This is a genomic window from Pseudomonas sp. CROZ-RG-20F-R04-15 (genome assembly GCF_022662375.1).
In the GTDB taxonomy this organism is placed as follows: domain Bacteria; phylum Pseudomonadota; class Gammaproteobacteria; order Pseudomonadales; family Pseudomonadaceae; genus Aquipseudomonas.
Genome location: NZ_JAKNQL010000006.1, coordinates 1 through 115,343, shown reverse-complemented (window position 1 = coordinate 115,343; position 115,343 = coordinate 1). Strand labels below are relative to the sequence as shown.

At 58.4% G+C, this 115,343-nt stretch carries 87 protein-coding genes and 3 pseudogenes (1 of these 90 running past the window's edge); 43 read left to right on the top strand and 47 right to left on the bottom strand.

The genetic code is table 11. The features are described 5' to 3' along the window. Positions 1–657 carry the beginning of an efflux RND transporter permease subunit gene (locus tag L8H52_RS11555; RefSeq protein WP_242207141.1) on the bottom strand. It extends 2,442 nt beyond the left edge of the window, so the window shows 657 of its 3,099 coding nt (coding positions 1–657); the start codon lies at positions 655–657; the stop codon falls past the left edge of the window. Positions 658–672: 15 nt separating this feature from the next. Next, entirely contained in the window at positions 673–1,830 is a 1,158-nt protein-coding gene (locus tag L8H52_RS11550; protein ID WP_242207140.1) for an efflux RND transporter periplasmic adaptor subunit, read from the bottom strand. A 266-nt stretch (positions 1,831–2,096) separates the two neighbouring features. Here L8H52_RS11550 and L8H52_RS11545 point away from each other — a divergent pair, with 266 nt between their 5' ends. Beyond that, positions 2,097–2,798 carry a response regulator transcription factor gene (locus L8H52_RS11545; protein WP_007912171.1) on the top strand — a complete coding sequence of 234 codons (702 nt, stop codon included), beginning with the start codon at positions 2,097–2,099 and terminating at the stop codon, positions 2,796–2,798. 4 nt (positions 2,799–2,802) lie between these two features. After that, a complete protein-coding gene (locus L8H52_RS11540; RefSeq protein ID WP_242207139.1) occupies positions 2,803–4,104 on the top strand; it encodes an ATP-binding protein in 1,302 nt (433 codons plus the stop codon). 156 nt (positions 4,105–4,260) lie between these two features. Here the strand turns inward: L8H52_RS11540 and L8H52_RS11535 are convergent, their stop codons facing one another. From L8H52_RS11535 to L8H52_RS11520, 4 genes are all read right to left on the bottom strand, one after another. Beyond that, positions 4,261–5,019: a transcriptional regulator gene (locus L8H52_RS11535; protein WP_242207138.1), complete on the bottom strand. Its 759-nt coding sequence runs from the start codon at positions 5,017–5,019 to the stop codon at positions 4,261–4,263. Next, positions 5,019–5,474: a sigma-70 family RNA polymerase sigma factor gene (locus L8H52_RS11530; protein WP_242207277.1), complete on the bottom strand. Its 456-nt coding sequence runs from the start codon at positions 5,472–5,474 to the stop codon at positions 5,019–5,021. The genes L8H52_RS11535 and L8H52_RS11530 overlap by 1 nt, the downstream gene beginning before the upstream one ends. A gap of 92 nt (positions 5,475–5,566) precedes the next feature. Further along, the gene (locus tag L8H52_RS11525; RefSeq protein ID WP_242207137.1) at positions 5,567–6,100 is read right to left on the bottom strand and encodes a tetratricopeptide repeat protein; all 534 of its coding nucleotides are present in this window, start codon (positions 6,098–6,100) and stop codon (positions 5,567–5,569) included. Between the two features lie 29 nt (positions 6,101–6,129). Next, entirely contained in the window at positions 6,130–6,690 is a 561-nt protein-coding gene (locus L8H52_RS11520) for a cytochrome b (RefSeq protein ID WP_242207136.1), read from the bottom strand. A 152-nt stretch (positions 6,691–6,842) separates the two neighbouring features. On the opposite strand from L8H52_RS11520, the gene L8H52_RS11515 reads away from it, so the two are divergent. Beyond that, positions 6,843–7,616, top strand: a complete 774-nt coding sequence (locus tag L8H52_RS11515) for a class I SAM-dependent methyltransferase (protein ID WP_242207135.1) — start codon at positions 6,843–6,845, stop codon at positions 7,614–7,616. A gap of 49 nt (positions 7,617–7,665) precedes the next feature. Here L8H52_RS11515 and L8H52_RS11510 read toward each other — a convergent pair whose 3' ends face one another. After that, the gene (locus tag L8H52_RS11510; RefSeq protein WP_242207134.1) at positions 7,666–8,004 is read right to left on the bottom strand and encodes a DUF2834 domain-containing protein; all 339 of its coding nucleotides are present in this window, start codon (positions 8,002–8,004) and stop codon (positions 7,666–7,668) included. A gap of 249 nt (positions 8,005–8,253) precedes the next feature. Between L8H52_RS11510 and ilvA the strand changes: the two are divergent. Next, positions 8,254–9,243, top strand: a pseudogene (gene ilvA / locus L8H52_RS11505) (threonine ammonia-lyase, biosynthetic); the annotation flags it as partial. A gap of 30 nt (positions 9,244–9,273) precedes the next feature. Here the strand turns inward: ilvA and L8H52_RS11500 are convergent. Then, positions 9,274–9,579 carry an NIPSNAP family protein gene (locus L8H52_RS11500; RefSeq protein WP_242207133.1) on the bottom strand — a complete coding sequence of 102 codons (306 nt, stop codon included), beginning with the start codon at positions 9,577–9,579 and terminating at the stop codon, positions 9,274–9,276. A 21-nt stretch (positions 9,580–9,600) separates the two neighbouring features. Further along, entirely contained in the window at positions 9,601–10,086 is a 486-nt protein-coding gene (gene eco, locus L8H52_RS11495; RefSeq protein ID WP_242207132.1) for a serine protease inhibitor ecotin, read from the bottom strand. Positions 10,087–10,454: 368 nt separating this feature from the next. Here eco and L8H52_RS11490 point away from each other — a divergent pair, with 368 nt between their 5' ends. Then, positions 10,455–10,724 (top strand): DUF1652 domain-containing protein, encoded by a 270-nt coding sequence (locus L8H52_RS11490; RefSeq protein WP_242207131.1) that lies wholly within the window; start codon positions 10,455–10,457, stop codon positions 10,722–10,724. Here the strand turns inward: L8H52_RS11490 and L8H52_RS11485 are convergent. Continuing rightward, positions 10,721–11,119, bottom strand: coding sequence for a hypothetical protein (locus L8H52_RS11485; protein WP_026000451.1), 399 nt, complete (start codon positions 11,117–11,119; stop codon positions 10,721–10,723). The genes L8H52_RS11490 and L8H52_RS11485 overlap by 4 nt on opposite strands. 89 nt (positions 11,120–11,208) lie before the next feature. Continuing rightward, positions 11,209–11,478, bottom strand: coding sequence for a DUF2790 domain-containing protein (locus L8H52_RS11480; RefSeq protein ID WP_242207130.1), 270 nt, complete (start codon positions 11,476–11,478; stop codon positions 11,209–11,211). A gap of 496 nt (positions 11,479–11,974) precedes the next feature. On the opposite strand from L8H52_RS11480, the gene L8H52_RS11475 reads away from it, so the two are divergent. Then, the gene (locus tag L8H52_RS11475) at positions 11,975–12,271 is read left to right on the top strand and encodes a hypothetical protein (RefSeq protein ID WP_242207129.1); all 297 of its coding nucleotides are present in this window, start codon (positions 11,975–11,977) and stop codon (positions 12,269–12,271) included. Positions 12,272–12,458: 187 nt separating this feature from the next. Here L8H52_RS11475 and L8H52_RS11470 read toward each other — a convergent pair whose 3' ends face one another. From L8H52_RS11470 to L8H52_RS11430, 9 genes are all read right to left on the bottom strand, one after another. Continuing rightward, on the bottom strand, positions 12,459–12,956 hold the full coding sequence (locus tag L8H52_RS11470; protein WP_242270255.1) for a DUF3304 domain-containing protein: 498 nt from the start codon (positions 12,954–12,956) through the stop codon (positions 12,459–12,461). A gap of 72 nt (positions 12,957–13,028) precedes the next feature. Then, a complete protein-coding gene (locus L8H52_RS11465; RefSeq protein ID WP_242207127.1) occupies positions 13,029–13,502 on the bottom strand; it encodes a DUF3304 domain-containing protein in 474 nt (157 codons plus the stop codon). A gap of 98 nt (positions 13,503–13,600) precedes the next feature. Then, positions 13,601–14,533, bottom strand: a complete 933-nt coding sequence (locus tag L8H52_RS11460) for a sel1 repeat family protein (protein WP_242207126.1) — start codon at positions 14,531–14,533, stop codon at positions 13,601–13,603. Between the two features lie 32 nt (positions 14,534–14,565). Beyond that, on the bottom strand, positions 14,566–15,558 hold the full coding sequence (locus L8H52_RS11455; RefSeq protein ID WP_242207125.1) for a sel1 repeat family protein: 993 nt from the start codon (positions 15,556–15,558) through the stop codon (positions 14,566–14,568). Positions 15,559–15,657: 99 nt separating this feature from the next. Beyond that, on the bottom strand, positions 15,658–16,626 hold the full coding sequence (locus L8H52_RS11450) for a sel1 repeat family protein (RefSeq protein WP_242207124.1): 969 nt from the start codon (positions 16,624–16,626) through the stop codon (positions 15,658–15,660). 5 nt (positions 16,627–16,631) lie between these two features. Beyond that, a complete protein-coding gene (locus tag L8H52_RS11445) occupies positions 16,632–17,618 on the bottom strand; it encodes a sel1 repeat family protein (RefSeq protein WP_242207123.1) in 987 nt (328 codons plus the stop codon). Beyond that, positions 17,615–21,178, bottom strand: coding sequence for a LysM domain-containing protein (locus L8H52_RS11440; protein WP_242207122.1), 3,564 nt, complete (start codon positions 21,176–21,178; stop codon positions 17,615–17,617). Before L8H52_RS11440 ends, L8H52_RS11445 begins: the two co-directional genes overlap by 4 nt. Positions 21,179–21,206: 28 nt before the next feature. Then, positions 21,207–22,064, bottom strand: coding sequence for a DUF4123 domain-containing protein (locus L8H52_RS11435; RefSeq protein ID WP_242207121.1), 858 nt, complete (start codon positions 22,062–22,064; stop codon positions 21,207–21,209). After that, the gene (locus tag L8H52_RS11430) at positions 22,055–24,103 is read right to left on the bottom strand and encodes a type VI secretion system tip protein VgrG (RefSeq protein WP_242207120.1); all 2,049 of its coding nucleotides are present in this window, start codon (positions 24,101–24,103) and stop codon (positions 22,055–22,057) included. Before L8H52_RS11430 ends, L8H52_RS11435 begins: the two co-directional genes overlap by 10 nt. Before the next feature lie 374 nt (positions 24,104–24,477). On the opposite strand from L8H52_RS11430, the gene L8H52_RS11425 reads away from it, so the two are divergent. Continuing rightward, positions 24,478–25,779: an OprD family porin gene (locus tag L8H52_RS11425; RefSeq protein WP_242207119.1), complete on the top strand. Its 1,302-nt coding sequence runs from the start codon at positions 24,478–24,480 to the stop codon at positions 25,777–25,779. A gap of 131 nt (positions 25,780–25,910) precedes the next feature. Here the strand turns inward: L8H52_RS11425 and L8H52_RS11420 are convergent, their stop codons facing one another. The 14 genes and pseudogenes from L8H52_RS11420 to L8H52_RS11360 all read right to left on the bottom strand — a co-directional run bounded on the left by L8H52_RS11420 (position 25,911) and on the right by L8H52_RS11360 (position 43,407). Then, positions 25,911–26,531 carry a hypothetical protein gene (locus L8H52_RS11420; RefSeq protein WP_116028949.1) on the bottom strand — a complete coding sequence of 207 codons (621 nt, stop codon included), beginning with the start codon at positions 26,529–26,531 and terminating at the stop codon, positions 25,911–25,913. A 45-nt stretch (positions 26,532–26,576) separates the two neighbouring features. Continuing rightward, the gene (locus L8H52_RS11415) at positions 26,577–27,515 is read right to left on the bottom strand and encodes a carbohydrate kinase (protein ID WP_242207118.1); all 939 of its coding nucleotides are present in this window, start codon (positions 27,513–27,515) and stop codon (positions 26,577–26,579) included. Positions 27,516–27,528: 13 nt separating this feature from the next. After that, on the bottom strand, positions 27,529–29,025 hold the full coding sequence (xylB, locus tag L8H52_RS11410; RefSeq protein WP_242207117.1) for a xylulokinase: 1,497 nt from the start codon (positions 29,023–29,025) through the stop codon (positions 27,529–27,531). Positions 29,026–29,288: 263 nt separating this feature from the next. Next, entirely contained in the window at positions 29,289–30,761 is a 1,473-nt protein-coding gene (locus tag L8H52_RS11405) for a mannitol dehydrogenase family protein (protein WP_242207116.1), read from the bottom strand. Between the two features lie 15 nt (positions 30,762–30,776). Then, positions 30,777–31,880 (bottom strand): sn-glycerol-3-phosphate ABC transporter ATP-binding protein UgpC, encoded by a 1,104-nt coding sequence (gene ugpC, locus L8H52_RS11400; protein ID WP_242207115.1) that lies wholly within the window; start codon positions 31,878–31,880, stop codon positions 30,777–30,779. 166 nt (positions 31,881–32,046) lie between these two features. Beyond that, positions 32,047–32,877, bottom strand: coding sequence for a carbohydrate ABC transporter permease (locus L8H52_RS11395; RefSeq protein ID WP_034154211.1), 831 nt, complete (start codon positions 32,875–32,877; stop codon positions 32,047–32,049). An 8-nt stretch (positions 32,878–32,885) separates the two neighbouring features. Further along, positions 32,886–33,812, bottom strand: a complete 927-nt coding sequence (locus tag L8H52_RS11390) for a sugar ABC transporter permease (protein ID WP_242207114.1) — start codon at positions 33,810–33,812, stop codon at positions 32,886–32,888. Positions 33,813–33,966: 154 nt separating this feature from the next. After that, a complete protein-coding gene (locus L8H52_RS11385; protein WP_242207113.1) occupies positions 33,967–35,277 on the bottom strand; it encodes a sugar ABC transporter substrate-binding protein in 1,311 nt (436 codons plus the stop codon). Between the two features lie 239 nt (positions 35,278–35,516). Then, positions 35,517–35,606, bottom strand: a pseudogene (locus tag L8H52_RS30515) (metal ABC transporter ATP-binding protein); the annotation flags it as partial. Positions 35,607–35,624: 18 nt separating this feature from the next. Next, on the bottom strand, positions 35,625–36,530 hold the full coding sequence (locus tag L8H52_RS11380; RefSeq protein WP_242207112.1) for an AraC family transcriptional regulator: 906 nt from the start codon (positions 36,528–36,530) through the stop codon (positions 35,625–35,627). A gap of 67 nt (positions 36,531–36,597) precedes the next feature. Next, the gene (locus tag L8H52_RS11375; protein ID WP_242207111.1) at positions 36,598–37,488 is read right to left on the bottom strand and encodes a phospholipase; all 891 of its coding nucleotides are present in this window, start codon (positions 37,486–37,488) and stop codon (positions 36,598–36,600) included. 119 nt (positions 37,489–37,607) lie between these two features. Continuing rightward, entirely contained in the window at positions 37,608–38,918 is a 1,311-nt protein-coding gene (locus tag L8H52_RS11370) for a glycosyltransferase (protein ID WP_242207110.1), read from the bottom strand. A gap of 126 nt (positions 38,919–39,044) precedes the next feature. Then, a complete protein-coding gene (locus tag L8H52_RS11365; RefSeq protein ID WP_242207109.1) occupies positions 39,045–42,869 on the bottom strand; it encodes a hypothetical protein in 3,825 nt (1,274 codons plus the stop codon). Between the two features lie 178 nt (positions 42,870–43,047). After that, a complete protein-coding gene (locus L8H52_RS11360; RefSeq protein ID WP_242207108.1) occupies positions 43,048–43,407 on the bottom strand; it encodes a response regulator in 360 nt (119 codons plus the stop codon). A gap of 263 nt (positions 43,408–43,670) precedes the next feature. Here L8H52_RS11360 and L8H52_RS11355 point away from each other — a divergent pair, with 263 nt between their 5' ends. The 6 genes from L8H52_RS11355 to L8H52_RS11330 all read left to right on the top strand — a co-directional run bounded on the left by L8H52_RS11355 (position 43,671) and on the right by L8H52_RS11330 (position 53,279). After that, a complete protein-coding gene (locus L8H52_RS11355) occupies positions 43,671–47,162 on the top strand; it encodes a response regulator (protein ID WP_242207107.1) in 3,492 nt (1,163 codons plus the stop codon). Then, the gene (locus tag L8H52_RS11350) at positions 47,162–47,995 is read left to right on the top strand and encodes a protein-glutamate O-methyltransferase CheR (RefSeq protein WP_242207106.1); all 834 of its coding nucleotides are present in this window, start codon (positions 47,162–47,164) and stop codon (positions 47,993–47,995) included. Before L8H52_RS11355 ends, L8H52_RS11350 begins: the two co-directional genes overlap by 1 nt. Next, on the top strand, positions 47,992–48,585 hold the full coding sequence (locus L8H52_RS11345) for a chemotaxis protein CheB (RefSeq protein WP_242207105.1): 594 nt from the start codon (positions 47,992–47,994) through the stop codon (positions 48,583–48,585). Before L8H52_RS11350 ends, L8H52_RS11345 begins: the two co-directional genes overlap by 4 nt. Continuing rightward, positions 48,579–49,793, top strand: coding sequence for a hybrid sensor histidine kinase/response regulator (locus L8H52_RS11340; RefSeq protein WP_242207104.1), 1,215 nt, complete (start codon positions 48,579–48,581; stop codon positions 49,791–49,793). The genes L8H52_RS11345 and L8H52_RS11340 overlap by 7 nt, the downstream gene beginning before the upstream one ends. A 44-nt stretch (positions 49,794–49,837) precedes the next feature. Further along, entirely contained in the window at positions 49,838–50,215 is a 378-nt protein-coding gene (locus L8H52_RS11335) for a response regulator (protein WP_003225116.1), read from the top strand. A 97-nt stretch (positions 50,216–50,312) separates the two neighbouring features. Then, the gene (locus tag L8H52_RS11330; RefSeq protein WP_242207103.1) at positions 50,313–53,279 is read left to right on the top strand and encodes an RHS repeat-associated core domain-containing protein; all 2,967 of its coding nucleotides are present in this window, start codon (positions 50,313–50,315) and stop codon (positions 53,277–53,279) included. 15 nt (positions 53,280–53,294) lie between these two features. Here L8H52_RS11330 and L8H52_RS11325 read toward each other — a convergent pair whose 3' ends face one another. From L8H52_RS11325 to L8H52_RS11315, 3 genes are all read right to left on the bottom strand, one after another. Beyond that, positions 53,295–54,965, bottom strand: a complete 1,671-nt coding sequence (locus L8H52_RS11325) for an ATP-binding protein (protein WP_242207102.1) — start codon at positions 54,963–54,965, stop codon at positions 53,295–53,297. Further along, on the bottom strand, positions 54,962–56,464 hold the full coding sequence (locus tag L8H52_RS11320; RefSeq protein ID WP_242207101.1) for an ATPase domain-containing protein: 1,503 nt from the start codon (positions 56,462–56,464) through the stop codon (positions 54,962–54,964). The genes L8H52_RS11325 and L8H52_RS11320 overlap by 4 nt, the downstream gene beginning before the upstream one ends. Positions 56,465–56,596: 132 nt before the next feature. Further along, positions 56,597–57,652 (bottom strand): tetratricopeptide repeat protein, encoded by a 1,056-nt coding sequence (locus tag L8H52_RS11315; protein ID WP_242207100.1) that lies wholly within the window; start codon positions 57,650–57,652, stop codon positions 56,597–56,599. Between the two features lie 171 nt (positions 57,653–57,823). Here L8H52_RS11315 and L8H52_RS11310 point away from each other — a divergent pair, with 171 nt between their 5' ends. Genes L8H52_RS11310 through L8H52_RS11300 form a run of 3 tightly spaced genes read left to right on the top strand, consistent with a single transcriptional unit; the run spans position 57,824 to position 61,119 of the window. Continuing rightward, positions 57,824–59,959: an FUSC family protein gene (locus L8H52_RS11310; RefSeq protein ID WP_242207099.1), complete on the top strand. Its 2,136-nt coding sequence runs from the start codon at positions 57,824–57,826 to the stop codon at positions 59,957–59,959. Further along, complete coding sequence (locus tag L8H52_RS11305; RefSeq protein WP_242207098.1) at positions 59,949–60,149, top strand: DUF1656 domain-containing protein; 201 nt, start codon at positions 59,949–59,951, stop codon at positions 60,147–60,149. The genes L8H52_RS11310 and L8H52_RS11305 overlap by 11 nt, the downstream gene beginning before the upstream one ends. A 4-nt stretch (positions 60,150–60,153) precedes the next feature. Then, on the top strand, positions 60,154–61,119 hold the full coding sequence (locus L8H52_RS11300) for an HlyD family secretion protein (protein WP_242207097.1): 966 nt from the start codon (positions 60,154–60,156) through the stop codon (positions 61,117–61,119). A 197-nt stretch (positions 61,120–61,316) separates the two neighbouring features. On the opposite strand, the gene L8H52_RS11295 is transcribed toward L8H52_RS11300, so the two are convergent. The 5 genes and pseudogenes from L8H52_RS11295 to L8H52_RS30510 form a co-directional block, all read right to left on the bottom strand. After that, positions 61,317–62,738 carry an efflux transporter outer membrane subunit gene (locus L8H52_RS11295; RefSeq protein WP_242207096.1) on the bottom strand — a complete coding sequence of 474 codons (1,422 nt, stop codon included), beginning with the start codon at positions 62,736–62,738 and terminating at the stop codon, positions 61,317–61,319. Next, on the bottom strand, positions 62,735–65,914 hold the full coding sequence (locus L8H52_RS11290) for an efflux RND transporter permease subunit (protein WP_242207095.1): 3,180 nt from the start codon (positions 65,912–65,914) through the stop codon (positions 62,735–62,737). Before L8H52_RS11290 ends, L8H52_RS11295 begins: the two co-directional genes overlap by 4 nt. Before the next feature lie 15 nt (positions 65,915–65,929). Continuing rightward, a complete protein-coding gene (gene mexE / locus L8H52_RS11285) occupies positions 65,930–67,183 on the bottom strand; it encodes a multidrug efflux RND transporter periplasmic adaptor subunit MexE (RefSeq protein ID WP_242207094.1) in 1,254 nt (417 codons plus the stop codon). A gap of 273 nt (positions 67,184–67,456) precedes the next feature. Next, positions 67,457–69,196 (bottom strand): dipeptidase, encoded by a 1,740-nt coding sequence (locus L8H52_RS11280; protein ID WP_242207093.1) that lies wholly within the window; start codon positions 69,194–69,196, stop codon positions 67,457–67,459. 252 nt (positions 69,197–69,448) lie between these two features. Next, positions 69,449–69,526 (bottom strand): annotated as a pseudogene (locus L8H52_RS30510) (His-Xaa-Ser repeat protein HxsA); the annotation flags it as partial. Between the two features lie 100 nt (positions 69,527–69,626). On the opposite strand from L8H52_RS30510, the gene gcvA reads away from it, so the two are divergent. The 3 genes from gcvA (at position 69,627) to L8H52_RS11265 (ending at position 72,225) form a co-directional block, all read left to right on the top strand. Continuing rightward, positions 69,627–70,532 carry a transcriptional regulator GcvA gene (gene gcvA / locus L8H52_RS11275; RefSeq protein WP_242207092.1) on the top strand — a complete coding sequence of 302 codons (906 nt, stop codon included), beginning with the start codon at positions 69,627–69,629 and terminating at the stop codon, positions 70,530–70,532. 74 nt (positions 70,533–70,606) lie between these two features. Next, positions 70,607–71,434 carry a DMT family transporter gene (locus L8H52_RS11270; protein ID WP_242207091.1) on the top strand — a complete coding sequence of 276 codons (828 nt, stop codon included), beginning with the start codon at positions 70,607–70,609 and terminating at the stop codon, positions 71,432–71,434. 29 nt (positions 71,435–71,463) lie between these two features. Then, entirely contained in the window at positions 71,464–72,225 is a 762-nt protein-coding gene (locus L8H52_RS11265) for an SDR family oxidoreductase (protein ID WP_242207090.1), read from the top strand. A gap of 14 nt (positions 72,226–72,239) precedes the next feature. On the opposite strand, the gene L8H52_RS11260 is transcribed toward L8H52_RS11265, so the two are convergent. Then, the gene (locus L8H52_RS11260) at positions 72,240–73,205 is read right to left on the bottom strand and encodes an AraC family transcriptional regulator (RefSeq protein ID WP_242207089.1); all 966 of its coding nucleotides are present in this window, start codon (positions 73,203–73,205) and stop codon (positions 72,240–72,242) included. A 102-nt stretch (positions 73,206–73,307) separates the two neighbouring features. On the opposite strand from L8H52_RS11260, the gene L8H52_RS11255 reads away from it, so the two are divergent. Continuing rightward, the gene (locus tag L8H52_RS11255) at positions 73,308–74,543 is read left to right on the top strand and encodes an MFS transporter (RefSeq protein WP_242207088.1); all 1,236 of its coding nucleotides are present in this window, start codon (positions 73,308–73,310) and stop codon (positions 74,541–74,543) included. 56 nt (positions 74,544–74,599) lie between these two features. Here the strand turns inward: L8H52_RS11255 and L8H52_RS11250 are convergent, their stop codons facing one another. Beyond that, positions 74,600–75,514 (bottom strand): LysR family transcriptional regulator, encoded by a 915-nt coding sequence (locus tag L8H52_RS11250; RefSeq protein WP_034154182.1) that lies wholly within the window; start codon positions 75,512–75,514, stop codon positions 74,600–74,602. A gap of 269 nt (positions 75,515–75,783) precedes the next feature. On the opposite strand from L8H52_RS11250, the gene L8H52_RS11245 reads away from it, so the two are divergent. From L8H52_RS11245 to pgm, 4 genes are all read left to right on the top strand, one after another. Continuing rightward, a complete protein-coding gene (locus tag L8H52_RS11245; protein ID WP_016983050.1) occupies positions 75,784–76,806 on the top strand; it encodes a zinc-dependent alcohol dehydrogenase family protein in 1,023 nt (340 codons plus the stop codon). 550 nt (positions 76,807–77,356) lie between these two features. Continuing rightward, complete coding sequence (locus L8H52_RS11240; RefSeq protein WP_242207087.1) at positions 77,357–78,823, top strand: hypothetical protein; 1,467 nt, start codon at positions 77,357–77,359, stop codon at positions 78,821–78,823. A 49-nt stretch (positions 78,824–78,872) separates the two neighbouring features. Then, the gene (locus L8H52_RS11235; protein WP_242207086.1) at positions 78,873–80,273 is read left to right on the top strand and encodes a PLP-dependent aminotransferase family protein; all 1,401 of its coding nucleotides are present in this window, start codon (positions 78,873–78,875) and stop codon (positions 80,271–80,273) included. 105 nt (positions 80,274–80,378) lie between these two features. Then, positions 80,379–82,025, top strand: a complete 1,647-nt coding sequence (gene pgm, locus L8H52_RS11230; protein WP_242207085.1) for a phosphoglucomutase (alpha-D-glucose-1,6-bisphosphate-dependent) — start codon at positions 80,379–80,381, stop codon at positions 82,023–82,025. A 70-nt stretch (positions 82,026–82,095) separates the two neighbouring features. On the opposite strand, the gene L8H52_RS11225 is transcribed toward pgm, so the two are convergent. Beyond that, positions 82,096–82,791: a pirin family protein gene (locus L8H52_RS11225; protein WP_242207084.1), complete on the bottom strand. Its 696-nt coding sequence runs from the start codon at positions 82,789–82,791 to the stop codon at positions 82,096–82,098. A 277-nt stretch (positions 82,792–83,068) separates the two neighbouring features. On the opposite strand from L8H52_RS11225, the gene L8H52_RS11220 reads away from it, so the two are divergent. Continuing rightward, a complete protein-coding gene (locus L8H52_RS11220) occupies positions 83,069–85,543 on the top strand; it encodes a UvrD-helicase domain-containing protein (protein WP_242207083.1) in 2,475 nt (824 codons plus the stop codon). 51 nt (positions 85,544–85,594) lie between these two features. Here L8H52_RS11220 and L8H52_RS11215 read toward each other — a convergent pair whose 3' ends face one another. Beyond that, complete coding sequence (locus L8H52_RS11215; RefSeq protein ID WP_038367758.1) at positions 85,595–85,867, bottom strand: DUF1652 domain-containing protein; 273 nt, start codon at positions 85,865–85,867, stop codon at positions 85,595–85,597. 263 nt (positions 85,868–86,130) lie between these two features. Here L8H52_RS11215 and L8H52_RS11210 point away from each other — a divergent pair, with 263 nt between their 5' ends. The 14 genes from L8H52_RS11210 to L8H52_RS11145 all read left to right on the top strand — a co-directional run bounded on the left by L8H52_RS11210 (position 86,131) and on the right by L8H52_RS11145 (position 108,039). Next, positions 86,131–86,946, top strand: a complete 816-nt coding sequence (locus tag L8H52_RS11210; protein ID WP_242207082.1) for a helix-turn-helix domain-containing protein — start codon at positions 86,131–86,133, stop codon at positions 86,944–86,946. A 52-nt stretch (positions 86,947–86,998) separates the two neighbouring features. Beyond that, positions 86,999–88,405 carry an FAD-dependent oxidoreductase gene (locus tag L8H52_RS11205; RefSeq protein ID WP_242207081.1) on the top strand — a complete coding sequence of 469 codons (1,407 nt, stop codon included), beginning with the start codon at positions 86,999–87,001 and terminating at the stop codon, positions 88,403–88,405. Positions 88,406–88,435: 30 nt separating this feature from the next. After that, positions 88,436–88,780 carry a cupin domain-containing protein gene (locus L8H52_RS11200; RefSeq protein ID WP_242207080.1) on the top strand — a complete coding sequence of 115 codons (345 nt, stop codon included), beginning with the start codon at positions 88,436–88,438 and terminating at the stop codon, positions 88,778–88,780. A gap of 58 nt (positions 88,781–88,838) precedes the next feature. Next, entirely contained in the window at positions 88,839–89,924 is a 1,086-nt protein-coding gene (locus L8H52_RS11195; protein WP_242207079.1) for a polyamine ABC transporter substrate-binding protein, read from the top strand. A gap of 467 nt (positions 89,925–90,391) precedes the next feature. Next, entirely contained in the window at positions 90,392–91,837 is a 1,446-nt protein-coding gene (locus L8H52_RS11190) for a serralysin family metalloprotease (RefSeq protein ID WP_242207078.1), read from the top strand. A gap of 93 nt (positions 91,838–91,930) precedes the next feature. Next, positions 91,931–92,353 (top strand): AprI/Inh family metalloprotease inhibitor, encoded by a 423-nt coding sequence (locus tag L8H52_RS11185; RefSeq protein WP_242207077.1) that lies wholly within the window; start codon positions 91,931–91,933, stop codon positions 92,351–92,353. Between the two features lie 208 nt (positions 92,354–92,561). Beyond that, positions 92,562–94,337 (top strand): type I secretion system permease/ATPase, encoded by a 1,776-nt coding sequence (locus L8H52_RS11180; protein ID WP_242207076.1) that lies wholly within the window; start codon positions 92,562–92,564, stop codon positions 94,335–94,337. Then, a complete protein-coding gene (locus tag L8H52_RS11175; RefSeq protein ID WP_242207075.1) occupies positions 94,334–95,683 on the top strand; it encodes an HlyD family type I secretion periplasmic adaptor subunit in 1,350 nt (449 codons plus the stop codon). The genes L8H52_RS11180 and L8H52_RS11175 overlap by 4 nt, the downstream gene beginning before the upstream one ends. 2 nt (positions 95,684–95,685) lie before the next feature. Next, positions 95,686–97,056 carry a TolC family outer membrane protein gene (locus L8H52_RS11170; protein ID WP_242207074.1) on the top strand — a complete coding sequence of 457 codons (1,371 nt, stop codon included), beginning with the start codon at positions 95,686–95,688 and terminating at the stop codon, positions 97,054–97,056. A 374-nt stretch (positions 97,057–97,430) separates the two neighbouring features. Then, the gene (locus L8H52_RS11165; protein ID WP_242207073.1) at positions 97,431–100,382 is read left to right on the top strand and encodes an autotransporter serine protease; all 2,952 of its coding nucleotides are present in this window, start codon (positions 97,431–97,433) and stop codon (positions 100,380–100,382) included. 166 nt (positions 100,383–100,548) lie between these two features. Next, the gene (locus L8H52_RS11160) at positions 100,549–103,626 is read left to right on the top strand and encodes an autotransporter serine protease (protein ID WP_242207072.1); all 3,078 of its coding nucleotides are present in this window, start codon (positions 100,549–100,551) and stop codon (positions 103,624–103,626) included. Between the two features lie 57 nt (positions 103,627–103,683). Beyond that, on the top strand, positions 103,684–105,372 hold the full coding sequence (locus L8H52_RS11155) for a polyurethanase (RefSeq protein ID WP_242207071.1): 1,689 nt from the start codon (positions 103,684–103,686) through the stop codon (positions 105,370–105,372). Between the two features lie 197 nt (positions 105,373–105,569). Further along, positions 105,570–107,423 carry a polyurethanase gene (locus L8H52_RS11150; RefSeq protein WP_242207070.1) on the top strand — a complete coding sequence of 618 codons (1,854 nt, stop codon included), beginning with the start codon at positions 105,570–105,572 and terminating at the stop codon, positions 107,421–107,423. 241 nt (positions 107,424–107,664) lie between these two features. After that, a complete protein-coding gene (locus tag L8H52_RS11145) occupies positions 107,665–108,039 on the top strand; it encodes a hypothetical protein (RefSeq protein ID WP_242207069.1) in 375 nt (124 codons plus the stop codon). Positions 108,040–108,180: 141 nt separating this feature from the next. Here L8H52_RS11145 and L8H52_RS11140 read toward each other — a convergent pair whose 3' ends face one another. Further along, complete coding sequence (locus tag L8H52_RS11140) at positions 108,181–108,405, bottom strand: YgdI/YgdR family lipoprotein (protein WP_093431342.1); 225 nt, start codon at positions 108,403–108,405, stop codon at positions 108,181–108,183. Between the two features lie 194 nt (positions 108,406–108,599). Between L8H52_RS11140 and L8H52_RS11135 the strand changes: the two genes are divergently transcribed. The 4 genes from L8H52_RS11135 (at position 108,600) to L8H52_RS11120 (ending at position 115,106) form a co-directional block, all read left to right on the top strand. Beyond that, entirely contained in the window at positions 108,600–110,252 is a 1,653-nt protein-coding gene (locus L8H52_RS11135; protein ID WP_242207068.1) for a VRR-NUC domain-containing protein, read from the top strand. Next, positions 110,249–112,567, top strand: coding sequence for an ATP-dependent DNA helicase (locus tag L8H52_RS11130; protein ID WP_242207067.1), 2,319 nt, complete (start codon positions 110,249–110,251; stop codon positions 112,565–112,567). Before L8H52_RS11135 ends, L8H52_RS11130 begins: the two co-directional genes overlap by 4 nt. Positions 112,568–112,572: 5 nt before the next feature. Then, on the top strand, positions 112,573–114,492 hold the full coding sequence (locus tag L8H52_RS11125) for a PAS domain-containing sensor histidine kinase (RefSeq protein WP_242207066.1): 1,920 nt from the start codon (positions 112,573–112,575) through the stop codon (positions 114,490–114,492). A 77-nt stretch (positions 114,493–114,569) separates the two neighbouring features. Then, positions 114,570–115,106 (top strand): hypothetical protein, encoded by a 537-nt coding sequence (locus tag L8H52_RS11120; RefSeq protein ID WP_016983364.1) that lies wholly within the window; start codon positions 114,570–114,572, stop codon positions 115,104–115,106. Positions 115,107–115,343 lie beyond the last annotated feature (237 nt).

Here is a 115,343-nt window from a genome sequence, read left to right as displayed (position 1 = left end):
GCCGATGCTGCCGGCGGACACCTGGGCGTTCTGCGCGACGATGGCTTCATTGACGTCAGCCGGTGTCAGGTTGAACGCGATCAGCTTCTGCGGATCGATCCAGATGCGCATGGCCCGTTCGGCGCCATACAACTGCGCCTTGCCGACGCCTTCCAGACGCTTGATTTCGTTCATCACGTTGCGCGCCAGATAATCACTGAGCGCCACGTCATCGAGCTTGCCGTCGCTGGAGGTCAGGGTGATCAGCAAGAGGAAACCGGACGAAACTTTTTCGACCTGCAAACCTTGCTGATTCACTGCTTGCGGCAGACGCGACTCGACCACTTTCAGACGGTTTTGCACGTCGACCTGCGCCAGCTCCGGGTTGGTGCCCGGCTGGAACGTGGCTTTGATCGTGGCGCTGCCGAGGCTGCTTTGCGATTCGAAGTACAGAAGATGATCGGCGCCGTTGAGCTCTTCCTCGATCAGGCTGACCACGCTTTCATCGACGGTCTGCGCCGAGGCGCCGGGGTATACGGCGTAGATTTCGATCTGCGGCGGGGCGACGTCGGGATATTGCGCCACCGGCAACTGCGGGATGGCCAGCGCACCGGCCAACAGGATGAACAACGCAACGACCCAGGCAAACACCGGGCGGTCGATAAAGAACTGCGGCATAGAAAAGCGTCCTGCTTACTGACCAGAGGTCTGGGCAAGTGGAAGAGGGGTGTCGTCGATCTGCACGGTTTCGCCGGGACGGGCGTGTTGCAGGCCTTCGATGACGATGCGGTCGCCGGGCTTGAGGCCACCGGTGACGATCCAGCGATTGTTCTGCACCGCGCCCAGTTGCACCGGTTGCTCGGCGACGCGCATTTGCTCGTCGACGGTCAGCACTTGGGCAATGCCGGCGCTGTCACGCTGCACGGCGCGTTGCGGCACGGTGATACCGTTCTGGATGGTTGCCTGCTCCAGGCGCACGCGAATGAAACTGCCCGGCAGCAAGTCGAGATCCGGGTTGGGGAATTCGCTGCGCAGAATGATCTGGCCAGTGCCCGGGTCGACGGTGATGTCGCTGAACAGTAATTTGCCCGGCAGCGGATACAGGCTGCCGTCATCCTGAATCAGCGTGGCTTTGACCTGGTCCTGGCCGACTTCCTGCAACTGCCCGGAGCGGAATGCGCGGCGCAATTCGTTGAGTTCACGGGTCGACTGGGTGAGGTCGGCGTGAATCGGGTTGAGCTGCTGAATCAATGCCAGCGGCGTGGTTTCGTTCTGCCCGACCAGTGCGCCTTCGGTGACCAGTGCACGGCCGACACGGCCGGAAATCGGTGCAGTGACGGTGGCATAACCCAGATTCAGTTTCGCCCGTTCGACAGCAGCCTTGTTGGCCGCAACATCAGCAGCAGTCTGCCGGGCATTGGCGCGGGCGTTGTCGTAGTCCTGACCGCTGATGGCTTTGTCGTCGATCAACTGGGCATAGCGCTGCTCTTGCAGTTTCGCCTGGAACGCATTGGCTTCGGCCTTGCGCAGCGCGGCTTCGGCGCTGTCGAGGTCAGCCTTGAACGGTGCCGGGTCGATGCGGAACAGCACGTCGCCCTTTTTCACGTCGCTGCCTTCGCGGAAGGTGCGCTGCAACACCACGCCGGCCACTCGTGCGCGCACTTCGGCAATCCGTGGCGCGGCGATGCGGCCGCTGAGTTCGCTGCTGATCGTCAGGGGATGCGCCTCGATCGTCTCGATGCGCACAGTGGCCGGTGGTGCCTGATCCTCGGTTTTCGAGGACGAATCACAGGCGCTCAGTGTCAGCGCCATGGCGATCAGGCCGAGCCCGGCCAGCAGTTTGTTCGACATGTACAACCCCCAATATTGATGTCCGCATCCTACGGGCAGACGCCGAGATTAGCGGTGAAGCTTTGTAGGCGCTGTGTGAAATTGTGTAAGGGTTTTACTCAGGGATGGGCGAGGGCGTATATCCTTCAGGTCTTGAAATTTATTGCGACAGATAGATAGCTTTCGCGAGCAGGCTCGCTCCCACAAGGGATCGCATTCCAAGTGTGGGAGCGAGCCTGCTCGCGAATGGGCCTTATCAGTCGCCACAGCACTTTCTGGATCACCCCATGCCCAACATCCTCCTGGTCGAAGACGACACCGCCCTCGCCGAACTGATTTCCAGCTACCTCGAGCGCAACGGTTATTCCGTCAGCGTGATCGGCCGTGGCGACCACGTGCGTGAGCGGGCGCGGGTCAATCCGCCGGATCTGGTGATCCTCGACCTGATGCTGCCGGGTCTTGATGGCCTGCAAGTCTGCCGTTTGTTGCGCGCCGATTCAGCGACATTGCCGATCCTGATGCTCACCGCCCGCGACGACAGCCACGATCAGGTTCTGGGCCTGGAAATGGGCGCCGACGATTACGTCACCAAACCGTGCGAACCGCGCGTGCTGCTGGCGCGGGTGCGCACCTTGCTGCGCCGCAGCAGCCTCGGCGAACCACTGACCGCCAATGACCGCATCCTCATGGGCAATCTGTGCATCGACCTGTCCGAGCGCACTGTGACCTGGCGTGATCAACCGGTCGAGCTGTCCAGCGGCGAATACAACCTGCTCGTGGTCCTGGCCCGACACGCCGGCGAAGTGCTGAGCCGCGACCAGATCCTGCAGCGCCTGCGCGGTATTGAATTCAACGGCACTGACCGTTCGGTGGACGTGGCGATTTCCAAACTGCGCCGCAAGTTCGACGACCACGCCGGCGAGGCACGCAAGATCAAGACCGTGTGGGGCAAGGGCTATCTGTTCAGCCGTTCCGAGTGGGAATGCTGAGCTGATGTTTCGCATCCTGTTTCGCCTGTATCTGGTGACGATCGTCTCGTACAGCGCGGCGATTTATCTGGTACCGGATCTGGTGGTCATGGCGTTCAGGGATCGCTTCGTCACCTATAACCTCGACTATTCGCGCGGCCTGCAATCGCTGATCACCCGCCAGTTTCATGCCGTGCCGCAAGATCAGTGGCCAGCACTGGCGGCGTCGATGGACAAGGATTTCCAGCCGCTGCACATCGTCCTCGCGCGGATCGATGATGCCCAGTTCACTGCCATCGAGCAGCAGCGACTGCGCCGTGGTGAAAACGTCGTGCGCATTGGTGATTGGGGTTGGCGCACGCTGGCGGTGACGCCGCTGGATGACACCACTGCCGTGCAAATGGTCGTGCCGCCGGATCCGCTGGACGTCAATCTGCTGTACTGGAGCATCAACGTGCTGATCGGCGCGAGCCTGCTCGCCTGCCTGCTGATGTGGTTGCGCCCGCACTGGCGCGATCTGGAACGCCTCAAAGGCACCGCCGAACGCTTCGGCAAAGGCCATTTGAGCGAACGCACGAAAATCGCCCAGAGTTCCAACATCGGCAGCCTCGCCAACGTCTTCGACACCATGGCCGGCGACATCGAAAACCTGCTCAACCAACAACGTGATCTGCTCAACGCCGTGTCCCACGAACTGCGCACTCCGTTGACGCGTCTGGATTTCGGTCTGGCGCTGGCCTTGTCCGATGACTTGCCGACGGCCAGTCGTGAACGTCTGCTAGGACTGGTCGCACACATTCGCGAGCTGGATGAACTGGTGCTGGAGCTGCTTTCCTACAGCCGTTTGCAGAACCCGGCGCAGTTGCCGGAGCAGGTCGAGGTGTCGCTGGATGAGTTCATCGACAGTATTCTGGGCAGCGTCGATGAAGAACTGGAATCGCCGGAAATCGTCATCGACGTGTTGCTGCACGGTCAGCTCGAACGCTTCTCCCTCGATCCACGCCTGACCGCGCGCGCGATCCAGAACCTGCTGCGCAACGCCATGCGCTATTGCGAAAAGCGCATTCAGATTGGCGTGCAGGTCAATGCCGAAGGCTGTGAGATCTGGGTCGATGACGACGGCATCGGCATTCCCGATGACGAACGTGAGCGGATTTTCGAGCCGTTTTATCGGCTGGATCGCAGTCGGGATCGGGCTACGGGCGGGTTTGGTCTGGGGCTGGCGATCAGTCGCCGGGCACTGGAAGCGCAGGGTGGCACGTTGACGGTCGAGTCTTCGCCGTTGGGCGGCGCGCGCTTCAGATTGTGGTTACCCACTACCGTCTAGCCTGCGAAGAACTCCTACAGGGTTTTGGGGTGTACATAGATGTATGAACGTCCTTGGTCCCGGTGGGAGCGAGCCTGCTCGCGAAGGCGTCGGATCAGTCGCCAACTTCAGTGCTGGTTGTCCGCGATTCAGAGACGGCGCCGGCCTACAGCTTTCTTACACTTTCAGCAACTGCGCGCGCAGCAGTCCCGCATGCTGCTCCAACTGCGCCGCCGAATGACGGCCAATCAACATCCACGCATGCTCGCGCTCAGTCCAGTACACCACATTCATCTCATGCCGACGCTCATGGGCCAACGGCTGAGTGCCGCTGTTTGAACGCGTGACACACAGCGCCAGCGGCCCATGTTTCGCATCCAGATAGACGATTTGCGCAATGGGTACGCCGTCGTACTCAAGCATTTGTGCCCGTTTGAATTCGGCACCCGGTAGCTTCAGAGTCGCGGGTGAAAGGTTCAGGCCCAGGCGCGCATCGATCGTGCGCAGTTGCGCGCGCTGGGACGCTTCGTCGGTGGGCAGATGATCGAGCGTCTGCGGCACATACAGCGCCATGTAATCGCCGACCAGTGCGCGCCAATTGTTTGATTGCGCGGCATGCCAACCCAGGAACAAGCGGTCGGCCAGCACACCGCCCGCCACCAACGCGGCGGCGCCAGCGATAAACCAGCGGCGACTCAGCCCCGGCCTTTCTGGCGAAGGAATGGCATCCAGCCGCGCTTGCAGGCGATCCAGCGGCGCCTGTTGCGCCAGTTCGTCATAGGCTTTCCGGTACGGCAGGTTGCTGCGGCTGAGCCATTGCACGCGCAGACTGAGTAGCGGGTCTTCGGCAATGGCGCTGTCGAGTTGATGGCGATATTCCTGCTCGAGTTCTCCGTCGAGGTAGGCGACCAGTTGCTCATCCGAAGGTGTGTTCATCAACGGTCTCCTTCGGTGGATTTCGGCACCGCTTGCAGTGGCGGGTATTCGGCGAGTTTCAGCCGTGCGGTGGCCAGACGACTCATCACCGTGCCGATCGGTATTTGCAGGATATCGGCAACTTCGCGGTAGGACAGGCCTTCGACATAAGCCAGATATACGGTTTCGCGCTGGGTTTCCGGCAGCGCATCGACGCGGCGAATCACTTGCGCGGCCATGACGTGAGTCTGCGCCGCGTATTCACCATCGAACGCCAGTTGGCCATCGGCATCCACCTGGCCGGCGCCCTGACGCACGCGACGAGCGCGCACTTCGTTGAGCCAGATCGAATGCAAAATACTCAGCAACCAGCGATCCATACGCGTGCCGGCCACGTACTGAGCCGCACGTTCCAACGCTCGCACACAGGTGGCCTGCACCAGATCCTCCGCCACATGCCGATTGCGCGACAGCAGCAAACCGTAGCGCCACAGTCGCGCCAGATGCTGTCCGAGTTCTGCTCTGAATGCCTGATCGCTGACGATGATGGCTGCCCTTATGAAAATGCTCAGGTTTTCGCTGAATCGTTGATGGCTTCGGCCAGGTCCTGGTACTCCTCGCACGATGTGCCGCAAATCGACTTGATTTGCTGCAACTGCTCCTGCGCCAGATCGACGCGACCTTTGATCACATAGGCCTCGCCGAGGTATTCGCGCACTTGCGCGTACTGCGGATCAAGTTTCACCGATTGCAGGTAATAATCGATGCCTTCGTCTGTTCTTCCCAGCTTGCGCGTTGCATAACCGCGATAGTTGAGAGCCTTGGCGGTGTTCGGTTGTTTCAGCGTGTCGAGCAGCGCCAGCGCTTCTTCGTAGCGACCGGCCTTGGCGAGACGGTAGGCGTAATCGGTACGGTCGGCATCGGAAAGTGCTTTGCTGACTTGCAGCACACACTTCTGCGTTTTGCTGTCCCAGACCTGACCTTTCGGGCACTCGGGTTTCTGCACCGGCGCTTCTTCATCACCATTGGCGAAGGCCAACTGGCTGGACATCGCCGCGACCAGCAGCAACGGGGCGGCGAACATAACGGAACGGATAGTCATGGGCAAGGCTCCAGTGTGAAAGTGGCACTTCAGTTCGAAACACGCCCCGGCAACATGCGGCGCAAAGTGTTGTCGCGCAGGCCGTAGTGATGCACCAAGGCAACGACAGCATGCAGTGTCGCCAGAACAATGATGGCCCAGGCCACTTGTTCATGCAGGCCACCGAATGTCGACTTCATGCTTTTATCGAAGGCGATCAAGGTTGGGACATCGAACAGACCAAAGAAGTTGAAAGGTTCGGCCTGGGCCCAACGCAGCAGGAAACCCAGCACGATCTGACTCAAGAGCAGCGCGTACAAGGCCAGATGTGCGGTTTTCGCCAGAATGTTCATTGCACCCTGATTGGCCGCTGGCAAACGGCGCCCCTTGAACAGTCGCCAGAGCACCCGGGCAATCACAATTACCGCCAGCAAAATGCCGAAAGAAATGTGCAAAGCCTGCAACTCCTTGCGCAATGGCGTGCCTTTGGGCAGCTGTTCCCAGATTTGCGCGCAGGCGAACAGACCAATCACCAACAGGGCGGTCAGCCAGTGCAGGCTCATGGTCAGGCGATCGTAACGGACGGGCAGTTCATCGGTAGCGGGACGCATGGGTCATCCTCATGGGTAATGTTGAGTTAACACCCAAGGGTGAATTTTTATTCATTGCATTGTCAGTGACTGTTCAGGGCAGGGGTAAATTCAAGCGCTATGCTCGTCAGCGTCTGCCGTCGATCCGATGTTTTGCCGTAAGGAGCGTTGCCATGACCGACCATGTTCATCACTCAGCCGCTGCCGGCTACAAAACTGCCGCCGACACCTACGTCAAAGGGCGGCCGGATTATCCGCCGCAGGTTAGTCAGTGGCTGACCGCGACGCTGGGCCTGGATGGGCATAAAACGGTGATTGATCTGGGCGCCGGCACCGGTAAGTTCACCGGGCGTCTGGTGGCGACGGGGGCGCAAGTGATCGCGGTTGAGCCGGTGGCGCAAATGCTGGAAAAGCTCGCGGACGCCTGGCCTGAAGTGCTGGCGGTGAGCGGCACGGCGACTGACTTGCCGTTGCCGGATGCTTCGGTGGATGTGGTGATCTGCGCGCAAGCGTTTCACTGGTTCGCCAGTGCCGAGGCACTGACGGAGATTGCCCGGGTGCTCAAGCCCGGTGGCAGGTTGGGGCTGATCTGGAACCTGCGCGACACCCAGGTCAGTTGGGTGCCGAAACTGGACGCTATCGTCAATGCGCTGGAGGGTGACACGCCACGCTATTACACCGGTGCCTGGCGCACAGCGTTTCCGCACCCGGCGTTCGCGCCGCTACAGGTCGAACGGTTTCACCACGGCCATACTGGCTTGCAGGAAGACGTGATCTTCAACCGCGTGCGCTCGACCAGTTTCATCGCCGCGCTGCCGGAAGCGCAGCGGGCGAAGGTCGATGAGCAGATTCGCGGGTTGATTGCCGCTGAGCCAGAGTTGCGCGGCAGGGATGTGGTGACGGTGCCTTACGAAACCGCCGCGTTCGTTGCCGTAAAAAAGGGCTGAATGCCATGACATTCCAGTGTAGAAGTGAGCCTGCTGGGGTTTCAGGTGTTCATAGTATCTGGCTGCACTTTGCCACCGCCTTCCGGCGCTCGCGAACCCCACGCACCACCAGATACAACAACGGCCCGATCGACACGAAAACCGCCGTCAACACCAAATAAGGCATCACCGACCAGACCGATTGCCCCCGCGACCGGGCATCCTTGACCATCCACACGCCGGCCAGCGTGGCCAGCAGATACAGATCAATCACCACCTGCGCGGTATCAGGCCGCGACATCAGGCTGATGCCAAAATCGATCAACGACTGTTCAGCCTGCAGCATCACCGAAACGGTGTAGCCGGTAAAAGCGAGCAAAGCCGTGAGGGGCAGGGCGATAGACATCATGCAATCCTTCCTTGGGGTGATGAGAGAGTCGCCAGACTAACGTCACCACGCAAAATTGGCCATTGACTTGCCATTAGCGCGCAGGCTAGTTTCCAGTCCATGACTTCGACTGTATCGCGCTGCCAGCCAATGATTATTACCGCCATTCCTTATTTGGCGGGCTAGCTCACGACTGCAGCACCCAACCCGCCCTAGAGGCGGGTTTTTACTTTCTGTCTTTTGGGTTTTGAAAAATGTCAGGAGACGACCATGCCACACAGCCCCGATCAGCAAACCCTGCTTGAGCACTACGTGAAAAAGATCCTCGCCGCGCCGGTGTACGACCTCGCGGTGCGCACGCCTTTGCAAGCGGCGCCGGCGCTGTCGGAGGCGCTGGGCAACCGGATTCTGCTCAAGCGTGAAGACCTGCAACCGACGTTCTCCTTCAAGATCCGTGGTGCCTACAACAAACTGGTGCAACTCAGTGACGAGCAGAAGGCGCGCGGGGTGATTACCGCCTCGGCCGGCAATCACGCGCAAGGCGTGGCGCTGGCAGCGCGCGAACTGGGGATCGCGGCGACCATCGTCATGCCAGCGACAACGCCAGAGCTGAAAGTGCTGGGTGTGCGCAGTCGCGGTGCTGAAGCGTTGCTGCACGGCGAGAGTTTCCCGTTCGCGCTGGCCCATGCGCTGCAACTGGCGGAACAGAGCGGGCGAACCTTCGTGTCTCCGTTCGATGACCCGGAGGTGATCGCCGGGCAGGGCACCGTGGCCATGGAAATCCTCCGCCAGCATCAAGGCACACTGGATGCGATTTTTATCCCGGTGGGCGGTGGCGGTCTGATCGCCGGCATCGCGGCCTACGTCAAATACCTGCGCCCGGAAGTGCGGATCATCGGCGTCGAATCCGAACACTCAGCGTGCCTGAAGGCCGCGCTGGAAGCGGATCAGCGTGTGGTGCTGCCGAATGTTGGCACCTTCGCCGATGGCGTGGCGGTCGCGCAGATCGGCGCGTTCGGCTTTGAGGTGTGCCGCTTTTGCGTCGACGAGGTAATCACCGTCAGCAACGACGATCTCTGTGCGGCGATCAAGAATATCTACGACGATACCCGCTCGATCACCGAACCTTCCGGCGCCCTGGCCGTGGCTGGGATCAAGCAGTATGTAGCGCGAACCGGGGTGCGCGAGCAGACATTCGTGGCGATCGACTCGGGCGCCAATATCAACTTCGACAGCCTGCGCCATGTCGCCGAGCGCGCCGCAGTCTGCAGCGTCTCGGCGTGAAGCGGTTTACGGCAGCAACGGGCGCAGGAAGCTGCGCTCGTAGCTGACGATGAACTTCTGCTCGACCAGGCTGGCCACCAGTGCGGTGCTTTCCGGGTCAGTCATCGCGATGTGCCGATAGCTTTCGTAATCCGCCAGTGACGGAAAACTGAACAGGCAATAAGCGATATTGCTTGCGCCCTCGGACGGCAGGAAATAACCGTGATGCGTGCCGCCCAAGCGCTCGACGATGCCGAGCCAGGCCTTGGCGTAGGCCTCGAACTCAGGCAATTGGTACGGATCAATGACATACCGGACGTGGCAGGTAATCAAGTAACACACTCCTTGTTCGGGTTATTCCTGCAGGGCTGTACCGACTTTGTCCGAGGCTGACCAGATGCGATAACGCACTTCGACGTCCGACGGCGCATACACCACGACCGGCAACTTGCTGTTGTAACGCAACATGAAACCGTCACCGACGACCGGCACGAACGCGCGTTTCTTCTGGTTGCCGGGCGGACAGGCCATCATCGTGCTCATCGGCCCGATGACCTTTTCCAGTCGATAGAACGGATAACCCCAGCCTTCAAGATTCTTCTCATCGAGAACACCGCCCAAACGCTGACGGTTGCAAGCCACTTCAAGCGTTTTGCCAGCGAGGATTTCCACCTGGAAGTTTTCTTCCTGCTCTTGCTTGGGCAAGTGAATGACCTGGCGGGTGAATCCGGCTTCAGCCTTCGGGTACGGCGCAACATCTTCAAGCTTGGCGGCGTGGGCGAGGGTGGACAGGCTGGCGATGATCAGCCCGGTGGTCGCGCAAACGCGGAAAGAACCCATGGAAGCCTCCGTGCGGGTGTAGGGTGGATAACGGGCATTCTTACCGTCATAGGCCGTGATTGCAAACCAGCGTCGAGTTGCAAATTGCAGTGCCGGCCGGGGCCATTCTTGCAATTTGCAAGCAGCCAAATACTGGCACTGCCGCCAAGTGCTTGATTTCATGAGGGTGAAAATGAACCGATGAAAGGCACGCTTTATGCGTCTTTTCAGTGCGGCGCACCGGCCTTGGGCGCCTACACTCCAATGGGCATTTCGCAGTACCACCGTTTGTCGCACCCAGGGAAACAGCGGGGACACACCCGTGCAGGGGCCGCAACGGTCAGCGTGAATACTTGATTGGCATCTCACAGTAAGGAGAGGGTTTCGCCATGTTTCTGTCTGCCTTGGAACTACGCAATATCATTGAAAGCAGTTTTCTGCCGAAACGCTGCCAGTGCACGCTGTCGCCGGACTTGTCGATGACCGTCAAGGTTTTCGGCGATCACCAGACCGATCAGGTCGATCTGCTGGTCAGCGGCATCGACGCCAGCCACCTCAATGGCTGTCGTGAAATCAATGAACTGATCGCCGGGTTGCGTTCGGATCTGAACAAGCAAGCTGTGCAACATCACTACAGCCCACGCTCCAGAGCCGTTTAACGCACCGTTTCACCCAGTTCGACCGTCACGCGCCGGGCCTGCACAAAACCAAGGCCCAGCGCGAACTCGACCAGCACCGCGAGCAAAATCCCGGGGCCGGCATGACCGTTGAGCCATTCCGCAAATCCCAGTACCGCCAAACCAAAACAACCGACGATAAACCCGTTGCTCAGCGCATTGCGCCCCAGCGACGGCGGTGCGTTGCGCACCAGATAAAACATCACCCCCAACGCCGCAAACAGCACCGCGCTGCGCCGCGCGACAAACCCGGCAGCGTCGGAATACTCGATGCTCCAGATCGCCAGCAGCCTCTCCGGGAAGACGCCCCAAGCCAACGCAAGCAAGAAACACAACGAACACGTGAAGCCCGACAACGTGCGAAACGACAACTGCATGGCGAATCCTTGCGGCAGTGAGGAGGGCTCCGAGCATAACCGCCGAAACTCCCCACGCCTACCGCAAACCCGCAAATCAGACGTTTCTGTCAGTTCTGGAAGTTGCACGCGTCAGACAATTTCCGATAGCTGATTTCCTCAGGCTTACCGGCATTGTCGATGTACTTCATGTCGGCCGTAATCACTTTGCACGTTTGTGTTGGCGGCTCGGTCAACGACACCACCTTGGCCACATGCAGCGGCATGCCGTACTCATACGGCACGGCTTTGGACGTGGCAGAGGTGTCATTGGCCTGGGCCAGCCCGGCGAACGCGGTGCAGGCGAGGGCGACGCTGAGCAATAAAGGACGAATGTTCATGAAAGGACTCCCGTGTGGCGGTTCTAGAGTTCGGCGTGATGCACCCGAACCTGCCGCACTGGGCAACAGCCAAAATGGCTGAGGGCGTGCGGTTCAGTAGAGTTTTTGACCACGGCGTTAAGGGATGGTTAACCGAGCTGAACGCCGGCTGTCAGGGAGTGCGGCGGTTTTCTTTGGAAGGTTTGGCGAATTCCTACAAAGGCTGGTGCCTTGTCTGCTTTCGGCGGCTGGAGCGGGGCGGTTATTGTCGGTTGCCGCTGCAAAATCAGTGGTTCGGGTTTGGTCACCTGAGAAAAGTTCATTGCATATGTGCCATCATTTGCACCGCTCGGATTACCTAATCCGTGGAGTGCATTGCAGTGGCGGCTGTGTGCAGGACGCCTTCGGGCGAGCTGAGTTTTGAACTGTTCTCGGTTGACCAAGCCTGTACACGGCCGCCTCCCACCGTTTGGTCACGGCTATGGCGGTTACCCTCTAATACAGTTGAGTAATCAAAATGCCAATAATTAAACCGCTTCAAAACCGCTATCTCCCCCTCAGCAGCAACGTCACCGAAACCCCGACACTGCTCATCGACACCCAGGCCAACCCGAAAGACATCCTCGAAGCCGCCGTCCAGCGCATCCGCGCCGCCGCCGACCTGCTCGAAACCCTGCATTGCCTGTGCTTCAAGCACGCCGACGTGCAAGACATTCCACACATCACCCATGCGCTGTACCTGCTGACGCAGGATGGCAATGATTTGCTGCAGGTGGCGCAGCAGCAGATGTTGAGTTGGACCGCGCCGGTTTGATGAGAAATTGAAAGGACGCAACCACGGGACGGAGTGAGAAACGACCCGTGTTTCAGCATGGCAAGGGCAGCACCGGGCGCCCGAATTCGCTCATAAACTAGAAAAGTCAGAAAAGCAGCCACAAGCACTGTCACGCAGATCAATATCTTCATGATCGGACATGGGCACCTCGCTGAATCACATATTCTTACTGCACTTCAATGCTTTCCGAAACAGCCTTGGTTGGGCTTGATTCGAAGGGGCTGAAGAGGTCAGCACTCCATCCGAGCCGAACTTTATTACCCGGATCAAAGCGCACATGCAGGTACTGATCGTTTCGGCCACGCTGGGGAAGCGAAAGCTGAACTTCATGGCGCTCTTCTACCGCGCCCTGTATTTGCTGCTGTTTGGTCATGTCCAATATCCAGGTGACTTTGACTGTGTCTCCCTCAAATTTGGCGCAGCACATTATTCCACCGCCGCCGTTGGCAAAAAGGTTCCCACCCCAAAATTCATTGACCCAGAAACTGAAAATCGGTCGTTCCATATGGTTTTCCGAAGTCACCATTGCACCTGGCGTGCGGAACAGTGCGAGGATTTTGGGGGTGGCGTAGCTAAGCAGCACAGCCAGTACAGCTAGGACTATTCGTCTTCGTCGCCATGTTTGTTTCCGGCTGGCGTCCGCAGCAATATCTATCACGCGCATAAGGTCCAAAGCAGAGAGTTGTACTTATATTCTACGGCTGGATTCTGTTTTGAGAGTGACAATGCCGATCAGCTAGGGCCCGGTCGTACTCGGTTCAGAATCAAATGGACTGATCAAGTTAGGACTCCATTTCAGCTCAACTGCGTTTCCGGGTAAAAAACGAACGTGCAGATAATCATCGCCTCGCGCTCGGTGAGGTAGAGGCACGTTTAACTCGTGATCTTCTTTCTGCACACCTTTCCTTAGCTGATCGCCAGTTCGGCCGAGAGTCCAGGCAACCCGAACCGATTTCCCTTCGATTTTCCTGCAACAAACAATCCCTCCACCGCCCATTGCAGAAAGATTGCCACCCCCAAAATCATTTACTGAAAAGAAAGAAATTGGGCGATCCGTGTAATTCGATGACGTCAGCATGGCACCAGGGGTACGTAGTAGCTCCAGAATCTTCGGGGTGGCGTAGCAAAATAGTAAAGCCACCACACTAAGAGCTATTTTTCGTCGTCGCCAGCTTTTTCTGAGGTGTGTATCTTTCAAAATATCGATCATGTAGCCTTCGGGTTCCTGGCTTGAGATCTAGAAATTTAGTATTAAATTTTAGATGATGCTTAATGATTTCTTGCTTGAATTTTTAATGTTTCAGCCATTTATCTGCCAAGTTTCTCTGGAAAGAAGGAGAGCGGTGGGTGAGTGGTTTTCCATTCCTCAGCGACAGCTTTTGAGCCTTCTATCTGTTCAGGTGTAATTTTGCTTCCAATTTCTTCGAGAGTATCTTGAACGAAATCTTGAATGGCGCCTCCACCATCCAGCTCTTTCAGAAGGCTAATCAGTGCATAACCTTTAACAAGGTCGAGGGGATAACCAACTTGGTCGGGTGCATGGGCAATGTAAGAGCCATAACTGCTAATTGCTTTTTGATCGCCCGTTTCAGCTGCTGCCTCCAGCCAATGGCGCACCCCTTCAAGATCGCCTTTCTTATACAGGATCTCAATGTATTCCATCATTGCTTTTGGGTTGCCGCCTTCAGAGGCAGCTTTCAGCCATTTGCTGATGGCCTCATCACGTTTTCCAGGCATAAGAAAAAATCCCTCACCTTGTCGATCACCGACGGCCATCCAATATTGCGCGAGCGCATAACCTGCGTTTGCAGATTTTTCCAACCAAGTACGATCGAAAGTTATTTCATACATTAAATACAAAGACTCAGGGGTGTCTGTGCCTGATGCAATTGTTTTAGCCTGAATCAACCAATCAGCGCTTGATTTTTTATTCGCGGGACAATTGGTCATTTTTCTGCAGAGGTCGTCGTTTTGGCGGCCTAGCTGAATCATGGCAAATATAGATCCATTATCCGCAGCGGTTTCGTACCATTGCTGCGCTTCAGCAGTCATGTACCGGCTTCGCTTTCGAAGTGCCTCGGCAAAGTAATACTGTGAATTCACATTTCCCGAGTCGGCCTCTTTTTTTAGTTCGCGAATCGCCAAGTCTAATTTTAGCTGGTTGTATAACACCACTCCCAGGGTTGATTCATTTGTTCGCGAATGTGCTGAGCTGTTTGCAGAAAGAGCGGCGATCAGCATTGCTAAAATAATTCTAAATGCTCGCACTGCTATTAATAACCTAGCTTGTCAGGGTAAAACGAGAGAGGCGGGTGGTTGGCCTTCCACGTTTCTGCGAGCTCTTTTGCTTTTTCTATTTGCTCTTTTGACATGTTTTTTTCTATGTCGGGTAATGTGTCATTGACGTCTCGTACTACATTGCCTCCACCATTAAGTTCCAGCAGGTTTGAAAGTAAAGCATATGATTTTATTGGGTCGAATGCGAAACCGTATTTTGAGTTTTCTTCGCCTATGTAGGATGCATATCCAAATACACCTTCTACGTAGCTCGAGTCAGCTGCTTTTTCGTTCCAGTTTCTGAACGAGGCTAAATCATTTTTTTCGATCATGATGGCGGCTAACCCCATCATTGCAAGTGGATAACCATTTTCAGCAGACGCCTTCATCCATCGTTCGATAGCTTGGTTGCGTCTCGAGGGAAGTAAAAATGAACCACTTCCTTCTTGGTACTTCGTCGCCAGACGGAACTGCGCAAATGCGAATCCGTTCTCTGCTGACTTCTCCAACCAGTCATCATTGCCTGTCATTTCATATAACAGGTACATTGATTCGCTATCTCCCTGCGTTGCGCGTTGAATTGCAAGGCTTTTAGCTTTAATTACCCAGCTGCTAGGAGAGTCTTCACCTGGTGGGCAGTTTTTCATGGTTGAACACAAGTCGTTTTCAATTCTCCCAAGGCGAATCATAGAGTAGATATTCCCCTTTTTTGCGGAGCTTTCGTATGCTTTTTTAGCTTCCGGAGTCATGTGGCGGTTATTTGTTCTTAACGCTTCGCCCAGATAGTAGAGCGCCTCATCATCTCCGCCGTCAGCGGCGGTTTTCAAAAATTCGATCGCAGAAATGGTTTTGTATTGATTGTAGAGTTCAATGCCTTGGATTTTTGCCTGAAGCTGTTCGTGCGTAAGAGCAGATGATTCGGTTGCTATTATAGTTAACAGCGTTAACGCCGCAGTCATTAGTTTTATTGGTATCTTTGCTGAACTCATGGGTGGTTGTTTCTTCTCTGCGAAAGTAAGGGGGGCGGTTAGTCTCCGATTAAAATTCGGCGGTCCGCGCCTCCCTAAAGAAATACCAAAAAATCGGAGTCAATCGCTAAGTTTTTCGGGGAAAAAAGAAACGGGTGGATGGGTGGTTTTCCACTCTTGCGCAACGATTTTTGACTGTTCAATTTGTTCTGGTGTCATTTTTTTAGCAATCTTTTCAATTTTACGGTCAACATAATCTTGCACTCCACCGCTGTCGCCGAGCTCCTTTAGCAAAGAAAAAATAGCGTAGCCTTTAACTAGGTCAAGTGGGTAGCCAACTTTGTCGGGAGTATGTGAAATGTACGCTCCATAGTTGCTCAGGGCTGCTTGCTCGCCGGTTGCTGCGGCCACTTCAAGCCAGTGCCGAGTGCTCTCCATTTCTCCTTTTACATACAGTGTTTCTAGATATTCCATCATTGCTTTTGGGTTGCCACCCTCGGAAGAGAGCAGTAGCCATCTTCTTACTGACGCATCACGTCCTCCAGGAATGAAGAAGTAACCTTCACCTTGTCTTTCACTTACAGCCATCCAATATTGCGCGAGTGGATATCCTGCATTTGCAGATTTCTCTAACCACTTATGATCCAAGGTGATTTCATACATTAAATACAGAGATTCTGGATCGCCATCATTTGCCTTCGGCAAAGTGATTTTCTTTGCTTCCACGAACCACTCAGCTTGAGTTTTTTTAGACGGTGGGCAGTTTTCCATTATTGCGCAAGGATCGTTTTTTGCTCTGCCCAACTGAATCATTGCGTATATGGAGCCATTAATCGCCGCTGTTTCATACCATTGCTGTGCTTCGGGCGTCATATATCGGTTGCGCTTTCTTAGCGCTTCGCCTAAGTAGTATTGCGACTCCACATTTCCAGATTGTGCTTCTATTTCTAATGAGGGGAAGGCTGCGTCAAATTTTAACTGATTATATAAAGCAATGCCTGCAGCAACTTCGCGCGCTGATTTTGACGCAAAAGCAGGCGTGGTACTTATTAGAAATGTTGCGACAAAGAAATACCTGAATAGCCTCACTGGCGTTAATATCCTAGCTTGTCAGGGAAGAACGAGAGAGGCGGATGGTTGGCCTTCCACGTTTTTGCGAGTTCTTTTGCTTTCCCTATCTGCTCTTTTGACAGGTTTTTTTCCACTTCTGGCAAAACATCGTTAACATTGTTTATTACGTTTCCACCACCATCAAGCTCTAGTAGATTTGATAGTAGCGCATATGACGTCACTGGGTCTGAGGTGAATCCGTATTTTGGTTCAACTTCGCCTATATAAGAAGCATAACCAAAAACCGCTGATACGTAGCCTGAATCTGCAGCTTTTTCATTCCAAGTTCTAAACGATGAAAAGTCGGCTTTTTCAAGCCTGGCAGCGGCAAATCCCATCATAGCTGGAGGATAGCCATTCTCTGCAGACGCTTTCATCCACCTTTCGATTTCATCTGATCTTCTGGAGGGCAGTAGGAATACTCCGCCACCTTCTTGATATTTAGTCGCTAAACGAAATTGCGCTAAAGCGAAAGCTTTTTCTGCAGATTTTTCTAACCATTCATCGTTCCCTGTTATTTCCCATAACAAGTACATAGACTCAGCATTTCCATGAGATGCCTGATCAGTTGCAAGCTTTTTAGCTTCATTCATCCAGCCTTCAGGCGATTGCTCAGAGGGGGAACAATTCTTCATGGTTACGCACAAGTCTTGGTCCGCTCCTCCGAGCCGGATCATAGAATAAATATTGCCTTTTTTTGCTGACTCCTCGTAAGCTATTTGTGCTTCTTGAGTCATGTATCTGTTGTTTTTTCTTATTGATTCACCTAAGTAGTAGAGTGCTTCATCATCTCCACCCTCGGCAGCAATCTTTAAAAACTCGATTGCGGATATTGCTTTGTATTGATTGTAAAGCTCAATGCCTTTTTTCTTTGCTTCTTCTTGCTGTTTTGTGAGAGTTGCGTTCGCGGTGTTGCAGAGTAAAACAAAGCAGACGCAGAAGGTAGTTGCGAATAATTTTATATTTTTCAATTTAATTTTCTCGCTGGAGCTGAGAATTTCACAGAGGGCTTTGGTATGTAGCTGTTTTCATTCATGACAATTTTACAGGAGCCATCAAACGGTTCACCTAATAGTGAAGCGTTTTTCTTGTAACGAGCCCTTGTTGTGTTTCCGAATGGCTCGGTTGCTGTAAGCACCGGTTCGCTCATGAAATTGTCCAGCACGTAACGGTTTTCACAATATTTTTGACCGAGGTCAACCGGTTCCACTCCGAACTTATTCATGCATGCGCAGGCTAGCTGAAATTGTTTTTGAGCTTCTAGTAGACTTCCTTGCTCTTTGGCGTTGGTAGTGATGTGAGTTATTATTATTTCAATGGCTGTTTGTTGTGCTAAATATGCAGTATCTCTAGTGTATTTTTTCTTACCGTCTTTTGAGGTGCTTAGGCTAGCTTGCTTCGTTGTCGCTATGGAGAATTCTTCCGGATTAGACATTAGTGTCATCAAGATCGGCCCTAACGCTGCAGGGGTGGCCTCAACAACCCATTTTTTTAACTCGTCGGGATTTTGGTACTCAATAATCGCATGAGCGATTGGGCCGCCTTTTCCTCCGCTGGTCATTGCGTCATATAAGTCCATGACTAAACTCCAACCCATAAGATAAGACATTTCCACACTAAGCCCAGCTGCTCCTAATGCGTTCAGCGCGGATGCGAACTTACCTGCTTCAGGTTCCATCCACTCTACCTTTCTGCCTTTCGCTTTGTGCAGTTCCTTGCGGTACAAGTTGATAAGGTCAACTACTGCCTCATAACCAACTTCGAATTTAAAGCTACCGTTAGCACCAGGACCCAGCACTACCGCCGCTTTCAAGTTCAAAATAAACCGCCCCTTATCCAGAGACACCTGCGCCGTTCCCTGAAAGCCCGCACCTAACGCGACTCCAACGGAGCCGCTCAGCTTGGCCATTGTCAGCCATGGATTCGCGCTTTTCGCGTCTTTAGCGCTGCCAACGCCCATCGTTGGCGCGGTGCGCAGGGCGACGAGTTCTTTGGGCGGTGCCCAGTTCATTACTCCGGTGAGTTCAATCGCGGCTTGCAAGCCTCCAAACACGTTGAAACTGGCTTTTGCGCCGTTTTCGACTTGCACTTTGGCGAAGCGTCCGCCTCGCAGTTGATCTGTGCTTTTGGTATCGGCGTAGGTGCCGGATTTCGACTGGTGCTCAAGATCGGGAGTAGGGCTGTTGTCGCCGCTGTCGGCTTTGGCTTGTTTGGCGGCGGCGTGATCGGCACGTTCTTCTTTTGCAGAGGCATCTTCACGCTGTGCGCGTTTTACCGGGCTCAGTGACGCCCCGTACTTGACGTTGCCGAAGATCGGGCTCAACTCGACGCTGCCGGCTAACAGCAGCGATGCGCCGGCGTAGCCCCATGCCTTCACACCAAAGTGGAAGGAGAAGCGGCCGAAATTCATTTTTTGCGGGCTGCCGTCCAGGAAGTAATCAAGCGTGATCTCTGGAGCACTGGCTTTGGCAGGCATGTCGACTTTCATCAACTGAACTTCGCCACGGGCCAGGTCCAGGCTTAAGCCCATCTCTCCCGATATCTGGAAGCCCTCGGCGGCAGACATTTTCGGGCCTTCGAGCTTTACTTCGCCGTGAATGTTTGGCTGTGGAGGGGTCAGGCAGCGGACCAATTGCGCCTGAGGGCTGGCATCAAAGAGTCTTACTTTGCCGCGCACACTTTTCTTGAACACCAGTTGCTGAAGGTGTTCGCCCCAGTTGGTAAGGGTCGCGTCGTCTTCCAGTTCAGTGACCTCATAGCCTTGCTTTTTCAAGTAAGCATAAAAGTCTTTGGCTTTGAACCAGCCTTTTTCATCGAAACAGTCGCCGACCTGATCGCTGAACTTTATGGCGCCCTGATCTAGAAGCCATTGGCGGAACGAGTTGATTTCACTGTTTTTATCGGAGCCTTCGGTTGCGTCCGCGGGCAAACTTTGAGCGACCTTTTTTATTGAACCGGCTGCTTTTTTTGAATCCTCTTTCAGGATCTTTTTTGCGTCTTTCAGGTTCGCCATGCTGAACCAGCCCAGGGGCGTACCCTTGGCATCCGAAAGACTGACTTCACGCAGCGGAAAGCCCGGTTTCACCATGCGGTCGACCGGTTTTGGCTGGAACTCTTCCGGGTCCCAAATCAGATAACGCGCAGGCTTGCTGTTGCTGACATTGCTTTGGGCTTTTGCTTGAAGGTCGTCTTTGGTCTTTTGCAGGCTATCCCATTTGGTACGTTCCACATCAACCAGGCCCGCCGGAGCTTGGGCGTTCTGGCCTGTTGCCTCGATCCAGCGTTTGTATTTCTCTTGAAGCTGCGCTGTAACTTCCGCCTGCTCTTTCTCGGTATCCAGATACAGTTTGAACTGCTCGATGCCGGAAGGAAGGCCGTCACTGATCAGCGCGAATTCTGGAAGTGCAATGCCGTATTCAGACGCTTTGATAATGGATTCAGTGTAAGCATGGTAATCAAGCGCATCGGCGTTTTTGTAGAGCGTCAAAACATACCCGACCAGATCGGCGGTGCAGTCATTCATGCCGCTGCAGATGTTTTCGTAACTTTTCTTCTTTTCCGCCAAGGCTTTGGCAACGTCTTCCAGCGGGACTTGCTTGAAGTCTTTGTTGCCGAGGAGTTTCTTGCGGGCTTCCAAATAGGCTTGCACCCGTGCGCGCGCCTCAATCGCCTCTTTGGAGTAGAGCGAGCCGCTTTCGTAGGTGTAGCCTTCCAGCTTCGCAGCCGCTACCGCTTCTTTTTTCAGCGCATGCCACTCAGCCCTCCGCTTGTAAAAATCGGCATAGGCTTGGTGGACGTCCTGGTCAGTAGCCAGGTCTGCCGTTAAACGGTCCATGCGCGATTGCGCGGTGTCCTCTTGTGGAGACTGCGCAGGAGCCGCTCCCGGTTTGTTTCCGTTAACTTCGTTTTGCCTCTTTTTGGCGGTGGCGGGATCGATTTCGATCTCATCTCCCATCGCTTCAAATTCTTCCATACGCGTACGCTTCGCGCCCGTGAGGAAGTTGCTCAACTTGGGCTCAAGGAAGTATTCCAGCAAACCCGATTCCTGCAGCCCGTTCAGGCGTGCATCACGTGGTTTGCTGGGGGCAATCATTTTATCCAGCGCGAACATCGATTCTTTGATAGCGGACTTTGCCCGCTCAGGGAGCAGCCAGAATTCTTGCTCTTCGGTGGCGTAAATCGCGCTGGCAAACTTTTTTGAACACGGAGGTGCGTGGGGTTTGAAGGTCTTTGAACTCTGATCAGGAGCGTCCTTGACCGGATCCAGTTCAACCAGATCCTCCGCAGAGCACTGAGTCGCGGCTTCTGGGGAGGCCTGCGCAGGGGATGGAGGCGCAGCGGGCGAGGGAGCGGCAGGCGCGGCGGCCGCTTGAGCGCTTTTTGGCACGCTCAGGTTCCATCCGACTTTGACGTTGTCTGGATTGGTGATGAAGGGGTTGAGCTGGCGAAGTTGCGCCACGGTGCTGTTGTAGCGCGAAGCGATCTGGCCCAGGGTTTCGCCGGGCATGACGGCGTGATTCGTGATTTCCATGGTGATTCCGTTCTGTTGTCGCGTCGCCCTAACGTTGGGCGACGGCGGCTGATTCCAGGAGCCGATCTACTTTGATAAACGACTCGTCCTTAGATTGCAGGATCGCCATGATCTCAGGCTGTGTCTCAAATAGCGGACCGTTCACGGCATGGCCAAGCTTGAGCAGGTGATCACCGTCATAAATATTGCTTTTGAGCAGCAGGTCGAGGTTGTCGGCGATGTCGTTCAAGCGCTCATCGTCTGGCTCTTCAAACGCTGCGTATTCCTCATCCACCCAATAAACCCATCCCAGGCGCGCTTGAACTTGCGCGGCAGCCTCAGGAAGATTGAATGCCGCTTTGTCACCAAGCCACGTCGATTCCTCGCTGGCTTTCCAGGCCAACCATGGACCCCGCTGCTGACCGAAATGGATCGGCGCAGGGCAGTAGACAGCGTTCCAGCAACCGAGCAACTGGTCGAAGGTTTTCCCCGCGGTAAAAGCCAGCGCCGCCCACAGACTCGGTTTGTGGAAGCTCAACAAGCTTTGCCCACCGGAACCGTCATTGGCTCGGAGCAACCAGCGCGCATGAGCCAATGCTTGTTCAGGATCAGGTGTTGAGATCGCAATTCCCGAAAAGCGTTCCTCACAAAGTTTTGCCGCTACGTTTGCCACTTTGCTGCCCCGAGGGGCCACCAGCCACAATGGGCCATCAGGAATCTCTGCGAAGTCAGTGCCGAAAAACAGCCCTTGGGAAACCACCGGTTCGCCTACTCGGTAGAGTTGACTCAATGCCTCTGGCTGGAGTCCCTGGTCGATGATGAAACAGAGCGACTCGCTCGCGGCCGGCAGGTCCGAGAAATTGTAGCGAGGCTCTGCCAGCAGAGCGCTCAGCGCTTTTACATGCATGTGCAATCCTTACGGCTGCAAGCGCCGTTACTCTGTTTTCCGCACAACGGTGTGATGCCTGATTCATTCAGGCGGGCGGGGAGTGGCGCTTTACCAGCCTTATCCGCATCCGCTACCTTCATCGGTCCCGGCAGCAATGGTGCCGCAGGCGTCCCGACGCCAGGCGAGCCGCCGGTATTGATCTTCACCTCGGCCCCGCTGATGGTCACGCCACCGGCATCCACCTTCACAAAACTGCCGCCTGCCTTGGCCGTGAGCTCCATTGCGCCTTCGACCACAACCTTCTGGCCGGCGTAGTAATGGATTTCTGACCCGGCTTCGACAAACTGCGCAGTCCCCACTTTCAGGTGCTGGGTGACACCGACGGTCAGGTGATCATCCGCACGCATTTCGCTAATCCGATCCAGATGCGTAATCCGGTGCTCTTCAACCTTGAACTCGCTCAGCGTGTTGGCTTCAACGGTGTCGTGCCGTTCGTTGCCGACGCGGATCTTCTGGTCGTGCTCGATGTTCTCGTCCCAATCGCGTTGGGCGTGAATATAGATTTGCTCGACGCCTTTCTTGTCCTCGATGCGGAATTCGTTGTAGCCCTTGCCGCCCGGTGAACTCAGGGTTTTGAAGGTGCTGCGGGTTTTGTTCGCCGGCAGGTCGTAGGGGACGACGTTTTCCTTGTGGTACAGGCAGCCGGTCACCAGTGGCTGATCGGGATCGCCTTCGAGGAAGGTGACGAGGACTTCCATGCCGATGCGCGGGATGGCGATGCCGCCGTACGCGGCGCCGGCCCAGCCGCTGGCGACGCGCATCCAGCAGGTGGTTTTGTCGTTGGACTGGCCGTCGCGGTCCCAGTGGAATTGCACTTTGATGCGGCCGTACTGGTCGCAGTGGATTTCTTCGCCTGCGGGGCCGGTGACGACGGCGGTCTGGCTGCCGAGGACTTTCGGTTTCGGGTGTTCAAGGGCAGGGCGATAGTGCGCGTCCCACGGGGTGGCGAGGAAGCTGTTGCGGTAGCCCTGGTGGAAATCGCTTTTGTGGTCGGTGACGTCGCTGGTGACGTTTTCGCCGAGCACTTGCGGTTGTTTACCTTCGTGGAAGACTTCCAGCAGCAGCCACAGGTCGTTCCATTCGGCGCGCGGGTGTTCGGCGAGGGTGAGGAAATGGCCGCTGGTGAGGGTCGGCTCGTCACCTTTGCCTTCGGCGAGTTTGTAGTCGCTGCGATGGCGTTCGAGGGCGCGGGTGGAGAGGAACTTGCCGCGCTCGCGGGTGGTGAAGCGGCCGGGGTAGTCGTAGTCCTCGAGGTCCGGGGCGAACTCGGTTTTCACCGCGCCTTCGGGGAGGATCTTCGGTTTTTCGAAGTCGTAATCGCGGCGGCTGACGCGGGTGGTGCGGGTTTCCAGACGCAGGTTGAAACGCTTGATCACCGGTTTGTCGGCGGCCATGCCGGAGTCTTGCTGGTAGCTCACCGGTTTCAGTTTGCGGAACACGGTCTGGTCGTCGCCAAATACCAGTTTGTGGCCGCTGCTGCTGTGCTGGAAGTGGAAGTGAATGCCTTCTTCTTCGCACAGGCGCTGGATGAAGTGCAGGTCGGATTCGTCGTACTGCACGCAGTAGTCGCGTTCCGGATATTCGGCGCCGAGCTGGAAGCTATAGGCGTCGGCAAGGATGCCGCGATCTTCAAGGACCTGAGCGATGATCTTCGGCACGGTCAGTTGCTGGAAGATCTGCTGATCGTGGTTGTGCCGCAGGTAGGCCAGTTGTGGCACCAGGCTGAGGCTGTAACGGGTCAGGGTCTTGCCGGAGTCGCCTTGCTCGATGCGATAGACCAGACCGTGGATCTTGCCTTCGCCGGTAGGGCCGAAGGTCAGGACGCCGGGCTTGTGCAGCAACTCTTCGAGTTTGAGGTCGGGGCGGGCGCTGACGAGTTCGAGGTCGAAACGGAACGGTTGGTTGAGGGCTTCGCGACCGGTGAAGCTGAGGACTTGCAGGTCGGCGTTGGCGCCTTCAAGCGTGAGGGTGATGTGGGTTGCGTTGGCGTCCAGCATGCCTTGAATTCCGTCCGTTGAATAAGCAGGGGACGGATGATGGAGGATTCAGCCGCCTCGTTCAAGGCACAAAAGCCGTAGGTCTGGCAGGTTTGCGGTATAGGGAAAACCCTTAGATGAGGTATTTCGCCCAATGAAACCGGGCGGTTTGTGCGAATCGGCGCTCACTGCCGGCAACTTTTCCCACGACCCTGAGTAGAAGAATCGTCAGTCAGATTCAGACTAAAGTCGCCTGTAGCACGTCAAAGCCATCTGCCATCATTGCCGCTCACCCCTGCGTGTTCACTTTCTCCTGGTTCAATCTGACCCGGGACGGGAGCTATTTTTCTGGCTTGTTGCGCGCTTGCGCAAACGCTGCATTGTTGGAGTTTTTCATGCGTCCCCCATTTCCCCTCATCACCCCGCGCCAGTCGTTTGGCTTCGGAGCCTTTGTGCTGTGCGCAGGTTTTACCGCACAGGTCCAGGCCAGCGGATTTCTTGAAGACACCACGGCGAAAATCGAATCGCGCACGGTGTACTTCAACCGCGATTTCCGTGATGGGCACACCACGAACGATCAGGGCGCGTCCAAGCGTGAAGAGTCGGCACAGGGTTTTATTCTCAACCTGCAATCGGGCTACACCGAAGGTACCGTGGGTTTTGGTATCGATGCGCTGGGCATGCTTGGCTTTCAACTCGATTCCAGCCCGGATCGCAGCAACAGCGGCTTGTTGCCTTCCAGCGGCAACGATCCGCGCGGCTCGAAAGGTCAGTACACGAAAATGGGCCTGACCGCCAAGGTCAAGGTTTCGGACACGGTGCTGAAGTACGGCGCGCTGCTGCCGGATCTGCCGTTGCTGAAATACAACGACGGCCGTTTGCTGCCGACCATGTTCAACGGCGCCATGCTCACCTCTAAAGAGCTGAAAGACCTGACCTTCATGGCCGCGCGTCTGGACAAGTACACCGCGCGGGATTCCACCGATTCGCAAGACATCCGCGTGCACTGCAAGAACAAGCGCTACGCCTGCAACACCACCGCCGACCATTTCGACATGTACGGCTTCGACTACAAGATCAATGATCGCCTGACCGCGCAGTATCACTACGCCGAACTGGAAGACATCTATCGTCAGCACTTCGTCGGGCTGCTGGGTAATCAACCGTTAGCTGGCGGTGTACTTAAAGCGGATCTGCGCGTGCTGAAAAGTGCCGACAGCGGCGATGCCAAGGCCGGTTCCATCGATAACCGTGCGTTGAGCGGCATGCTCTCTTACGCGCACAGCGGCCACACGTTCAGCGCCGGTTGGCAGCGCATGAATGGCGACAACTCGATGCCGTACCTCGATGGCAGCAATCCGTATCTGGTCAACTACGTGCAAGTCAACGATTTCGCTGCCGCGCAGGAACGTTCGTGGCAGTTGCGTTATGACTATGACTTCAAGGCCATTGGCATTAATGGTTTGAGTTTCCTGACCCGTTATGTGAACGGTGACCACATCAAGGTGTTGGGCAGTGATCAGGAAGGCAAGGAGTGGGAACGCGACAGCGAGTTGAAGTATGTGATTCAGACGGGCACGTTCAAGGATGTAAGTCTGCGTTTGAGGAATGCTACGTATCGCACCAATTATGAGAAGTTTGCGCGGGATGTGGATGAGACCCGGTTGATTGTGAGTTATAGCTTCTCCGTGTTGTAAGGTGTGGAGTTGTAGCGTCTGATCGATTGCTTTCGCGAGCAGGCTCGCTCCCACATGGGATCAATGCCGGACACAGCATCTGTGTTCACTGAAGATCTATTGTGGGAGCGAGCCTGCTCGCGAAGGCGTCCTTACAACCAATGCCAGAATCGGCTCCAGAACCCCCGATTCAAATCCTCTTTGCAGCCGGCATATTGCCGCGCATAAACATCCGAACGGTTCTGCACTTTACGCGCCGTTGGCATCAGCCAGGCTTTGCTCGCGTAGGTCTTGTTGCGGAATCCGCCCCAGCCTTCGTGGTAGTTGAGGTACTGGTTGTAGGCGTCGTACTTGTACACGCCATTGATCGAATAGGTCTTGTCCATGTACCAGCCGACAAAGTCGATGGCGTCGTCGAAGTCTTCGCGGTCGGCTCCGCTGCGGCCGGTGCTTTTCTGGTAATCGGCCCAGACTTCATCCTTGGCTTGCGCATAACCTGAGGCGGTCGAGACGCGGCCCCACGGGATCACCCAGAGCAAGTATTTGCGCGGGGTCTTGGCGTCGTAGCGGTAGCCGGATTCCTGATACATGATCGCGAAGGGCACCTGAATCGGCACGCCCCAGCGTTTTTGCGTGACTTGCGCCGCGTCGTACCAGTCGCTTTTTTCGCGGAAGATTTCGCAGATGTCTTCCGGCGAGCGGGGCGGCGAGGTGCCGCACCCGCTCAGTAGCGTTGCCAGTGTCAGTAGTCCAAGCGTCTGCCCGTAATTCAAAAGCGGTTATCCCGTCGTGCGCAAAAAGGCCGACAGTCTACGCGCTCAGCTCAATTGATGACGATAGGGCAGATCAGGGCCGGTCTTGCTGCAGGTCAGCGCGGCGGCTTGCACGGCGAACTTGAGCATGACATCGATCTGCTCGCGGGCGAGTTGCTGAACGCCTTCGACCGAATCCAGTCCTTGCTCGGTCAGCCAGGTGATCAGCGCGGCCTGGAAGGTGTCGCCGGCGCCGACGGTATCGGCAATCTTCACCGAGGCCGCCGGCACTGACCAACTGCCATGGTTGCGGCTGAACACAGTAGCGCCGTCGCCGCCACGGGTGAGGAAGACGATCTGGCTGCGCTGTTCGAGCCAGCCTTCGATCACGCGTTGTGGGTCCTGCTCGGGGTAGAGCAGGCTCAAGTCTTCGTCACTGACTTTGATCAGATCGGCCAATGGCACCAGCGTCGCGATGCGCTCACGCCACAGGTCGATGTTCGGCTCGGGATTGAGGCGCACGTTCGGGTCGAGGGTGATCAGGCGTTTTCCGCTCTCGCGCTGCACCAAGGTCAGCAAGGTGTCGCCGATCGGCTGTACCACCAGCGAGAACGAGCCAATGTGCAAGCCGCGCACCTCAGCGCCCAAGTCTGGCAGATGCGCCAGACTCAGTTGCCGATCGGCACAGCCTTCACCGCGAAAGCTGTAGTGCGGTGAGCCATTGGCACCGACGGCAACCATGGCCAGCGTGGTCGGTGCGGCGAAGTCCACCAGATAGTCCGGGCACACGCCTTCGTCCTGCAGCACTTGCTGCAAGCGACGGCCGAGGTAGTCGGTGGACAGCCCGCCAAACAAGGCCGAGTCCACGCCCAAACGGCGCAAACCGACAGCGACGTTGAACGGCGAGCCGCCGGCAATCGCCTTGAAATTGACTTTCGAGGCCAGACCGCTGGCATCGTCTTCACTGAAAAAATCAAACAGGGCTTCGCCACACACCAAATACATAATTGTTTGCTCTTTATAGGGTTGCGACATGCTGTTGATAGCGTTCATAGGCCTGCTGAAACGCCGCGACGTTGGCGGCAATCGGCAGGGTTTCACTGCTGGAATCGAGTTTTACGCAGCGCTGGCACAGGTCGGCGAGGGTGTCTTCGTGGCCGTTCGACCAGGATTTGCACCACGCCGCTTGAATCGCCGCGCCGAGGGCGGCGGCTTCGCTTTGTTCGGTGCAGATCACCGGGGTGTTCATGATGTCGGCGACGATCTGCCGCCACACCGCGCTTTTCGAGCCGCCGCCGATCAGGCAAATGCTGCGGCTTTGTAAACCATTGTGGCGGAGCAAATCCAGCCCGTAGCGCAAACCGAAGGTGGTGCCTTCGACGGCGGCGCGGCACAGATTGGCCTGAGTCAGGTTGTCCAGCGTCAAGCCGTGCAGGCTGCCAGTGGCATGGGGCAGGGCGGGCACCCGTTCGCCGTTGAGGAACGGCAGCATGCTCACGCCGTCGGCGCCGATGGGGGCTTGGGCGACGAGGTCGTTGAACTGCTGCAGATCGAGGTCGAACAACTCGCGAATCGCGCCGGTGGCGTTGGTCAGGTTCATGGTGCAGATCAACGGCAACCAGCCGCCGCTGGACGAGCAGAACGTCGCGACCGAGGCGTCCGGGCTGACTTTCGGCACCTCGGAATAGGCGTACACCGTGCCGGAGGAGCCGAGGCTCATGGTTATCGCGCCGGGCTGAATATTGCCGGTGCCGATGGCGCCCATCATGTTGTCGCCGCCACCGCTCGATACCAGCGCGTCGGGGTTGATGCCGAGGTGTTCGGCGATGGCCGGGAGGAGGGTGCCGACGCTTTGATGCGCATCGATCAGCTCAGGTAGCGCCGCTTGCAGGCGTCCGCTGGCGTCGATGTCGCGCAGCAGTTGCAAGTCCCATTGGCGCGTGCGCACGTTGAAATAGCCGGTGCCGGAAGCGTCGCCGTATTCGCTGCAGGCGCGGCCGGTGAGCCAGAAGTTCAGGTAGTCGTGGGGCAGCAGAATGCGTGCGATGCGCGAGAACACCACGGGGTGCTGTTCTTTGGTCCAAAGCAGTTTCGACACCGTGTAGCCCGGCGCGATGACTACGCCGAGGCGTTCCAGCGAGCCTTTTTCGCCGCCCAAATGAGTCAGCAGACGGTCATTTTCGGCGCTGGTTTCGGTGTCGCACCAGAGCTTGGCCGGGCGCAGCACTTCGCCTTGATCATCGAGCAGGACCAGGCCGTGTTGCTGGCCGGAGACGCCGATGCCGAGGATCGACTGGCCGTCGACATTCGCCGCCAGTAACGCGCGGCGGGTGGCGAGGGTAAAGGCGTCCAGCCATTGCTGGGTGTCTTGTTCGCGGCGGCCGTTGGCGCCGCTGATCATTGTGTGCGCGGCGGCGCCCTGGCCGAGGACTTGACCGCTGATGGCGTCAAGGATGATGGCTTTGGTACCTTGGGTGCCGCAGTCGATGCCCAGGAATAGTTGTTGTGTTGTCATGTGTGAACCCGTTGGGTTGCGGTGAAGATCAAGAGCTACCCCCTCACCCCAGCCCTCTCCCCCAAGGGGGCGAAGGGGAAAGGGAGCCGATCTCGGTGCTGTTCAAAACCTGAGTTCGACTGCGGTTCTCTCAATCAGGTGCTGTTCAATGCCTGAGTTCGACTCCGGACGTTCAGGTCGATGTAAGGTGCACAAACCAATCGGTCAGTTCCCTCTCCCTCTGGGCGGTCCGACGTTTCGGGAGGGCTAGGGTGAGGGGCTTTTCAATCCAGAATCCGCTGCAAAGTCCGCGTCACACCGTCCTCGCGCAAGCTGTTACAGCACCACTCAAACGCCGCGACAAACTCCGCCGAACGCGGGATCGCCGTGCCGAAAATCTCCTCAACCGCCAACAACCGCTGCGTGATTAAAGCATCATCCGCCACCAACGCCTGAAAAAAAGCCGCCCGAGGATCCGGAATCGAATAGGTATCACCATTCTCATCCACACCCTTCAAATACAACGCCCACGCCGCCACCACCAACGCCGCACGTTTAGTCTCCTGCCCATCGGCAATCAAGCGATTGATTGTCGGAATGGTGAATTTGGGAAACTTCGACGAACCGTCCGAACACACCCGCTCCAATTGATCGGCAATCGCCTGATTGGAAAACCGCGCCACCAGCGTGTTTTTGTAATCCGTCAGATCAATGCCCGGCACCGGCGCCAATTGCGGGGTCACGTCCAGATCCATATAGGCGCGCATATAACGCACGAACAGCGGGTCGTTCATGGTCTCGTGCACAAATCGGTAGCCCTTCAAAAAACCCAGATAGGTCAGCGCCAGGTGGCTGCCGTTGAGCAGTTTTATTTTCATCTCTTCATACGGCGAAACATCGTCGGTGAACTGCACGCCGACCTTTTCCCAAGCCGGGCGACCGTTGACGAATTTGTCCTCCAGCACCCACTGCACGAACGGCTCGCAGACCACCGGCCAGGCATCGTCGACGCCGTGTTTATCGGCCAGTTGCAGGCGATGCGCGGTGCTGGTCATCGGTGTGATGCGGTCGACCATGGCGTTGGGGAAACTGACGTTGGCGTCGATCCAGCTGCACAGGTTGCTATTGCGCAGCGTAGCAAATGCCAGTAGCGCCTTGCGTGTCACCGCGCCGTTGTGCGGCAGGTTATCGCAAGACATCACGGTAAACGCCGGGATACCTGCCGCCCGGCGTTTTGCCAGGGCTGCACACAAGAAACCGAACACGGTTTTCGGGTTTTCCGGGTGGGCCAGATCGTGCTGAATCTGCGGCAGGTGCGCCATGAATTCGCCGTTGCTGTCATCGATGCAATAACCGCCCTCGGTGATGGTCAGCGAGACGATGCGGATCTGCGGGTCGGCGAGTTTATCGATCAACGCCTGAGCGCCGTCCTCGGCCAGTAGCATGTCGCGAATCGCGCCAATCACGCGGACTTCGGTGTCGTCGCTGTCGCCGAGTTCGAACAGCGTGAACAGGTAATCCTGTTCCTTAAGATCATCGCGGGCGCGGCGGTCTTCGGCGCGCAGGCCGACGCCGCAAATCGCCCAGTCCAGTGCTTCACCAGTGTTCATCAAGGCATCGGTGTAATACGCCTGATGCGCGCGATGAAAGCCGCCGACGCCAATGTGAGCGATGCCCTGGCGCGTGTCGCTGAGGCTGTAGGCAGGCAGTTGCACTTCGGCGGCCAGACGATGGAGGTTCTGTTGGTTGAGTTTCATCGGGAATTCTCGAAATCAGGCCGCAGCGCGCAGTGGACGGGTCAACGCCACGCCTTGGGCATCGAATAAATGGCAGTGAGCAGCGTCGAGGTGCAGGCTCAGTTGTTCGCCGTAACGGCTGGCCAGATCACCGCGCACGCGCATGGTCAGGGCTTCGCCGGCGTTGGTGGTGACGTGGCAGAAAGTGTCGCTGCCCAGGCGTTCGCTGACGTCGGCGGTGACTTGCAGCGAGCAGTCGCCCGGTTGCGCCAGTTCCAGATGTTCCGGGCGAATGCCCAACGTCACGGCGCTGCCGACACTGAGGTTGGCGGCATTGAACGGCAGGGTGATGCGCGTGCCGGCGTCCAGCGAGACTTCGCAGCTCTGGCCGTCAACGCGGGCAATCGTGCCTTTGAGGAAACCCATTTTTGGCGTGCCAAGAAACCCGGCGACGAAGAGGTTCGCCGGGTTGTGATACAGATCCAGCGGTGAGCCGACCTGTTCGATTTTGCCGCCATTGAGCACCACGACCTTGTCGGCCATGGTCATTGCTTCGACCTGATCGTGGGTCACGTAGATCATCGTCGCTTGCAGGTCTTTGTGCAGACGCAGCAACTCCAGACGCATCTGCACCCGCAGCGCGGCATCGAGGTTGGACAGCGGTTCGTCGAAGAGGAAGATTTTCGGGTTGCGCACGATGGCGCGGCCAATCGCAACGCGCTGACGCTGGCCACCGGAGAGCTGTTTTGGCTTGCGTTCAAGCATCGGGCCGAGCTCGAGAATCCGCGCTGCCTCGCCGACTTTTTTCTCGACTTCAGCTTTCGGCACGCCGGCCAGATCGAGAGCAAACGACATGTTTTTTTTCACGGTCATGTGCGGGTACAGCGCGTAGGTCTGGAACACCATCGCCAGATCGCGCTTGGCCGGACTGACTTCGGTGATGTCGCGGCCATCCAGTTCGATGGTGCCGTCGCTGACTTCTTCCAGACCGGCGATCAGCCGCAACAGGGTGGATTTGCCGCAGCCCGACGGGCCGACGAAGACCACGAATTCCTTGTCGTTCACCTCAAGGTCGATGCCTTTGATGATGGAGAAGCCTTCGAAGCCTTTTTGCAGATTCTTGATTTTCAGGTTGGCCATGATGATGGGCCTCCGCAATTTATTATTCAGATGAACCGGATCGGCTTTTCTGTGGGAGCGAGCCTGCTCGCGAATTCGGTGTGTCATTTACCAATGATGGTGACTGACACGGCCCCTTCGCGAGCAGGCTCGCTCCCACAGGGGAAATGTGTTGGGTTTGGAACCTTCATTTCACGGCACCGAAGGAGAGGCCGCGTACCAGTTGTTTCTGGCTGATCCAGCCAAAGATCAGAATCGGCGCACAGGCCAGGGTCGACACCGCCGACAACTTGGCCCAGAACAAACCTTCAGGACTCGAGTAAGAAGCGATCAAAGCAGTCAACGGCGCGGCCTTCGACGAGGTCAGGTTCAGCGACCAGAACGCCTCGTTCCAGCACAGAATCAGTGACAGCAACACGGTCGAGGCGAGCCCGCCCTTGGCGATCGGCAGCAGCACGCGGACCATTTCCTGCCACAGCGTGGCGCCGTCGAGGCGGGCGGCTTCGAGGATGTCTTTGGGAATGTCCTTGAAGTAGGTGTAAACCATCCAGACCACGATCGGCAGATTGATCAGCGTGTAGATCACGATCAGTGCGATGCGCGTGTCGAGCAGGCCGAAACTTTTCGCCAGCAGGTAGATCGGCATCAGCACGCCCACCGGCGGCAGCATTTTGGTCGAGAGCATCCACAGCAGCGTGCCTTTGGTGCGCTGGGTTTCGTAGAACGCCATCGAGTAGGCCGCCGGCACCGCGATCAACAGGCACAGGGCCGTGGCGCTGAAGGAAATCACCACCGAGTTCCAGGCGAAGCTGAAGTAGTCGCTGCGCTCGTTGATGTGCAGGTAGTTCTCCAACGTCGGCGTGAAGATGAACTGCGGCGGCGTGGCGAACGCGTCGATTTCGGTTTTGAAACTGGTCATCACCATCCAGAAGATCGGGAAGAAAATCACGATCGCGATGGCCCAGGCCAGGGTGCCGAGCAGCAGGCTTTGTAGCCGGCGGGATTGTTGGAGAGTCATGGCAGGCCTCAGGCTTTGTCAGTCAGGTTTTTGCCGATCATCCGCACCAGAATGATCGCGGCGATGTTGGCGATGACCACGGCAATCAAGCCGCCTGCCGAAGCCATACCGACGTCGAACTGCACCAGCGCCTGGTTGTAGATCAGGTAGGCGAGGTTGGTCGAGGCGTAACCGGGGCCACCGTTGGTGGTGGTGAAAATCTCGGCGAACACCGACAGCAGGAAGATCGTCTCGATCATCACCACCACGGCAATCGGCCGTGCCAGATGCGGCAGGGTCAGGTGCCAGAAGATCGCGATCGGACCCGCACCGTCGAGGCGCGCGGCTTCTTTCTGTTCCTGGTCCAGCGACTGCATGGCCGTCATCAGGATCAGGATCGCGAACGGCAGCCACTGCCACGAAACAATGATGATGATCGACAGCAACGGGTAGTGCGCGAGCCAGTCCACCGGTTGCGCGCCGAACAGTTTCCAGATGTAGGCGAGGATCCCCGAGACCGGATGGAAGATCAGGTTTTTCCAGATCAGTGCGCCAACCGTGGGCATGATGAAGAACGGCGAAATCAGCATGACCCGCACGATGCCGCGCCCGAGAAATTCACTGGCCTCCAGCAAGGCACTGATCAACACGCCGAGGACCACGCTGATCAGCAACACGCTACCGACCAGCAACAGCGTATTGGTGGCGCCGGGCATGAAGCCTGAGTCGGTCAGAAAGTAAGTGAAGTTTTCCAGCCCGACGAACTCGTTTTCACCGGGGTAGAGCAGGTTGTAGCGGATCATCGAGAAGTAAATGGTCATGCCCAGCGGCACGATCATCCACAGCAGCAACAGGGCCACCGAAGGGCTGACCAGAAACCAGCCGGGATTGCGTACGCGAACCTTGCGCGCAGGTGGCGACAGGTCGATGTGGGCTTTGGCAGTTGAAGTATTCATGGCGATCACAACCGAGTCATACAGACCTATGGAGATCCCATGTGGGAGCGAGCCTGCTCGCGAAAGCGCTGGATCAGTGCCAGGTGTATTGGCTGGCACGACGCCTTCGCGAGCAGGCTCGCTCCCACAGAGGCAGGAGCAAGTCTTTCAGCGGTTACTTGGGATAACCGGCGCGCTTCATCTCGCGTTCAGTGGTTTGCTGCGCAGCCGCCAAGGCTTGATCCACCGTGGTCTGGCCGATCAGCGCCGCCGAGAACAGCTTGCCGACCTGGGTGCCCACCGCCTGGAACTCAGGAATGGTCACCAGTTGAATGCCGATGTACGGCACCGGTTTCAGCGTCGGTTTGCTCGGATCAGCCGCTTTCAACGATTCCAAGGTGACCTTGGCGAACGGCGCCGCGCTCATGTAGGCGTCGCTGTAGGTCGAAGCGCGGGTGCCGGGCGGAACGTTGGCGATGCCGTCAGTCTTCGCCACCAGCTCGCCGTACTCTTTGGAGGTCGCCCAGGCGCTGAACTCTTTCGCTGCGTCTTTGGCTTTGGAACTGGTCGGAATCGCCAGCGCCCATGAGTACAGCCAGGCCGAACCTTTGTCGGTAACCTGATGCGGGGCGAAGGTGAAGCCGACGTGATCGGCGACCTTGCTTTGGGTCTTGTCAGTCACGAACGAGCCGGCGACGCTGGCATCGACCCACATTGCGCATTTGCCGCTGTTGAACAGTGCGAGGTTTTCGTTGAAACCGTTGCTGGAGGCGCCCGGCGGGCCGGATTTCTTCATGGTGTCGACGTAGAAATTCAGCGCGTTTTTCCACTCAGGGCCGCTGAATTCCGGTTTCCACTGCTCATCGAACCAGCGCGCGCCATAGGCGTTGGCGACTGTAGTAATCAGTGCCATGTTCTCGCCCCAACCGGCCTTGCCGCGCAGACAGATGCCGTACTGCTCTTTGTCTTTGTTGGTGAGTTTTTCGGCGAAGCCGGCGATCTGTTCCCAGGTGGGACGCTCGGGCATGGTCAGGCCGGCATCTTTGAACAGGTCGGTGCGGTAATAAGTGATCGAGCTTTCCGCGTAGAACGGCAGGGCGTACAGCGAACCCTTGACCGACAGGCCTTCACGTACCGACGGGAACACATCGTCGAGGGCGTAACTGGCCGGCAGATCCTTCATCGGTTCGAGCCAACCCTTCGCGCCCCACAGTGCCGCTTCGTACATGCCGATGGTCAACACGTCGAACTGACCGCCCTGGGTGGCGATGTCGGTGGTCAGGCGTTGGCGCAGGACGTTTTCTTCCAGCACCACCCAGTTGAGCTTGATGTCCGGATGCTCGGTCTCGAAGGTTTTCGAGAGCTTTTGCATGCGGATCATGTCGCTGTTGTTGACGGTGGCGATGGTCAGGGTCTGGGCGCCAAGGCTGACGCTGCTGAGGGTCATGCAGGTGAGGGCAAGCAGAGCTTTTGCAGTGGGTTGCATCGTGCACTCCTTTTCTGCACCCGGTGGGTAACAGAAGGACAGTTATTGTTTTTGTGTCTTCCGACGACTGGAAGAATGTGCACTGATTACAGCCTTCAATCGCAGGGCTGACAAATCATCCCTAGCACTTTTATCGATACTTTTTTGCACTGGGCTTTGGCGTGGTGAATGCAGGGAAGGGGTTTTCAGCGGGGAAGGGTCATCGAATGTGTACAGGTTTCAGCGTGTAGCGATGCACTTTGTGGGAGCGAGCCTGCTCGCGAAAGCGGTGTGTCATTTACCAATGATGGTGACTGACACGGCCCCTTCGCGAGCAGGCTCGCTCCCACAGGGGGAGAATTGTTTTGTCAGAGGTGGTTCTGTTCAGTCAGGCGCTGCACCGCGAGCCGCCGATAATGCGACGGCGTCATGCCCTTGAGCTGCTGAAAGCGCCGATTGAAATTGGAAATATTGTTGAAGCCGGATTCGAAACACACCTCGGTTACCGGTTTGTCACCGTCAGCCAGCAGCTCGCAGGATTTGCTGATGCGCAGGCGATTGACGAACTCGATGAAATTGCGCCCGGTGGCTTGTTTGAACACCCGGCTGAAATAGGTTGGAGTCATGCCCAGGTGCTCGGCGACTTCCTCCAGCGAAATGTCCCGGGCGTAGTGGCTGAAGATGTAATCAACCGCGCGGTTGGTGCGATCGATATTGTGCTCGTCGGCCAGTTGCGGGGTGTTGGCGCCGGACAACAACTGGAAATCATCGCTGGCCGCGAGCAATTCCATCAGGATGAAAAAGTGCCCGAGGCGAGTGATGCCTTTGCTGTCGGCGATGCGTTGCATCAGCGTCATGGCCTGGCGAATGGTGCGCTTGCAGCGAAACTCGATGCCGTACTGCGCACGTTCCAGCAACGGCGCCAGAGTCTTCAGTTCGGCAAACACCTGGTGGCCACTTTCGAACAACTCGTCGGTGAAGTTGACGAGCATGTCGCGCTTCTCAACCACCTCGTCTTCCGCCACTTGGCTGATCCAGTTGTGCGGCAGGTTGGGGCCGGTCAGAAACAAGGTCTCGGGGTGAAAGTTGCCGATATAGTCGCCGATGAATACCTTGCCGGAGCTGGCGACGATCAGGTGCAGTTCGTATTCCTTGTGAAAATGCCAGCGCACCAGCGGGCACGGAAAGCCATGTTGGCGGTAGATGATGGACAACCCGTTGTGGTCATCCATCAACTCGTATGAAGGGTCGGTCACGCGCGCGGTTCGGGTCATGGCGAGCTACTTTTTTGTTATCGCCTGCCGATCATGCCTCGTTTCCCGGGGCTTGCGCCAGCTTCACTCAAACAGCCTGCTCGCGGACGGTGTTTCTGGACTTCTCGATGGCTTTTTCCAGATTGGCCATCTGGCAAAAACGCACAATGTTCGAATTTTTTATAAAGTCGAAATTGATGATGTTGCACTTTTTAGCCCAGTCGGATCTGCTCGGATCAAACCAGTAGTCGAGATCATCCAGAATCCGCTTAGGACCGCCGCCTAGCGAAAAACTGGTCGCCGACAGCGACCACGGCCGAAGTGTACTGATGGGCGTGCTCAATACTTTTGTGATGTACACCTGCAGTTCGAGCGGAGTGACAAACCTTTGGTCTATCCACTTGTGCTGAATTTTTCCAAGAATCCGCTGGTCTTCGGTTTCCCAGGTCATGGAGGCCGCCACCATGATTCTCTGCAAAGGGCTGATCGCCTTGAGCTGGCCTAGACTCAGGTGCAGATTGCGGGTAGGAATCATCCGTTCACCCAGATGCTCCAGCATCAATGCCTGAAATTCCGAATGATCGAAGGCGACCTTGTCTTCACCCAGTTCATGAAAGTCCAGAATGATGAATTCATCGATGTTTCTTTCATAGAACGCTTTTATATCACGGACCAGATCGGCAAGCGTACGGGAAGAGCGGTAACCGCCATGATGGAAACTGAACCTGGCGAGGCCTTGCGCCTTATTGTCAGACGTCAGGCGTATATCGAGCGCACGCGCGCCACGATTCAATTGTGAATAAAAGGATACATCCTGACAGGCAATCCAGTTTTTACCGGGTATCAGTGCATAACGCGCTTCCCAGTCGCAGCCAGCATTATGGGCGCCCGGCAGGGTCAGTTCGAAAAGCGACAAGTTGTCGATTTGCGGCGAATCAGCCATCCATTGATGAGGCTGGAAGTTATCAGTGTTGTTCATTTTATATATCCTGCGGTTGAAAACGAAAGTTATCGAAGTTGCGCGCGCAGGATGTTTATAACGGTTGTCGGCTGATTGGCAAAGTTAGCTTTTAATGCAAGTCGTGTAGTAGTAATTGCTTATATGTCTGGTGGTTGCTGAGGCTGCCGATTTTTAACTTCGATCCACTGCGCCATGTACTGGGTACTTTTGTGCGAGTGATGACGGAGCATGCTGCCAATGAAGTTAGTGGCCCGCAGGTTTTGTAAGTTTTGTTGGCAATAACGCAGTTTATCTATCAAGGCCAGACCGTGTACTGACTGCGGGTAGCGTTGATTCAGCAGTGTATATCCCGCCAGGCGGGCTTCCTGCCAACGAGCCTCGTCTTGGTAAAGCGCAACGGCACTGTTGGCAAACTCGATTGCGCTGCTCGTTACAGCGCCGGGCCAGTCATGGTCGCCGTACATGGCCTCTGCTCCGATCGGTGTGGTGACGCTGGGTGTCCCACACAGCATGGCGTCGACCAGTTTGCCCTTGATACCGGCCCCAAAACGCAGCGGCGCCAGGCAAACCCGCGCGGAGGACATGACCTGCAAGGCATCTTCGGCCCAATTCATGATATGGAAACCTTCGCTGGCGTTGTGCAGCGCGGTGGCTTTCGGTGGCGTATAGGCGCCGTAGATGTGCAGTTGTGCCTGCGGCAACTGTTGGCGAATCAATGGCCAGACAGTGGTTTTCATCCACAGCACGGCATCCCAGTTAGGCGCGTGGCGGAAATTGCCGATACTCAAGAAGTTCGCCCGCTCTGCAAAGTTTGCCGCTGACGGCGCAGGCGGATCGATCATCAGCGGGCACCAGTGCAGCAATTGCCGGGGCAAACCGAACTGTTCGATGAGCAATTCGATTTCCACCTCGGAGATCATCAGGTTGAGATCGCAACGATACAGCGCAGCAATTTCACGCTTGGCCAGATCGGTCGCGGCCATCAACTCGAATTCATCGCGCAGCGCCGGAGCAAATACATCACTGAAATCATTCTGGTCAGGATTGACCTTGAGGCGCGACTTGAGCCGCTGGTGACGAGCGTGGCGCAGGCTCTGCAGGTCCGAAGTTTCCAGCACACGCAGTGCCTGCGGACAGTGTTTTTCCACCCGCCAGCCGAATTGCTCTTCCATCATGAACTGATCGAACAGCACGATATCCGGCGCCAGTTCAGTGATGAATGCATCGAAACTGCTGTTGTTGAGTTCGATCGCTACTTCGCTGATACCGAGTGCGGCGAGATCTGCCTTGTGTTCGCCGGGGCCGGCCGGACTGCTGAAGGTGATGTCCCAACCTTGTTGCAGAAAGGTTTCAAGGATCTGCATGACGTGACCGCTGGCCGCTGAAGAACGCGGCTCGGGCCAGACGTAGCCGATGACCAGGACTTTGGTGGCGGCGGGTTGAATCATGGACAACATTCCTTCACGGCGAACGAGGGGAAAAAAGGGCGCAATTAAACCACAGGGGTAGGGTATGCGCCCGATTGTCAAAAATATCCCTCACTACCGAAGCTTGGCGTTATGCGTACACCGCGTTTAGAAATTCGGGTTCGCCAGATTCAGCAGGAGCGGCCCCTTCAGAAATTCCCCTGCTTCTGTACTGTCTATGGCATGCCGGAGGGTGGCAAGGTTAAACACAAAAGTGGCCGGATGGGTCCGGTACTGATCGATCAGTGAGACCGCCACTGCATAGGATTCGGCATTGATCAACGCAGGGTGATCTCGCACGAATTCCGGCCAGCTGTTGATGGTCTCCTTGAACTCTTTGAAGCCACTAGGTTCCACAAAACCGTAGTGAGGGTTGTACAGATTACCCGGGTCTGCCCGGTGAGCATTTCGAGCGAAGTCCATCAAGCCCACCGCATCATATTCTGCCGGGGTGACACCGGCCTGGACTGCTCCGTAGTAAAAATCAAGCGTGCCTGGCGCACCGTGAGACATTTCGTGGACGAGCACATCGCCCATCCGGGCATCGTCGTACTTGGCCACTTGGTACCATTCATCCAGTTTGTCAGGATAGATCGCAAGGAACTTTGTCACGCTGTCGTCCAGGTGCGTACCCGCTTCGACACTGGCTTTCCAGTTTCCATAGGTTGTGGTTTTCATCGCGGCGAGTGCATCGGCGTTACGCTGACGAAAAGACATATGGCGTGGGCCCAGCAACCCGAGATCCTTGTGCATTGCCCGCAGATTCTTGCTCACGTAGTTGATAGCTACCTTCGAATCCGTGCCAAATACGTATTTGAAAACAGACCTGATGTCGTCGTTTTCGAAATCCGATAGCAGTTGTATTGTCTTGTCCAGTTTATTCTGAGCAAGGGGCGTGGCTCTTTTCAAGTAGGCTTTCGTGTAACTCCAGGGCGTCTTTCGTTTGAATAACCTGAGGAATGAAAACTTCTCTCGCGGCTTGATGTTGTTCAGGGCCGGCCCCCAGGCCTCGCCCCGTAAGCTCAGCGCAAACCATTCATCATTGTGTCGTGTCGCCCAGACCTGAACGAGGTCTTCGGATGCTTGTGCCGGTCGCCAGTCGGCGAGGCGAATCGTGTCTGGATCAATGGTCGCGGCCAAGTGGCGTTGGTGGCTCGTGCCCGACCATTTGCGGGCATCGGACAGCACATTTTCCAGCTCGGCGGAACCTTTTTTGAGTCCCTTGCGCAACAGTTTCCCACCCTTGAACAGCAGATCCGGTACGCCGTCCAGTGGGTTGAATACATTATTCACCAAGCCCAGACCCACTTTGGCCAGTGCACTGGCTTTGGTGGCAACGGTCATGGTTTTGGCAACGATGCTGATGACCTGAGCAACCGCACCGACAACCAGCAAAATAGTCATCGCAGCTTCCAGCGCACACGCCCCCGCCCCTTGAACTTGTCGCTCCACATCGTCCGAGCTCAAGTCTTCGATACAGGATTTGAACGGCACCACGAAATTAAGAAAGGTATCCAGATCCGCTGCACGTTTTGCACGCACGGCCTCCAGGCGGGTCTGTCCCCAGCACTCTCTGACCAACTCATCATAGGTAGCGATCGGTCGGTGCTTGAGTACGAAATTCGCCAGTGAATCGAATTCGGTCGAGTAGAAACTCTGGTAATAACCCTTGATTTCTTCAGGGGGCGAAGACGCCGGCAACTGACCGATCTTATCGATAACGCCCGAACTGACTTCAATGAGACCGGGCGGTACTCCATGGGTATAACACTCGATATTCGTCGGCAGTGGATGCACTGTCGCTGGCAGCGAGTAGCCAGTCGCGTCGCTGCGTACGCTTGTACTCAGCAGGTTTTCTTTTTCAATCAGCGCGGCCAGCTGTGGATTTTCGCGACAGGTGCCGTGCAGGGTGAAAAGTTCGTAACAGGTCATCCGGCCTTCGAACTCGCAACAAAGGACTACCCCGTAGCGTCCCTTTGACTCTTGTATTTCCTTGTGGCTTTCCGTCGGTTTGCGTGAGGTGCTGCCCAGGATTGAGTAAAGGGTCGACGATAGCGGATTGGTTGACACACTGCTGGGCGTCTGCAGTTTCGCGACTGAGGGCCTGAGACTGAAAACCGTCACCTTGCCTTTCAGCAAGCGCGTTCTGTCCGCCATGGGCATTGTGCAAAACGCTTGCTTCAAGTGCGTGCCCATCGCCTTCATATGCGTGAGGTAATCGCGATTGAACTGGCGGTGAAACTCGCCGTCAGGCGCGATCAGATTGGGCAGCATGCGGGGAAACGCAGTGTAGATACTTTCTCCTTTCTTCAGGTCCCATTCCCGGTTCGCCAGATCATTGGACATGTGCAACTCCACAGGCGATAAACGCGCCTGGGGGTCATAGGGATCTGTCGATACGGGACTTTTCTTCTGATACATGACGTCCTGTTCCAGATAGCTGCAGCCTTTGGCGACCTGCTTGAGGATGTCCAGTGAAACACTTCTGCGGGTAGGCAAAGGACGGCCCAGAGTGTCGGCCGTCTCGGCAAGTGTCGCGGCGACCCGGGCGTAAGCCGTGGACGCTTTTTCAAGGGCTTCCGGGATCGATTTCGCTATGTCATCCGGGGTGATGATTTTGTTGAGCACCGCCCAGTCAATCACCGCGTCTCCAGCTGCCAGCGCGTCGAGGGTCTTGCCGAATCCGGAAACCGGGCCCGGCTTCGACAGTTGGTGCAACCGGGTATAAGTCATCGAACGCGTGGATCCCGGCGCGATGGTTTCCTGCACTGCAACAATTCGACAGAATTCGACCCATTGCGGGGTCCCCAAAGCCAGGGTTGCCGGCAAATCTTTCACCAGAAATTCCGGCGCAGCCTCTGCGAGCAACAAGTGAGCGGCCAACGCTGCATTTGTTTCGGTGATCCGGTGGTGCTGCACGAGGTGCTTTTCGAATGCTGTGTGAACGTCGGCGAAGGACAACTCAAGATGTTCGACGGCGTATAAATCGAAACCTGCAATCTGATTGCGCGGCTCCCCCTCACCAATTCGCGGATGAAGATCGAGCAGCAGGGCAGTCAGTATCATCTGCTTTAGCGATTCATCTGATTGCGGCTGATTTTCTTGTGCGCCATACCAGCCCAGATCCCGGACAAAGGCTCCGGCCCATCGAAGGGCAATGGGACTGGACACCAGTTTTTCAAGAATCTGTTCAGCTTTCGAGCGTTTGAACGGTGTCGATGGCCCGCCAAAGATGCTGTACGAAAGTTGCTCCAGGAGCGACTGACCTTTCAAGTAACTGGAAATGAGTCTACGGAATTCGTTACGTTGATCCGCAGAAAGTGTAACCGCGTTGTCGACCCCAGACCTGATCATTTCCCAATAGTTACCAAACAATGGTGCCACTGGAGGCGGTAGCTCCATGAACGTTGTCAGCCTGGAACATTCAGCGGCGGTTTGGGGAATCAGAAAGTCATGAAATTTCAGCCATTGTTCCAGCTCGATTTGTTCGGCCAGGGAAATACTGCCTCCGGCCAGCTCCGCCATTTCAACAAGTGTCAAAAAGTCATCTTTGAGGCTGGGGGCAAGTTTGAATGCGTTGACAAACTCGAGGGTTTTTCCCGAGTAACTTGCATGTATTTCACCTTTTGCCGTCACTGCAAAATATGAGTCATCAGGAAGTTTTAACGTGGCCGTGAGTTTTTTGAATGCCTCTTGCTCACGCAGCCTCTGCAGCATTTTCCGGCCAGGTTGCAACGCGCGCTCAAGCGTTGAGCCGGATTCGAGTGTAAGGGTTGCGCCTGCCAGAGAAACAGCTTGCGAAGGACTGGTTGTGTCTTGGCGCTGTTTTAATTTGTGTATGACTTCCAGGCGTTCGGCGTGATCGAGTTGAGTGTGGCGAACAGGATTCAAAAAAACTTCGTGAGTTGCCCAGTTTATGTTCGTAATGTTCATGAGAAATCCATTTGTCTGATGTGCTGGATATCCTCATTTGTTATTTTTTGCGCATCAAGTGCTGCTATGTAAGTGCATTATTCGAGTGTTAATAAAGTTGGGTGTTATACGGGGCGGAGCCGGACAGTGAGGCCCCTCCAGCATTATTTGAAGAGGCACGATGAAAGAATATTAATTATTACTGCAGTATGCCTTTTACTTTGTCGCGCAACTGATCAATTGAAAACGGCTTGCCGATGACATGCATGTCTTCAGGCACGTCAATGGATTCGGCATAACCGCTGGCAAACAGAATCGGCAGGGTGGAACGCAGTTTGCGTGCTTCGGTCGCCAGTTCGCGGCCATCCATGCCCGGCAGGCCGACGTCGGTCATCATCAGGTCAATGTGATTGCTCATATCTGCGAGGATTTTCAGCGCAGGCTCGCTACCATCAGCCTCAAGTACCGCGAAATCCAACTCCTCCAGCACATCGACGATCAGCATGCGCACGATGTCGTCGTCTTCTACGACAAGGATGATGGAGGCGGGGGTAGACATAATAAGGCTCTCAAAAGTCAGTTCAGGGTCGCCGGTCGATCAAAAGTGCCGGGCTTCTTCATCAGTAAGTGGCGCAGTGCCACAAGTTCCCCGCACGAGACAAAAAAAGCATAGCCGGAGACGGGGCCGCAAGGATAACTGTTCGGGGCCGCAAACACGCCGGCGAGTGTAGGAATTTGCGGCGAAAGGTGTGAGAAAAATGGATCCATGCCGCCGTTTTGGGGCAAACTCCCTGTTTTTCAACAGTTCGACAAGGCTGCCCCATGTCCTCTCCGTCTTCGGTTGATGAGCAACGGTTTCGTAAACTCCTGAGTCGCAACATCAGTCTGCCTTTGGGCGTCGGTGTGCTCAGTGCCGTGTTCTTCGTGTCGCTGATCACTTATCTGCTGTCGGTGATCCAGTGGGTGGAACACACCGACCGGGTGATCAATAACGCCAATGAAGCGGTGAAGCTCACCGTGGATCTGGAAACCGGCATGCGCGGCTTCCTGCTCAGCGGCGACGAACACTTCCTCGATCCATATGAAACCGCCAAGCCGCGCATCGCCGTGGCGCTTGACACCTTGCTCGAACTGACCGCCGACAACCCGGTGCAAACCGATCGACTGCGTCGTCTGCAAGCGTTGCAGACCGAATGGGCGAATTACGCGCAATCGATGATCGATCTGCAGCGTTCCAGCGGTGATTACCGGGGCGCGGTCAAGGCCGGACGCGGCAAGCGCCTGACGGACGAAATCCGCAAGCAATTCGAAGACGTTATCGAGACCGAACAGGTTTTGCGCACCACGCGCAATGAAGACGTGCGTCGCACGACGATCTGGAGCATTAGCCTCTATCTGTTGTTCATCGCTGGGATCAGTGGTTTGCTCGCCTATATCGGCCGTCGCGATCTGGTCAACCTGTCGACCAACTACGGCGCCAACCTGGCCGCACAGCAAGCCAGTGCCGAACGCCTTGAACAGCAGGCGTGGTTGCGCAATGGCCAGACCGAACTGGCCGAGCAGGTGCTGGGCCAGCTGACGCTGAACCTGTTGGGACGCAATATTCTGCAGTTCTGTGCGCAATACCTCGGCACCGCCGTGGCTGCGCTGTATGTGCGTGAAGAGCACGGCGGCCTCAAGCGTGTGGCCACCTATGGTTTCTCCCGCGAGCAGGAAGAGCAGGAGCAGTCGATCTACAGCGGCGAAGGCATCGTCGGCCAAGTGGCGCAGCAGGCGCGGTTGATTCGTCTGGATTCGGTGCCGGCCGATTACTTCAAGGTCAGTTCCGGTCTGGGTGAAGGCTTGCCGCACAGTGTGATGGTGGTGCCGACCAGTGATGACGACCGCGTCAACGGCGTGATCGAACTGGGTTTCCTGCGTCCGCTCAATGATCGTGATATCGAACTGCTGGAACTGATTGCCAGCAACATCGGCACCTCCATCGAAGCCGCACGCTACCGTCAGCGCTTGCAGGAAGTGCTGGCCGAAACCCAACAGCTCAACGAAGAGTTGCAGGTTCAGCAAGAAGAGCTGAAAACCGCCAACGAAGAGCTGGAAGAACAGTCGCGGATTCTCAAGGAGTCCCAGGCGCATCTGGAAACCCAACAGGTCGAACTGGAACAGACCAACGAGCAGCTCGCCGAACAGGCGCAAACCCTGGCCGAGCAACGCGACGCCATGGACCTGAAAAATACCGAACTCAATCAGGCCCAGGTCCAGCTCGAAGAGCGCGCCGAAGAGTTGCAGCGCTCGAGCAAGTACAAGTCCGAATTCCTCGCCAACATGTCCCACGAACTGCGCACGCCGCTGAACAGTTCGCTGATTCTGGCCAAGCTGCTGGCAGAAAACCCGCAGGACAACCTTAGCGCCGAGCAGGTCAAGTTTGCCGAGTCGATCTACTCCGCCGGCAACGATCTGCTCAACCTGATCAACGACATTCTGGATATCTCCAAGGTCGAGGCAGGCAAGCTTGAAGTGATTGCGGAAAATACCAGTGTCGCGCGTCTGGCTGAAGGTCTGCGCAATGTCTTCGAGCCTTTGGCCGCAGACAAACAGCTGACCTTCAGTGTCGATTTGCAGCCTGGCGCACCGGGCATGCTGTACACCGACCGTCAGCGTCTGGAGCAAGTGATCAAGAACCTGCTGTCCAACGCCATCAAGTTCACCGAAAAGGGCACCGTCAGCCTGACCATTGCTGGCCAGCCGGACGACCGGATTGCGTTTATCGTGCGCGATTCGGGTATCGGTATCGCCGCCGATCAGCAGGAAAGCATTTTCGAGGCCTTCCGCCAGGCCGACGGCACCACCAACCGCAAATACGGCGGCACCGGGCTGGGCCTGTCGATTTCGCGGGACCTGGCGACCTTGCTCGGTGGTTCGATCAGTGTCAGCAGCGCGCCGGGGCAGGGCAGTGTGTTCACGTTGGTGTTGCCGCAACAATTCAACGAGTCCAGCGACGTACCGTTTGCGCCGTTGACCTTTACCCCGCCAGCCACGATGGTCAGCACACCACTGGCGCCGGTGGTTTCTCCATTGGCGCCAGTGCACATTCCGCGCTTCGCCGATGACCGCGACAAGGCCCCGTTCGCCACGCGCTGCATTCTGGTGGTGGAAGATGAGCCGAACTTTGCGCACATCCTCTACGATCTGGCGCACGAACTCGGTTATCAGTGTCTGGTGGCCCACGGCGCGGACGAGGGTTATGACCTGGCGAAAGAGTTCGTCCCGGATGCGATCCTGCTCGACATGCGCCTGCCGGATCACTCTGGCCTGACCGTGTTGCAACGCCTGAAAGAACACGCCGAAACCCGGCACATTCCGGTGCATGTGATTTCCGTTGAAGATCGTGTCGAAGCGGCCATGCACATGGGCGCGATCGGCTACGCGGTCAAACCGACCACCCGCGAAGAGCTCAAGGACGTGTTCGCCCGTCTCGAAGCCAAACTGACGCAAAAGGTCAAACGCGTGCTGCTGGTTGAGGATGACGATCTGCAGCGCGAAAGCATCGCCCGACTGATCGGCGACGAAGACATCGAAATCACCGCCGTCGGCCTTGCGCAGGACGCTTTGGAGCTGTTGCGCACGACGATCTACGATTGCATGGTCATCGATCTGAAGCTGCCGGACATGCTCGGCAATGACCTGCTCAAGCGCATGTCCACCGAGGACATTTGCTCGTTTCCGCCGGTCATCGTCTACACCGGACGCAACCTGACCCGCGACGAAGAGGCCGACCTGCGCAAGTATTCGCGCTCGATCATCATCAAGGGCGCACGCTCGCCAGAGCGTTTGCTGGACGAGGTCACACTCTTTCTGCACAAAGTCGAATCGCAGTTGTCCCATGAACGGCAGAAGATGCTCAAGACCGCGCGCAGCCGCGACAAGGTCTTCGAGGGTCGCAAAGTGCTGTTGGTGGACGACGATGTGCGCAACATTTTCGCCCTCACCAGCGCGCTGGAGACCAAAGGCGCAGTCGTGGTCATTGGCCGGAACGGTCGTGAGGCGATTGAAAGACTTAACGAAGTCGAGGACATCGATCTGGTGTTGATGGACGTGATGATGCCGGAAATGGACGGTTTCGAAGCCACCATTGAAATCCGCAAGGATCCGCGCTGGCGCAAGCTGCCGATCATCGCGGTGACGGCCAAGGCCATGAAGGACGATCAGGAGCGCTGCCTGCAGGCGGGCGCCAATGATTACCTGGCCAAGCCCATTGACCTGGATCGCCTGTTCTCGCTGATTCGCGTGTGGTTACCGAAGATGGAACGCATTTAGTGGAACGCAGTACGCCAGCTGAAAGAAACAGTGAAATCGAACTGCGCTTGTTGATCGAGGCGATCTACCTCAAGTACAGCTACGATTTTCGCGATTACTCCGGTGCTTCAATCAAGCGCCGGGTGCAACACGCGTTGAGCCAGTTCGAATGCGCGACGATTTCGGCATTGCAGGAAAAGGTTCTGCACGATCCGACGGCGTTTATGCAGTTACTGCAATTGCTGACGATTCCGGTCAGCGAGATGTTCCGCGATCCGTCGCACTTCCTCGCGATCCGCCGGGAAGTGGTGCCGTTGCTGCGCACCTATCCGTCGATCAAGATCTGGATCGCCGGGTGCAGCACGGGCGAGGAGGTCTATTCGATGGCGATTCTGCTGCGCGAAGAAGGCCTGCTCGATCGCACGATCATTTATGCCACGGACATCAACCCGCGCTCGCTGGACAAGGCCAAGCAGGGGATTTTCTCGATGGAGAATGTTCGTGCCTACACGGCTAACTATCAGCAGGCCGGTGGTCAGCGATCGTTTGCCGACTACTACACTGCAGCGTACGGTTACGCGATTTTCGACAAGACCTTGTGCGAGAACGTGACCTTTGCCGACCACAGTCTGGCGACGGACAGCGTGTTCTCCGAAACCCAATTGATTTCCTGCCGCAACGTGCTGATCTACTTCAACAAAAAGCTGCAGGATCGCGCGTTCGGGCTGTTCCATGAATCGCTTTGCCATCGCGGTTTTCTGGTACTCGGCAGCAAAGAGACGCTGGATTTTTCCAGCTATGCCAACCAGTTCGAAGCGCTGGTGAAACAAGAACGGATCTACCGCAAAAAATGAACGAGGCCGTGGCTTTACCTCGCGTCGAGGCGATTGTGGTCGGTGCTTCCGCCGGTGGCGTTGAGGCGCTGTTGAGCCTGCTCGGGCCGCTGCGCCGAGGCTATGCATTGCCGATCATTGTGGTCCTGCATCTGCCTGAAGAGCGCCGCAGCCAATTGGCCGAGGTCTTCGCCCGGCGTGTAGAGATGCCGGTGCACGAGGCTGCCGATAAACAGGACATCGTTGCCGGCAACGTGTATTTCGCGACGCCGGGTTATCACCTGTCGGTGGAGCAGGATCGCAGCCTGTCGCTGAGTCTTGAGGACCGCGTGCATTATTCCCGGCCTTCGATTGACTACCTGTTTGAATCGGCCGCCGACGCCTACGGTGCATCGCTGGCCGCTGTACTGCTGACCGGCGCCAATCACGACGGCGCGCGCGGGCTGGCCGAGGTCAAACGCTGCGGCGGCCTGACCATCGTCCAGGATCCCGAAGAGGCGCAAGTCGCCACCATGCCCCTGGCTGCACTGAAGGTTCAGCAGCCGGATCATGTCCTACCCATTCACGGCATCGGCCGTCTGCTTGTCGAGCTGGAACGAATCGCATGCTGAGTAATATCCAAGCCAAACTGCTGATCGTCGACGATCTGCCGGAGAACCTGCTGGCACTCGAAGCGCTGATCAAGCGTGAAGACCGTACCGTCTACAAAGCATTGTCGGCGGATGAAGCGCTGTCGTTGCTGCTGCAGCACGAGTTCGCCATGGCCATCCTCGACGTGCAGATGCCGGGGATGAACGGCTTCGAACTCGCCGAGTTGATGCGCGGCACCGAGAAAACCAAGAACATCCCTATCATTTTCGTCAGCGCCGCTGGCCGTGAACTGAACTACGCGTTCAAGGGCTACGAAAGCGGGGCGGTGGATTTTCTGCACAAACCGCTGGATATCCATGCGGTGAAGAGCAAGGTCAATGTCTTTGTCGACCTGTACCGCCAGAGCAAGGCGATGAAGCAGCAGGTCGAAGCGCTGGAGCAGGCGCGTCGCGAACAGGAAGCGTTGTTGCAACAACTGCAAAGCACCCAGCTGGAGCTGGAGCAGGCGGTGCGTATGCGCGATGACTTCATGTCGATCGTCGCCCACGAAGTGCGCACGCCGCTCAACGGCCTGATTCTCGAAACCCAGTTGCGCAAGATGCACCTGGCTCGGGACAACGCTGCGGCATTCACCCTCGACAAGATGCACGCCATGGTCGACCGCGATGAACGGCAGATCAAAAGCCTGATCCGTCTGATCGAAGACATGCTCGACGTGTCGCGCATTCGCACTGGCAAGTTGTCGATCCGACCGAGCCGTTTCGATCTGGTGCAATTGGTCAGCAACCTGCTGCAGAACTTTGGGCCACAGATCGAGGCCGCAGAAACCGAAGTGTCGTTTACCGCGCCAGCCCCGGTGGAAGGCAACTGGGACGAATTCCGTATCGAGCAGGTGGTGACCAATTTGCTCACCAATGCCCTGCGCTATGGTGGTCGTAGCCCGATTCAGGTGCGGGTTTACCGTGAGGGCGATGAAGCACGGGTCGAGGTGCAGGACCGTGGCATCGGCATCAGCCAGGAGAATCAGAAGCGTATTTTCCAACAGTTCGAACGGGTTTCCGCCAAGACGGTAGTGGCCGGGCTCGGGCTGGGTCTGTTCATTTCCGAGCAGATCGTCGCCGCCCATGGCGGCTCCATCGTCGTCGAGAGTGAAATCAACGAAGGCGCCCAGTTTCGCGTTTGTCTGCCAATCCAGGAAAACGGCACATCCGACGCAACCTCTGATTGACCGTACGGTCGTATCAGCAGCTATTGACCGAACAAAGGCTTCCCATGAGCGTAGATGCACAAGATGTAGTACTCGTCGTCGAGGACGAACCGGTTATCTTGATGGTCCTGACGGATTATTTGTCGGGGCAGGGGTATCGCGTGTTGCAGGCCGAAAACGGCGAGCAGGCGTTCGAGATACTGGCGAGCAAGCCGCATCTGGACATGTTGATCACCGACTTCCGCTTGCCGGGCGGTATCTCCGGCGTGCAGATTGCCGAACCGGCCGTCAAGCTGCGCCCGGACCTGAAGGTGATTTTCATCAGCGGTTATCCGCAGGAAATCCGCGAAACCGGCAGCCCGATCACGCGCAAGGCGCCGATTCTGGAAAAGCCGTTCGATCTGGATGTGCTGCAGGAAAAAATTCAGGAATTGCTCGCCTGAAACAGGACCAAACGGGTCCTGCCTGTAATTTCTGACAGTTGACGCCGTCAAGGCGCGCGCCCATAAAAGACCTCATTATCGATTGAGGTCCACGCTCATGCATCGGCATACACCTGCAATCACTGTGTACGACGCTCGCGGTGCCACCGCACGCACGGTTGTCTATTGCAGGCGGTCTGCCGAGGATGATCCGCAGCCGCGTATTACCCAGACAGTCGACGACTTCAAGCATCGGGCCAGCCATGTTCGCGACCCGCGATTGTTCGCGTTGTTGCAGGATGACCCCGCAACCCCCTCGAATCACACCACAATCGCCAGTCTGTCTGGCGGCGCTTTGCTGTCCGTCAATGTCGACGCCGGCTGGCATTTGAGCCTGCCGGCAGCGTCGGGGCAGCCATTGCAGAACTGGGATCAAAAGCTCAATCAACGCAGGACTGTGTACGATGCGTTGCTGCGTCCGGCATTCGTCTTCGAGGCTGCAAACGATCAAGGGGAATGGCGCGCCGAGTGCTTTTCCTATGCTGACGCCAATACCGAATCCGCACGGCACAACCGTTGCGGACAGCTGATAAGGCATGACGACACGGCGGGTACGCAATTCTTTAATGAGTTCAGTATCCTGGGAGCCCCGCTTGAACAAGCGTGGCGCTTTCTCAATACGCCGCAGGTGCCGGACTGGCCCCTTGATCCCCTCGAGCGCGACGCTCTGCTGGAAGCTGAAAGTGCGGTTTCCCAGACCGGCTATAACGCGTTGGGGGAGCAGACCCGCCATCTCGATGCAGCGGGCCATGAGCAATATGTGCGGCAGACGCTGGCGGGTGAACTGGCCGGAATCAGCCTGAAAATGGCCGGTGCCCGGCAACAGACCACGCTGGTTGGTGAAATTCACTACAACGCTGAAGGGCAGATCGAGCAGCAAACGGCCGGTAACCAGGTTGTCACTCGTTGCTCGTTTGATCCCGAGAGCGGACGCTTGAGCCGTTTGCTCGCCCATCTCGCTGACAAGCCTGCGCTGCAGGATCTGGCGTACACCTACGATCCCGTCGGCAATCTCATCAGTATCAATGATGGCGCTCAACCCATTCGTTACTCGCGCAATCAACGGGTTATCGCCGTCAACACTTATCGTTATGACACGCTCTACCAATTGATCGAAGCCACAGGCCAGCAACGCATCAACCTGCCGTGGGGGCCGCAGTTGCCGGAGTTCAGTTCACCACCCGATCCCGGCCAGCTGGAAAATTATCAGCAGACGTTTGACTACGACGATGGCGGCAATCTGTTTACCTTGCAGCATCATGCCGACAGTGGTCAGCGCACTGAACGCACGGCCGTGGCGACGTTGAGCAATCGCAGTTTGCCGTATACCGCCCTTGGCGAGCGGCCAGGGGAAAGCGAAATCTGCGCGGCGTACGACGCCAATGGCAACCTCAACGCGCTGCAAAAAGGTAAGGCGTTGCGATGGGGCTGCCGCGACCGCTTACATTGCGTCGATCAGGTCGTGCGCGTAGATCAGCCCAATGACAACGAGTGCTATTTCTACGATGGAGGAGGCCGGCGGCGGCGCAAAGTCCGCACGGTCTATAGCGCTCAAATGACGCGTTTGTATGAAACCCGCTATTTCCCGGGGCTGGAAATTCGCACCAGTCCCGAAGAAACCCTTCAGGTCATCAGTGTCCAGGCCGGTCGCTGCAACGTGCAGGTTCTGCACTGGGAAAAAGTCCGGCCATCGGGCATCGCCGACGATCAACACCGCTTTATCCTGACCGATCATCTAGGTTCCAGCAGTCTGGAGCTGGACATACAGGGCCTGCTGATCAGCCAGGAAAGCTACTACGCCTACGGCGGAACCGCCTGGTGGGCCGGGCGTGACAAAGTCGAAGCCAGTTACCGGACGGTGCGTTATTCGGGGCAGGAGCGGGATGCAACGGGTTTGTATTACTACGGATTTCGTTACTACCTGCCGTGGCGGCAACGATGGCTGAGTGCCGATCCGGGTGGCGTTCACGATGGGCTGAATTTGTATCGTATGGTGGGCGGGAATCCGATCGGGTTTGTGGACTTGCAGGGTCTGGCCAAAACGCGAGTGACCCCGACCCAGCGCCTTAAGGCCATTCCATCCGGAATGGGCCGGGGGATTGTGAAGGGCGCTGCGGGGTTCGCTGCCAAGCATGTTGCGAAGACCGTGATGAAGTTGGCTGCGCAGGAAGCTCTGAGAAGCGCGGCAATGGTTCTGAGCGGTGCTTCATGGGCTTACGCGTCAGCAGGCCTCGCGGGGCATTATCTTGAAGCTGCTGGCGTGAGCAGAATCTCGAAAGGTTTGGGGATGGGAGCGGCGGCATTGGGAGGCCTGTTAGCGGGGGTTGGGGTTGTTTTTCTTTCCGACCCCGTCGATGTGTTGGCCGAAGTTGCAAAAAATCTCGGCAGCGGGGCCACCGGCAGATTGATTTCCAGTGTGGGTGGTTCCATTGCCTATGACGGGAATGCGACGCCGAGATCGCAAGCGGTGAATGTCGGTGCCGACCTCGCGGTGAATTTTGGCGAGGGCATGTTGTTCAGTGTCTTGCCAAGCGCAGTCCCTCCAATCTTGAAGTCGATGTCTAACGGAGCGATGAAAAGTGGTTTGGGTGACTCTATTCGTTCTGCAGCCTCCGTCCCGGCCAGTTATCGCGAAAGCAATCCGACGTTCCCGACACTCGAAGACATGAAAACATTCGGAAAAGGCTTTCTGCACGATACCGCTATGTCTTCGGTCTACGGCGTAGGTGATGTATTGATCAACCGTGGGATAGGTACTGCTCTGGGGAATCAAGTGGTAGACCCGGTTTTACGAGCCGGCTTCGAAAATCTTCAGCTCGCCGGTCAGTTCGACGCCCTCGTCGGTGAAAGGGTTTTGTCTGGGGTGGGTCTGCATGAGGTCAACGCCGTTCCGAATGTAACGACGCCCAGAGCCGATACCGACAGAAATCTGTTTTCCGCTGCAGATAAACGAAGACGCTATAAAGAAACCAGGAATAGTGGAAACAACCAACGACTGCTGAACAGTGCTACAACGTCTGTCTGATGAGTGAGCAGTCGTTCATTGCCTGATCATCTCCCTGACCTTCGCCGTCAGCAGATCGAAGGTGAACGGTTTGGTGATCATCTGCATCCCCGAATCGAGGAAGCCGCCACGCACTGCTGCGTGCTCGGCGTAGCCGGTGATAAACAAGACTTTCAAACCTGGCCGATATTGTCGGCCGACCTCCGCCAGTTGCCGGCCGTTCATGCCCGGCAGGCCGACGTCGCTGATCAGCAGGTCGATGCGCTGCGTCGAGTTCAGAATCGGTACGGCGCTGTCGGCATCACTGGCTTCGACAAAGGCATAACCCAATTCACCGAGCACCGCGCAGACCAGCACGCGCACGGCCGGGTCGTCCTCGACGATCAGCACGGTTTCGCCGTCAAGCGCATCCGGGGCCTGTTGAACAGCGGAGTCGGGACTGGACAGTTCTTCGCCGCGAAAGCGCGGCAGGTAGAGTCTGACCGTGGTGCCTTCGTCGATTTCGCTGTCGATCGACACATGCCCTCTGGATTGCTTGCTGAACCCGTAGATCATCGACAAACCGAGGCCCGTGCCCTGGCCAATCGGTTTGGTAGTGAAGAAGGGGTCGAACGCGCGGTTGATGACACTTTGCGGCATACCGCTGCCGTTGTCGGTGACACTGAGCATCACGTAATCACCGGGTTCGAGGTTGCTGTAGGCCTCGGTGAATTCGCGCGTGAGCACCTGATTGCTGGTCTCGACCACCAGTTTACCGCCTTCGGGCATGGCGTCGCGGGCATTGATCACCAGGTTGAGCAGGGCACTTTCGAGTTGATTGGGGTCAGCCTCGGCGACCCACAGCTTCTCGTTGAGGCGCATGTCCAGTTGAATGCTTTCGTTGAGGCTGCGTTGCAGCAGTTCACCCATGGACAGCACCAGGGTATTCATCTGCACGGCTTTTGAGTCGAGCGATTGCCGGCGCGAGAACGCCAGCAGGCGGTGGGTCAGGCTCGCAGCGCGATTGGCCGAAGTCACGCCCAGATCAATCAGGCTATCGAGGTCGTCCAGACGTCCACGGGCCAGACGTCGACGCAGCAACTCGAGGCTGCCGATGATGCCGGTCAGCATGTTGTTGAAGTCGTGGGCGATACCGCCAGTGAGTTGGCCGACCGCCTCCATTTTCTGTGACTGGCGCAGCGCTTCTTCGTTATGCCGCAGTTGTGCGGTGCGCTCTTCGACCTGTTGCTCAAGGGTTTCCAGTGTCGACTGCAAACGCCGCTCGCTTTCGCTCAGATCGACCAGCCGGTCGCGCGCCTCGTATTGTCGTCGTCGGCCACGCAGTGCGGCTGACACCATACTGACCAGTGTTGCGGGATGAAACGGCCGTTCAAGAAAGCTTACGTTGCCCAGCAGATCGCTCAGCCGCGAAGAGGGGCCTTGTTCCTGACCGCCGTGATGGGTCAGCAACACAATCGGCAGATCCGACCAGGCCGGTTGCTGTTCCAGGTACAGGAACAGCGCTTCCAGTTCCGGCCCGCGCAAGGCTTCGGCTGCGACCAGCAACAGACCGGCACCCAGTTCCAGCTCCGAGCACAGCGCACCCAGAGTTGGCGTGACGACTCCCGCGTAGCCGGCCTCGTTGAGGATCTTCAGCGCAATCTGGCTGTCGCGACCCACGGGCGTCAGGATCAACACCCGTTCGGCCAGCGGCACCTGAATCGTCACAAGGACGCTTCCTGAAGCAGCGGATTACTCGCGCCGAGGTAAGTAGGGACGCCCCGCAGCACGCCCTGAAAGGCTTCCAGCGGTTCACCGATGGTCATGCCTTGCGTGGAAATGCGGTACTCACGAATGGTTGATTCGTGGCTGCCGGTGCGTTTCTTGATGATGGAAATCGCGCGGCGGACTTTGCCCAGTGCTTCGAAATAGCGCAACAGAATCACCGTGTCAGCCAGATAAGTAATGTCGACTGGCGCTTGCATGTCGCCCACCAGCCCATGTTGGGCGACCGTCATGAACGTCGCCGCGCCTTTGCGGTTGAGGTACAGCAGCAGCTCGTGCATGTGCAGGACCAGCGCGTTTTCTTCCGGCATTGCCGCCTGATAGCCATTGATGCTGTCGATGACCACGGTTTTGATTTCGCCCTCATCGACGCAACGCCGCACGCGATGGGAGAACTCGCCCGGCGACAGTTCGGCGGCGTCGACCTGCTCGATCATCAGATTGCCGGTGGCCTGCAACGCCTTGAGATCGATGCCGATGTTCTTCATGCGTTCGAACAGCAGGCCGAGTTCTTCATCGAAGATAAACAGCGCGGCTTTTTCGCCACGACCCACGGCAGCGGCGGCGAAGATCATCGAGATCAACGATTTGCCGGTGCCGGCAGGGCCGAGAATCAGCGTGCTGGAACCGGTCTCGATACCGCCGCCGAGCAGGGCGTCCAGTTCCGCGATGCCGCTGGTCAACTGCAAGCGCGCATACTCGCCGCGGTGTTCAGCCGCCACCAGCCGTGGGAACACATGCACGCCATCGCCCATGATGGTGAAGTCGTGAAAACCACCGCGATACTTCTGGCCACGGTACTTGACCACCCGCACGCGGCGCCGCTCGGCGCCATAGTTAGGGGTCAGTTCCTCCAGACGAATCACCCCGTGCGCAACGCTGTGCACAGTCTTGTCGAGGGACTCGGTGGTCAGGTCGTCAAGCAGTACGACCGTGGCGTTGTAGCGCACGAAGTAATGCTTGATCGCCAGAATCTGCCGGCGATAGCGCAACGAGCTTTGCGCGAGTAAACGGATCTCCGACAGGCTGTCGAGCACGACTCTCGTCGGTTTGAAGCGCTCCACCGCCTCGAAAATCTGCTTGGTGGCTTCGCCCAGCTCCAGGTCGGAGGAATACAGCAGGCTTTGCTGGTGTTCGGCATTGAGCAGGCTTTCCGGGGGCGTCAACTCGAAGATGTTGATGTTGTCATCCAGCGTCCAGCCGTGGGACAACGCCCCTTGCCTCAGTTCGCGCTCGGTTTCCGAGAGCGTGATGTACAACGAGCGTTCGCCGGCTTTCGCGCCGGCCAGGAGAAAATGCAAAGCGACCGTGGTTTTGCCGGTTCCGGGCTCACCCTCCAGCAAGAAAACATGACCGCGAGACAAACCACCGGCGAGGATGTCATCCAGACCCACAATGCCGGTAGCGGCTTTCGCACTGATCAACTCGTTAGAAGTAGACAAAAAATGCCCTCTCATGACTAAGGGAAGCGAGGCCGTCGACTGAATCGAACGGCCTGACTAACTTGACCCTGCGGCGTGATGGCAGTTCCGAAATTCCTTGCGGGATGTGTCGGATGAGCTGTCGAAAGTGCGTCAGAGGCCTTGTTGCAGCGCCGGATCATCCGGATTGAGCTGCTCAAGCTGCGCCAACAGAATCTGCACATTCTGCAGTTGGCCGCTTTCTTTCCAGTAATTGATCAGCAACACCCGCGCTTTGCGGTCGGCGGGGTGACGCTGGACGATTTCCTGCAACTGCTTTTGCGCCGCTTCCAGTTCTTCGGCGCTGTGCAGGGTGGTGGCGAGGTCGTAGCGATAATCCTTGTTGTCGGGCTCAAGCTCGACGGCTTTGGACAAGCCGAGCAGGGCGTATTCGCGCTGATCGTGGTGCAACAGCCAGAGACCGAGCGCGTGTTGCAGATAGGCCGAATCAGGTTGTGCCTTGAGTTGTTTGACCAGCAATTGCCGGGCGGCATCGCTTTGGCCCTGGCGGTCGAGGACATCGATCTGCATCACCAGCGCGGACAGGTTGCCAGGCTCCAGGCGCAGCGTGTTGTCGAGTGCGACCTGTGCCTCTTTGAGTTCCGCGTTGTGGATATGCAGGCGAGCCAGTTGTGCGTAGTTGGCAGCGCTTTCGGGCTGCGCCTTGAGAGTCTGTTCCCAGCCATCAATCGCTTGTTGCAGCGGTGCGAAATACAGGCCCAGCTCATCCGGCGTCAGGCCGAGCAGGGCGTTGATAGCGGCAAAACGCACGGTTTGATCTTCATCTTCGAGCATCGGCCCGAGCAACAGGCTGCGTTGTCCGCCCGGCACCAGTCCCACCACGCTTTTTATCGCCGCCAGCCGTACTTCGGGGGCTTCGTTCTGCAGGTCCGTATCGGCCAGTTTCAACGCTTGCGGGCTCGGGTAGTTGGGCAGCTCGCCGTGCAGCCACACGCGTCGTTTGACCGAGATGTCCGGGCGGCCCAACTGTTGATACAACTGACGCGCCGCGCCCGGCTCACCCGTGCGCGCGGCATTCAACGCCTCGCTGTAGCCGTGCTTGATCGCGTCGGGAATGACCGGGGCGGTGCTGCGCACGGACAACCAGGCCACGCTGATGACAAGCACAAGGCCCAGGCTGATAAGCAGGTAGCGGCGAGACTGAGGCATGCAGGTTTCCGAAACAGGCGTACTTGAGCAGAGCGGCAAGCTTCGGTCAGCTCGGCCCACGAGTCAAACCCTGTGCATGCGAATCGCCCTACACGCTGTGTCGACTCAGTTACCCGTCAGGCTTTCGATGCAGTGTCTACGCTTGCAGAAGTCGTTTCGATGAGTGTGCCCATGCAAGCCCTGTTCAATTATTTCAAGGCAGTGATCCACCCCGGTCAGGCCGTTCTGCTGTTTGCCCTGCGAACCATTGCGGCGGGGTTGCTGACCTTGTATCTGGCGTTTCTGTTCGACCTCGATCAGCCCAAGTGGTCGATCATGGCGGTGGTCATTGTCAGCCAGCCGCTGGCCGGTATGGCGCTGGCGCGCAGTTTCGGTCAGGTCATCGGCACGACCCTCGGAGCGGCGGTGGCGGTGTTGATCATGGCCATTTTCCCCCAGGCGCCGCTGCCATTCATCACCACCCTGGCCCTGTGGCTGGCGCTGTGTACGGCAGGTGGCACGTTGCTGCGCTACACCAGTTCGCAGGCGTTTGTGCTCAGTGGTTACACGGCAGTGGTGGTGGCATTGCTGGCGATTCCGGATCAGGACGGTACATTTCTGCTGGCGGTTACCCGCGTCACCGAGACCTTGCTGGCCGTGGCGTGCGTCTGTGTGGTCAGTCTGCTGACGGCTCGCCCGCAAGCCGTGGCCAAGGGATATTTCGCCAAGGTTGATCAGGTGATCAAACTCGCCGCCAGCCACGCTGCGGCGGTGCTGCGTACGGAAGAAAGCGAGGCCGAGTTCCAGCGCCGGCAAATGCAGTTGCTCGGCGAGATCAGCGCACTTGAAGGTTTGCGTCGGCACTTGTATTTCGATGCACCACGTTTGCGCAGCGCCAACAACCTGGTGCTGTTGCTCGGCAATCAGTTGATGTTGCTCACCTCGCGGCTGACGGCGTTGCGGCATCAGCGGCAACTGCTCACCGAGCGTTGGGAGGGCGATCTGCCACTGGACGTCCAGCGGCTGCGCGCCGAAGAGCTCGCGGTGCTTGATCAATTGGCGGAGCAGGGACGCTCGGTATCGGCCGATGCCCGCCATCGTTTCATCACCCTGCAGAAGCAATTCGATGACCTGGCCTATGAGGCCGAGCAGTTGACCGAGGACATGAGTGCCACGCTGCGCTCCCTGGCGTGGGCGTTGCGCTGGGAGCAGGCGAGGCTACTTCAGCAACTCGAACAGATCCTTGAGTTGAGCGATGCCATTCAGGAAGGGCGTGAAGCCAGTTGCCTCTATCGCGGTCAGGCGAGCCCGCTGCACCTGGATTTCACCCTGGCCTCGATGAATGCCATCCGTGCCTTCACTGCGTTGCTGGTGGCGGGGCTGATCTGGATCGAAACTGCGTGGGACGGCGCCCGTGGCGGGATGATTCTGGTCGGTATCCTCTGTTCGCTGATGGCGACGTTTCCGCGACCCTTGCTGGCGGCGCAGAGTTACGCACGGGGGTTGGGACTGGCGTTGCTGGTGTCGGCGCTCTATCAGTTCATGCTGGTGCCCTCGATCAGTGACTTCGAGCCGCTGGCGCTGATGATCGCGCCGTTGTTGTATGTCATCGCGGTGGGACTGGCGAGCCCTGCGACAGCCGGTATCGGTATGGGGCTGGGCTTGTCGAGCTTCCTGATGATCGGCCCGCAGAATGTCGGTACCGGGCAGAACACCGCCATTCAATGGTTCGAGTTTGCCGGCGCCTATGTCAGCGCGGCGATGCTGGCGTTGATCGTCTACGCGTGGATTTTCCCGTTCCGCCCGGCGCTGCGAATTCGCCGTTTGTACAACGAAGCACGCGAACAGGTGTATGCCTTGAGCAAGTTGCCGGCCACCGATGAACAGCAATTTGCCTTCGAAAGCCGCATGGTCGATCGCCTGACCAGCATGCTTGGCCTGCTGCCTGCGGTAAACAGCCGCGCCACGCAGCAACTGTACGAGATCAGCCTGGCCTGCGTAGCACTGGGCGTAGCGATACACCAGTTGCGACAACAGGCCCAGAACAACGCGCTGCTGACCGACACCTTCACTCAGCGCCTGTCTTCGGCGTTGCGCAAGACCGGGCGCTTTGTGGCCGGGCGGCAGGACGTTCAACTGGCACCCTTGCTGGACACACTGCAGGTATTAGGCGATGAACTGGACGGGTTGCACGTCGCCAGCCATGAGCATGTGTGGTCACTGTTCCGTATGCGCGTGGCCTTGTTGATCGTCGTGTCATTTCTGCAGCGCCACGGTGAAACCCTGCAGCGTTCTGTTCCGGAAGGAGAAGCAGCCCTTGCCCATTGATTTCGAGATCGGCGGCGTCTACATGCCGCCCATTGCCCAGGCGCTATTGTTGGCCATACCGATATTCATGGTGCTGGACTGGGGATTGCGGCGCCTGGGTGTATTGCGTCTGGTCTGGCATGAAGCGCTGTTCGAAGGCGCCTTGTATGCCTGCGTCTGTGCCACGTTGATTTTGCTGATGGGAGCCTGATGCCTTGAAAGTGTTATTCACGCGATTGATCACGCTGGCGGTGGTGTTGCTGGCGATCGTACTCGGCTGGTTTGCCTGGGAGCATTACACCCGCGCGCCGTGGACTCGCGATGCCCGGGTGAGGGCGGATGTGGTGACGCTGTCGGCGGACGTTTCCGGGCGCATTGTCCGCCTCGCGGTGCAGGACAATCAGCATGTCGACAAGGGCCAGTTGCTGATGGAGATCGACCCGGCGCGTTACCGCCTGGCGGTGGAGCACTCGCGCCGCGAGGTCGAAGTGGCCAAGGCAACGCTGGGGCAATCGCGAGCGGCCATCGTTGCCAGCGAAGCCTTGCTCAAACAGCGGCAAAGCGAAGAACGTCGGCGACGCACGCTCAAGCAGGGTTTCGCGATTTCCGGGGAAGAATGGGAAAAATCCAGTACCGATGTGGCGGTGGCTCAGGCCGACCTGTTACGCAATCAGGCAAATCTCGGTCTGGCCGAGGCTAATGTGCAACTGGCGATTGCCGCGTTGACCCAGGCCGAACTGGATTTGCAGCGCACCCGTGTCGAATCCCCGGTCAGCGGCTATGTCACTAACCTGCTGACTCGCGAAGGTGACTACGCAGTGAGTGGCGGCGCGTTGTTGGCGCTGGTTGACAGCGATTCGTTCTATATCAGTGGTTACTTCGAAGAAACCAAACTGCCACGAATCGTGGAGGGTGATCGGGTACGCGTTCAGTTGATGAGCGGGGAAACCTTCGGCGGCACCGTGCAAAGCATTGCCTTCGCCATTGCCGACCGGGAAAACGCGCCGGGCAGCCGGTTACTGGCCAACATCAATCCGAGTTACACCTGGGTGAAACTGGCGCAGCGGGTGCCAGTGCGGATCGACATCGATGGCGACTATGCCGGCAAGGATCGCTTGCGTGCAGGCACCACAGCGACCGTCACCGTGCTGGAAAACTCTCAATCTGAAGAACACCGTTAACCCTGTGGGAGCGAGCCTGCTCGCGAAAGCATTGGATCAGCCCCGATGGTCTCGCCTGCCACACCGCATTCGCGAGCAGGCTCGCTCCCACAAGACTTCATTGATCAAAAGTCAAAAAAAAGCCCCGCGACCGAATGATACGCGGGGCAAAAAATTTGGTTGGTTGCGGCCAACCAAAGGAGCTCTTTAACAATCGATTACTTGCTGGCCACTGTCTCCGGTTGCCAGCCGCCGCCAAGGGCCTTGTAAATTGCAACGATGCCGCGATACAGGTCGACTTCGGCCTGAGCCTGGCTGTCTTCGGCGTTCAGGCGTTCACGCTGGGCGTCGAGCAGCACGAGGAAGTCAGTCGTACCCTCGCGATAGCGGATTTCAGCGAGGTCGGCAGCCTTGCGGCTTGATTCGCTTTGACGGATCAGCGAGATCAGGCGCTGCTGACGTTTGCCGTAATCGCTGAAGGCGTTTTCCGACTCTTCCAGTGCCAGCAGCACTTGTTGCTCGTAAGTCGCCAGTGCGCCTTCGGCATCGGCATCGGCGCCGCGCAAACGGGCACGCACGCTGCCAAGGTCGAACGCCGCCCAGGTGATGCTCGGGCCGAGTGCCCAGGCGTTGGCCGCCGAGGAACCGATCTGCGAACCACGTCCGGCGGTCCAGCCGAGGAAGCCGCTGAGGCTGACTCGTGGGAACAGGTCGGCTTTCGCCACGCCAATGCGCGCGGTGGCCGAAGCCAGTTTGCGTTCGGCGCTGAGGATGTCCGGGCGACGTTGTAGCAGTTCCCCCGGATCACCGATTGGCAAGGCCTTGGCAATCGCCGGCAGGTCTTTCGGGCTCAGACCGACGGTCAGCTTGTCCGGACGTTCACCCAAGAGGGTAGCGATACGGTTTTTCTGCCGAACCTGTTCCGCCTGCAATTGCGGCACGCTGGCTTCGACCGAGGCCAGACGTGCGTCGGCACGCTCGACATCGAGCTGATCGCCAACGCCAGCGTCACGCAGGCTGATGGTGATCTTGCGCGACTCCTGCTGGTTGTTCAGGTTGGCCACGGCGATCTTCTCGCGCAGTTGGGCGCCACGCAGTTGACCGTAAGCGTCGACCAGTTCGGCAATCATGGTGACTTGCAGTTGGTACAGATCGGCTTCGGCCGCTTGCTGATCGGCGTCACTGGCTTCCAGATTGCGCTGGATGCGCCCGAACAGGTCAAGCTCCCAGGCCATGTCCAGACCGAGGTCATAGCGTTCGCTATTGACCCGGTTGGTGGTCTGGCCGGGGATTTGCCCCTTGGCCAGATCACTGCTGGCGCGGCTGGTGATGGTCGGCATCGCGTCGTTGTTGGCGTCGTCGCGGATCGCCCGGGCGGCTTTCCAGCGGGCGAACGCCACGCGCAGTTCACGGTTGCCTTGCAGCGACTGGGTCACCAACTGGTTGAGGGTCGGATCATCGAATTGCTGCCACCAGATGCCTTCGAATTTCGAACGGTCGAAGTTCTTTTGCCCGGCGGCGCCGTCGGTGGCAGCCGTAATGTTGGCCGCCTCCGTGGCTGGGGTCTTGTAGTCGGGGCCGACAGCGCAGGCGCTGAGAGCCAGCACCAGCAGACTCGGCAGGAAGACTTTCAGACTCATTGTTGCGCCTCCAGTTTCAGAGCTTTGGCCGCTTTGCGGGCTTCGCCGCGTTCGACAAAGTTACGGATCAGTACGTAGAACACTGGCGTCAGCAACAGACCGAAGAAGGTCACCCCGAGCATCCCGGAGAACACCGCCACACCCATGGCATGACGCATCTCGGCACCGGCACCGCTGGAGAACACCAGTGGCACCACACCCATGATGAACGCGAAGGAGGTCATCAGGATCGGCCGCAGACGCAAGCGGCAAGCTTCGAGTACCGCCGCGAGTGGGTCGAGGCCTTCTTCCTGTTTGTCCTTGGCGAATTCGACGATCAGAATCGCGTTCTTACAGGCAAGTCCCACCAGTACGATCAAACCGATCTGGGTGAAGATGTTGTTGTCACCGCCCGAGATGATCACACCGGTGATGGCCGACAGCAGGGTCATCGGTACGATCAGGATCACCGCCAGTGGCAGGCTCCAGCTTTCGTATTGAGCGGCGAGCACGAGGAACGCCAGCAGTACGCAGAGCGGGAACACGAACAGCGCAGTGTTGCCGGACAGAATCTGCTGGTAGGTCAGGTCGGTCCACTCGTAGGTCATGCCGTTCGGCAGTTCATCCTTCAGCAGTTTCTCGATGGCTTTTTCAGCCTGGCCGGAGCTGTAGCCCGGGGCAGCCGCGCCGTTGATTTCCGCGGTGATGAAGCCGTTGTAGTGCATCACGCGATCCGGACCCGAGGTGTCGCTGACCTTGATGAAGGTCGCCAGCGGGATCATTTCGCCTTTGTTGTTACGTACTTTCAGCTGACCGATCTGATCGGATTCGAGGCGGAACTGCTGCTCAGCCTGAACGTTGACCTGATAGGTGCGCCCGAAGCGGTTGAAGTCGTTGGCATACAGCGAACCCAGGTAGATCTGCAGGGTGTCGAAGATGTCGCTGACGGCTACGCCATGGGTCTTGGCTTTTTCACGGTCGATGGCGGCATCGACCTGTGGCACGTTCACGGTGTAACTGGTGAACAGGCCAGCCAGTTCCGGCACGCTGTGGCTCTTGTTGATGATGTTCATGGTTTCTTTGTACAGCTCGTCGTAGCCCAGGTTGCCCCGGTCTTCGATTTGCAGGCGGAAACCACCAATGGTGCCCAGACCTTGTACCGGCGGTGGCGGGAAGATCGCCATGTACGCCTCTTGGATATTCGCGTACTGACCGTTCAAGGCCCCGGCGATTGCACCGGCGGACATGCTCGGGTCTTTACGTTCGTCGAACGGTTTCAGCGTCACGAAGACGATGCCGGCGTTCGGGCTGTTGGTGAAGCCGTTGATCGACAGGCCCGGGAACGCTACGGCGCTTTCCACGCCTGGCTGTTTCAGTGCCAGTTCGGACATGCGCTTGATCACGTCTTCGGTGCGATCCAGGCTCGAGGCGTCCGGCAGTTGTGCGAAAGCCACCAGGTATTGCTTGTCCTGGCCGGGTACGAAACCGGTCGGCGTGCTGGAGAAACCGAAGAAGGTCAGCACCATCAGGCCTGCGTACAACAGCAGGGCGATGCCGCTGCCACGGATAACCCGGCGCACCGTGCCGACGTAACCATGGCTGGCACGATCGAAGAAACGGTTGAACGGACGGAACAACCAGCCACCGAAGATCTTGTCGAGCACTTTGGAGAAGCGGTCTTTCGGCGCGTCATGGCTTTTCAGCAATACCGCGGCCAATGCTGGCGACAGGGTCAGCGAGTTGAACGCCGAGATCACGGTCGAGATCGCGATGGTCAGTGCAAACTGTTTGTAGAACTGCCCGGTGAGGCCGGAGATGAACGCCGCCGGAATGAACACCGCACACAGCACCAGCGCCGTGGCAACGATCGGGCCGGTCACTTCACGCATGGCGCGCTTGGTGGCTTCGACCGGATTCAATCCGAGCTCGATATTGCGCTCGACGTTCTCCACCACCACGATGGCGTCGTCGACCACGATACCGATGGCCAGCACCAATCCGAACAAGGACAGCGCGTTGAGCGAGAAGCCGAACAGGTGCATCACCGCAAACGTACCGATCAACGATACCGGCACCGCCACCAACGGAATGATCGAGGCACGCCAGGTTTGCAGGAACAGGATCACCACCAGCACCACGAGAATCAGTGCTTCGAAGAGGGTGTGAACCACCGCCTCGATCGAGCCGCGCACGAAGATCGTCGGGTCATAGACGATGCTGTAATCCATGCCTTGCGGGAAGTTTTTCTTCAGCTCGTCCATCTTGCCGCGAACTTCGTTCGAGATGTCGATGGCATTGGAGCCTGGGCGCTGGAAGATCGGGATGGCCACCGCCGGTTGGTTGTCCAGCAACGAGCGCAGGGCGTATTGACTGGAGCCGAGTTCAACCCGAGCGATGTCTTTGAGACGAGTGATCTCACCATTGTCGCCTGCGCGAATGATGATGTTCTCGAACTCTTCCTCGCTGACCAGTCGGCCCTGCGTGTTGACCGACAACTGGAAGCTTTGGGCATTCGGGGCAGGGGGCGCACCCAATTGACCGGCCGCGACCTGACGGTTCTGTTCTCGAATCGCCGTGACCACATCGGTCGCGGTCAGATTGCGCGAAGCAGTCTTGTTCGGGTCGAGCCAGACACGCAGCGAATAGTCCCCCATACCGAACAACTGCACGTCACCAACACCGTTCAGACGAGCGAGCTCATCCTTGATGTTGAGGATCGCGTAGTTGGACAGGTAGAGCATGTCGTAGCGCTTGTCCGGTGAGGTCAAGTGCACAACCATGGTCAGGTCGGGCGAGGCCTTGTCGACGGTGATACCGATGCGCGTCACTTCCTCGGGAAGTTTCGGCTCGGTACGGGTCACCCGGTTTTGCACCTGCACCTGCGCGTTGTCCAGGTCAGTGCCCAGGGCGAAAGTGATGGTCAGGGTGATCTTGCCGTCAGCGGTCGACTGCGAGGACATGTACAGCATGTTCTCGACGCCGGTGATGGCTTGCTCCAGCGGAGCGGCCACGGTCTCACCGATGACTTTCGGGTTGGCGCCCGGGAAGTTGGCACGCACCACCACGGTCGGTGGCACGACTTCCGGGTATTCGCTGATCGGCAACTGGAACAGCGAGATCGCACCGGCGATCAGGATCAGCAGCGAGAGCACCGCTGCGAAGATCGGCCGTGAAATGAAGAATTGGGAAAAATTCATCGGAGTTGTCGTCCCTTAACCGCGTGGGGTCGTAGCAGCCAGCTTCACAACCGATCCCGACGCGCCTTTGGCAGGGGCGACTTTGGGCAGGTTGCTGGCTTCCAGCGCTTGACGTTGTTGAGCGAGTGCCGCGATGGTCTGTTCGCTGGCCATCGGGATCACTTCAGGGGTGACCGGTGAACCAGGACGAACCCGTTGCAGACCCTTGACGATGATCGTGTCGTCCTTGTTCAGGCCGGTACGGACGATACGCAGACCTTCGATTTTCGGACCCAGTTCGACGGCGCGATATGCGGTTTTGTTGTCCGCATCCATCACCAGTACGAACTTCTTGCCGAGGTCGGTGCCGACGGCTTCGTCGTTGATCAGCATGGCGTTGTAGGTGCCGCTGCCGACCAGTTTCAGGCGTGCGTAGAGGCCCGGGGTGTAGGTGCCGTCGCTGTTGTCGAACACCGCGCGACCACGGATGGTGCCGGTTTTCGGGTTGACCTGGTTGTCGACGAAGTTCATCTGACCGAGGTGCGGGTTGCCGTCTTCATTGGACAGGCCCATGTACACCGGAGTAGTGGCGCCGCGCTGACCGTTGCGGGCCAGTTGGGTGTATTTGAGGAACACACGCTCGTCGGCGTCGAAGTAGGCGTAAACGCGATCGGTGGAAACCACGCTGGTCAGCGGCGTAGTGTCGGCGGTCACCAGGTTACCGGCGGTGATTTCGGCACGGCTGACGCGGCCACTGATTGGCGCGGTGACGCGGGTGAAGCTCAGGTTCAGTTTGGCCAGATCCAGTTGCGCTTGCAGGGCACCGACAGCGGCGCGGGCTTCTTGTGCAGCGCTGGTGCGCGAGTCGGCCAGTTCGGCAGAGATCGCATTGCTGGCGCGCAGGCGTTCACCACGGCCGGCTTCGTTTTCACTGCGGGTGGCGTTGGCGCGGGATTGGGCTACGAGGGCTTCGAGGCGGCGCACCTCAGCCTGGAACGGACGCGGGTCGATCTGGAACAGCAGGTCGCCTTTCTTGACCAGCGCGCCTTCGGTGAAAGCCACCTCGTCGATCTGGCCGGAGACCCGTGGACGGATTTCAACGGTTTCCGGCGCTTCGAGGCGCCCGGTGAATTCGTCCCACTCGTTGACCGGTTGTTCCAGCACCTTGGCCACGCTGACTTTCGCAGCGGGCATGCTGGCGGCAGTCTCCGGAGTCTTGCCGCAGGCGCTCATCACCAGTACGGCCAACATGGCCAACGGGAAGCGCAAATGTTTGAGTGACTGTTCCATGGATGCATCCGCCAATGTATTGAAGATGGGCGGATGATGCTCGGCGGGGTGTGATGGCACGAATCGAATGAAGCAAAGGTAACTATCATTCGGAATGATATAAGACCCGAACGAGCCCTCTAGCATGCACCTTTCGTTAGGTGGCTATCAATCGGTTTGATGGGCAATTCTCTGTTGCCCGATGTGCAAAAGTCAGGAGCGAGGCTGCGCGGCAGGGATTATGCGGGGATTAAAAATGCCGAACCCGCCATGGTGGCGGGTTCGGCACTGCGGTCAGAGTTTCGGCAACTGGCCGATGCGGCCAATCATTTCCGTGACGATTTGCAGATCCAGCTGAAATTGCTCCACGGTCTTGAACTCGCCATCGGTGTGACCGGTGTACTTCACGTTCGGCATGGCCAGACCGAATTGCACACCGTTCGGCAATTCATGCACCGAGGTGGCGCCGGCTGAGGTGCCGAATTCGTGTTTCATACCGAGGTTTTCTGTTGAAACAGCCAACAGTGCCTTGACCCATTCGCCCTCAGGATTGCGGTACATCGGCTCGGCGATCGAATAGTCGAAGGCAACCGCTACGTGGCTTTTCTTGTCCCACGCCGCCAGTTTATCGGCGATTTCAGCCTTGAGCTTCTCCGGCGACTTGCCCTTCGGCACGCGCAGGTTGACCGCGAGTTTGAAGGCTTTTTCGTCCATGCCGACGTAGGTCAGCGAAGTCGTCAGTGGCCCCATGAAGGCATCCGAGAAACCGACACCCAGCTTGTTGCCCAGATAATCCAGGCCCCAGTTGTCGGCAGCGTAACGGGCCGCATCGGTGATGTGGTTGTGCTTGAGCGCGACTTTGCCATCAAGGCTATTAATAAAGACCAGCATCCGCGCAACCGGGTTAACCCCGGACTCAGGTTCGGAGGAGTGCGCAGATACGCCAGTCATCGTCAGCTTGACGTCTTTGCCGTCGACCTTGGCGCTCACCTGGAAATCGCCGCCATTGTGCTTGGCAAACTCGTCACCGGCCTTTTGCAGGCTGGCAGCCAGTTCAGCAGGTTTGTCGGTGATCAGTGTGGCGACCGACACCGAAGGAATCTGGTTGGTCGCCAGGCCACCGGTCATCGAGATGATTTCGGCACCTTTGCCTTCGCCTTTGCGCTTGGCAAAGTTGGCCATGACGGTGCCATAGCCTTTCTCGGCAATCACCACCGGGTAACCACCATCCAGCGCCAGGTTGTAGTTCGGCGTCGGATTGCGTTCGAAGTAGTAGGGGATCGCGTCGCCCGTGGTTTCTTCGGTGGTGTCGACCAGCAACTTGAAGTTGCGCACCAGCGGCAGTTTTTCTTCCTTGATGACTTTCATGGCGTAGAGCGTGACCACGATGCCGTTCTTGTCATCTTCGGTGCCGCGACCGTACATGCGATCGCCAATCAGGGTGATCTTGAACGGGTCGAGGCGGGTGCCATCCTTGAGTACCCAGTTTTCCGGCGTGACCGGCACTACGTCGGCGTGCGCGTGAATACCAACCACTTCATCGCCACTGCCATCGAGGGAAATCTCGTAGACGCGGTCGTCGATGTTGCGGAATTTCAGATTGAAGGACTCGGCGAGACTTTTGATCTTCGCGGCGATCTTGATGAATTCCGGGTTGTCATGCTGCTCGACACCGTCCTTGCGATAGGTCGGGATCTCCACCAGTTCGCGCAGGGTTTCGGTGGCGGCAGCGCTGTATTTCGCTCGCGCGTAGATACCCAGCAGACGATAGATTTCGTTCTGCTGCTCGGCGGTCAGGGTCTTGTTATCAAGGTACGCGCCAATGGCCGGGCCGATGTCGGCGGTTTTCGCCAGATCGCTCTTGCCCAGATTGCCGAGGAACAGGCGGAAATCAGTAGCTTTGTCGGCGCTGTAGGTCTTGAGGATTTCTGCGCTCTGCTGCGGGGTGATATTGGCTTGCGCGGGCGCCGTGAACACGGCAAGACCGGCCAGCATCAAGGTGGTGGCAGCCAGTTTTTTGAAAGGGACATTCATTACGAAGGGCATTCCTTTGCAGGGCAGTGAGTAAGGTGTGTCTCAAGGTTGAGACACATACACTTACAAACTAACACCGTGCCAGAGCCTTGCGGGAGTCCTGAAAGGGGATGTGTCGCACAGAAATGCAAAAGAGGCGCAGAAATGAAAAAGCCCGAGCAGGGTTCCCGGGCTTGTTTATGGGTGAGATCCATCGCCGACCAGAGTCTCGGCAAATCTTTGCGCCAAGTTCAGCAAAGGCTGGCTATCTGTCAATGCACCACGTTTCGACTTGCCCATCACTCCATCAATGGAGCCTTGGTAATACTGGCGCACCATCAGTGCGGTTTGTTGTGATGGCTCCCTAAGTGACGTTTCGGGTGAGATTGGCTCTATCATGAGCTAACGTTCATGCAAGCACTCTTCTGATAACTCGCTGGATAATGCTCTTATGAGAGACCTGCCGCCCACCGCGACCTTGCGTGCATTTGAAGTTGCCACCCGGCACTTGACCTTTACGTCGGCCGCACAAGAGCTACATGTGACTCAAAGTGCGGTCAGTCATCAGCTCAAGCATCTTGAGGCCCTTTGGGGAGTGCAGTTGTTTGAACGTGGCAAGGCGTTACGCCTCACGGCAGCGGGGGCTGCGCTGGCGCCCATCGTGCGGGAGTTTTTCATCAGCCTGGAGGCGACTTTGGGTGATTTGCGTGAGCAAAAAGACAGGGTTCGACTCAGCGTCAGCACCACCTACTCCTTCGCTCTCAAGTGGCTGCTGCCACGTTTGCCGCGACTCTCTCGTCAGCACCCCGAACTGCTGGTCTCGCTGGACACCACGGATAAAATAATCCATTTCTCTCACGGCCAGGCGGATGTTGCGATCAGGCTTGGCAAGGGCGATTACCCCGGTCTGCATTCTGAGTTCCTGTTTGGGGAGCAGGTATTTCCTGTGGCCAGCCCCGAACTGTTGCGGCGCGTCGGAACTCCGCAGAGCCCGGCAGAACTGTTGCATTTCCCGCTGCCCACGCGTGACGGCGCCGAACTGGTACCAAAATGGGAGGTATGGTTTCAAGCCGTCGGACTGGCTTATTTGCCGCTCAAGGAGAGCGTCAGATTTGGCGATACCAACATGACGGTCGAGGCAGCCTTGCTCGGCCAGGGCGTTGCATTGGTGCGCAGCGGGCATGTCGAGAATGAAATCAGCGATGGCCGTTTGGTGCGGCTGTTTGATGTGCCATTCCCATCACCGCTGGCGTACTACTTCGTCTGCCCCAAGGGCATCGAAGCGCAACCGCACATCGCCAGCTTTCGCCAATGGTTAGTCAGCGAGGCACTGAAAATCCAACGACTGGATGAGTGAGTCATGAGCATTTGTTCATGCTGCGATGAGGAGACTTTGCTTTAGTCCCGTCGCCGCATTGCCTAAAGTGGCGCATGCCTATTCATATCGTCTTCCTCGTGCTTTTCGCCGCGCTCCTGCATGCCAGCTGGAATGCGCTGTTGCGTAGCGGTGCCGATCGGTTGTGGTCGATGACGGTGATGTGCATTGCCATTGCCATCACCAGTGTCGTCGCCGCAGTGTTCATGGTGCCCCCGGCGATTGAGAGCTGGGGCTACGTGGCGCTTTCGGGGTTGCTGCATGTCGGCTACAACCTGTTTCTGGTGCGCAGTTACCGGGTCGGCGATCTGGGGCAGATCTATCCGATCTCACGTGGATCGTCGCCGGTGCTGATCACCTTGGGGGCTGCCGTGTTTGCCGGAGAACGCATCACGCCTGGCGTGTTACTTGGTATTGCGCTGGTGTCAGGCGGGATTATGTCGCTGGCTTTCAGAGGGCGCAGTCTGTCGGTTCCCAGCCTGCCTTATGCGCTGGGGACGGGCGGCTTTATCGCGGCCTACAGCGTGGTCGACGGCATCGGCGCCAGGCTCTCCGGCGCGCCGCTTGCCTACACGGTGTGGATGTGCGCCCTGTGGGGTGTGCTGATGCCGGTGGTCTACATCGGCCTACGCGACACCCGCAGTTTGTTCTCTGTCCGGGCGGGAACAGTGACCGCGCTGGTCGGCGGGCTGGTCTCTTTGCTTGCGTACGGAATGGTCATCTACGCCATGACCGAAGCGCCCCTGGGCGCGGTATCGGCATTGCGCGAAACCAGCGTGCTGTTTGCGGCGTTGATCGGCTATGTATTTCTCGGCGAGACGCTCACCGCGCGCCGGATACTGGCATGCGTAGTGATCGCCAGCGGCACCCTCATCATCGGTTGATACAGCCAACGGCTCAGGAGCTTTATTTCATGGACAACGTCTCGCAGGCACCGCTGATTCTAATCACGGGTGGAAGTCGTGGAGTGGGGGCAGCAACGGCCCGGCTGGCCGCCGCTAGAGGTTATGACGTGGCGATCAGCTACGTTGCCAACGAGTCCGCAGCGCTGGCCGTGGCTGCGGATGTACAAGCATCGGGGCGCCGGGCGTTGACGATGCGCGCGGACAGTGCGGATCCCCAACAGGTGGCCGATTTGTTCGCGGCCATTGATCGCACGTTCGGACGCATTGACGTACTGGTCAATAACGCCGGAATGCTGGCACCTCAGTCACGTCTGGAAGACCTCGGCTTCGAGCGGATGCAGCGCATCTTTGCGGTCAATGCCATTGGGCCAATACTCTGTGCCCAACAGGCGGTGAAGCGCATGTCTTACCGTCACAACGGCCCGGGCGGCGTGGTGATCAATGTCTCTTCGGCCTCGGCGCGCCTCGGCAGCCCCAACGAGTACGTCGACTATGCGGCGTCAAAGGGCGCGTTGGAGACTTTCACCATTGGCTTTGCAAAGGAGGTCGCACGGGAAGGCATACGAGTTAACTGCATTCGCCCCGGACATATCTATACCGAAATGCATGCCAGTGGCGGTGAGCCGGGGCGGGTCGATCGTGTCAAGGACTCGATCCCCATGGGGCGGGGCGGACAGCCTGAGGAGGTTGCACGCGCGATTCTATGGTTGGCGAGCGCGGAGGCTTCATTCGTTACCGGTACATTCCTCGATGTAACGGGAGGTAAATGAGTCAGTGGCGCGGATCATCGATTACCTGCGTTCGGCTTGCGACTCAATCCAGGCGTCTTGCCCGTAACGCGCTTGAATGCACGACTGAAAGCGGCCTGTGATGTGTAGCCCAAACGCTGCGCTACCTCTTCAATCGGTAGCCTTTCGAGGGTCAGCCACTGGCTTGCAAGCCGCATTCGCAGTTCGGTGACATAGCGCAGCGGGGCCATGCCAATCGTCGCCTGGAAGCGGTCCGCGAAAACCGAACGTGAGGTATTGCAGTGCTCTGCCAACTGCGCAACAGTCCAGTCGCGGCCCGGTTGTTGATGGAGCGCAAGCAGTGCACCGGCCAAGCGGGGATCGCGCAAGGCGGCGACCAGGCCAGAGGCATTGCCGCAGGCGCACTCGACCCAGCCGCGAACGACCATCGCAGCCACCACGTCGGCCAAACGCGCGAGGATACCGGCGAAGCCGACACGGGCGGCGCTGACCTCGCGTTCCATGGTGGTCAGGATAGGCACCAGCCCAGGGTAACGCTGACCGCCGGCATCAATCAGCATCAGGCCCGGCATCAGCCGACCAAGGCCATGGATACTGCCCAGTTCAAACTCCATGCAACCACTGAACAAAATAGTGCTCGGCGTGGGGTTGGCATCGGTTCCGGTATCCACCGCGCTGACGGTCTCACCCAAGGGCGCACCGTATAGATGATCGATATCCCGGACAGGCGCGCCCTGATGGGAAATCAGTTGATGGGCCGCGCCATGGGAGATGAACACGGCGTTACCAGCAGACAGCGCGTAGGTACTGCCGTCCTCCATTTGCAGCACCGCATTGCCGACGGCCATGAAGTGAAACCAGGCGTGCCCAGGTTTTTCCCCGAAGCCCAAACCGAAAGTTGGGCCCGTTTGGATGCGCCGGTATTCAACACCACGCAGGCGCATGCCGCGCAACAGTTCGTTGATGAGGTCCGAGGAAAGAGCAAACTGATCTGCAGGCATCGTTCAGGTGTTTTGGTCAAAAAGTAGAGACTATTGATCATAGATCATCCGGATTTCGGCGCCTAGACTTCGGCTCTTAATGAAGATTGGGAGATCCGTTCAATGTCTGACTTTGTATGTAACACCGTATCCGACCGCCATTGCGGCGTCGGCGCGGACGTAGAACCTGCAACCCCCGCGTGGATGGCAGTATTTTCGTTGGCGATGGGTGTGTTCGGGTTACTGACCGCTGAGTACCTTCCGGCCAGTTTGTTGACGCTGATGGCTACTGACCTGGGAGTGTCCGAAGCGCTGGCTGGCCAGGCGGTAACGGTAACTGCCGTGGTGGCGCTGTTCGCCGGTTTGTTGGTGCCAGGTCTGACCCGTGGTATCGACCGACGCTGGGTGTTGCTGGGTTTTTCGACGTTGATGGTCGCCTCCAATCTGTTGGTCGCTGTTTCCTCCAGCTTCGCGGTGCTGTTGTTGATGCGTATCTTGCTGGGCATTGCCCTTGGCGGGTTCTGGAGCATGGCGGCGGCGGTAGCGATGCGCTTGGTGCCGAGCGCTTTGTTGCCCCGGGCGTTGTCGATCATTTTCAGCGGCATCGCCATCGGCACGGTAGTGGCAGTGCCGCTGGGCAGCTATCTGGGCGGGCTGTATGGCTGGCGCAGCGCGTTCTTCGCAGCGGCGGCGGTAGGCATGGTGACCCTGGCTTTCCAGTCGTTCACTCTGCCGCGTCTTGCGCCGCGCCGGCCGGCACGCCTGCGCACTGTGCTCGAGGTGTTGCAGCGCCCAGGCATCGCCATGGGCATGTTCGGTTGTGTGCTGGTGCACAGCGGCCACTTCGCCATGTTCACCTATGTTCGCCCATTTCTTGAAGGGACTACCGGCATCGGCGCGCAAGGGCTGTCCCTGATGCTGCTGGGGTTCGGTGTGGCGAACTTCGTCGGCACACTGTTGGCCGGCCGGCTGCTGGAGCGCCACCCGCTGGCCACTCTGGTGCTGATGCCCGCGCTGGTCGGCGTTGCAGCACTGGCGTTGGTGCTGTTGCCGGCCTCGGTGCCGGGGCAGGCTGTACTTCTGGCAGTCTGGGGCATGGCATTTGGTGGTGTGCCGGTGGCGTGGTCGAACTGGGTCGCCAGCGCGGTACCTGATCAGGCGGAAAGCGCCGGAGGCATGGTAGTGGCATCTGTGCAGTCAGCCATCGCCACGGGCGCCGCCGCTGGCGGAGCAATGTTCAGTCTCGGTGGCAGCGCAGGCGTGTTTGTAGCAGCGGCCGTGCTGATGCTGCTGGCCGCGTTGCTGATTGCCCTGCGTGTCCGCGTTCCTACTGTCCATGGCGTTCGAACAATCCACTGAGTGAATAGCGCTCCATGGGGCGAAAAGGATCAAATGAACTACCTGCCCGACGCCCCCTAGAGGCTATCCGGATCGCCAAAGAACATCTGAATCCGCGACCGCAACCACCGCTCACCGGGATCGTTATCCTGCGACCCCCGCCAAGCCATATGCAACTCAAACGTGCGCGTGGGCAACGGCGGATCTTCCGCGCGAACACCGCCAGCCGCCGTCAACGCATCAGCCGTGTAATCCGGCACCGTCGCCACAATATCGGTGCCGGCCAACAACGTACTCAAGCCGTTGAACTGCGGCACGGCCAGCACCACATGCCGTTTGCGCCCGAGTTTCTCCAGCTCTTCATCAATAAAGCCACTGAGGTCGCCGGCAAATGACACCAGCGCATGCGGACGTGCGCAGTAGTCGTCCAGGCTCAACGGTCCCGGCACGGTATCGGCGCGCAGCAATTTTGGTGCGCTGCGGCGCAGGACCTTGCGTTTGGCGTTGGCCGGCAGGTCGGTGGTGTAACTGACGCCAATGGATATCTCGCCGGAGGCCAACAGGCCCGGCATCAATATGTAGTTGACGCGGCGGATCACCAACACGATGCCAGGCGATTCGGCGCGCAGGCGTTTGAGCAGCATCGGCAGCAAAGCGAATTCGACGTCGTCGGACAAACCGATCCGAAATACCGAAGTGCTGGTCGCCGGGTCGAATTCGGCCGCGCGGCTGACGGCGGTCGAAATCGAATCGAGGGCAGGCGAGAGCAGGGCGAAGATTTCCACCGCGCGGGCGGACGGTTCCATGCTACGCCCGGTGCGTACAAACAGCGGGTCATCGAACAGGCTGCGCAGGCGCGAGAGCGCCGCACTGATCGCCGGCTGACCGAGGAACAGCTTTTCTGCCGCCCGGGTCACACTGCGTTCGTGCATCAATGTTTCGAATACGATCAACAGGTTCAGGTCGACACGACGCAGGTCATTACGATTCATCTGGAGTCCTGGCAGAGTCATCAAGCTTGACGAGAGCGGCCATATGAGAACAATGGCCGGCATGAATCTTACGGGGAAAGGCTGGTACTCTGCACCGGAAAATTCAGCTTTACTGAGACGGTGGCAGCAGTTTTTCATGGATTTTGCCACTGCCGCCCCTGCTGCGGAATCAATGACAGGCATGTCGACTATTAATAGCCACTGATAGTCTTGGGTCAAAAGCCCAGATAGAGTTCATGGCATTAGAGGTTACTTTGACGAGGTTTGCGATGTCCCGCACGATCCGTTTTCACAAGTTTGGTCCGGCCGAGGTGCTCAAATGCGAAGAGCATGCGGCCGCTCAGCCAGGTCCTGGCGAAGTGCAGGTGCGTGTCGAGGCGATCGGCATCAGCTGGTACGACACCCTTTGGCGTCAGAACCTGGCCTCGTCTCAGGCGCGACTGCCTGCGGGTCTTGGTCACGAGATGGCCGGTGTAATCACCGCTGTCGGCGACGGTGTCGATGATCTGGCAGTGGGTGACAAGGTCGCCAGCTTTCCGGCCGAGAGTGCGAACGACTACCCGGTCTACGGCGAATCGATCGTGCTGCCGCGTACTGCGCTGACCCGTTATCCGGATGTGCTCAGCCCGATTGAAGCCAGTGTGCATTACACACCGCTGTTGATCGCCTACTTTGCCTACGCCGATCTGGCACGGGTCAAGCCGGGGCAGTTTGCCTTGGTCACGGACGCCAGCCATTGCGCCGGTCCTTCGTTTGTCCAGTTGGGCAAGGCGATGGGCGTGCGGGTGATCGCCGCGACCAAGGAAGCAGAGGAACGCGAGTACCTGCTGTCCCTTGGCGCTGAAAAGGTCATCGTCACCGAAGAGGAAGATCTGTTGATGCGAATCAACAAGATCACTGACAACCGCGGTGTCGACGTGGTGTTCGACGGCCTCGGCGGTCCGCAGATGTCGCTGCTGGGCGATGTGCTGGCGCCGCGTGGCAGCCTGGTGCTGTACGGCTTGCAGGGTGGCAACCAGACGCCGTTCCCGGCCTGCGCAGCGTTCCAGAAGAACATCCAGTTCTTCGTACACTGCATCGGCAACTTTACCGGCAAGCCGGAACTGGGCATCACTCAGGATCACGTCGCCTTGCAACGTGCCTTGCGTGACATCAACCAGTTGACAGCTGACCGCGTGTTGCTGCCGCTGAAGACGCGTGTATTTCCGTTCAACGAGTTCGTCGAAGCGCATCGCTACATGGACGAATGCCCGTGCCGCGAACGGGTAGCCCTGCAAGTCGAACCGGCGTAAGCCCTGTCATCAGAGTCCGTGGCCCCACGGACTCTTCTGCGTTTAGCTTCCCCTCCTGAAACACAGCGCACCGTGGCAATGGCGCCACGACCGTTCAGCAACTGAACCGGTTTTTGCTCGCGATCTGTATCTTCTAATCACAATGTAAGCCCTGATAATTGAATGATTACTTTCATCTCAAGGAATGAGCCATGTCTGTGCATTCAATTTGCCCTGCGCGATATAAAGCGGCCAAATCTGTTGGTCGCGTCTATTTCTGTTTAATTGTTGTAGGCCTATTCGGAAACCGCTTCTGTTTTTCTTGTACTCACTTGTCGTGGGACCTTGTGGGAAGTTTCCTAGGATCGCGTCCAGGAAAAAATATCCCAGCAATTACAGGGGGTTGAGGTTGTCATTCGGCGGCTGAAGGGTTTTTTTAAGCTCAAGTGTTTCAAATAACTTCAAACTTGTAAGTGTTAGCATTCGAACGTCTATTACTTATTGATGAATTGTCGCCTGACTGATATTTCAGTGCGTGCGGCAGGAAACTTTCGATACTGGGTAAATACCGATGAGCACGATCCATGATCAGGCAATGAACTATGTCTACCAGCAAGTATTGCAACGTTTGCTGAGTTTCTTTTCCCGCGCGGAGCGCACGGCGCTGCAGTTGCTGATCCAGCGACTGGCAGTGGCGGCGGGCGGCATGGAGAACATCGGTCATTTCAAGGTGCTGGTGAACCAGTCCGGGGCGCGCGACAGTTGTTACACCCTGGCCTTGCTGCGGGCCGCGCAATTGAGCATTGCCGGCCGTGCGCCGGCGACCTTTCAGCTACGGGTGGCGACCTTGCGCTGGAACGGCAACAGTGAGACGTCCCTGCAAAACCTGCACCGCAGCTACGGTGCACTGTTTCTGTATGACGACCCTCGGGTAGAGCTGGTGATGGTCGATCACCGCGAGGTGTTGCCGTTTGATCATCAGGCGCCCATTGGCGAAGCCGGTCGCGAGAGCAATCGTGTCAACCTGCTGTTGATCGGGCATCGTCGAGCCTGGAATGAACCGCTTGAACTGTGGGATGACGCGTACCTGGCCACCGCCGAGTTCTACGGTCAGGTTGCGCGCTGGAACAATGGCGTCGACGCGATGATCGGCAGCGAGTCCGCACGTCGTCAGCGGCATTTCCTCGACGGACTGGAACGCGCCACGCACAAAGCCGCGATTGCCGCGCCGCAGATGAGCACCGTCGGCTTTGAAATGCTGTTCCCGCTGCTCGACGGGCTGGGCGGCGATTGTTACCGCGAGTTTTACTCCGAAGATGAGCGGGTGACCTGGCGCCCGGAAGGTCATTTCGAGGCCTGTCGGCGCACCAGTTTTATCAATATCAACGACATGATTGTCGGCAAGCTCGAAGAACGCTGGCCTTTGCTGAGTGATTTTCTGGGTTTTCAGGCTGACGACGTGACGCTCTATCAAGGAGATGATGAGCACGTGGAACCTTTGGTGGCCGCGCATTTGCGAGGTTTGCAGGCGCAATTCATCGAGGGGCGGACCTATGAGGCCGGCGTCAGTGATTACCTGACCGGTCTCCTGATAACCATGCGGCAAAAGCAGGTCCCCGAGCCGGTTTGCGAACAATTGCTGGCGAGCTTCGGCGACCTGCAGGCGCCTGAACAACTGCGTTCGCAGGCGGCAAACGCCTTGCAGGCCAGTTTCGAGCTGAATGAAATCCAGCTGACGTGCCTTTTGTTTGCGCCTTTTATCGATGGGGGAGCGGGGCTTGAGCGCTTCTTGCGCAATTGTCATCCCGGGATGCTGGTGGCGTTGCCGGATCTGCATCGGGCAATGCAAGGGCTGCATGCTCCGGAGCAGGTACTGAAGTGGATGACGGATGTCAGCGGGCTGCCGGTCAGGATGATTGTGCGTTTGTATGCAATGGGGCCTGTGCGCATGCCTGAATCCAGCGAAGGTGCAGCGCAGAACGACAATGAGGACGATACGCTGGCTGAGCCTACTGCCGATCGATCGGCGGAAGGTTGATCGTGTGTTGCTTGTCCGCCGATGAGCCCCTGCCCATGGGCGTAGGGTCGTGAAAACGTCGAGAGAGAATGACTTCGTTTACCAGGCGGTTTATCGGTATTTGAAGTTGCTGATAGACGAGGCGGGGAGTAGCCCGCCGGTACGCTTGCCGTCGCTGCGACAATTGGCTGATCGGCTCAATGTGTCGATCTCGACCGTCCAGTACGCGTATTCGCTGCTGGAGAAGGAGGGGCGGGTCTATTCGATTGCCAAGTCCGGTTATTACGCGCAGCCACTGCACGTGATGGATTCGCCCGACAGCGGCAGTGATCTGCTCGAAACCGTTTACGTCAACGCCAGGCGACCCGGCATGTGTGTGTTGAGCAGTGATGACCCCGCCTCGCTGCAACCACTGGACAGTCCATTGCTGATGCTGGAGCGTGAACTGCTGCGCCAGTATCCGCGTCAGCCGCAAGCGCTGGTGCAACCTTGCGGAGAGCTGGAACTGCGCACGGTTTTGGCCGCGCGCTACACCTCGTCTACCGCCAATTACTGGCGCGCAGATGATGTCTATATCGGCGCCGACCTGCGCAGTGTCCTGGAAATACTGATTTCGGTGCTTGAGTTGCGTCGGGCCACCGTGCTCGTTGAGTCGCCCTGTGACTGGGTGATCTTGCGTCTGCTGGAGGCCGCTGAAGTGCGCGTTATCGAGCTGCCGCTGCTCGCCGGAGGCGTGATCGATGCGCAGCGACTGGAGTCGTTGCTGCAAAGTGAGCCGGTGCGTTTGATTCTTTTGTCAGCGGCGTTGAGCATGCCCCGGGGCACCTTGCGCCCACTGAGCAACCAGCAGGCAATCGCGCATTTGCTCGGGCACCATGGCACGTGGGTGCTGGAAAACGATTGCTACAGCGAACTTCATGAAGGCGGTGACGCCCAGCGCTTGCGCGACTGCCTGGACCCTGATCGTTTGCTGGTGTTCTCCACGTTCGAGAGATTCATCGGTGCCGAGGCGCCTTTCGGCTTTTTGCTGTCGCGTCATTGGCGCAATGAATTGCAAAGGCATTTCCTGTTGCGTGCGTTTCGCTTGTCGCCCATCCGTCAGAAGGCTATCGCCAGGCTGCTTGGCGGTGGTCGGCTGGATCAGCATCTGGCCATATTGCGGCGGATGCTCAAGGAGCGGCGCACGCACCTGATCGACCTGTTGCGCGAGCGCCTCGGTGATGCGTTGCAGATTGTCGAACCACAGGGCGGCGCAACCGTCTGGGTGCGTTCGCTGCGCCCGGTGAACATGGGGTATGTGTTTCAGCGTCTGCTCAGGCAGCAGATCGTTGTTGCACCGGGCGAGCTGTTCAGCCTGCAAGGCCTGCATGCACACCACCTGCGTTTGAGCCCGCTGACTCATGCCGATCATGACCTGGCCAGTGTGGTCGGGCTGATCGGTGACGCATTGCGGCTGGCACCCACTGACTAACGTTAAAAAACATCGGGAGAGTTCCGGATAGATCCCATCGCACTGCGGTCAAACTGCCAGTAAACTGCGCTCCATTCCTGAACCACTCTATTTCAGAGGTTTTGCATGACACTCAGTCCTTTTGCGGGCAAACCGGCACCGGCAGAATTGTTGGTCGATATCCCGCGACTGGTGACGGCTTATTACACCGGACAGCCCGACGCCTCGATTTCCACTCAGCGTGTGGCGTTCGGTACATCCGGACACCGGGGCAGCTCGTTCGACTTGAGTTTCAACGAATGGCACGTTCTGGCCATCAGCCAGGCGATCTGCCTGTACCGCGAAGCACAAGGGATTACCGGGCCGCTGTTTGTCGGCATCGACACCCACGCGCTGTCGACTCCGGCCGGTGCCAGCGCGCTGGAAGTGCTGGCGGCCAACGGTGTCACCGTGATGATCGCCGAAGGTGATGAATACACGCCGACACCGGCCATTTCCCACGCGATTCTCTGCTACAACCGTGGCCGCACCTCGGGTCTGGCGGACGGCATCGTCATCACGCCGTCGCACAACCCGCCACAAAGCGGTGGTTACAAGTACAACCCAACCAATGGTGGCCCGGCCGACACCCACATCACCAAGTGGATCGAAGCCAAGGCCAATGAACTGTTGGCCAACAAACTGGCCGGTGTGAAACGCATCAGCTACGAGCAGGCGCTCAAGGCCAGCACCACGCATCGCCACGATTACCTGAACACCTACGTTGCCGACCTGATCAACGTCATCGATTTCGACGCCATTCGCGACGCCAAACTGCGTCTGGGCGTTGATCCGTTGGGTGGAGCAGGGGTGCGCTACTGGTCGGCGATTGCCGAGCACTACCGCCTCGATCTGCAAGTGGTCAACAAGGCAGTCGACGCGACGTTCCGTTTCATGACCGTCGACTGGGATGGCCAGATTCGCATGGATCCGTCGTCCAGCCACGCGATGCAAGGCCTGATCGGCCTGAAAGAGCGATTCGACGTGGCTTTTGCCTGCGACCCGGATCACGACCGTCACGGTATTGTGACGCCGTCCGGTGGTTTGCTGGCGCCGAACAACTACCTCGCGGTGTCGATCGATTACCTGTTCCAGAACCGCCCGCAGTGGCGCGCGGATGCCGGCGTGGGTAAAACCGTGGTCAGCAGTGGTCTGATCGATCGCGTTGCCAAGCGTCTGGGTCGTCGTCTTTACGAAGTCCCGGTCGGATTCAAATGGTTCGCTGACGGCCTGTTCGATGGCTCGCTGGGTTTCGGTGGCGAAGAGAGCGCCGGCGCATCGTTCCTGCGCAAGGACGGTGGCGTGTGGAGCACCGACAAGGACGGTCTGATCCCGGCATTGCTCGCCGCCGAAATGACCGCGCGCACCGGTCGCGATCCGAGCCAGGCCTACAACGCATTGACCGATGAGCTGGGCGAACCATTCTCGGTACGCGTTGACGCCAAGGCCAACCCGGAACAGAAAGCACTGCTGAGCAAGTTGTCACCTGAACAGGTCACCTCGACCGAACTGGCCGGTGAGAAAATCCAGAGCATTCTCAGCCATGCGCCGGGCAACGATCAGGCGATCGGCGGTCTGAAAGTGATGACTGAAAACGGCTGGTTCGCTGCGCGTCCGTCGGGCACCGAAGACATCTACAAGATCTACGCCGAAAGCTTTATCGGTGACGACCACCTGAAACAATTGGTCGTCGAAGCCCAGGCACTTGTGGATGGCGCCATCTCCAGCAAGTGATGTTCGCAAGCGCATGAAAAAAGGGGCAACCATTATGGTTGCCCCTTTTTTTTGCTCGCCATTCAAGCGATCAAGCCAGATCCACCAACACAATCTCGCTGTCCTCAATGGCCGTAACGGTCAGCACGCGCTCCTGTGCCACTGCCACACCGTCTCGAGCCTGAGCGCGCAAGCCGTTGACTTCAATCACACCGGTGCTCGCTACCAGATACGCACGGCGACCTTCATCCAGATGATATTCCGCCGTTTCCCCCGCCTTGAGATTGGCCGCGACCAATCGCGCATCAGCGCGAATCCGCAGGCTCTGGTCATCACCATCCTTGCCGCTGGCCAGGGTGACAAAGCCTTCACGTTGGCCTTTCGGGAAAGGTTTGGCACCCCAAGAGGGTGGCGCGCCGGTTTCCGTCGGCAGAATCCAGATCTGGAAGATTTTGGTGTCTTTCGATTCCAGGTTGTATTCGCTGTGCGCGATGCCGGTGCCGGCACTCATCACCTGGACGTCGCCAGCTTCGGTGCGGCCCTTGTTGCCCAGGTTGTCCTGGTGAGTAATCGCACCTTCACGGACATAGGTGATGATCTCCATGTCGCGATGTGGGTGCTGCGGGAAGCCAGTGCCTGCTGCGATCACGTCATCGTTCCACACGCGCAGGTTGCCCCAGTTCATCCGTTGCGGGTCGTAGTACTCGGCGAAGGAAAAGTGGTGATGAGCATCCAGCCAGCCGTGATGGGCGCCGCCCAGCGAGCTGAAAGGTCTGAGTTCAAGCATGATCGTCTCCTCAAAAGGCTCGGCATGGGGCGTGATGGTTGCACCCGACGCGAGACCGGTGGTTTATGACGGCCATCATCTATCAGTTAATAATCGATAAAAAGCGTAAAAAGTGCGGCGTTATGATCGAAATTTCAGATAAGAAAAGGGCTCGAAAGCGTCTCATCTCACCTTCAGTTCATCGCTTAAACCAATGACCTGTAAGCATTTCGCTAGAACTGAACGGCAAATACCGCCACCATAGCCGCAACAGCCTCACACACTGGAGCCCCTCAGCGTGGCGCAAGACACTCCCGATCTTCCTCCCGAACTTCGCCCCTTGGCCGAGATGCCTTGGTTCAAACGCCTGGCAGCACGTTTCTTCGGCCATGGTTTGACCCGATTGCGCGCGCAACACCGTGCATCGTGGTTGCACGGTCAGGCCGATGGCTTCCGCAGTGGCCATACCGCGGGTGTCGAATATGGCTTTAAGGAAGGCAAGCTTGAGGGGCTGGAAGAAGGCCGGCAGGTGCTGCTGATCCGTGACAGCCGCAACACCGAGCATCGCCCGCCCAGCGTCGACAATCATCTGTTCGACGATTGGCGCCTGCCGCTGACGGCCGAGCTGAAAAAACGCATGAAAGCCGATGTCGCCCGCTTGTTGCCCGAGCACGCGCAGCCGAGCACCGCGCAATGGAAGATGATTTTCAGTGAAACACCATCAACCTCAGTGGTTGCCGGCGCTGGCGCGGGGAAGTCCACCACGCTGGTTCTGCGCATCCTGTTGCTCAACCACTATCTGGGTTTCGAGCTGGATTCGATGACCGTGGTGACCTTCACCCGCGAGTCGCGCAAGGACTTCATCAACAAACTGATCGAACTGTTCGCGCTCTGGGGCTTGGCGCTGAACCTGCGCCAGGCGCGCGAACTGGTGCGCACCTTCCACTCGCGCATTCTGCCGATGGTGCGCAGCCTGCCGGGTTTCGAGCGCTTGCAGGCGTTTGAGAACCTGAGCAACCGGCCACAAGGTGCTGACGAGGAGGTCGACAGCAATCCGTTCGACCTGCGCATCAACGATGCGCAACGCCAGCTACTCAACGCCTGCTATCACCGCTTGTTCAACGAGGATGAGCGTTTCCGTCAGTTGATTCAGCCATTGTCTCGCGCCGGTCTACAGCTCAAGGAGCTGGAACGTGATCACCCGGATGTGCAAAAGCGTGTAGCGGTGACGCAGTTGGCTGCCCAGCGTGATGAAGAACTGTGCGATGCCATTGAAGATCTGTGGTTCCGCGCCGGTGCCTGGCCGATCAAGGGTATAGAGCCGAACCGGCAGAGTTTCGATATCAACGGCGCGAAATTTCATTGCCATGGCTACATTCCGAGCCTGGATGCCTGGGTGGTACTCGGTTTCGATCCACGGGAAAATCCGCAGGTCAGCCGGCCAAACGCCAAACTCAGCGTGCGCGCAGAGTGGGCGGTGAAGCGCACCCTGTTTCAAGCTTTCTGTCGTAAGCCTTTGATTTGGCTTGATAGTTACGAGTCATCACGGCGTGTTCTGGCGACACTGGCCGGCGATGCCAGTGCCGGGCCGGGCTTCGATTACAAGGTCAAAGGCGAGTTGACATCGGCGCCGTTGCTCGACTGTTTTGTTGCAGCAGCAGGTTTCATCGAGAACCTTGGCCTGGACGTGGCTGACGCGGTCGGCCGCATGAGCTTTGCCAAAGATGACCCAGACCGGTTTTTCTTTGAGGCGCTGAGCCTGTTCTGGCGCGCCTTTGAAGATCATCTGCTGGATCAGAAACCGCCGGTCATGACCTACAACCGAATGTTCGCGCTGTTCAGCGAGCACTCACCGGAAAACCTCAAACTGTTGAGCGATGAGCTGCTCAGGCCGTTGGCGCACCTGATGATCGATGAATTTCAGGACGTTTCCCCGCAGATCGTCTCGTGGATCCGTGCCAGCCTTACGGAAATTCGCAGTCGTGGCCCGGCCATGCATGTCGGGCGCGGAGCACAGCGCTCGTCGCTGTTGTGCGTCGGTGATGACTGGCAGTCGATTTACGGTTGGCGTGGCAGTTCGCCGAGCTACTTCATGGCGTTCGACAAGGAATTCCCGTCGCCCGCCACTACGCGGGTAATGCTCAGCGACAACTACCGCAGTCATCAGCACATTATCGACGCGGCCGAGCACATCGTTCGCGCCGCTCCGGCGATCCCCGGCAAAAAGGCCAAGGCCAGCGGCGCAGTCAAGCCGTTGCAACCGGTCAATGTGCTGGAGCGCGATGATCAGGCGTTGGGCCAGCGCCTCGCCGAACATTATCGTCAGGGACATTCAATCTTGATGCTTTATCGAAAAAGCAGCGATAAGTCATTGATTGAAGAGCATATTCAGTCTGTGGTTAATGTGGATTCGAGCTTGCCGTACGAAGCGCGACGCCTGAAGCAACTGACCTACCACAGCGCCAAAGGCTTGCAGGCCGACGCGGTATTTCTGCTCGGTGACTGTCAGCACCTGACCAGTTCGCCCTACAAGAATCAGGTCTATCGCATGGCAGGACTGGGCAAGTCCGGCGACAGCGAGCCGTATGACACGGCGCAAAAGGACGAGATCCTGCGCCTGGCCTATGTCGGCATCACCCGTGCGGTCAGCCATTGCTACTGGTACGTCGAACCGCAGGAAGCGCAAGCGGTGAACATGCCCCGGGCATCGGACCGGGTGGCCAAGGGCAAGCCGTTCTTCGTTGATCACCGTATTGCCAAACAAACCGCATAAGCACAAAAAAAGCCCACATCAATGTGGGCTTTTTCGTTTTAAATCATATGGTTATGCGTAACTCCTGAGAGATTCCGGAGGTACGAATGCTTCCAGCTCGTCCTCCACAGCCTCGATGATTCGTTCGACATCCGCTGCATTCATCACCGTCGCGCACGGGATACCAGCGATGGCGATCATGGTTTCGCCACTGGCACGATCGAACAGACGGGCGATCATGCTGCCCGGCGCGTCCATCGTTGCCTCGAAACCCATCGGATGAAAATGCCAACGCATCAACTGGCATGCGTTGGGAAACGTGACTTTGCTTGACCCTTTATTCATGTGTTGCCCGCCTTCTTCATCGAGCGCTTCCGTTTGCTCATGTTAGGTGGGAAGAGCCTTCATTGGCTCAACCGGTGACTGACATTAAAAGTAGCATCCCGGTGTGAAATTCCTGTGAGATTTTTCAGTTCTTTTTGCGATTGCTTCGCATTTTTTGATGTAAGTCACGGCCTACGCAATCGTCGCCAAAAGGCCACTACGGATTAGTCATTGAAGCCTGCGGTGAACTTGGGCAAGCTCGATTCTTTTTCGCCGAGTTCCCTATGCACGCCGACGACGACGGCCCAGAACAGACCCAAGCCACGGCGGCCACGGTCATGCGCTATCACCTGAGCTGGAAGCACCGTGACCTCGACAGCGTCATGGCGCTTTACCACCCGGACATTCAGTACAACGATTTCTTTCAGAACCGCGTGCTCGGTCTCGACGAGTTACGTGAATACGTGCGTGTCAGCATGCCGCGTGAATCCGACGAACTGCTTGAGCATTGCGACCGCATTCGCGTCGACGGCCGTACGGCGTTCATTCAATACGAAGTGACGTTGCGTGGCGGCGACGGTCTGGTGTCGTTCCGCTCAAGCGAAGCGATCACGGTCAAGGACGGGTTGATCTGGCGCGTCAACGAGTACGCATCACTGGTGCGTACGCAGACCGACGGCACGAATTCGCCAAGTCAGCGCCCGGCGGTCAGTCGTCTGGGCCTGTCGCCGCGTCAATTGAGCTTCATGGCTGAAGATCTGCAGCAGTACTTCGAAAAGCAGCAGCCGTACCTCGATCCCGAACTCGACTTGCAGCGGGTAGCGAAGGAGTGCGGTTACAGCCGCAATCAGATTTCCTACCTGCTTAATCAGGTGCTCGGGCAAAGCTTCTATCGCTACGTCAATCAGGCGCGCCTGCAGCATTTGCTGCGCGCGCTGGATAGCGCCGCGCCACCGGTGCGCATCGATGAGCTGGCCTTCGCTGCTGGATTCAACTCGTTGTCGGCGTTCTATAGCTGTTTTCGTCAGCACACCGGCCAGTCACCGAAGGCTTACGTTAAACAAATTTCTTTGCGGACACGCGCGCAAGACTTCTCCTGAGCCCGCACACTAGGATCGACGCCATCGAAGCATTTCAGTGGCGGGGTCTTGCATGCCAGCGTGGCGCACTATCAGTTTGTGGATGGATCAACTCGACGAGCCGCTGACCGCGCGGCCCGCGCTTGAGCGGGATCTGGACGTCGACGTGGCGATCATCGGCGCCGGTTACACCGGGCTGTGGACCGCGTACTACCTGAAGAAACTCGCGCCGGGGCTCGACATTGCCATCGTCGAGGCGCAAACCGCCGGTTTTGGTGCTTCCGGGCGCAATGGCGGTTGGCTGATGGGCAATCTGCTCGGCGAGGATCGCTTGCTGGCCGGGCTGTCGCCAGAGCAGCGCCGCGCATCCTTCGATCTGCTGCACAGCATTCCCGATGAAGTGGAGGTCGTCCTCGAACGCGAAGGCATCGACTGCGATTACCGCAAGGGCGGCGTGCTCTATTGCGCCGCGCGCTACCCGGAGCAGGAAGCCAGCCTGCGTGAATATCTGGCCAAGCTGCACACTCAGGGCCTGACTGACAACGATTACCGCTGGCTCAGCCCGGAACAACTGGCGCAACAGATTCGCGTGGCCAAGCCGTATGGCGGGATTTACGCGCCGCACGTGGCGACCATTCACCCGGCGAAACTGGTGCGCGGTCTGGCGCGTACCGTGCAGAACATGGGCGTGAAGATCTACGAAAACAGCCCGGTCACGCATTGGCAGTCAGGCAGTTTGCGCACCGCCAAGGCCAGTGTGCGCAGCCGCTGGATCGTGCCGGCCGTCGAAGGCTATTCGGTTACCTTGCCGCCGCTGGGCCGCTATCAGCTACCGGTGCAAAGCTTGATTGTCGCCACCGAACCGTTGTCTGCGGCGACCTGGGATGAAATCGGCCTCAATCGCGGCCAGGCCTTCAGCGAATTCAGCCGCCAGGTCACCTACGGCCAGCGCAGCGCCGACAATCGTCTGATCTTCGGCGCCCGTGGCGGTTACCAGTTCGCCGGCAAACTGCGCCATGACTTCGATCTGACCCGTGATGAAGTCGAGCTGCGCCGTTACCTGTTCGGCGAACTCTTCCCGCAACTGAAAAACGTGCAGATCACCCACGCCTGGGGCGGCAATCTCGGCATGTCGCGGCACTTCAAACCACACATGCTTTGCGATCGCACCAACGGCATCGCGCTGTCCGGCGGTTATGGCGGGGAGGGCGTCGGCGCCAGCAATCTCGGCGGCCGCACCCTGGCCGATCTGATTCTTGAGCGTGACACCGAGCTGGTTCATCAGCCGTGGGTACTGCCCGACGGCGGCATTCATGCATTGCGCGCGTGGGAGCCGGAACCGTGCCGCTGGCTCGGCTACAACGCGATCATCAAAAGCTTCGTCCACGAAGACCAGACCCTGGCCAACCCGGCAACTGCACCGTGGCGGCGCAAACTCGCCAGCCAGGTCGCGGGTTTCATGGAAGGTTTCATGCACTAAAAGCCGTTTATTTAAAAGACAGGTCAGACCATGAGCATTACCCAGTTCAAAAACACCGCAACCCTGCAACTCGACGAATCCAGCCCGGTCGCCGTGCCCCTCGGCGAACCGATCGCAATTGCCTCGACCACCAGCGTCGAACGCGACGACGGCGTCGAAACCGGCGTCTGGGAATGCACGCCCGGGCGCTGGCGCCGGCAGATCACCGCGCAGGAGTTCTGCCATTTCATTTCCGGGCGCTGCACGTTCACCCCCGACGGTGGCGGCGAAACCCTGCACATACAAGGCGGCGATGCACTGATGTTGCCAGCCAACACGCTCGGCATCTGGGATATCCAGGAAACCGTGCGCAAGAGCTACGTGCTGATTTTCTGATTGTTTGATCCTTTGATTGCCTGCCAACAAAAAAGAAAACCCACACAGGAATCGATCCATGATCCGCAAGACCCTCGCTCTGGCACCGCTGATGCTCGCTGTTTCCCTTGCTCAGGCAGCGGAAACGGTCAAGGTTTACAACTGGTCCGACTACATCGCGCCGGACACCACCAAGAATTTCGAAAAAGAGGCCGGCGTCGGCGTCACCTATGACGTCTACGACAGCAACGAAACCCTCGACGGCAAGTTGATGACCGGTAAATCCGGTTACGACGTGGTGTTCCCGTCCAACCACTTCATGGCCCGGCAGATTCAGGGCGGGGCGCTGAAGAAGCTCGACAAGAGCCAGTTGCCGAACTGGAAAAACCTCAATCCGGTGCTGCTCAAAGCGCTGCAGACCAACGACCCGAACAACGAACACGGCTTCCCTTATCTGTGGGGGAGCACCGGCATCGGCTACAACATCGCCAAAGTCAAAGCCGTGCTCGGCGACGATGCCCCGGTGGATTCCTGGGACTTGATCTTCAAGCCCGAATACATGGAAAAGCTGCAGAAGTGCGGCGTGGCGATCCTCGACAACGGCCCGGAATTGCTCCCGGCGGCGCTCAACTACCTGGGCCTGCCGCACCACAGCAAAAATCCCGAGGACTATAAAAAAGCTGAAGCGCTGCTGATGAAAGTGCGGCCATACGTCAGCTACTTCCACTCTTCGAAATACACCAGCGACCTGGCCAACGGCGATATCTGCGTGGCGGTCGGTTTCTCTGGCGACATTCTGCAAGCCGAGAATCGCGCCAAGGAAGCCAAGAACGGTGTCGACATCGGCTACAACATTCCCAAGGAAGGCGCAGCCATCTGGTTCGACATGGTCGCCATGCCCGCCGATGCGCCGGACGAGAAGGCCGGTTATGCGTTCATGAACTACCTGCTGCGCCCGGACGTGATGGCCGGCATCAGCAACTACGTGCATTACGCCAATGGCAATGAGCAGGCCGATAGCCTGATCGACCCGGCGATCAAGAACGACACCAAGGTGTACCCGAGCCCGGAGATGATGGGCAAGTTGTTTGCACTGGAGGCGATGCCGTTGAATATCGACCGGATCCGCACGCGGGTGTGGAACAAGATTCGGACTGGTAGCTAATCACTCAGGCATACACAAATCCCCTGTGGGAGCGAGCCTGCTCGCGAAGGCGTCGGGTCAGACAACATGCTGTTGGATGACCGACCGCCTTCGCGAGCAGGCTCGCTCCCACATTAGGTTTGCAGTGTTTTAGAGAGTGATATCAATACACTGGCAGCGCACTAATAAAGTGCAGCAAAGTGAGACGCGCCTAACAAAAAACAACTTACCGATATTTAATATTTAAATAGAAAATCGTCAGACAATTAGGCAAAAGCCGCGCAACTAAAACATTCTTTCATCCCCGCACGCTTTGTTTACGGCAGTTTTGCGAAACAGCCCGATTTGACCTCAAAAAAATCCTTTACGGCAGATTTCAAATTGTGTCAGGTTTCTTACGCCTTCATTGGGCGAGTGATAGGACGACCTCGCCAGAGATCGTCCTGTCGGACAAAAACTGTTCCATTGCTAAACAAGGAAGTGTGTTTATGTCGAAAGTTAAAGCGAATGCTATTGATACCGCCGAACAGGCTTTTCAGCTGTCTGCCTTCAGCTCGGCGTACAACCAGATCAATAGCTTCAGCCATCAATACGACCGTGGCGGCAACCTCACGGTCAATGGCAAACCCTCCTTCTCCGTCGACCAGGCCGCAACCCAGTTGCTGCGCGACGGCGCTGCCTACCAGGACAAGGACGGCAGCGGCAAGATCGAACTCACCTATACGTTCCTGACTTCGGCATCGTCGAGCACGATGAACAAGCACGGGATCAGCGGGTTCAGTCAGTTCAGTGCGCAACAACAAGCCCAGGCCAAGCTCGCCATGCAATCCTGGGCTGACGTGGCCAACGTGACCTTCACCGAGAAAGCCTCGGGCGGTGACGGCCACATGACCTTCGGTAACTACAGCGGTGGCCAGGATGGCGCTGCAGCGTTCGCTTATCTGCCAGGCACCGGCGCCGGTTATGACGGCACCTCGTGGTACCTGATCAACAGTGGCTACACGCAGAACAAAAACCCGGACCTGAACAACTACGGTCGTCAGACGCTGACTCACGAGATCGGCCATAGCCTGGGCCTTGCTCACCCTGGCGATTACAACGCCGGTAATGGCAACCCGACCTACAACGACGCCTCCTACGGGCAAGACACCCGCGGCTACAGCGTCATGAGCTACTGGAGCGAAAGCAACACCAATCAGAACTTCAGCAAGGGCGGTGTCGAAGCGTATTCGTCCGGCCCGCTGATGGACGATATCGCTGCCATCCAGAAGCTCTACGGTGCCAACACCACCACCCGTACCGGTGACACCACCTACGGTTTCAACTCCAACACTGGCCGCGATTTCCTCAGCGCTTCGTCGTCGAGTGACAAAGTGGTGTTCTCGGTGTGGGATGCGGGCGGCAAGGATACTCTGGACTTCTCGGGCTTCACCCAGAACCAGAAGATCAACCTCAATGACGCCTCGTTCTCCGACGTTGGCGGCCTGGTAGGTAACGTGTCCATCGCCAAAGGCGCGATCATCGAGAACGCCATTGGCGGTTCCGGCAACGATCTGCTGATCGGCAACAGTGTGGCCAACGAACTCAAGGGCGGTGCCGGCAACGACATCCTCTGGGGTGGCGGTGGTGCTGACAAACTGTGGGGCGGCGCCGGTTCGGACACCTTTGTGTTCGCAGCCAGTTCCGACTCCAAGCCGGGTGCGATCGATCAGATCCTCGATTTCGTCAGCGGCCTCGACAAAATCGACCTGACCGGCATCACCAACGGCGCAGGCCTGCACTTCGTCAGCAGCTTCACCGGTGCTGCCGGTGACGCAGTCCTGACTTCGTCGGGCGGCAACAGCCTGCTGTCGGTGGACTTCTCCGGGCACGGCGTGGCTGATTTCCAGGTCAGCACCGTTGGCCAGGCAGCGACCAGCGACATCGTGGCGTGATGTAGCAGTGGAAAGCGGCGCGTGATGCGCCGCTTTCTTTGCTTGCATCGTATTGGCAGGTAAGCAAGGCTACACGCCGGAGCGAATATTCCTATGATCTATAAAGCTTTTACCTACACGGTAGCAGCGTGGCTCTCGGCGGCGCTCATCATGATTTCAGGAGAAACCAGTATGGCAAGCAGCCTCAGACTCGAAGAACCCTCCGTATTTGCCGGGCAGTGGCAAGCGACGCTGTCCACCCGAGGTGATGATCCACAAGCGCAAAAACAGCAGGACAAACCTTCCAACACTTGCTCCCTGGAATTGAATGTAAACAAGACCTTGGGAGAGGGCGCCGACTGCCTCGGTGCTTGGCTAGAAGCAACCCCGATCGGCTGGTTTCCCGACCCTGACGGCCTGTCCATCACCGGCAAGGAAGGCTCAAGAATCCAGTTTTTCAGCCGACAACGTGACGGGCTTTATCTGACCACTTTGAAGTCGGGCCTGGTGATTACACTTGAGCGCGCAGCGCAATAGTCATGATGATCCAGTTTGCGACAAAGTTTTAATATAAAGCGCCACAAGCTGGTTATAAGAAACGCCGAACGACAACTGCACCGCTGTTATTTGCGCAAGTTGTTATGAAGTGTAAGCGGGTACTTGCAAGTCATCTTTCGCAGGTAAGCGGAACATTAATTGAAGCCTCGTCCAAGTGTGGCGAGACCAATCATTTCAGGAAGAATCAATGAAGATGGCGAAGGCCCCAGCCACCGCTCCGTTATTCAAGGCTTTGGGTGACTATAAAAGCATCCTGATCAGCGTCGGCTGCTTTACCGCGCTGATTAACGTGCTGATGCTGGTGCCCTCCATCTATATGCTCCAGGTCTATGACCGAGTGCTGTCGTCGCAGAACGAAACGACCCTGGCGATGCTGTCGCTAATGGTCGTCGGTTTCTTCGCCTTTATCGGCCTGCTCGAAGTGGTGCGCAGCTTTATCGTGATCCGCATCGGCAGCCAGTTGGAGCGCCGCTTCAACCTGCGTGTCTACCAGGCGGCATTCGAACGCAATCTGTTCAAGGGCGAGGGCAACGCCGGGCAGTCGCTGGGCGATCTGACGCACATTCGCCAATTCGTCACCGGGCCTGCGCTGTTCGCGTTTTTCGATGCGCCGTGGTTCCCGGTCTATCTGTTTGTGATTTACCTGTTCAACGTCTGGCTCGGCGTGCTCGCTACTGCGGGCGCTCTGCTGCTGATCGGCCTGGCCTGCCTCAACGAATACATGACCAAAAAGCCGCTGGGCGAAGCCGCCGGTTATTCGCAGAAATCCAGTCAGTTAGCCACCAGCCATTTGCACAACGCCGAAACCATTCAGGCGATGGGCATGCTCGGTTCCCTGCGCAAGCGCTGGTTTCAGGTGCACTCGCGTTTCCTCGGTCTGCAAAACCAGGCCAGTGATACCGGTGCAGTGATCAGCTCCCTGAGCAAAACCCTGCGCCTGTGCCTGCAATCATTGGTCTTGGGCTTGGGCGCGTTGCTGGTGATCAAGGGTGACATGACTGCCGGGATGATGATCGCCGGTTCCATCCTGATGGGCCGCGTGCTCAGCCCGATCGACCAGTTGATTGCTGTGTGGAAACAGTGGAGCGGGGCGAAGCTGGCTTACCGCCGTCTCGATGCGCTGCTGCAAGCCTTCCCGCCGAGTGACGACGCCATGGCGTTGCCGCCGCCGAAAGGCCAGATCACCTTCGAACAAGTCAGCGCCGGCCCACCGGGGCAACGCGCGGCGACCCTGCAAATGGTCAATTTCAGTCTGAATGCCGGCGAAGTGCTCGGCGTGCTCGGTGCTTCCGGCTCCGGCAAATCGACGCTGGCCCGTGTGCTGGTGGGTGTCTGGCCTACTCTTGGCGGCACTGTGCGCCTCGATGGCGCGGACATTCATCGCTGGAACCGCGACCAGCTCGGCCCGTACATCGGCTACCTGCCGCAAGACATCGAGCTGTTCAGCGGCAGCATCGCCGAGAACATCGCGCGTTTCAGCGAGGCCGATCCGCAGAAGGTCGTCGCCGCTGCGCAACAGGCTGGCGTGCACGAAATGATCCTGCGCCTGCCGCAAGGCTACGACACGCAACTGGGTGAGGACGGCAGTGGTTTGTCCGGCGGCCAGAAACAGCGTGTGGCCCTGGCGCGTTCCATGTACGGCACGCCAAGTCTGGTGGTGCTGGATGAACCGAATTCCAACCTCGACACCGTCGGCGAAGCAGCGCTGGCCAGCGCCATTGCCGCGCTGAAAGCCCAGGGCACCACGGTGGTACTGGTCACGCACCGCTCTTCGGTGCTGGCTCAGGCGGACAAGTTGCTGGTGCTCAACGACGGTCGCTTGCAGGCGTTTGGTCCAAGTCAGGACGTGCTCAAGGCACTTTCCGGGCAGCAGGAACAGCAACGGGAAAAACCTGCACCGGCACCGGGCGGGCTCAGCATGAGCCGACAGTATCAGCCCTCGACAAGGAATTCGGGTGTATGAGCAGCACAAGCATGAACACTGAAAACGAAGCGACAATGGAACACGCCTACATCACTGAACGGCCGGAACGCGATGCGAAATTCTTTGCGCGCATGGGCTGGATTCTGGCGATCGTCGGCGCCGGCAGTTTCTTCACTTGGGCCGCTCTGGCGCCGCTCGATCAAGGCATTCCGGTGCAGGGCACGGTCGTCGTGTCAGGCAAACGCAAAGCTGTACAGTCGATGAGCAGCGGTGTGGTCAGCCGGATCCTGGTGCGCGAAGGCGAAATCGTGAAGCAGGGCCAGCCGCTGTTTCGTCTCGATCAGACGCAGGTCGCCGCCGATGTGCAGTCGCTGCAAGCGCAATACCGCATGGCCTGGGCCAGCCTCGCGCGCTGGCAGGCTGAGCGAGACAACCTCAAGCAAGTAACCTTTCCGGCCGAGCTGAGCAATGATCCGGATCCGCGTCTGGCACTGGTGCTGGAAGGCCAGCGGCAACTGTTCAGCAGCCGCCGCGAGGCATACTACCGCGAGCAGGCCGGACTGCGCGCGAGCATCGAAGGCGCCACCGCACAACTGGCCGGCATGCGCCGCGCGCGTACCGACCTCAATGCCCAGGCCGATTCGCTGCAACAACAGCTGAGCAACCTGCAACCGCTGGCGGACAACGGCTACATCCCGCGCAACCGTTTGATGGAGTACCAGCGGCAGCTGTCGCAAGTGCAACAGCAACTGGCGGAAAACACCGGTGAAAGCGGCCGCGTGGAACAGGGCATCCTCGAGTCGCGGCTGAAGCTGCAACAGCACGCCGAGGAGTACCAGAAGGAAGTCCGCACGCAACTGGCCGACGCGCAGCTGAAAAGCGTGACCCTGTCGGAGCAACTGACTTCCGCCGGTTTCGACCTGCAGCACAGCGAAATCATCGCCACCGCTGACGGTGTGGCAGTCAACCTCGGCGTGCACACCGAAGGCGCTGTGGTGCGTCAGGGTGAAACCCTGCTGGAAATCGTCCCGCAAGGTACCCGACTGGAAGTGGAAGGGCACTTGCCGATCAACCTGATCGACAAGGTCGGCGCGCATTTGCCCGTGGACATCCTGTTTACCGCGTTCAACCAGAGCAAAACCCCGCGTGTACCGGGTGAAGTCAGCCTGATTTCCGCCGACCAGATGGTCGACGAGAAAACCGGCGTGCCGTACTACGTCCTGCGCAGCAGCGTCAGTGATCAGGCCATGGAAAAACTCAACGGTCTGGTGATCAAGCCCGGCATGCCGGCAGAAATGTTCGTGCGCACCGGCGAACGTTCACTCCTCAACTATCTGTTCAAACCGCTGCTCGACCGGGCCGGCTCCGCGTTGACCGAGGAATAAGGATGTTCGGCTGTATGAATAAGCTTTCCATGCTCGGCGCGGCAATGATGCTGCTCGCGAGTCACTCAGCAGTAGCGGCCATGGGGCCGTTCGAGATCTACGAACAGGCGTTGCGCAATGACCCGGTGTTCCTCGGGGCGATCAAGGAACGTGACGCCGGCCTGGAAAACCGCGCCATCGGCCGCGCCGGGCTGCTACCGCGTATCGGCTACACCTACAACAAGGGCCGCAACACGTCGAAAGCCACCTCTCTGGATGAGCGCGCGCGCAACCGTACCGATGATCGCAACTACAACAGTTACGGCTCGGCCCTGACGCTGCAACAACCGTTGCTCGACTACGAGGCCTATGCCGCGTATCGCAAAGGCGTCGCGCAGTCGCTGTTTGCCGACGAAAACTTTCGCGGCAAGAGCCAGGAGCTGTTGGTCCGCGTGCTGGATAACTACACCAAGGCGTTGTTCGCGCAGGATCAGATCGACATCGCCCAGGCGAAGAAGAAAGCGTACGAGCAGCAGTTCCAGCAGAACGAGCACATGTTCAAGCAGGGCGAGGGCACCCGCACCGATATTCTTGAGGCCGAGTCGCGCTATGAACTGGCGACCACCGAGGAGATCGAGGCGCGCAACGAACAGGATGCCGCGCTGCGGGAGTTGGGTGCGCTGGTGGGCTCGCCAGCGGTGGACATTGGTGATCTGGCGCCGCTCTCTCAAAATTTCCAGACTTTTGCGCTGATGCCGGCCAATTACGATACCTGGCACGAGATGGCGGTGAGCAACAACCCGAATCTGGCCTCGCAGCGTCAGGCCGTGGAAGTCGCGCGGTATGAAGTGGAGCGCAATCGCGCCGGGCATTTGCCGAAAGTCAGTGCTTACGCGTCGATGCGCCAGAACGAATCGGAAAGCGGTAACACCTACAACCAGCGCTACGAAACCAACACCATCGGTTTTGAAGTCAGCGTGCCGTTGTATGCCGGTGGCGGGGTGTCGGCCTCGACGCGTCAGGCCAGCCGCACTATGGAACAGGCGGAGTACGAGCTTGATGGCAAGACGCGCGAGACGCTGATCGAACTGCGTCGGCAGTTCAGTGCCTGTTTGTCCGGGGTGAGCAAATTGCGCGCTTATCAGAAGGCGCTGAGCTCGGCGGAGGCGCTGGTGGTGTCGACCAAGCAGAGCATTCTAGGTGGTGAGCGGACCAACCTCGATGCGTTGAACGCCGAACAACAACTGTTCACCACCCGCCGCGATCTGGCGCAGGCGCGGTACGACTATCTGATGGCCTGGACCAAGTTGCATTACTACGCCGGGACCTTGAACGAGCAGGATCTGGCGCGGGTGGATGAGGCTTTTGTGGTCGCTCAACAGCCCTCACCCTAACCCTCTCCCAGAGGGAGAGGGGACCGATTGGGGGATATTGCAAAAGTACACCGACTTGATCGAGCGGCACCGAATCCAAGATCGATCAGCTCCGTTTGCCTTGACGAGGATGTGCTCTACCGAATCCATAATCGACCCGGTGTTTCAGGTCGATGCATGACGCAAGACAACTCGGTCAGCTCCCTCTCCCTCTGGTAGAGGGCTGGGGTGAGGGGCAATGCTTCACCGAATCCACAATCGATCCGGTCTTTCAGGTCGATGCATGACGCAAGACTCCTCGGTCAGCTCCCTCTCCTGGGGGAGAGGGCTGGGTTGAGGGGAACAGGCAACACCGCAAAACAACCTGCATAAAACAATAAAAGTGAGTGGTGAACATGGACGTACGCATCAAGCCGATTTCGGTCGGCACCCTGCTGCTTGTCATTTCTGCAACCCAGGCTCAGGCCCAGTACCTCGAAACCGGCAAACCCAGTGACCCCGCCAGTTGGCGCAGCGCTGAGTTCCTCCGCGACTGGGGTCTGAGCCGCATGCAGGCCGAGCAAGCCTACGCCGCCGGCATCACCGGCAAAGGCGTGAAAATCGGCGCCCTCGACTCTGGTTTCGATGCCGCCCACCCGGAATTCGCCAGCGATCGCTATCACCCGGTCACGGCCAGTGGCAGCTACATCGACGGCTCATTGTTCAACGTCGATGGCACCCTCAATCCCAACAACGACTCCCACGGCACCCACGTGGTCGGCACCATGGGCGCCTCGCGCGACGGCAGCGGCATGCACGGCGTGGCGTACAACGCGCAAATCTACGTCGGCAACACCAACAAGAACGACAGTTTCCTGTTCGGCCCCAACCCCGACCCCCGCTATTTCAAAGCGGTGTATGACGCGCTCGCCGATGCCGGCGTGCGCGCGATCAACAACAGTTGGGGCAGCCAGCCACCGGACGTCAGCTATCGCACCCTGGCGGATCTGCACGCCGCTTACGCGCAGCACTGGAACAAAGGCACCTGGCTCGATGCCGCCGCCGATGTGTCCCGACGTGGTGTGATCAACGTGTTCAGCGCCGGCAACAGCGGCTATCCAAACGCCAGCGTACGTTCGGCGCTGCCGTACTTTCAGCCGGATCTGGAAGGTCACTGGCTGGCCGTGTCGGGCCTCGATCAGAGCAATCAGCAGAAGTACAACCAGTGCGGCCTCGCCAAATACTGGTGCATCACCACGCCGGGGGCGAAGATCGACAGCACCATTCCCGGTGGCGGTTACGCGATCAAGTCCGGCACCTCGATGTCGGCGCCGCATGCGACCGGTGCACTGGCACTGGTGATGGAACGCTACCCGTACATGAACAATCAGCAGGCCCTCGAAGTGCTGCTGACCACCGCCACGCAACTGGATGGCTCGGTCACCGATGCCCCGACCGAACGTGTCGGCTGGGGCGTGGCCAATCTCGACCGGGCGATGCGCGGGCCCGGGCAATTGCTCGGTGCGTTTGATGCCAGTCTGGGGGCAGGGCAGCGCGATGTCTGGAGCAATGACATCTCCGACAAGGCGCTGATTCAACGCCAAAGCGAAGACCTCGCCGAGCACACAGCCTGGCAGCAAACCCTGCAGGACAAGGGCTGGCAGAACGGCGTTGCCGCAGGCGCCAGCCAACAGGATCAGACCGACTATGCGGTCGGCACTGCTCGTGATGCAGCGGCGGCGAGCCGGCTGTATCAAGGCAGCCTGATCAAGTCCGGAGGCGGCCAATTGATCCTCAGCGGCGACAATACTTATCGCGGAGCGACGACGGTCAATGGCGGCTTGCTCACGGTCAACGGTTCGCTGACTTCCGCTGTCACGGTGAACGACAGCGGCACCCTCGGTGGTTCCGGGCGGATCGGCGCGTTGACCGCCAACAGCGGCGGCCGCGTGGCGCCGGGCAATTCCATCGGCGCCTTGAATGTCGCTGGCGATGTGAACTTCGCGCCGGGCTCGACCTACGCCGTTGAACTGTCGCCCACCAGCAGCGACCGCATCGTTGCCGGCGGCACCGCCAACATCAGTGGTGCCACCGTCAGCCTGTCGCTGGAAAACAGTCCGACGTTGCTCAGCACCACCGAGACGCAAAGCCTGCTCGGGCGCCAGTACGACATCCTGCAAGCGGCCGGCGGCATTCAGGGCCAGTTTGGCGCGGTGTTGCCGAATTACCTGTTTATCGGCGGCAGCCTCGACTACGCCGCCAACGGTATCCAGCTCAATGTCGAGCGTAATGCGACAACGTTCGGCAGCGTCGGCCAAACGCCGAATCAGCGCTCGGTGGCGGCTGCGGTCGAAGGTCTGGGCGCCGGCAACGCGGTGTATGAAAGCCTGTTGCTCTCGCCAACAGCCGCTTCGGCGCAACAAGCCTTCCAGCAGTTGAGCGGCGAAATCTACCCGGCGTTGAGTTCGATGCTGATCAACGACAGCCGCCAGTTGCGCGACGCGGTCGGCGAGCGTCTGCACGATACCAACGCGGCGCAAGGCAACGGCTGGATCAAGGCCCTTGGAGCGTGGGGCACGACCGATTCGAGCCATGACACGGCGGGCTACAACACTTCGATTGGCGGCCTGCTGGCCGGTGTCGACGGTGCACTCGACGAGCAGACCCGCATCGGTCTGGTCACCGGGTACAGCGACAGTTCGTTGAACATGGGCTCGGGCACGCATTCCTCGGCCAAAGTCGACAGCTATCACCTGGGCGCGTACGCCGGTCGTGACATCGGCGCCTGGCGCTTGAGCACTGGCGCGGCGTACAGCTGGCATCGCGCCGATGTGAAGCGCGATCTGCAGTACGGCGACGTCAGCGCCAAGCAGAAAGCCAAGGTCGACGCGGCGACCACGCAAGTGTTCGGCGAGGCGGCTTACCGCTTGCACCTGCAACCATTGGCGCTGGAGCCGTTCGCCAACCTGGCCTACGTGCATCTGGACACGGAAGGGTTGACCGAGAAGGGCGACGCGGCCGCGCTGAAAAGCTCGGGCGATCAACGTGACGCCGTGCTGAGCACCCTCGGCGTGCGGGCGATCAAGACCTTCAACCTTTCGCCGCAGCAATCACTGGACGTCAGTGGCCACCTCGGCTGGCAGCACAGCCTCAGCGATATCGATTCCGAGCAGCACTTGCGCTTTGCCAGCGGCGGCACGCCGTACGCGGTGGAGAGTTCCGCGCTGGTGCGCGATGCGGCGCTGGTTGGCGTGCAGGCCAGCCTGGCCTTGAGCAAAGACGTACGGGTGAACCTTGATTACAACGGACAACTGGCCAATCGCGAGAAGCTTCATGGCGTTGGCTTGAGCCTGAACTGGCAGTTCTAAGCAAGATAACCCGGCTTCCGATCGTTCCCACGCTCTGCGTGGGAACGCAGCCCGTGACGCTCCGCGTCACTGGACGCAGAGCGTCCCTAGAGGCATTCCCACGCGGAGCGTGGGAACGATCAGAAAGAGACGGATTTTTCGCAACATCACTAAGGAAGGTCGCTGGATGAATAACAACAATACCCCCGCGCAAACGGGAGGCCGCTTTGCCCTGAAAACCCTCACGCTCGCCGTGCTCTGCGCCATCGGCACAGCCCATGCGGCGCCCTATGTGGAGAGCGGTCGCACGGGCGATCCATCGAGTTGGCGCAGCACCGAGTTTCAGGCCGATTGGGGTCTGGGCGCGATCGGTGCCGATCACGCTTACGCCGCCGGTTACACCGGCAAAGGCGTGAAACTGGGGATCTTTGATCAGCCGGTGTATGCCGCGCACCCGGAGTTCTCCGGCAGCAATAAAGTCGTCACCCTGGTCACCAGCGGTATTCGCGAATACACCGACCCGTACATCCCGGTCAAAGCCGGCGATGCGTTCCGCTATGACGGTTCGCCCTCGGTCGGCTCCGACGGCAAACTCGGCGCCCACGGCACCCACGTCGGCGGTATCGCCGCCGGCAGTCGCGACGGCGGGCCGATGCACGGCGTGGCATTCGGGGCGCAGATCATCAGCGCCGACAACGGCGACCCGGGCCCGGAGGACGGCATCGTTCGCGGTAACGACGGTGCGGTGTACAAGGCCGGTTGGGATGCGCTGATCGCCAGCGGCGCGCGGATCATCAACAACAGTTGGGGCATCGGCATCACTGACCGTTTCGACCTCGGCGGGCGTAATCCGGCGTACCCGCACTTCACCGTCAATGACGCGCAAGTGCAGTTCAACGAGATCCGCACACTGCTCGGCACCAAGCCCGGCGGCGCTTACGATGGCGCAATTGCCGCCGCGCGCAGCGGCATCGTGACGATCTTCGCCGCTGGCAACGACTACAACCTCAATAACCCGGATGCCATCGCCGGTCTCGGCTATTTCGTTCCGGACATCGCGCCGAACTGGATCACCGTCGCTGCGTTGCAGCAGAACCCGGACCTGGCCAGCGCCAACCCGTACATCATGAGTACGTTCTCTTCGCGTTGCGGCTACACCGCGAGTTTCTGCGTCTCGGCGCCGGGCACGAAAATCTTCAGCGCGATCATTGAAGGCACCAGCGCCGACAACCTGACCACCAGCTACAAAAACTACAACGGCACTTCGATGGCCGCGCCGCACGTGGCCGGTTCCATGGCGGTGCTGATGGAGCGCTTCCCGTACATGACCGGTGATCAGGTCGCCACGGTCTTGCGTACTACCGCTACCGACCTCGGCGCGCCGGGCATCGACGCCTTGTACGGCTGGGGCATGATCAACCTGCGCAAGGGCATCGACGGCCCATCGATGTTTGTCACCGAGCAAGACATTCCGGCGGAATTCCGCATTGACGGCGCGTATGGCTCTGGCCAGTTTGTCGCGGACTTGCCGGGCATCGGCGCGATCATCGATCAGGGCAAACCGACCGAACGCGTGTGCACCGACATCACCTGCGGCCTCGACACCTGGCGCAACGACATTTCCGGTCACGGCGGTTTGACCAAGCAGGGTATCGGCACCCTGGTGCTGACCGGCAACAACACTTACAGCGGCCCGACCCTGGTCAATCAGGGACGGCTGGCCATCAACGGCTCGCTGCAATCGGCGGTGACGGTGAATGACGGCGGTATCCTCGGCGGCAATGGCCATATCGGCGCGCTGTCGGTGAAAAGCGGCGGTACGGTGGCGCCGGGTAACTCCATCGGCACCCTGAACGTGGCCGGTGACGTGACCTTCGCCCCCGGTTCGACTTACGCCGTAGAGCTGTCGCCGACCAGCAGCGATCAGATCATCGCCACCGGCAAAGCCGTGATTGAAGGCGCCACAGTGAGCATGTCGCTGGAAAACAGCCCGACGCTGCTGAGCACCAACGAAGTGCAAAGCCTGCTCGGCACCCAGTACAACATCCTGCAAGCGGCGGGCGGCATTGAAGGGCGCTTCGGTCAGGTGTTGCCGGATTACGCCTTCCTCGGCGGTACGCTGGCGTACTCGGCCACTGGCATTCAGTTGGCAGTCGGGCGTAACGATGCTTCTTTCGCCAGTGTCGGCCTGACGCCGAACCAGCGTGCGGTCGGTGCGGCGGCGGAACGTCTGGGCGCCGGCAATGCGTTGTTCGAAACCCTGTTGCTGTCGCCGAATGCGGCGTCGGCGCAGCAAGCCTTCCAGCAACTGTCCGGCGAGATTCACCCGGCCATCGGCACGATGCTGATCAACGACAGCCGTTACCTGCGTGAAGCGGTGGGCGAGCGTCTGCGCGAACGTGACCTGTTCAATGCCGGCGCACCGACCGACGACCGCAGCAACGCCTGGGTCAAGGTGCTGGGTTCGTGGGGCAAGAGCGATGGCGGGCATGACAATGCCGACTCCAACAGCTCCATCGGTGGCTTGCTCGCCGGTGTCGATGGCTTGATCGCTGAAGATACCCGTCTGGGCTTCGTTACCGGTTATAGCGACAGCTCGTTGAGCATGGGCAGCGGCACGCATTCGTCGGCGTCGGTCGACAGCTACCACTTGGGTGCGTACCTGGGGCATCAGATCGATGCGCTGCGTCTGACTGTCGGTGGCGCGTACAGCTGGCACCGTGTCGACGTCAAACGTGACCTGCAGTTTGGGGACGTCAGCGGTAGACAAAAGACCAAGCACGATGCCGCAACCACTCAAGTATTCACCGAGGCCGCTTATGATCTGGGCCTGCAACCGATGAATCTGGAGCCGTTCGCCAATCTGTCCTACGTGCATCTGAACACTGAAAGCTTCACCGAAAAAGGTGACGCGGCAGCGTTGAAGGGCGGTGAGGACAATCGCGATGTGGTGCTGTCGACCCTCGGCGTGCGCGCCAAGCGCAGCTTCGCCTTGTCGGATCAGCATCAGCTGGAACTCGGCGCGAGCCTCGGCTGGCAGCACAACCTTAGCAGTGTCGACGCTGACAGCCATCTGGCCTTCGCCAACGGCAACAGCGCGTTCACCGTGCAGAGTGTGTCGATGGATCGCGACGCCGCAGTGGTCGGTGTGCGTGCAGGTCTGGCGCTCAACCGCGATGTGCGGGTGAACCTGGATTACAACGGACTGATCGGTAACAACGAGAAAGACCACGGTGTGGGTCTGACCCTCGATTGGCAGTTCTAAGGTGTACCGGCAGTTCGTTTGAGAACTGCCGGTTTTTGAAGGAAGAGAGAGCACAACATGGGACTGTTCGATTACAAGAATGCCGATGGCAAAGCGTTGTACAGCGACGCCATCGCACTGACACTGTATGCCTACACGCCAACTGGCAAGCCGTTGCCGGCCACCGCTTGGGCGCCGGTCACGGCGACGGCGCTGGGTTATCAGGGCAAGGTCGGGCCGCAGGGCACGTTCTTTGGTGAGAAGGATGGCTTCACCAGTGCCGAGGCGGAAGTGCTCGGCAAATACGACGCTGCCGGCAAGTTGATCGGCATCGGCGTGGCCTTTCGTGGCACCGGCGGGTTGGGTTACAGCGACACCTTCGGCGACCTGAAAAACAACCTGCTGGCCGCCATCGGGCCGTCGGATTACGCGAGCAATTACGCGAAAAACGCTTTCGACAATTTGCTCAAGGCGGTCGCCGCATTCGCCATTGCCAACGGCATTGCCGCCAAGGACGTGCTGCTCAGCGGTCATAGCCTCGGCGGGCTCGGCGTCAACAGCGTCGCCGAATTGAGCGCGAGCAACTGGGGCGGCTTCTTCAAGGACGCCAACTACATCACCTTCGCCTCGCCAACCCAGAGCAGCACCGGCAACAACGTGCTGAACATCGGCTTTGAGAACGATCCGGTGTTCCGTGTACTCGACGGCACCACCTTCAGCACTGCCTCGATGGGCAAGCACGACAAGCCGCACGATTCGACCAACGACAACATCGTCAACTTCAACGACAACTACGCGTCCACGGCGCAGAACCTGGTGCCGTTCAGCATCATCAATCCGCTGAACTGGTCGGCCCACAGCTCGCTGGGTTATGCCGATGGCTTGAATCGGGTCATCGATTCGAAGTTCTACAACCTGACGCATAAAGACTCGACGATCATCGTCTCCAATCTGGAAGAAGCGTCCCGCGGCAAGACCTGGGTTGAAGATCTCGGCCGCAGCGGCGAGCCGCACACTGGCAGCACCTTCATCATCGGCACCCAGAGCAACGACTGGCTCAAGGGCGGCGCGGGCAACGACTTCCTCGAAGGCCTGGGCGGCGATGACCGTTTTCGTGATGACGGCGGCTACAACATCCTGCTCGGTGGCCAGGGGCACAACACCTTCGAACTGCAGAAACCGTTGCAGAACTTCAGCTTCGCCAACGACGGTGACGGCACGCTGTACGTGCGCGACGCTTACGGCGGCATCAGCATGACCCGCGACATCGGCGCGCTGGTGAGCAAGGAGTCGGGCTCGTGGTGGGGCAGCAAGGAAATCACCTGGGGCGTTACGGCCAAGGGTTTGACCAATGGCAGCGAACTGACCCAGTACAACCATTCGCTCAGCGGCGATGGCTACGGCAATGCGCTGCACGCCACGGCCGACGGTGACTGGCTGTTCGGCCTCGATGGCGACGACAAGCTGATCAGCGACAAGGGCCATGTGACCTTTGTCGGTGGCGCCGGCAACGACGCGATGAGCGCCGTGGGTGGCAACAACACCTTCCTGTTCAGCGGCGCGTTCGGTTTCGACGCCATCAACGGTTATCAGGGCAGCGACAAACTGGTGTTCATGGGCGTCGAAGGCGCGGGGCAGGGCTACGACTACAAGCAGCACGCGTCGCAGACCGGCAACGATACCGTGCTGAAGATTGGCGACTATGCCGTGACCCTGATCGGGGTGGGAGTGGCTAACCTGTCGGACTCCAGTTTCATGTTCGCGTAGATCCAATGTGGGAGCGAGCCTGCTCGCGAATGCGTAGTGTCAGTTGAAGTATTCGTACCTGATACACCGCCTTCGCGAGCAGGCTCGCTCCCACATTAAACAGCAACAAGTAGTACTGAAATGCTCCGGGGCGTCCCCGTGGGGCGCCCTGGCTGTGAGCTATCTCTAACAATTCCAACAAGAGAGAGGCAATAGCAATGGGTGTGTATGACTACAAGAACTTCGGCACAGCCGATTCCAAGGCGTTGTTCAGCGATGCCATGGCGATCACGCTGTATTCCTATCACAACCTCGATAACGGCTTTGCGGCCGGTTATCAGCACAACGGTTTCGGCCTCGGCCTGCCCGCCACGCTGGTCACGGCGCTGCTCGGCGGCACCGATTCGCAAGGGGTGATTCCCGGCATCCCGTGGAACCCCGACTCGGAAAAACTCGCCCTCGACGCCGTGAAAAAGGCCGGTTGGACGCCCATCACCGCCTCGCAATTGGGCTACGACGGCAAGACCGACGCCCGCGGCACCTTCTTCGGCGAGAAGGCCGGCTACACCACCGCGCAAGTGGAAATCCTCGGCAAGTACGACGCCCAAGGCCATCTCACCGAACTCGGCGTTGCCTTTCGCGGCACCAGCGGCCCGCGGGAAAATTTGATCCTCGACTCCATCGGCGATGTGATCAATGATCTGCTCGCCGCCTTCGGCCCCAAGGATTACGCGAAGAATTACGTCGGTGAAGCCTTCGGCAATCTGCTCAATGACCTGGTGGCGTTTGCCAAGGCCAACGGTCTCAGCGGCAAGGACGTTCTCGTCAGTGGCCACAGCCTCGGTGGCCTGGCGGTCAACAGCATGGCGGATTTGAGTGGCGGCAAGTGGGGCGGTTTCTTTGCCGATTCCAACTACATCGCCTACGCCTCGCCAACCCAAAGCAGCACCGACAAAGTGCTCAACGTCGGCTACGAAAACGACCCGGTGTTCCGCGCCCTCGACGGCTCTACCTTCACCGGCGCCTCCGTCGGCGTGCACGACGCGCCCAAGGCCTCGGCCACCGACAACATCGTCAGCTTCAACGATCACTACGCCTCGACCGCGTGGAATCTGCTGCCGTACTCGATCCTCAACATTCCCACCTGGATCTCGCACTTGCCAACCGCTTATGGCGACGGCATGAACCGCGTGATCGACTCAAAATTCTACGACCTGACCAGCCGCGACTCGACGATCATCGTCGCCAACCTTTCGGACCCGGCGCGGGCCAACACCTGGGTGCAGGACCTCAACCGCAATGCCGAAACCCACAAGGGCAGCACGTTCATCATCGGCAGCGACGCCAACGACCTGATCCAGGGCGGCAGCGGTAACGATTATCTGGAAGGTCGCGCCGGCAACGACACCTTCCGCGACGGCGGCGGCTACAACGTCATCCTTGGCGGGCAGGGCAGCAACACCCTCGATCTGCAAAGTGCGGTGAAGAACTTCGACTTTGCCAACGACGGCGCCGGCAATCTGTACATCCGCGATGCCAACGGCGGGATCAGCATCACCCGCGACATCGGCAGCATCGTCACCAAGGAGCCAGGGTTTCTCTGGGGCCTGTTCAAGGACGACGTGACCCACAGCGTCACGGCCAGCGGCTTGAAGGTTGGCAACAACGTCACGGCGTACGAATCCAGCGTCAAAGGCACCAATGGCGCCGACACGCTGAAGGCGCATGCCGGTGGCGACTGGTTGTTCGGGCTGGACGGCAACGATCACCTGATCGGTGGCGCGGGCAATGACGTGTTTGTCGGCGGCGCGGGTAATGACCTGATGGAATCGGGGGGCGGGGCGGATACGTTTCTGTTCAACGGCGCGTTTGGGCAGGATCGGGTCGTTGGTTTTACCTCCAACGACAAACTGGTGTTTCTCGGTGTGCAGGGTGTGTTGCCGGCGGAGGATTTCCGGGCTCATGCTGCGACTGTCGGGCAGGATACGGTGCTGACGTTTGGCAACGATTCGGTGACGTTGGTCGGGGTGTCGCTGAACAGTCTGAGTGCTGACGGTGTAGTGATCGCCTGAGGTTGATGGGGCGCCTTTAAGGGCCCCTTCGCGAGCAAGCTCGCTCCCACAGGGGATTTGTGAATGACACAGATCCAGTGTGGGAGCGAGCCTGCTCGCGAAGAACGATAACGCGGTTTCAAAAGTGACTCGATGGCCACGACCTGACTCAAACCCCTGCAAAAACAGGAATTGCGGCCTAAAGCCAGCACGTGCACACACGTTCTATAGCTAGCCGCCATTGAGTACAGGAGATTCAAACGTGAAAGGTTTCAAGGGGTATGTCGGGTTCGTTGCACTGGCGCTGTGTTCGGCCAATGTCTGCGCCGATCTGCCTCAAAGTTCGATTCTGAGCCGTTACGGCATCACCACCGACCAACTGCCGAGCCCGGCGAAAACCGAGGAGGTTGAACCGGTCGAAGAGAAGAGCCGCTTTCAGATTCAGCCTGAACAACCGTTCGTGACCCTGCGCCTGGGTGACGGTAAACAGCCGCAAACCACCGGCGATCTGAGCATCGATCGCATGGCGCAGCAGGATCTGGAACGTTGCCGGCGTTTGCAGGGTGAAGTGGTCAAGCGGGGCGGCACGTACATGCCGTGCGACGGCAGCCTGCCGGGCATGCCGACTTTCGAATAACAAAAACTTCCCTGATATGATCGTTCCCACGCTCCGCGTGGGAATGCAGCCCGGGACGCTCCGCGTCCCATCCAGAGGCGAACGCGGAGCGTCCGTTGAGGCATTCCCACGCAGAGCGTGGGAACGATCGATCGCCGTGAGTCAGTCTTCTTCGCGAACGGTCGCCACTTCGTCAGCACGGACCTTCACCTTGGCCCCGGAAATATCCTCGAACTCATAGAAGCCGTCCTTGGTTTTGGTCTTCGGCATGTCCTTGGTCAGATACTGGGTGCCGTTCTGCAGGGTGACCACTGTCGGCGTCGAGCAACCGGCCAGCGCCAGTGCGGCGGCGATGGCGAAAGGGATGCCCAGTGACTTGATTTTCATACCCACCTCTAAATCCTCATTCGATGTGATGCCGAGCATTGTCGGCCCTCTAACGCGGTTGGTGCCATCCCCGGGGGAAAAGTTCGATAGCCCGGCGAAAAAATGCCATTGATCATTTTCCGTTTGCACTGCGCAGGGCACAGCTGTTATCTGTACGCATAACCAGTACTCGCTCGCCATGGCCCTGAATTCCCTTGACTGCCAATCCCCTCGACGATCCGTTCTATTACCTTAACAACTTCCGGCAAGTGCTTGATTGGCTTGAGCTTCGCTATGCCGATGTGATGAGCGAATCGGAACACGTGTTCATCCGCGACTTCAAGGCCTTGCCCCGTGCTTCACAGGGTTTGCTGGTGCGGATGGTGATGCGCAAGGGTGTGCATTTTCGTGCCGGCAAACTCAATTACCTTGAAATCGGTGACATCGCCGAGGCCGCGCAGCCCTTGCTGGAACGTGGCTGGATCGATGAACACGCGCCGCTGACCCTCGCCGAGTTGTTCGACGTGTTGCTCAAGGCCGAGCTTGTGCAAGTCTTCGGCGCCGCCATCGAACAGCCCAAGGGGCGCAAGGATGACTGGCTGCCGCTGCTGGCCGAGCAGTTCAACGAGTTGCGCAGCCTGCGCGATTGGGCACCGCTGCTGCAAGACCGGTTATTCAGCCTGACCCTCATGGACCTGTGCGACCGCCTGCGGCTGATGTTCTTCGGCAACCTGTATCAGGACTGGTCGGAATTCGTCCTCGCCGACCTTGGCATCTTCACCTATGAAAAAGTCGAATTCTGCGCGGACTCGCGAGGCCTGCGCAGCCGTGAAGACGTCGACGCCTGTCTGTTCCTGCACCACTGCCAAATGCGCTTCGAGGCTGGCGAACCACTGGACACCATCGTCGAGCAGGTCAGTACGCTGCACTTCGACAATCCTTGGCTGCAACGTCGGCGCGGCAAAGTGCTGTTCCAGATCGGCCAGTATTGCGAGCGCATCACCGAGTTTGCCTTGGCCCTGAGCATCTACCGCGACTGCGCCTATCCCGGCGCGCGTTTGCGCATGATTCGTGTGCTGGAGCGCAGCGGCGAATACGCACTGGCGCTGGAACTCGGCACACTCGCCGGGCAGGCACCTGAAAGCGCCGCCGAGCAGCAAGGCCTGCAACGGATATTGCCAAGGGTGCGGCGCAAACTCGGCGGCCCGCCGCTCAAGCGCACAACCGCCAGACCGGTCGAGCGGCTGGATCTGCAATTGCCGCGCACCGACCCAGCCTTGTCCGTGGAGTTTTACGTGCAGGCGCATCTGCACGATGACGAGGGCCCGGTGCATTACGTGGAAAACAGCCTGATCAACTCGCTGTTCGGCCTGTTGTGCTGGCCGGCGATTTTCGCGCCGTTGCCCGGTGCGTTCTTTCACCCGTTCCAGCGTGGCCCGGTGGACCTGCTCAATGAAGACTTCCAGCAACGCCGCGCCGAGCTGTTTCAGGCCTGCCTGAGTGAACTCGATGACGAGCGCTATGCCGCGACGATTCGCCAGCGCTTCATTGACAAGTGGGGCATTCAGTCGCCATTCGTGTTTTGGGGCGCATTGAATGAAGCGCTGCTGGAGCAGGCACTGGCCTGTCTGCCCGCCGAACACCTCAAACACTGGTTCAACCGTTTGCTGCTCGACATCAAGGCCAACCGCGCCGGCATGCCCGACCTGATCCAGTTCTGGCCGCAGCACAAAACCTACCGGATGATCGAAGTCAAAGGTCCCGGCGATCGCCTGCAGGACAACCAACTGCGCTGGCTCGAGTTCTGTCACCAACACCAGATGCCGGTGGCCGTGTGTTACGTGCAATGGGCGGAGCAGAGCGCTTGAGCTACAGCATTGCCGTGCGCGCACTGTGCGAGTTCACCGCCAAAACCGGCGACCTCGACCTGCGCTTCACGCCGTCACCCACGGCGCTGGAAGGCATCGCCGGGCACCGCACCGTGGCCTCGCGGCGCAGCGACAAGTATCAAAGCGAAGTGGCGCTCGAAGGCGAGTTTCTGCAGTTGAAGGTCAAGGGCAGGGCGGACGGCTACGACCCGGCGCAAACCTGTCTGGAAGAAGTCAAAACCTACCGTGGCGACCTGAGCAAACAACCGGCCAATCACCGCCAGCTACATTGGGCGCAAGCGAAGATCTACGGCTGGTTGATGTGCCGCAAACTCGAACTGCAACAGATCAATCTGGCGCTGGTGTACTTCGATATCGTCAGCGAGAAAGAGACCTGTCTGGTCGAGGCGTTCAGCGCTGATGCGTTGAAAACCTTTTTCGAGCAGCAATGCACGTTGTTCCTGCAATGGGCCGAACAGGAAATGGCCCATCGCGAGGCGCGCAATCTGGCCGCGCAACAACTGGCGTTTCCCCATGCGGACTTTCGTCCCGGTCAGCGCCATCTGGCCGAGTCGGTGTTCAAGGCCGTCAGCACCGGGCGCTGCCTGATGGCCCAGGCACCGACCGGCATCGGCAAAACCCTCGGCACGCTGTTCCCGATGCTCAAGGCTCTGGCGCCGCAGCAACTGGACAAGGTGTTCTTCCTCACCGCCAAGACGCCGGGACGCAAACTGGCGCTGGATGCCAGTCAGGTGTTGTTCGATCAGTCGCCAGCCTTGCCCTTGCGGGTGCTGGAAATGGTCGCCCGGGACAAGGCCTGCGAACACCCGGACAAAGCCTGCCACGGCGAATCCTGTCCGCTGGCCCAAGATTTTTACGATCGTCTGCCCGCTGCCCGGGAAGCAGCCAGTCGAATCCGCCTGCTCGATCAGGCGGCCATGCGCGAGGTCGCCGCGCAGCACGCGGTGTGTCCGTATTACCTGAGTCAGGAGATGGCCCGTTGGGTGGACGTGGTGATCGCCGACTACAACTATTATTTCGACTTCAGCGCCCTGTTGTTTGGGCTTGCCCAGCTCAACCAATGGAAAGTCGCGGTGCTGGCGGACGAGGCGCATAACCTCGTCGAGCGCGGCCGGCAGATGTACAGCGCCAGTCTTGACCAGTTCACGCTGGGCAGCGTGCGCAAAACCGCTCCCGCCGCGCTGAAAAACTCCCTGCAACGCATCAACCGTGAATGGAACGCCCTGCATGCGCCGCAACTGGCCGCTTATCAGGCCTATGACAAGGCGCCGGAAAAACTCCTGCAAGCGATCTCGCTGTGTTGCGCCGCGATTGGTGATTACCTCAACGATCATCCGCAGGGACTCGACAGCGGCTTGCAGAACTTCTACTTCGACCTGCTGCAATTCGTCCGGGTCGCGGAGCTGTACGACGAGCATTACCTGTTCGACATCAGCAAGCGTGACCTGGACCGTAAAAAGCCGCTGTCGCAGTTGTGCCTGCGTAACGTGGTGCCAGCAGCGTTCATCGGTCCACGCCTGAAAGCGGCGCGCAGCAGCGTGCTGTTTTCTGCGACCCTCAGCCCGCGCCACTATTACGCTGACTTGCTCGGTACGCCGGCCGATACCGTGTGGATCGATGTCGAGTCACCGTTTTGCGCCGAGCAGTTGCAGGTGCAGATCGTCAGCCGCATCTCGACGCGCTTCAACCATCGTCAGGCGTCGCTGGAGCCGATCGTCGAATTGATCGCGCGGCAGTTCAGCGAGCGCCCGGGCAACTATCTGGCGTTTTTCAGCAGCTTCGATTACCTGCAACAAGTGGCGTCGTTACTCGCCGAGCGCTATCCGCACATCACCCTGTGGCAGCAATCGCGGGGCATGCTCGAAGGCGCGCGGCAGGCCTTTCTCGATCAGTTCACCGCACACAGCCAGGGCGTCGGCTTCGCCGTGTTGGGCGGCGCGTTCGGCGAGGGCATCGATTTGCCCGGCGCGCGATTGATCGGCGCGTTCATTGCCACGCTGGGGCTGGCGCAGCTCAACCCGGTCAACGAACAACTCAAGCAACGCATGGCGGCGATCTTCGGCGCCGGTTACGACTACACCTATTTGTACCCCGGCGTGCAGAAAGTGGTGCAGGCCGCCGGCCGGGTCATTCGTACCCGCGAGGATCGCGGCGTGGTCATGTTGATTGACGACCGCTTCGCCGAGAGCCGGATCAAACAATTGCTGCCGCGCTGGTGGGCCATCAAAAATGAGCCGGCCGCTTCCCAATTCGGCGGATTGACGCATACTTCTGCTCATGACAATGCCCGGTGAGTGTGATGAGCGAAAAAACCAAGACTGCTGCGATCGAAGAGATGCGTTTTCGTCTGCTGATCGATGCGGTGGTCGACTATGCGATCTACATGATCGATCCGGATGGCATCATCACCAGCTGGAACTCCGGGGCCAAACGCTTCAAGGGCTATGAAGAAGCGGAAATCCTCGGCGAGCATTTCTCGCGTTTTTATACCGCTGACGACCGCGCCGCCGGCCTGCCGCAACGCGCGCTCGATACCGCCATCCGTGAAGGGCGCTTCGAAGGCGAGGGCTGGCGGGTGCGCAAGGACGGCACCAACTTCTGGTCGCACGTGGTGATTGACCCGATCATCGACCCCGATGGCAAATTACTCGGTTTTGCCAAAATCACTCGCGATCTCACTGATCGTAAAATGGCCGAAGAAACCCTCAAGCGAAGCGAGCAGCAGTTTCGTTTGCTGGTGCAGGGCGTCACCGACTATGCCATCTACATGCTCAGCCCCGAGGGCCGGGTCAGCAACTGGAACCAGGGTGCGCAGCGGATCAAGGGCTATTTGCCGGAAGAAATCATCGGTCAGCACTTCTCGATCTTCTATACCCCCGAAGACCGCGAAATCGGCGAGCCTGAACGGGCGCTGGAAGTCGCCACGCGCGTAGGCCGTTTTGAAAACAAGAGCTGGCGCATGCGCAAGGACGGCACGCGGTTTCTGGCCCATGTGGTGGTCGATGCGATTCGCGGCGATACCGGCACGTTGCTCGGGTTTGCCAAGATCACCCGTGACATTACTGAGGCCCATCAAGCCCAGCAAGCGCTGGAGAAAACCCGCGAAGCGCTATTCCAGGCGCAGAAAATGCAGGCCATCGGGCAACTCAGCGGCGGCATCGCCCATGACTTCAATAATCTGCTGACGGTGATTCTTGGCAATCTGGAAATCGTGCAGAAGCGCATGGGCGACGACGCGAAAATCAGCCGCCTGCTGGAAAACGCTACCCAAGGTGCATTGCGCGGTGTGTCGCTGACCCAGCGCATGCTGGCGTTCGCCCGTCGCCAGGAACTGAAAACCGAACCCGTCGATATTCCGCAACTGGTGCAGGGCATTACCGGTTTGTTGCGCAGTTCCCTGGGGCCGGGCATCCGCGTCGAAACGCAGTTTCCCGAGGGCCTGGAGCCGGTGCTGGCGGACAGCAATCAACTGGAACTGGCTTTGCTCAACCTGGCGACCAACGCCCGTGACGCCATGCCCGACGGTGGCACGGTGATCATCAATGCTGAACCGCAGGTGGTGCTCGAACTCGGTCACGCGGATCTGCCGGCAGGACGTTATGTTTGTCTCAGCCTGATCGACAGCGGCGTGGGTATGGATGAGCAAACGCTGGCCTCGGCCAGAGACCCGTTCTTCACCACCAAAGGTCTGGGCAAAGGCACCGGGCTGGGGCTGTCGATGGTGCACGGGTACATGGAACAACTCGGTGGCCGCTTCGTCCTCAAAAGCGCAAAAGCCCAAGGCACCACGGCTGAATTGTGGATTCCGGTGGCCGTCGAGGGTTTGACCAGCAAACCGCTGTATCCGCCTGCCGAACCGATTTCGGTGCCAAGGCTCAGCGTGCTGGTGGTGGATGACGACTCGCTGGTGTTGACCAGCACCAGTCTGTTGCTCGAAGACCTTGGTCATCGCGTGATCAACGCCACATCGGGTGCTCAGGCACTAGCACTGTTCGATCAGGGTGAAGTCGTCGACCTGATGATCACCGACATGGCCATGCCGCAGATGAGTGGCGCACAACTGGCCCACGCCGTGCGGCTGCTCAAACCGGATCTGCCGATCATTCTGGCCACCGGTTACGCAGAACGTCTGGAAGGCTTTGCCGCGCAACTGCCACGGCTGCCCAAGCCGTTCACGCAGATGAATCTGGTGGCGATCATTGCGCAATCAATGAAGTGAGGCGTCGGTCAATCCGGCTGAACTTGCACGCAAACGGGGACTTCTAAACATTTTCCCCACCCCGGAGCGTGCATCTTTTGTCTCGCATACTGACTGAGCCCACCGCTGAAGAAACCCTGACCGAACATGACGCCAAGATGTTCGGCTCACCCAAGGAACGCCTGGATTTCTACCGGCGGGAGATCCAGTACGAAACCAGCATCCTCGCCAACCGCACCGACGCCTATCTGGCGGCGCAGTCGTTTCTGGTGATCGCCTTTGCGTCGTGCATGGCCAATCTCAACCCGGAGTGGGGCAAGTTGTTCACGCTGGTGGTGCCGCCGTTTCTGGCGCTGCTTGGGCTGCTCAGTTCGCTGAACGCCTGGCCGGGGATTCGCGCTGCGTATGACATCATCGATCACTGGCATTTCAAGCAGAGCCACTTGCTCCACAGCGAGCCGCTGATGGGCCTGGCGTACGACGAATCGCCGCTGTTCAGCGAGATGGAGTCGAGTCATAAGGGTTATCGCAAGTCGCTGCTGTTCTCGGTGCGCACGCCTTGGATCTTTGCGACGTTTTGGGTGTTGCTGGGGAGTTATGCGGTGTTTATTCAGGTGACCAATCCTGGAGGGTGATGGGCAGGTATAGAAAAGCCCGGCTTATTTGGCCGGGCTTTTTCATTCGCTTGGATTTTGTGTTGCCATTCAGATCGATCCCCCTCACCCCAGCCCTCTCCCCCAAGGGGGCGAGGGGGAAGGGAGCAGATTTTTGTGCTGTTCAAAATCTGCGTTCGACTCGGTATCTCAAGCCAAAGTCCGAGTTCAACTCGGAATTTCAAGTCGGCGCACCTCGACCATCCACCTCGGTCGGTT

Bases quoted from the DNA above. Each gene is read 5' to 3' on its own strand.
- L8H52_RS11550 (WP_242207140.1), bottom strand. From the start codon at position 1,830: ATGTCGAACAAACTGCTGGCCGGGCTCGGCCTGATCGCCATGGCGCTG.
- L8H52_RS11545 (WP_007912171.1), top strand. From the start codon at position 2,097: ATGCCCAACATCCTCCTGGTCGAAGACGACACCGCCCTCGCCGAACTG.
- L8H52_RS11540 (WP_242207139.1), top strand. From the start codon at position 2,803: ATGTTTCGCATCCTGTTTCGCCTGTATCTGGTGACGATCGTCTCGTAC.
- L8H52_RS11535 (WP_242207138.1), bottom strand. From the start codon at position 5,019: ATGAACACACCTTCGGATGAGCAACTGGTCGCCTACCTCGACGGAGAA.
- L8H52_RS11525 (WP_242207137.1), bottom strand. From the start codon at position 6,100: ATGACTATCCGTTCCGTTATGTTCGCCGCCCCGTTGCTGCTGGTCGCG.
- L8H52_RS11520 (WP_242207136.1), bottom strand. From the start codon at position 6,690: ATGCGTCCCGCTACCGATGAACTGCCCGTCCGTTACGATCGCCTGACC.
- L8H52_RS11515 (WP_242207135.1), top strand. From the start codon at position 6,843: ATGACCGACCATGTTCATCACTCAGCCGCTGCCGGCTACAAAACTGCC.
- L8H52_RS11510 (WP_242207134.1), bottom strand. From the start codon at position 8,004: ATGATGTCTATCGCCCTGCCCCTCACGGCTTTGCTCGCTTTTACCGGC.
- eco (WP_242207132.1), bottom strand. From the start codon at position 10,086: ATGGGTTCTTTCCGCGTTTGCGCGACCACCGGGCTGATCATCGCCAGC.
- L8H52_RS11490 (WP_242207131.1), top strand. From the start codon at position 10,455: ATGTTTCTGTCTGCCTTGGAACTACGCAATATCATTGAAAGCAGTTTT.
- L8H52_RS11485 (WP_026000451.1), bottom strand. From the start codon at position 11,119: ATGCAGTTGTCGTTTCGCACGTTGTCGGGCTTCACGTGTTCGTTGTGT.
- L8H52_RS11480 (WP_242207130.1), bottom strand. From the start codon at position 11,478: ATGAACATTCGTCCTTTATTGCTCAGCGTCGCCCTCGCCTGCACCGCG.
- L8H52_RS11475 (WP_242207129.1), top strand. From the start codon at position 11,975: ATGCCAATAATTAAACCGCTTCAAAACCGCTATCTCCCCCTCAGCAGC.
- L8H52_RS11470 (WP_242270255.1), bottom strand. From the start codon at position 12,956: ATGCGCGTGATAGATATTGCTGCGGACGCCAGCCGGAAACAAACATGG.
- L8H52_RS11465 (WP_242207127.1), bottom strand. From the start codon at position 13,502: ATGATCGATATTTTGAAAGATACACACCTCAGAAAAAGCTGGCGACGA.
- L8H52_RS11460 (WP_242207126.1), bottom strand. From the start codon at position 14,533: ATGCTGATCGCCGCTCTTTCTGCAAACAGCTCAGCACATTCGCGAACA.
- L8H52_RS11455 (WP_242207125.1), bottom strand. From the start codon at position 15,558: ATGAGTTCAGCAAAGATACCAATAAAACTAATGACTGCGGCGTTAACG.
- L8H52_RS11440 (WP_242207122.1), bottom strand. From the start codon at position 21,178: ATGGAAATCACGAATCACGCCGTCATGCCCGGCGAAACCCTGGGCCAG.
- L8H52_RS11435 (WP_242207121.1), bottom strand. From the start codon at position 22,064: ATGCATGTAAAAGCGCTGAGCGCTCTGCTGGCAGAGCCTCGCTACAAT.
- L8H52_RS11430 (WP_242207120.1), bottom strand. From the start codon at position 24,103: ATGCTGGACGCCAACGCAACCCACATCACCCTCACGCTTGAAGGCGCC.
- L8H52_RS11425 (WP_242207119.1), top strand. From the start codon at position 24,478: ATGCGTCCCCCATTTCCCCTCATCACCCCGCGCCAGTCGTTTGGCTTC.
- L8H52_RS11415 (WP_242207118.1), bottom strand. From the start codon at position 27,515: ATGTATTTGGTGTGTGGCGAAGCCCTGTTTGATTTTTTCAGTGAAGAC.
- xylB (WP_242207117.1), bottom strand. From the start codon at position 29,025: ATGACAACACAACAACTATTCCTGGGCATCGACTGCGGCACCCAAGGT.
- L8H52_RS11405 (WP_242207116.1), bottom strand. From the start codon at position 30,761: ATGAAACTCAACCAACAGAACCTCCATCGTCTGGCCGCCGAAGTGCAA.
- ugpC (WP_242207115.1), bottom strand. From the start codon at position 31,880: ATGGCCAACCTGAAAATCAAGAATCTGCAAAAAGGCTTCGAAGGCTTC.
- L8H52_RS11395 (WP_034154211.1), bottom strand. From the start codon at position 32,877: ATGACTCTCCAACAATCCCGCCGGCTACAAAGCCTGCTGCTCGGCACC.
- L8H52_RS11390 (WP_242207114.1), bottom strand. From the start codon at position 33,812: ATGAATACTTCAACTGCCAAAGCCCACATCGACCTGTCGCCACCTGCG.
- L8H52_RS11385 (WP_242207113.1), bottom strand. From the start codon at position 35,277: ATGCAACCCACTGCAAAAGCTCTGCTTGCCCTCACCTGCATGACCCTC.
- L8H52_RS11380 (WP_242207112.1), bottom strand. From the start codon at position 36,530: ATGACCCGAACCGCGCGCGTGACCGACCCTTCATACGAGTTGATGGAT.
- L8H52_RS11375 (WP_242207111.1), bottom strand. From the start codon at position 37,488: ATGAACAACACTGATAACTTCCAGCCTCATCAATGGATGGCTGATTCG.
- L8H52_RS11370 (WP_242207110.1), bottom strand. From the start codon at position 38,918: ATGATTCAACCCGCCGCCACCAAAGTCCTGGTCATCGGCTACGTCTGG.
- L8H52_RS11365 (WP_242207109.1), bottom strand. From the start codon at position 42,869: ATGAACATTACGAACATAAACTGGGCAACTCACGAAGTTTTTTTGAAT.
- L8H52_RS11360 (WP_242207108.1), bottom strand. From the start codon at position 43,407: ATGTCTACCCCCGCCTCCATCATCCTTGTCGTAGAAGACGACGACATC.
- L8H52_RS11355 (WP_242207107.1), top strand. From the start codon at position 43,671: ATGTCCTCTCCGTCTTCGGTTGATGAGCAACGGTTTCGTAAACTCCTG.
- L8H52_RS11345 (WP_242207105.1), top strand. From the start codon at position 47,992: ATGAACGAGGCCGTGGCTTTACCTCGCGTCGAGGCGATTGTGGTCGGT.
- L8H52_RS11340 (WP_242207104.1), top strand. From the start codon at position 48,579: ATGCTGAGTAATATCCAAGCCAAACTGCTGATCGTCGACGATCTGCCG.
- L8H52_RS11335 (WP_003225116.1), top strand. From the start codon at position 49,838: ATGAGCGTAGATGCACAAGATGTAGTACTCGTCGTCGAGGACGAACCG.
- L8H52_RS11330 (WP_242207103.1), top strand. From the start codon at position 50,313: ATGCATCGGCATACACCTGCAATCACTGTGTACGACGCTCGCGGTGCC.
- L8H52_RS11315 (WP_242207100.1), bottom strand. From the start codon at position 57,652: ATGCCTCAGTCTCGCCGCTACCTGCTTATCAGCCTGGGCCTTGTGCTT.
- L8H52_RS11310 (WP_242207099.1), top strand. From the start codon at position 57,824: ATGCAAGCCCTGTTCAATTATTTCAAGGCAGTGATCCACCCCGGTCAG.
- L8H52_RS11295 (WP_242207096.1), bottom strand. From the start codon at position 62,738: ATGAGTCTGAAAGTCTTCCTGCCGAGTCTGCTGGTGCTGGCTCTCAGC.
- L8H52_RS11290 (WP_242207095.1), bottom strand. From the start codon at position 65,914: ATGAATTTTTCCCAATTCTTCATTTCACGGCCGATCTTCGCAGCGGTG.
- mexE (WP_242207094.1), bottom strand. From the start codon at position 67,183: ATGGAACAGTCACTCAAACATTTGCGCTTCCCGTTGGCCATGTTGGCC.
- L8H52_RS11280 (WP_242207093.1), bottom strand. From the start codon at position 69,196: ATGAATGTCCCTTTCAAAAAACTGGCTGCCACCACCTTGATGCTGGCC.
- gcvA (WP_242207092.1), top strand. From the start codon at position 69,627: ATGAGAGACCTGCCGCCCACCGCGACCTTGCGTGCATTTGAAGTTGCC.
- L8H52_RS11270 (WP_242207091.1), top strand. From the start codon at position 70,607: ATGCCTATTCATATCGTCTTCCTCGTGCTTTTCGCCGCGCTCCTGCAT.
- L8H52_RS11265 (WP_242207090.1), top strand. From the start codon at position 71,464: ATGGACAACGTCTCGCAGGCACCGCTGATTCTAATCACGGGTGGAAGT.
- L8H52_RS11260 (WP_242207089.1), bottom strand. From the start codon at position 73,205: ATGCCTGCAGATCAGTTTGCTCTTTCCTCGGACCTCATCAACGAACTG.
- L8H52_RS11255 (WP_242207088.1), top strand. From the start codon at position 73,308: ATGTCTGACTTTGTATGTAACACCGTATCCGACCGCCATTGCGGCGTC.
- L8H52_RS11250 (WP_034154182.1), bottom strand. From the start codon at position 75,514: ATGAATCGTAATGACCTGCGTCGTGTCGACCTGAACCTGTTGATCGTA.
- L8H52_RS11245 (WP_016983050.1), top strand. From the start codon at position 75,784: ATGTCCCGCACGATCCGTTTTCACAAGTTTGGTCCGGCCGAGGTGCTC.
- L8H52_RS11240 (WP_242207087.1), top strand. From the start codon at position 77,357: ATGAGCACGATCCATGATCAGGCAATGAACTATGTCTACCAGCAAGTA.
- pgm (WP_242207085.1), top strand. From the start codon at position 80,379: ATGACACTCAGTCCTTTTGCGGGCAAACCGGCACCGGCAGAATTGTTG.
- L8H52_RS11225 (WP_242207084.1), bottom strand. From the start codon at position 82,791: ATGCTTGAACTCAGACCTTTCAGCTCGCTGGGCGGCGCCCATCACGGC.
- L8H52_RS11215 (WP_038367758.1), bottom strand. From the start codon at position 85,867: ATGAATAAAGGGTCAAGCAAAGTCACGTTTCCCAACGCATGCCAGTTG.
- L8H52_RS11210 (WP_242207082.1), top strand. From the start codon at position 86,131: ATGCACGCCGACGACGACGGCCCAGAACAGACCCAAGCCACGGCGGCC.
- L8H52_RS11205 (WP_242207081.1), top strand. From the start codon at position 86,999: ATGCCAGCGTGGCGCACTATCAGTTTGTGGATGGATCAACTCGACGAG.
- L8H52_RS11200 (WP_242207080.1), top strand. From the start codon at position 88,436: ATGAGCATTACCCAGTTCAAAAACACCGCAACCCTGCAACTCGACGAA.
- L8H52_RS11195 (WP_242207079.1), top strand. From the start codon at position 88,839: ATGATCCGCAAGACCCTCGCTCTGGCACCGCTGATGCTCGCTGTTTCC.
- L8H52_RS11190 (WP_242207078.1), top strand. From the start codon at position 90,392: ATGTCGAAAGTTAAAGCGAATGCTATTGATACCGCCGAACAGGCTTTT.
- L8H52_RS11185 (WP_242207077.1), top strand. From the start codon at position 91,931: ATGATCTATAAAGCTTTTACCTACACGGTAGCAGCGTGGCTCTCGGCG.
- L8H52_RS11180 (WP_242207076.1), top strand. From the start codon at position 92,562: ATGAAGATGGCGAAGGCCCCAGCCACCGCTCCGTTATTCAAGGCTTTG.
- L8H52_RS11175 (WP_242207075.1), top strand. From the start codon at position 94,334: ATGAGCAGCACAAGCATGAACACTGAAAACGAAGCGACAATGGAACAC.
- L8H52_RS11170 (WP_242207074.1), top strand. From the start codon at position 95,686: ATGTTCGGCTGTATGAATAAGCTTTCCATGCTCGGCGCGGCAATGATG.
- L8H52_RS11165 (WP_242207073.1), top strand. From the start codon at position 97,431: ATGGACGTACGCATCAAGCCGATTTCGGTCGGCACCCTGCTGCTTGTC.
- L8H52_RS11160 (WP_242207072.1), top strand. From the start codon at position 100,549: ATGAATAACAACAATACCCCCGCGCAAACGGGAGGCCGCTTTGCCCTG.
- L8H52_RS11155 (WP_242207071.1), top strand. From the start codon at position 103,684: ATGGGACTGTTCGATTACAAGAATGCCGATGGCAAAGCGTTGTACAGC.
- L8H52_RS11150 (WP_242207070.1), top strand. From the start codon at position 105,570: ATGGGTGTGTATGACTACAAGAACTTCGGCACAGCCGATTCCAAGGCG.
- L8H52_RS11140 (WP_093431342.1), bottom strand. From the start codon at position 108,405: ATGAAAATCAAGTCACTGGGCATCCCTTTCGCCATCGCCGCCGCACTG.
- L8H52_RS11125 (WP_242207066.1), top strand. From the start codon at position 112,573: ATGAGCGAAAAAACCAAGACTGCTGCGATCGAAGAGATGCGTTTTCGT.